The organism is Leptotrichia rugosa, from assembly GCF_041200005.1.
In the GTDB taxonomy this organism is placed as follows: Bacteria; Fusobacteriota; Fusobacteriia; order Fusobacteriales; family Leptotrichiaceae; genus Leptotrichia; species Leptotrichia rugosa.
Genome location: NZ_CP165644.1, coordinates 575,085 through 690,427, shown reverse-complemented (window position 1 = coordinate 690,427; position 115,343 = coordinate 575,085). Strand labels below are relative to the sequence as shown.

The 115,343-nt window shown below is 30.2% G+C and carries 103 protein-coding genes, 2 tRNA genes, 4 pseudogenes and 1 other annotated feature (2 of these 110 cut by a window edge); of the genes and pseudogenes, 30 read left to right on the top strand and 79 right to left on the bottom strand.

Annotation, left to right across the window (positions count from 1 at the left end; all coding sequences use genetic code 11):
- From AB8B22_RS03515 to AB8B22_RS03385, 27 genes and pseudogenes are all read right to left on the bottom strand, one after another.
- A protein-coding gene (locus AB8B22_RS03515) for a cellulase family glycosylhydrolase (RefSeq protein ID WP_369711679.1) crosses the window boundary here: on the bottom strand, positions 1–2,980 show its 5' portion. Its footprint begins 134 nt before the window's first position; 2,980 of the gene's 3,114 nt are visible here — the first part of the coding sequence; the start codon lies at positions 2,978–2,980; the stop codon falls past the left edge of the window.
- A gap of 98 nt (positions 2,981–3,078) precedes the next feature.
- Positions 3,079–5,526 carry an LptA/OstA family protein gene (locus AB8B22_RS03510; RefSeq protein ID WP_369711678.1) on the bottom strand — a complete coding sequence of 816 codons (2,448 nt, stop codon included), beginning with the start codon at positions 5,524–5,526 and terminating at the stop codon, positions 3,079–3,081.
- A gap of 9 nt (positions 5,527–5,535) precedes the next feature.
- Positions 5,536–8,232, bottom strand: a complete 2,697-nt coding sequence (mutS, locus tag AB8B22_RS03505) for a DNA mismatch repair protein MutS (protein ID WP_369711677.1) — start codon at positions 8,230–8,232, stop codon at positions 5,536–5,538.
- Between the two features lie 65 nt (positions 8,233–8,297).
- A complete protein-coding gene (locus AB8B22_RS03500; RefSeq protein ID WP_369711676.1) occupies positions 8,298–8,654 on the bottom strand; it encodes an arsenate reductase family protein in 357 nt (118 codons plus the stop codon).
- A 57-nt stretch (positions 8,655–8,711) separates the two neighbouring features.
- Positions 8,712–10,681 (bottom strand): annotated as a pseudogene (gene uvrB, locus AB8B22_RS03495) (excinuclease ABC subunit UvrB).
- 56 nt (positions 10,682–10,737) lie between these two features.
- Positions 10,738–11,490: a tetratricopeptide repeat protein gene (locus tag AB8B22_RS03490; protein ID WP_369711675.1), complete on the bottom strand. Its 753-nt coding sequence runs from the start codon at positions 11,488–11,490 to the stop codon at positions 10,738–10,740.
- 200 nt (positions 11,491–11,690) lie between these two features.
- Complete coding sequence (locus tag AB8B22_RS03485; protein ID WP_369711674.1) at positions 11,691–12,482, bottom strand: tetratricopeptide repeat protein; 792 nt, start codon at positions 12,480–12,482, stop codon at positions 11,691–11,693.
- A gap of 106 nt (positions 12,483–12,588) precedes the next feature.
- Complete coding sequence (locus AB8B22_RS03480; RefSeq protein WP_094078995.1) at positions 12,589–13,023, bottom strand: HutP family protein; 435 nt, start codon at positions 13,021–13,023, stop codon at positions 12,589–12,591.
- Positions 13,024–13,041: 18 nt separating this feature from the next.
- On the bottom strand, positions 13,042–13,482 hold the full coding sequence (locus AB8B22_RS03475; protein ID WP_094078996.1) for a type II 3-dehydroquinate dehydratase: 441 nt from the start codon (positions 13,480–13,482) through the stop codon (positions 13,042–13,044).
- Between the two features lie 19 nt (positions 13,483–13,501).
- Positions 13,502–13,996, bottom strand: a complete 495-nt coding sequence (locus AB8B22_RS03470; protein ID WP_369711672.1) for a shikimate kinase — start codon at positions 13,994–13,996, stop codon at positions 13,502–13,504.
- Between the two features lie 15 nt (positions 13,997–14,011).
- Complete coding sequence (locus AB8B22_RS03465; RefSeq protein ID WP_094080725.1) at positions 14,012–14,200, bottom strand: DUF4250 domain-containing protein; 189 nt, start codon at positions 14,198–14,200, stop codon at positions 14,012–14,014.
- A gap of 18 nt (positions 14,201–14,218) precedes the next feature.
- Positions 14,219–15,031: a hypothetical protein gene (locus AB8B22_RS03460; RefSeq protein ID WP_369711671.1), complete on the bottom strand. Its 813-nt coding sequence runs from the start codon at positions 15,029–15,031 to the stop codon at positions 14,219–14,221.
- Between the two features lie 18 nt (positions 15,032–15,049).
- The gene (locus AB8B22_RS03455; RefSeq protein ID WP_369711670.1) at positions 15,050–15,898 is read right to left on the bottom strand and encodes a hypothetical protein; all 849 of its coding nucleotides are present in this window, start codon (positions 15,896–15,898) and stop codon (positions 15,050–15,052) included.
- A gap of 28 nt (positions 15,899–15,926) precedes the next feature.
- Complete coding sequence (locus AB8B22_RS03450; RefSeq protein ID WP_369711669.1) at positions 15,927–16,643, bottom strand: shikimate dehydrogenase family protein; 717 nt, start codon at positions 16,641–16,643, stop codon at positions 15,927–15,929.
- Between the two features lie 193 nt (positions 16,644–16,836).
- Positions 16,837–17,553, bottom strand: coding sequence for a pseudouridine synthase (locus tag AB8B22_RS03445; RefSeq protein ID WP_369711668.1), 717 nt, complete (start codon positions 17,551–17,553; stop codon positions 16,837–16,839).
- A 51-nt stretch (positions 17,554–17,604) separates the two neighbouring features.
- Positions 17,605–18,786: a chorismate mutase gene (locus AB8B22_RS03440; protein WP_369711667.1), complete on the bottom strand. Its 1,182-nt coding sequence runs from the start codon at positions 18,784–18,786 to the stop codon at positions 17,605–17,607.
- A gap of 110 nt (positions 18,787–18,896) precedes the next feature.
- A tRNA-Cys gene (locus AB8B22_RS03435) sits at positions 18,897–18,971 on the bottom strand.
- Positions 18,972–18,986: 15 nt separating this feature from the next.
- Positions 18,987–19,072 (bottom strand) — tRNA-Leu (locus AB8B22_RS03430).
- 259 nt (positions 19,073–19,331) lie between these two features.
- Positions 19,332–19,664 (bottom strand): annotated as a pseudogene (locus AB8B22_RS03425) (endo alpha-1,4 polygalactosaminidase); the annotation flags it as partial.
- Positions 19,597–20,088 carry a hypothetical protein gene (locus AB8B22_RS03420; RefSeq protein WP_369711666.1) on the bottom strand — a complete coding sequence of 164 codons (492 nt, stop codon included), beginning with the start codon at positions 20,086–20,088 and terminating at the stop codon, positions 19,597–19,599. The gene AB8B22_RS03420 and the pseudogene AB8B22_RS03425, both read right to left, overlap by 68 nt.
- A gap of 467 nt (positions 20,089–20,555) precedes the next feature.
- On the bottom strand, positions 20,556–21,779 hold the full coding sequence (locus tag AB8B22_RS03415; RefSeq protein ID WP_369711665.1) for a chloride channel protein: 1,224 nt from the start codon (positions 21,777–21,779) through the stop codon (positions 20,556–20,558).
- A gap of 178 nt (positions 21,780–21,957) precedes the next feature.
- Complete coding sequence (locus tag AB8B22_RS03410) at positions 21,958–22,593, bottom strand: MliC family protein (protein WP_369711664.1); 636 nt, start codon at positions 22,591–22,593, stop codon at positions 21,958–21,960.
- 204 nt (positions 22,594–22,797) lie between these two features.
- Complete coding sequence (gene rlmD, locus AB8B22_RS03405) at positions 22,798–24,186, bottom strand: 23S rRNA (uracil(1939)-C(5))-methyltransferase RlmD (RefSeq protein ID WP_369711663.1); 1,389 nt, start codon at positions 24,184–24,186, stop codon at positions 22,798–22,800.
- Between the two features lie 71 nt (positions 24,187–24,257).
- Complete coding sequence (locus AB8B22_RS03400; protein ID WP_369711662.1) at positions 24,258–25,526, bottom strand: M20 metallopeptidase family protein; 1,269 nt, start codon at positions 25,524–25,526, stop codon at positions 24,258–24,260.
- Between the two features lie 335 nt (positions 25,527–25,861).
- The gene (locus AB8B22_RS03395) at positions 25,862–26,701 is read right to left on the bottom strand and encodes a metal ABC transporter permease (protein ID WP_369711661.1); all 840 of its coding nucleotides are present in this window, start codon (positions 26,699–26,701) and stop codon (positions 25,862–25,864) included.
- A 128-nt stretch (positions 26,702–26,829) separates the two neighbouring features.
- Positions 26,830–27,534: a metal ABC transporter ATP-binding protein gene (locus AB8B22_RS03390; protein WP_369711660.1), complete on the bottom strand. Its 705-nt coding sequence runs from the start codon at positions 27,532–27,534 to the stop codon at positions 26,830–26,832.
- A gap of 48 nt (positions 27,535–27,582) precedes the next feature.
- Entirely contained in the window at positions 27,583–28,500 is a 918-nt protein-coding gene (locus AB8B22_RS03385; protein WP_094079009.1) for a metal ABC transporter substrate-binding protein, read from the bottom strand.
- A gap of 201 nt (positions 28,501–28,701) precedes the next feature.
- On the opposite strand from AB8B22_RS03385, the gene AB8B22_RS03380 reads away from it, so the two are divergent.
- Positions 28,702–29,763, top strand: a complete 1,062-nt coding sequence (locus AB8B22_RS03380) for a succinate dehydrogenase/fumarate reductase iron-sulfur subunit (protein ID WP_369711659.1) — start codon at positions 28,702–28,704, stop codon at positions 29,761–29,763.
- Positions 29,764–29,836: 73 nt separating this feature from the next.
- Here AB8B22_RS03380 and AB8B22_RS03375 read toward each other — a convergent pair whose 3' ends face one another.
- From AB8B22_RS03375 to speD, 5 genes are all read right to left on the bottom strand, one after another.
- The gene (locus AB8B22_RS03375; RefSeq protein ID WP_314080652.1) at positions 29,837–30,631 is read right to left on the bottom strand and encodes a viral A-type inclusion protein; all 795 of its coding nucleotides are present in this window, start codon (positions 30,629–30,631) and stop codon (positions 29,837–29,839) included.
- Between the two features lie 271 nt (positions 30,632–30,902).
- On the bottom strand, positions 30,903–31,748 hold the full coding sequence (gene speE, locus AB8B22_RS03370) for a polyamine aminopropyltransferase (RefSeq protein ID WP_369711919.1): 846 nt from the start codon (positions 31,746–31,748) through the stop codon (positions 30,903–30,905).
- Between the two features lie 53 nt (positions 31,749–31,801).
- Positions 31,802–32,329, bottom strand: coding sequence for a glycoside hydrolase family 108 protein (locus AB8B22_RS03365; RefSeq protein WP_369711658.1), 528 nt, complete (start codon positions 32,327–32,329; stop codon positions 31,802–31,804).
- 229 nt (positions 32,330–32,558) lie between these two features.
- Positions 32,559–33,899 (bottom strand): aminotransferase class I/II-fold pyridoxal phosphate-dependent enzyme, encoded by a 1,341-nt coding sequence (locus AB8B22_RS03360; RefSeq protein ID WP_419951018.1) that lies wholly within the window; start codon positions 33,897–33,899, stop codon positions 32,559–32,561.
- Between the two features lie 45 nt (positions 33,900–33,944).
- Positions 33,945–34,781, bottom strand: coding sequence for an adenosylmethionine decarboxylase (speD, locus tag AB8B22_RS03355; protein ID WP_094079022.1), 837 nt, complete (start codon positions 34,779–34,781; stop codon positions 33,945–33,947).
- 223 nt (positions 34,782–35,004) lie between these two features.
- Here speD and AB8B22_RS03350 point away from each other — a divergent pair, with 223 nt between their 5' ends.
- From AB8B22_RS03350 to speB, 6 genes are all read left to right on the top strand, one after another.
- Positions 35,005–35,997 (top strand): ABC transporter ATP-binding protein, encoded by a 993-nt coding sequence (locus AB8B22_RS03350; RefSeq protein WP_369711918.1) that lies wholly within the window; start codon positions 35,005–35,007, stop codon positions 35,995–35,997.
- Positions 35,998–36,180: 183 nt separating this feature from the next.
- A complete protein-coding gene (locus tag AB8B22_RS03345; protein ID WP_369711657.1) occupies positions 36,181–37,107 on the top strand; it encodes an ATP-binding cassette domain-containing protein in 927 nt (308 codons plus the stop codon).
- A 25-nt stretch (positions 37,108–37,132) separates the two neighbouring features.
- The gene (opp4B, locus tag AB8B22_RS03340) at positions 37,133–38,095 is read left to right on the top strand and encodes an oligopeptide ABC transporter permease (protein ID WP_369711656.1); all 963 of its coding nucleotides are present in this window, start codon (positions 37,133–37,135) and stop codon (positions 38,093–38,095) included.
- A 16-nt stretch (positions 38,096–38,111) separates the two neighbouring features.
- Positions 38,112–38,981: an ABC transporter permease gene (locus AB8B22_RS03335; RefSeq protein ID WP_068156925.1), complete on the top strand. Its 870-nt coding sequence runs from the start codon at positions 38,112–38,114 to the stop codon at positions 38,979–38,981.
- 20 nt (positions 38,982–39,001) lie between these two features.
- Positions 39,002–40,774, top strand: a complete 1,773-nt coding sequence (locus tag AB8B22_RS03330) for an oligopeptide ABC transporter substrate-binding protein (RefSeq protein WP_369711655.1) — start codon at positions 39,002–39,004, stop codon at positions 40,772–40,774.
- A gap of 76 nt (positions 40,775–40,850) precedes the next feature.
- Positions 40,851–41,714, top strand: a complete 864-nt coding sequence (speB, locus tag AB8B22_RS03325) for an agmatinase (protein WP_369711654.1) — start codon at positions 40,851–40,853, stop codon at positions 41,712–41,714.
- A gap of 156 nt (positions 41,715–41,870) precedes the next feature.
- Here speB and AB8B22_RS03320 read toward each other — a convergent pair whose 3' ends face one another.
- Together AB8B22_RS03320 and AB8B22_RS03315 are read right to left on the bottom strand one after the other, a co-directional pair.
- The gene (locus AB8B22_RS03320) at positions 41,871–48,836 is read right to left on the bottom strand and encodes an autotransporter-associated N-terminal domain-containing protein (RefSeq protein WP_369711653.1); all 6,966 of its coding nucleotides are present in this window, start codon (positions 48,834–48,836) and stop codon (positions 41,871–41,873) included.
- A gap of 291 nt (positions 48,837–49,127) precedes the next feature.
- A complete protein-coding gene (locus AB8B22_RS03315) occupies positions 49,128–53,726 on the bottom strand; it encodes an autotransporter-associated N-terminal domain-containing protein (protein WP_369711652.1) in 4,599 nt (1,532 codons plus the stop codon).
- A 257-nt stretch (positions 53,727–53,983) separates the two neighbouring features.
- Between AB8B22_RS03315 and AB8B22_RS03310 the strand changes: the two genes are divergently transcribed.
- The 5 genes from AB8B22_RS03310 (at position 53,984) to secG (ending at position 56,839) form a co-directional block, all read left to right on the top strand.
- The gene (locus AB8B22_RS03310) at positions 53,984–54,136 is read left to right on the top strand and encodes a hypothetical protein (protein WP_172826450.1); all 153 of its coding nucleotides are present in this window, start codon (positions 53,984–53,986) and stop codon (positions 54,134–54,136) included.
- 174 nt (positions 54,137–54,310) lie between these two features.
- Positions 54,311–54,748 (top strand): NfeD family protein, encoded by a 438-nt coding sequence (locus AB8B22_RS03305; RefSeq protein WP_094079030.1) that lies wholly within the window; start codon positions 54,311–54,313, stop codon positions 54,746–54,748.
- A gap of 33 nt (positions 54,749–54,781) precedes the next feature.
- Entirely contained in the window at positions 54,782–55,696 is a 915-nt protein-coding gene (locus tag AB8B22_RS03300) for an SPFH domain-containing protein (RefSeq protein WP_094079031.1), read from the top strand.
- Between the two features lie 130 nt (positions 55,697–55,826).
- Positions 55,827–56,594 (top strand): triose-phosphate isomerase, encoded by a 768-nt coding sequence (gene tpiA / locus AB8B22_RS03295; protein WP_211616277.1) that lies wholly within the window; start codon positions 55,827–55,829, stop codon positions 56,592–56,594.
- A gap of 38 nt (positions 56,595–56,632) precedes the next feature.
- Positions 56,633–56,839: a preprotein translocase subunit SecG gene (gene secG, locus AB8B22_RS03290; RefSeq protein ID WP_094079033.1), complete on the top strand. Its 207-nt coding sequence runs from the start codon at positions 56,633–56,635 to the stop codon at positions 56,837–56,839.
- A 232-nt stretch (positions 56,840–57,071) separates the two neighbouring features.
- Here the strand turns inward: secG and AB8B22_RS03285 are convergent, their stop codons facing one another.
- The 4 genes and pseudogenes from AB8B22_RS03285 to AB8B22_RS03270 all read right to left on the bottom strand — a co-directional run bounded on the left by AB8B22_RS03285 (position 57,072) and on the right by AB8B22_RS03270 (position 60,205).
- Positions 57,072–57,269 carry a cold-shock protein gene (locus AB8B22_RS03285; RefSeq protein WP_068156890.1) on the bottom strand — a complete coding sequence of 66 codons (198 nt, stop codon included), beginning with the start codon at positions 57,267–57,269 and terminating at the stop codon, positions 57,072–57,074.
- Positions 57,270–57,417: 148 nt separating this feature from the next.
- Positions 57,418–58,229, bottom strand: a pseudogene (locus tag AB8B22_RS03280) (patatin-like phospholipase family protein).
- Positions 58,230–58,440: 211 nt separating this feature from the next.
- Positions 58,441–59,649: a MalY/PatB family protein gene (locus AB8B22_RS03275; protein WP_369711651.1), complete on the bottom strand. Its 1,209-nt coding sequence runs from the start codon at positions 59,647–59,649 to the stop codon at positions 58,441–58,443.
- Between the two features lie 169 nt (positions 59,650–59,818).
- The gene (locus AB8B22_RS03270; protein WP_369711650.1) at positions 59,819–60,205 is read right to left on the bottom strand and encodes a DUF333 domain-containing protein; all 387 of its coding nucleotides are present in this window, start codon (positions 60,203–60,205) and stop codon (positions 59,819–59,821) included.
- A gap of 210 nt (positions 60,206–60,415) precedes the next feature.
- Here AB8B22_RS03270 and AB8B22_RS03265 point away from each other — a divergent pair, with 210 nt between their 5' ends.
- The 6 genes from AB8B22_RS03265 (at position 60,416) to AB8B22_RS03240 (ending at position 67,894) form a co-directional block, all read left to right on the top strand.
- Positions 60,416–61,561 (top strand): cysteine desulfurase family protein, encoded by a 1,146-nt coding sequence (locus AB8B22_RS03265; RefSeq protein WP_369711649.1) that lies wholly within the window; start codon positions 60,416–60,418, stop codon positions 61,559–61,561.
- 76 nt (positions 61,562–61,637) lie between these two features.
- On the top strand, positions 61,638–62,282 hold the full coding sequence (locus tag AB8B22_RS03260; RefSeq protein WP_369711648.1) for a Type 1 glutamine amidotransferase-like domain-containing protein: 645 nt from the start codon (positions 61,638–61,640) through the stop codon (positions 62,280–62,282).
- 46 nt (positions 62,283–62,328) lie between these two features.
- A complete protein-coding gene (thiI, locus tag AB8B22_RS03255; protein WP_369711647.1) occupies positions 62,329–63,519 on the top strand; it encodes a tRNA uracil 4-sulfurtransferase ThiI in 1,191 nt (396 codons plus the stop codon).
- Between the two features lie 22 nt (positions 63,520–63,541).
- Positions 63,542–65,071 carry a YihY/virulence factor BrkB family protein gene (locus AB8B22_RS03250; protein WP_369711646.1) on the top strand — a complete coding sequence of 510 codons (1,530 nt, stop codon included), beginning with the start codon at positions 63,542–63,544 and terminating at the stop codon, positions 65,069–65,071.
- A 19-nt stretch (positions 65,072–65,090) separates the two neighbouring features.
- Positions 65,091–66,128 carry a multifunctional transcriptional regulator/nicotinamide-nucleotide adenylyltransferase/ribosylnicotinamide kinase NadR gene (gene nadR, locus AB8B22_RS03245; RefSeq protein ID WP_369711645.1) on the top strand — a complete coding sequence of 346 codons (1,038 nt, stop codon included), beginning with the start codon at positions 65,091–65,093 and terminating at the stop codon, positions 66,126–66,128.
- Positions 66,129–66,235: 107 nt separating this feature from the next.
- Complete coding sequence (locus AB8B22_RS03240) at positions 66,236–67,894, top strand: Na/Pi cotransporter family protein (protein WP_369711643.1); 1,659 nt, start codon at positions 66,236–66,238, stop codon at positions 67,892–67,894.
- A gap of 49 nt (positions 67,895–67,943) precedes the next feature.
- Here the strand turns inward: AB8B22_RS03240 and AB8B22_RS03235 are convergent, their stop codons facing one another.
- The 12 genes from AB8B22_RS03235 to AB8B22_RS03180 all read right to left on the bottom strand — a co-directional run bounded on the left by AB8B22_RS03235 (position 67,944) and on the right by AB8B22_RS03180 (position 80,634).
- Positions 67,944–68,534: a hypothetical protein gene (locus AB8B22_RS03235; protein ID WP_369711642.1), complete on the bottom strand. Its 591-nt coding sequence runs from the start codon at positions 68,532–68,534 to the stop codon at positions 67,944–67,946.
- A gap of 112 nt (positions 68,535–68,646) precedes the next feature.
- The gene (locus AB8B22_RS03230) at positions 68,647–69,645 is read right to left on the bottom strand and encodes an ABC transporter substrate-binding protein (protein WP_369711641.1); all 999 of its coding nucleotides are present in this window, start codon (positions 69,643–69,645) and stop codon (positions 68,647–68,649) included.
- Between the two features lie 159 nt (positions 69,646–69,804).
- Complete coding sequence (gene rpmF, locus AB8B22_RS03225; protein WP_094079044.1) at positions 69,805–69,999, bottom strand: 50S ribosomal protein L32; 195 nt, start codon at positions 69,997–69,999, stop codon at positions 69,805–69,807.
- A 212-nt stretch (positions 70,000–70,211) separates the two neighbouring features.
- Complete coding sequence (gene nadR, locus AB8B22_RS03220; RefSeq protein ID WP_369711640.1) at positions 70,212–71,336, bottom strand: multifunctional transcriptional regulator/nicotinamide-nucleotide adenylyltransferase/ribosylnicotinamide kinase NadR; 1,125 nt, start codon at positions 71,334–71,336, stop codon at positions 70,212–70,214.
- 107 nt (positions 71,337–71,443) lie between these two features.
- A complete protein-coding gene (gene nusB / locus AB8B22_RS03215; protein WP_094079046.1) occupies positions 71,444–71,845 on the bottom strand; it encodes a transcription antitermination factor NusB in 402 nt (133 codons plus the stop codon).
- A 181-nt stretch (positions 71,846–72,026) separates the two neighbouring features.
- Positions 72,027–72,659, bottom strand: coding sequence for an alkaline shock response membrane anchor protein AmaP (amaP, locus tag AB8B22_RS03210; protein ID WP_369711639.1), 633 nt, complete (start codon positions 72,657–72,659; stop codon positions 72,027–72,029).
- A gap of 10 nt (positions 72,660–72,669) precedes the next feature.
- Positions 72,670–73,053 (bottom strand): Asp23/Gls24 family envelope stress response protein, encoded by a 384-nt coding sequence (locus AB8B22_RS03205; RefSeq protein ID WP_094079048.1) that lies wholly within the window; start codon positions 73,051–73,053, stop codon positions 72,670–72,672.
- Between the two features lie 144 nt (positions 73,054–73,197).
- The gene (gene accC, locus AB8B22_RS03200) at positions 73,198–74,553 is read right to left on the bottom strand and encodes an acetyl-CoA carboxylase biotin carboxylase subunit (protein WP_369711638.1); all 1,356 of its coding nucleotides are present in this window, start codon (positions 74,551–74,553) and stop codon (positions 73,198–73,200) included.
- A 30-nt stretch (positions 74,554–74,583) separates the two neighbouring features.
- Positions 74,584–74,982, bottom strand: coding sequence for a biotin/lipoyl-containing protein (locus AB8B22_RS03195; RefSeq protein ID WP_369711637.1), 399 nt, complete (start codon positions 74,980–74,982; stop codon positions 74,584–74,586).
- A 133-nt stretch (positions 74,983–75,115) separates the two neighbouring features.
- On the bottom strand, positions 75,116–78,667 hold the full coding sequence (dnaE, locus tag AB8B22_RS03190; protein WP_369711636.1) for a DNA polymerase III subunit alpha: 3,552 nt from the start codon (positions 78,665–78,667) through the stop codon (positions 75,116–75,118).
- 14 nt (positions 78,668–78,681) lie between these two features.
- A complete protein-coding gene (locus AB8B22_RS03185) occupies positions 78,682–79,473 on the bottom strand; it encodes a Cof-type HAD-IIB family hydrolase (RefSeq protein ID WP_369711635.1) in 792 nt (263 codons plus the stop codon).
- A gap of 27 nt (positions 79,474–79,500) precedes the next feature.
- Positions 79,501–80,634 (bottom strand): cysteine desulfurase family protein, encoded by a 1,134-nt coding sequence (locus tag AB8B22_RS03180; RefSeq protein ID WP_094079053.1) that lies wholly within the window; start codon positions 80,632–80,634, stop codon positions 79,501–79,503.
- Positions 80,635–80,986: 352 nt separating this feature from the next.
- Between AB8B22_RS03180 and AB8B22_RS03175 the strand changes: the two are divergent.
- Positions 80,987–82,176: pseudogene (locus AB8B22_RS03175) on the top strand (dicarboxylate/amino acid:cation symporter).
- Positions 82,177–82,232: 56 nt separating this feature from the next.
- Here the strand turns inward: AB8B22_RS03175 and AB8B22_RS03170 are convergent.
- The 10 genes from AB8B22_RS03170 to rplJ all read right to left on the bottom strand — a co-directional run bounded on the left by AB8B22_RS03170 (position 82,233) and on the right by rplJ (position 96,961).
- Complete coding sequence (locus AB8B22_RS03170; RefSeq protein WP_369711634.1) at positions 82,233–83,045, bottom strand: Nif3-like dinuclear metal center hexameric protein; 813 nt, start codon at positions 83,043–83,045, stop codon at positions 82,233–82,235.
- 89 nt (positions 83,046–83,134) lie between these two features.
- Complete coding sequence (locus tag AB8B22_RS03165) at positions 83,135–84,091, bottom strand: RNA polymerase subunit sigma (protein WP_369711633.1); 957 nt, start codon at positions 84,089–84,091, stop codon at positions 83,135–83,137.
- 42 nt (positions 84,092–84,133) lie between these two features.
- Positions 84,134–85,312: an RNA polymerase sigma factor RpoD gene (rpoD, locus tag AB8B22_RS03160; protein ID WP_094079058.1), complete on the bottom strand. Its 1,179-nt coding sequence runs from the start codon at positions 85,310–85,312 to the stop codon at positions 84,134–84,136.
- Positions 85,312–87,138, bottom strand: a complete 1,827-nt coding sequence (gene dnaG, locus AB8B22_RS03155) for a DNA primase (protein ID WP_369711632.1) — start codon at positions 87,136–87,138, stop codon at positions 85,312–85,314. The genes rpoD and dnaG overlap by 1 nt, the downstream gene beginning before the upstream one ends.
- A 113-nt stretch (positions 87,139–87,251) precedes the next feature.
- On the bottom strand, positions 87,252–87,464 hold the full coding sequence (rpoZ, locus tag AB8B22_RS03150; RefSeq protein ID WP_094079059.1) for a DNA-directed RNA polymerase subunit omega: 213 nt from the start codon (positions 87,462–87,464) through the stop codon (positions 87,252–87,254).
- A gap of 43 nt (positions 87,465–87,507) precedes the next feature.
- Positions 87,508–88,053 carry a guanylate kinase gene (gmk, locus tag AB8B22_RS03145; protein WP_094079060.1) on the bottom strand — a complete coding sequence of 182 codons (546 nt, stop codon included), beginning with the start codon at positions 88,051–88,053 and terminating at the stop codon, positions 87,508–87,510.
- Positions 88,054–88,156: 103 nt separating this feature from the next.
- Entirely contained in the window at positions 88,157–92,176 is a 4,020-nt protein-coding gene (gene rpoC / locus AB8B22_RS03140; RefSeq protein WP_369711631.1) for a DNA-directed RNA polymerase subunit beta', read from the bottom strand.
- Positions 92,177–92,247: 71 nt separating this feature from the next.
- Positions 92,248–95,694 carry a DNA-directed RNA polymerase subunit beta gene (gene rpoB / locus AB8B22_RS03135; RefSeq protein ID WP_369711630.1) on the bottom strand — a complete coding sequence of 1,149 codons (3,447 nt, stop codon included), beginning with the start codon at positions 95,692–95,694 and terminating at the stop codon, positions 92,248–92,250.
- A gap of 341 nt (positions 95,695–96,035) precedes the next feature.
- Entirely contained in the window at positions 96,036–96,404 is a 369-nt protein-coding gene (gene rplL, locus AB8B22_RS03130) for a 50S ribosomal protein L7/L12 (RefSeq protein WP_314082638.1), read from the bottom strand.
- Between the two features lie 47 nt (positions 96,405–96,451).
- A complete protein-coding gene (gene rplJ / locus AB8B22_RS03125; RefSeq protein WP_094079064.1) occupies positions 96,452–96,961 on the bottom strand; it encodes a 50S ribosomal protein L10 in 510 nt (169 codons plus the stop codon).
- 10 nt (positions 96,962–96,971) lie between these two features.
- Positions 96,972–97,144, bottom strand: a sequence feature (ribosomal protein L10 leader region).
- Between the two features lie 206 nt (positions 97,145–97,350).
- On the opposite strand from rplJ, the gene AB8B22_RS03120 reads away from it, so the two are divergent.
- Complete coding sequence (locus tag AB8B22_RS03120) at positions 97,351–98,868, top strand: formate--tetrahydrofolate ligase (protein WP_419951017.1); 1,518 nt, start codon at positions 97,351–97,353, stop codon at positions 98,866–98,868.
- Positions 98,869–99,228: 360 nt separating this feature from the next.
- On the opposite strand, the gene AB8B22_RS03115 is transcribed toward AB8B22_RS03120, so the two are convergent.
- Positions 99,229–100,506: an exopolysaccharide biosynthesis polyprenyl glycosylphosphotransferase gene (locus AB8B22_RS03115; RefSeq protein ID WP_237048652.1), complete on the bottom strand. Its 1,278-nt coding sequence runs from the start codon at positions 100,504–100,506 to the stop codon at positions 99,229–99,231.
- 232 nt (positions 100,507–100,738) lie between these two features.
- The gene (locus AB8B22_RS03110) at positions 100,739–101,590 is read right to left on the bottom strand and encodes an acyltransferase (protein ID WP_369711629.1); all 852 of its coding nucleotides are present in this window, start codon (positions 101,588–101,590) and stop codon (positions 100,739–100,741) included.
- A gap of 1,206 nt (positions 101,591–102,796) precedes the next feature.
- On the opposite strand from AB8B22_RS03110, the gene rplM reads away from it, so the two are divergent.
- Together rplM and rpsI are read left to right on the top strand one after the other, a co-directional pair.
- Positions 102,797–103,231, top strand: a complete 435-nt coding sequence (gene rplM / locus AB8B22_RS03105; RefSeq protein WP_094079068.1) for a 50S ribosomal protein L13 — start codon at positions 102,797–102,799, stop codon at positions 103,229–103,231.
- Between the two features lie 13 nt (positions 103,232–103,244).
- Positions 103,245–103,643, top strand: coding sequence for a 30S ribosomal protein S9 (gene rpsI / locus AB8B22_RS03100; RefSeq protein ID WP_094079069.1), 399 nt, complete (start codon positions 103,245–103,247; stop codon positions 103,641–103,643).
- 125 nt (positions 103,644–103,768) lie between these two features.
- On the opposite strand, the gene AB8B22_RS03095 is transcribed toward rpsI, so the two are convergent.
- The 16 genes from AB8B22_RS03095 to AB8B22_RS03020 form a co-directional block, all read right to left on the bottom strand.
- Positions 103,769–104,797 carry a tyrosine-type recombinase/integrase gene (locus AB8B22_RS03095; RefSeq protein WP_369711628.1) on the bottom strand — a complete coding sequence of 343 codons (1,029 nt, stop codon included), beginning with the start codon at positions 104,795–104,797 and terminating at the stop codon, positions 103,769–103,771.
- 7 nt (positions 104,798–104,804) lie between these two features.
- Entirely contained in the window at positions 104,805–105,035 is a 231-nt protein-coding gene (locus AB8B22_RS03090) for a hypothetical protein (RefSeq protein WP_369711627.1), read from the bottom strand.
- Positions 105,035–105,247, bottom strand: coding sequence for a hypothetical protein (locus AB8B22_RS03085; RefSeq protein WP_369711626.1), 213 nt, complete (start codon positions 105,245–105,247; stop codon positions 105,035–105,037). Before AB8B22_RS03085 ends, AB8B22_RS03090 begins: the two co-directional genes overlap by 1 nt.
- Positions 105,226–105,468, bottom strand: a complete 243-nt coding sequence (locus AB8B22_RS03080; RefSeq protein ID WP_369711625.1) for a hypothetical protein — start codon at positions 105,466–105,468, stop codon at positions 105,226–105,228. Before AB8B22_RS03080 ends, AB8B22_RS03085 begins: the two co-directional genes overlap by 22 nt.
- Positions 105,465–105,863, bottom strand: coding sequence for a YopX family protein (locus AB8B22_RS03075; RefSeq protein ID WP_369711624.1), 399 nt, complete (start codon positions 105,861–105,863; stop codon positions 105,465–105,467). The genes AB8B22_RS03080 and AB8B22_RS03075 overlap by 4 nt, the downstream gene beginning before the upstream one ends.
- A complete protein-coding gene (locus AB8B22_RS03070; protein WP_369711623.1) occupies positions 105,860–106,072 on the bottom strand; it encodes a hypothetical protein in 213 nt (70 codons plus the stop codon). Before AB8B22_RS03070 ends, AB8B22_RS03075 begins: the two co-directional genes overlap by 4 nt.
- Positions 106,073–106,111: 39 nt before the next feature.
- Positions 106,112–106,618: a siphovirus Gp157 family protein gene (locus tag AB8B22_RS03065; protein WP_369711621.1), complete on the bottom strand. Its 507-nt coding sequence runs from the start codon at positions 106,616–106,618 to the stop codon at positions 106,112–106,114.
- A 39-nt stretch (positions 106,619–106,657) separates the two neighbouring features.
- Positions 106,658–107,002, bottom strand: a complete 345-nt coding sequence (locus AB8B22_RS03060) for a single-stranded DNA-binding protein (protein WP_369711620.1) — start codon at positions 107,000–107,002, stop codon at positions 106,658–106,660.
- Positions 107,003–107,007: 5 nt separating this feature from the next.
- Positions 107,008–107,598, bottom strand: coding sequence for an ERF family protein (locus AB8B22_RS03055; RefSeq protein WP_369710822.1), 591 nt, complete (start codon positions 107,596–107,598; stop codon positions 107,008–107,010).
- A 90-nt stretch (positions 107,599–107,688) separates the two neighbouring features.
- Positions 107,689–107,868, bottom strand: coding sequence for a hypothetical protein (locus AB8B22_RS03050; RefSeq protein WP_369711619.1), 180 nt, complete (start codon positions 107,866–107,868; stop codon positions 107,689–107,691).
- Position 107,869: 1 nt separating this feature from the next.
- Positions 107,870–108,076: a hypothetical protein gene (locus AB8B22_RS03045; RefSeq protein WP_369711618.1), complete on the bottom strand. Its 207-nt coding sequence runs from the start codon at positions 108,074–108,076 to the stop codon at positions 107,870–107,872.
- Positions 108,077–108,228: 152 nt separating this feature from the next.
- Entirely contained in the window at positions 108,229–108,636 is a 408-nt protein-coding gene (locus AB8B22_RS03040) for a hypothetical protein (protein ID WP_369711617.1), read from the bottom strand.
- Positions 108,629–108,835 (bottom strand): hypothetical protein, encoded by a 207-nt coding sequence (locus tag AB8B22_RS03035; protein WP_369711616.1) that lies wholly within the window; start codon positions 108,833–108,835, stop codon positions 108,629–108,631. Before AB8B22_RS03035 ends, AB8B22_RS03040 begins: the two co-directional genes overlap by 8 nt.
- An 8-nt stretch (positions 108,836–108,843) precedes the next feature.
- Positions 108,844–109,524, bottom strand: a complete 681-nt coding sequence (locus tag AB8B22_RS03030) for a Rha family transcriptional regulator (protein ID WP_369711615.1) — start codon at positions 109,522–109,524, stop codon at positions 108,844–108,846.
- A gap of 164 nt (positions 109,525–109,688) precedes the next feature.
- Complete coding sequence (locus tag AB8B22_RS03025; RefSeq protein WP_369711614.1) at positions 109,689–109,871, bottom strand: hypothetical protein; 183 nt, start codon at positions 109,869–109,871, stop codon at positions 109,689–109,691.
- A 1-nt stretch (position 109,872) separates the two neighbouring features.
- The gene (locus AB8B22_RS03020) at positions 109,873–110,196 is read right to left on the bottom strand and encodes a hypothetical protein (RefSeq protein WP_369711613.1); all 324 of its coding nucleotides are present in this window, start codon (positions 110,194–110,196) and stop codon (positions 109,873–109,875) included.
- Between the two features lie 175 nt (positions 110,197–110,371).
- On the opposite strand from AB8B22_RS03020, the gene AB8B22_RS03015 reads away from it, so the two are divergent.
- The 5 genes from AB8B22_RS03015 (at position 110,372) to AB8B22_RS02995 (ending at position 113,370) form a co-directional block, all read left to right on the top strand.
- Positions 110,372–110,821 (top strand): helix-turn-helix domain-containing protein, encoded by a 450-nt coding sequence (locus AB8B22_RS03015; protein ID WP_295686540.1) that lies wholly within the window; start codon positions 110,372–110,374, stop codon positions 110,819–110,821.
- Between the two features lie 14 nt (positions 110,822–110,835).
- Positions 110,836–112,425, top strand: coding sequence for a restriction endonuclease (locus AB8B22_RS03010; protein WP_369711612.1), 1,590 nt, complete (start codon positions 110,836–110,838; stop codon positions 112,423–112,425).
- A gap of 108 nt (positions 112,426–112,533) precedes the next feature.
- The gene (locus AB8B22_RS03005; protein ID WP_295686534.1) at positions 112,534–112,731 is read left to right on the top strand and encodes a helix-turn-helix domain-containing protein; all 198 of its coding nucleotides are present in this window, start codon (positions 112,534–112,536) and stop codon (positions 112,729–112,731) included.
- Between the two features lie 188 nt (positions 112,732–112,919).
- Complete coding sequence (locus AB8B22_RS03000; RefSeq protein WP_369711611.1) at positions 112,920–113,090, top strand: hypothetical protein; 171 nt, start codon at positions 112,920–112,922, stop codon at positions 113,088–113,090.
- Between the two features lie 100 nt (positions 113,091–113,190).
- Positions 113,191–113,370: a hypothetical protein gene (locus AB8B22_RS02995; protein ID WP_369711610.1), complete on the top strand. Its 180-nt coding sequence runs from the start codon at positions 113,191–113,193 to the stop codon at positions 113,368–113,370.
- A 16-nt stretch (positions 113,371–113,386) separates the two neighbouring features.
- On the opposite strand, the gene AB8B22_RS02990 is transcribed toward AB8B22_RS02995, so the two are convergent.
- Complete coding sequence (locus tag AB8B22_RS02990) at positions 113,387–113,521, bottom strand: DUF1883 domain-containing protein (protein ID WP_369711608.1); 135 nt, start codon at positions 113,519–113,521, stop codon at positions 113,387–113,389.
- A 321-nt stretch (positions 113,522–113,842) separates the two neighbouring features.
- On the opposite strand from AB8B22_RS02990, the gene AB8B22_RS02985 reads away from it, so the two are divergent.
- The 3 genes in view from AB8B22_RS02985 to AB8B22_RS02975 are tightly spaced (at most 12 nt apart) and all read left to right on the top strand, a layout consistent with a single transcriptional unit that may run on beyond the window.
- Positions 113,843–114,643 (top strand): helix-turn-helix domain-containing protein, encoded by an 801-nt coding sequence (locus AB8B22_RS02985; protein ID WP_369711607.1) that lies wholly within the window; start codon positions 113,843–113,845, stop codon positions 114,641–114,643.
- Complete coding sequence (locus tag AB8B22_RS02980; RefSeq protein WP_369711606.1) at positions 114,558–115,313, top strand: ATP-binding protein; 756 nt, start codon at positions 114,558–114,560, stop codon at positions 115,311–115,313. The genes AB8B22_RS02985 and AB8B22_RS02980 overlap by 86 nt, the downstream gene beginning before the upstream one ends.
- 12 nt (positions 115,314–115,325) lie before the next feature.
- Positions 115,326–115,343: the beginning of a hypothetical protein gene (locus AB8B22_RS02975; RefSeq protein WP_369711605.1), read on the top strand. 225 nt of this gene lie beyond the right edge of the window; the window shows 18 of its 243 coding nt (coding positions 1–18); it begins with the start codon at positions 115,326–115,328; its stop codon lies off the right edge, out of view.

Here is a 115,343-nt window from a genome sequence, read left to right as displayed (position 1 = left end):
ATCCTTGTTTGACTAAAGCAGAAGGAATATTCAGCTTGCTAAAGTCTTCATCTGGCATAGTAGAAAGATAATTGCCATATTGGTCATATCTAGTATTATCAACTACACTGATACGTTGAGCATCCTTAATACGGTAATGAACCACAGGAATCAACCTTCCATCCATATAATAACGTACTTTTGTTCCATCAAACTCAATTGCCCAAACGTGCCATTCATGTGTCAGTGACGTAGTATGTCCACCAACAATATTTTCCAAACGGTGTGTAAAGCCACGCGGTGTCCATTCATGATTGACTTGACTGTAATAACAGCTGATATTAGTTGCAGGCCATGCATAACTAGGAGTACTTGAAAACCATTCCAAAATTAATAATGAACCATAAGGAGCATTTCCACCAGGAACTTTGCAGGCAGGTGTATCCACATCGTTTCGCTGTTTCTGCATCCAAAGGGCCGTACGCATTCCTTGCAAGTGATTCCAATTCATTTTGGCACGTATTTCTGCACGGAACGGTTTAGAGGCATCTACAATATTGCCAGATTCTAGTCTACCACTTGAATACTGAGTAACTTTACCTGCAGGGCATACACCTGTAGTTGCATTTGCATCAGTTAAAGGATCGCCTTTTCTGTTAACACAATGACGTCGTGTAGTAAGTATTGCGTGATCACCATCTAAACTGATACTGCTTGGCAAATAAGTTAAATGGCTACCCAAATGATTGATAATTCTTTTACTTACCCAGTCAGAAGGAATATTTCTGTCTTTAAATTCCCAACATTTTACACTCTTCCATTGTCCCGAAGCATCAGTTGCACTATCACATCCATTTGTAAGTGGAGCTGGAGTAGGTGCTGGTGCCGGATGATTATTATTAATGAATCTTCGGATTACATCTACTGCTTTTTTTTCAGTGCCGTCTGATTTCCAAATTCCAAAATAATTTTCAGGATCTGCTGCATCCAGTATATCAAGACGTCCATTATGATCAGTATCAATGTTCGCATCAGGAACGCCATCTCCATTTGTATCAATATTTACATCAAGCCAGCCATCGCCATTACTGTCCTTATCTAATATTCCCGAAGTAATGTAAGGCTTTCTGTCTTTTGCCTGATAAAAAATAAGAGGCCCATATATATTTGATTTTTGATATTGATCTAAAATTTTACTTATCACATTAGCTTGTTTTGTTTCTTCAACACCAGGATAAGCAGCATCTATTCCTACTTCTGTTATCCATATTTTTTTATTTCCATCACCGTGTTCTGACATTATCTGATATAATGTTTTTTCTCCTCCTCCAGGTGCTACAACGTCGCCTATCATGTTTGCCCAGCCATTATCTCGAAAAGTTCTGGCATAAATTCCGTAAGGATGGTGTGATAAACCATCGAAATAGCCTTTTGCCCCAGCTCTGTACATTCTTTCTAAAAATTCCATAGGTCCAACATATCCTGTTGAACTATTGCTGTTTCCTACCGTCATTCCACCTGCCATAACATTTACATCATTATGAGCATCATGTGCTGCTGTATACGCTATTTTTAGTAAATCTGTATAATGTTCAGGATTCGGTCTAGGATTTTGAATAGTATCATGCCAAAATTCTGGATTTCCTGGTTCATTCCAAAATTCATAGTCTATTACTCCCTTTGGAGCATATCTTTTTACTAATGCACTTACAAAATTTGAGAACTCATTATTATACTGTGGAAGTGGTGCAAACGAAGCAACCCAAATTTTTCTTGCATTTAACGCATTTTTTTCAGCAGCTGAAAGACTGTCCGCTCCTGTCGCCCATTCTGGAGCACCACTTATCTGCATTAAAACTTTCAAGTTATATTTTCTTGCAAGAGCAACGGCGTCATCTATATCCTGCCAGTCATATCCTCCATTTTTCTGAGATTGAATTCTATTCCACGAAGCTGTGATTCTTACCCATTGAAATCCCACTCTTGCTGCTTTTGAATAAGAGTCTTCCGCTTCTTGAAGATTACTTCTCCAAAATGGATTAACAGGTTGTATTCCAATTCCTCTTACATTATGTATCTTTGAATCTTCTTTTTTCCGTTTTTTAGGGCTAGAATTATCATCTCCGCCTTTTTGAGGATTAAATTTATTGTTTTCGCCACCACCTTTTTGAGGTTTAGAAGTGCCATTACCTCCGCCACCTCCGCCGTGATGTCTAGTCGCGCCAATAATTGCTCCAACAGCAGGAACCGCTCCGCCAATAATAGGTACAACAGGCGATACTCCGCCTATACCTCCTCCTGACAGTCCCGTACTTCCACCTGATTGTCCTACCGTTCCAACAACATTGTTCACTGGCGCTACTGTCGTATCTGAACAGTTCAATATTACTGCATCATTATTCTCGGGATTGTCTGGAAAAACCTTATTTCCGTCAATGACTCTAACTATATTTGAACATTTTAATGTGATTTCAGTTGTATTTACTGTTCCACTATTTATCGTTGTTTCCTTTTTTAGAAGATTTTCAGATGTACCTGAACACTTTAAAACTATGTTGTTTGTTACTGTATTTGAACATTTCAACTGTACCGCATTGGCACTTTCAATTTGAGATAATTCATCTATTTTAATTATTCTAACTATATTTGAACATTTTAAAAGCTTTTCAGCTGTATTTACATCTTTTGTCAGTTCATCTTCCGTGCTTTCACTTGTATTTAAACATTTCAGCAATATATTTTGAGAACTTATTTTATTTGTTCCAATAATATTTTCACTGCCAGTTTCAGAATTTATACATTTTAAAAATATATTATTGCCGTTATTTTCAGTTATTCCAGTTCCTTGTGCATTTTCCCCCGCCATATTTGAACATTTTAACAATATCTCGCTACTATTTTTTATTTCATTTGCCGAAGATGTTACATTATCTACATTTTCAGCCATTATTGAAAAACTTATACAAATTAAGAGTAACCCCCTAACTATAAATTTTACCATTTTGTATCTCCCTTTTCTAATTAACGTTTCAACTTTATCTTTTGTGTTTTTATAAATTTTAACGTATTATAAAAAACTATTTTTTTGAATGAATCAAATTATTCTTCTTTTTCAAAATCTTTTTCATATTGAACTCCGTCATAATCTAATGTTGCCGTGTGCTTTTTACCATTTTTAGACCATTTTACCGGCACATCTATCGCTTTTTTATGAACATTTATTTTTACAGTCGACGGCAAATTTTCTCCATTTTCCGGAAAATAAATGTTGTCCGCTGCACGAGTCAGCATCTCTTTTGTACTCTCAGACGACACTGACTTATTAAAGTTTTTCTCAGCCGTGTCAGTTCCAGCTTTGGCTTTTGCATTAATTGCAACTTCTTGAGTTTTTCCACCGTAAAATGATTTGTTGACTTTTCCAGTGACTGACATAAGTGCTGAATTCGAAGATTTCCATTTTATCGAAACAGGCACTCCATTTGAAGCTGTCATCGCTTTCGGTAAAACTGCTCTTCCATTTTCTTCATTAAAGGATAATTTATTTATAACTTCCTGTACTGCCGCCACATTTTTAGGATCTGATTTATTTTGCTCAAATCCGCCATTATTCAATTCATATTGCATTTGAATATTTCCATAATTTTCAAGCACTCTATTTCTTATGTCATATGTTGCTTCTTTAGAAGAAATTATTGTTTTTCCTTGATAAGTCACAACATTTCCATTTAATCTTATCTTTTTGTCCTTTAAATAAATAATTGCTTTGTCAGCACTTGTATTAATCGTTTTAAACTGTGGCAATGTACTTACAATTTTAACATTGTTTCTAGCATAACCCTCCTGTTTATTCATATCCATATACAAGTAATTTGAAGTCATTTTGGTACTATTTTTAAAGTCAACCATTACTTTGTCTCTTGCAAGAATCAAGTTTCTTAGCGAATCCATTTCATTATACTGTGAATCAAGCGTAATATCCTTGTAAGTCATATGAACATTTTGTTTAATTTCAGTACGGGTGATACTCATATTATTTCCTTTTTTATGTTTAACAAAATAAACTTTTGCAGTATTTCCTCTAAAATGTACAGCTTCCGATTCCACAAGCGGTCTTGGATCATTTGCCAAATCTTTTACATTTCCACGAATTTTCCCAGTTACATGTCCATCAAACCTAAATTCTTTTTTCTCAAAACTTCCTTGACCTTTATCCGCTGAAATTCTATCCCCTTGAACACTTGTCATAACCATTTTATTTGCGTAAATGTCTTTAGAAATCGTATTCATCGTACCATTTTCTCCATGTACCGTAAAATTTTGTTTTCTCACGTTAAAAGGTCCGTTCATCGTTGCGTCTCCAGTGGCAAAGCTATACACAAGTCCTGTTCCATCCATTTTATAGTCATCATAATTAACTGTATAATAATCATTTGTTGTCATAGTTCGTGCTTTCAAGTTATAAACTCCGCTTCTGTAAGTTCCTGTCGTCTTTCGTGGCAAATAATTATAAGTTCCATTTCCATCACCATTTATTATTTGGGCAACTTTGTCATAAAAGACATGGTCTCCGGTAATTATCATTGTTTTTCCAGTATAAACGACATGTCCTCTTCCATCAACTTGCTTTTTATCGACAAGATATACTGCACTATCCGCTGTAACGACGCTTTCTTTTCCTATATAAACGACATGTCCATTTCCATTAATTTGTTTTTTCTTGATAAAATACACAGCTGTATCTGCTTTAACAACACTTTCTTTTCCAGTATAAACAACGTTTCCAAAGCCTTCTACTCTTTCGTTCTCGTCGTCTTTCATATAATAATCCGCCTTTTGAGCATCCAATTTGTTTTCAGGATCTTTATAATGTACATTTCCTTCTGCATTTCCTATTTGGTTGATCTGATCGTATCGCATTTTATCCGCAGTCAGCGTTCTTTTAGTCTTTTCTTCTGTATAGACAACATGCCCCTCTGCAATACTTACTTTTGTTGGATCGTTGTAAGTCATTTTGTCTGTTGTTATTTTCTTTTTATCTTTGTTGTTTACATAACTCACATGTCCTGTCGCAACTATATCTTGAAAAGTTGTCGTCGTTTCGACTTTATCCGATTCAGAAACGGTTTTATCAACATTGTTTACAAGTTTTGTCCGAACTGGAGAAATTAACTTATCACCTTGTTTTTTATAATCTGCCCTCTCGGTATAGATTTCCCATTTTTTATCTTTTGTCGCTCCCACGACTTTTCCTTTCAAAATTGCATCGTAAGTTTTTGTATTTACTTCCCCTTCTTTTCCAGAAATAAGCATTTTTTTCTTGACCAAATCAATTATAACTTTTTTAAATTTTACAACTTCATCACCCTCAGAACCAATTTGCTCATCGGCATAAACTATCACTTCATCTTTTAGTCTATATATAACTTTTTTAGCTTTCATATCTTTTTGCATCTGATCCAATGGCGCTGGAATTTTTTTAAAAAACACGGTATATATAAAGTATATCAATATTAAAAGCAATACTCCATAAATTATTTTTTTCCACATTTTTTTCTCCTAATTATCTTTTTTTATTTTTTCTTTCAACTCAAATAGAAATTTCATCGCTTTCATCGGAGTTACATTATTTACATCATAATTTTCAATATCTAAAACAATTTTTTCTAAATTTTCTTTTTCTCTTTCAATATTTTCTTTTTCTTTTTTTATTTCAAAAATTCTTTTTTCATAAAAATTATTTTTTGTTTCTGAATTGTTTTCAAATTCCTGTCTTTTTTCACAAATCTCAAGAGCTTCCTCGTTCATAGAAAAAAGTGAGAGCTGTGTCACATCTATCGTCTTTTCTATAAGCTCCTTTTTCTGCTCTAATCGCTTCAAAAATCTTTTTCCTTCACTCAAAATTTCCCTTGGAAGTCCCGCAAGTCTTGCAACTTCAATTCCATACGACTTATCAGCGCCACCTTTTACAATATTTCGCAAAAACATAATTTTCCCATCTTTTTCATCAACTTCAATCCGATAATTTTTTATATTTTTAAATTTTGACGCAAGGTCAGTAAGTTCGTGATAATGTGTCGCAAAAACTGTTTTTGCCCCGATTTTGTCGTGAATGTAAATCGAAATCGCTGTCGCAATTGAAATTCCATCAAAAGTGGAAGTTCCTCTTCCAACTTCATCCAAAATCACAAGGCTATTTTTCGTCGCATTGTTCAAAATATTTGAAACTTCGCTCATTTCCACCATAAACGTACTTTGCCCTGATAAAATATCGTCTGATGCGCCAATTCGAGTCAAATATTTGTCAACGATTGAAAGTTTTGTACTTTTTGCTGGAACAAATGAACCAATTTGAGCCATGATTGAAATTAGTGCAATCTGCTTCATGTAAGTCGACTTTCCCGACATATTAGGCCCTGTCAAAATCACAAAGCTCTCTGTTTCACTCAAAAAAGTATCATTTTCAACATAATCGTTTCTTCCAATAAGTTTTTCCACAACTGGATGACGCCCACCTTTTATTTCAAAATCATAATCTTCACAAATTTGAGGTCTTACATAATTATTTTCAGTTGCAACTACCGCAAAAGATACGACTACATCAAGATAAGAAAGTATTTCCGCAAGACTTGTCAAAATATGTCTTTTTTCTTTAATTTTAGCGCTAATTTCCTTAAAGAGATGATATTCCAAATCTTCAATTTTAGCTTTTGCATTAATAATCGTGTCTTCATATTTTTTAAGTTCTGGTGTCACAAATCTCTCTGAATTTGTCAAAGTTTGCTTTCTAATATAACTTTCTGGAACTAAATCTAGATTTGACTTTGTAATTTCGATAAAATAACCGAACACTTTATTGTACTTTATCTTCATATTTTTTATTCCAGTTTTTTCTTTTTCCCGTTTTTCAATTTCCAAAAGAAAATCTTTTCCAGAGTTCATGATATTTCTAATTTCGTCAAGTTCACGATTAAAGCCTCTTTTTATAATATTTCCCTCCCGCACAGAAAACGGTGCATCTTCATTTATGCTCTCTTCAATTATTTGAAAAATTTCAGAAAGTTTTTTTGAATCTATTTCATTAAAAAAATCATATTCTTTTAGTAAATTCATAATTTCAAGCGATGATTTTATTGTCTTTTTCAGTGCCACCAAATCTCTTCCATTTTCATTTCCAAAAATTATTTTTCCAACTAGTCGCTCCAAATCATAAACTTCTTCCAAAATTTCCCGTGAATCTTCTCTTAGTAAAATATTTTCCAAAAAACATTCCACATCATTTTGTCTTTTTTCAATTTCTTTTATATCAAGAAGCGGATTATTTATAAATCTTTTTAAAAGCCTTGTCCCCATCGAAGTTTTACATTTGTCAAGAACCCACAAAAGTGAGCCATAAACAGTCTTTTCTCTCTGATTTTTCACAAGCTCCAAGTTTTTTTGCGTAATTGAATTAATTTCCGCATAATTTGAAACATTTATAAATTCCATTTTTTCAACCGTCAAATCATTTCCAACTTGCATTTCCATCACATAAAAAAGTGCCATTGCAGCATCATTTATAACAACTTTTTTATTTTTTATCCCATAACTTTCAAGAGATACGACTTTAAAATAATCAGTTAAAAACTTTTCACTATCCCTAACTTTTGTCACAAAAGTTACAAGAGAATCATTTTTTTTCGTAAAATCATCTATTTTTTCTTTTATAGCTCTGTAAAATTCTTCCGTTAATAAAATCTCTTTAGGCTCAATTTTATTAAGCTCATTAAATAATTTTATATAATGTTTATCTTTTTCGATCTCAGCAACTTTAAATTCCCCAGTTGTTATATCAATATATGAAATCCCGATTTTATTATTTTCTTCCAATATACTCATCAAATAATTATTACTTTTTTCGTCCAAAGATTCGATGTCCATAACTGTTCCTGGCGTTATAATGTTGACAACTTCCCGTTTTACAATTCCTTTTGCCGTTTTAGGATCTTCCACTTGTTCACAAATCGCAACTTTATAACCTTTTGCAACCATCTTAGAAATATATGAATTTGCCGAGTGAAACGGAATTCCAGCTAATGGTACATCCATCCCCTTTTCCCTATTTCTTGAAGTAAGCGTCAGTCCCAGCTCTTTTGAAGCCGTAATCGCATCTTCAAAAAACATCTCATAAAAATCACCTAGTCTAAAAAACAATATACAGTCACGAAAATTTTGCTTAATTTCTCTATATTGCTTCATCAGCGGTGTCTGTGCCATATTTATAAACCTTCTTTCGTTTTTACTGTTTTATTATTAGAGTATATCACAGTTTACTTGCTTTTTCAATTTTTAAAAACTTTTTCCCATTCATTTTCCTTAAATCCAACCAAGACAAAATCACTTCCGACAACAAGCGGTCTTTTAATAAGCATTCCATTTGAGCAAAGCAGTTTTAACTGCTCGTCTTCTGACATATCAGCTAATTTATCTTTTAATTTCAATTCTTTATAAACAAGTCCGCTCGTGTTAAAAAATTTTTTTAGCGGTAATCCACTTTTTTTATAAATTTCTTTCATTTCTTCAAATACTGGCGGCTGCTCTTTGATATCCTTTTTTTCACATTCAACATTATTTTCTTTGAGCCATTTTAACGCTCTTTTGCAAGTTGTACATTTTGGATAATGGTATACTTTTATCATTTTTTTCACTCTCCTAATTTATTTTTATTTAATTGTTTATTTTGATTTATAATTCCATCAAAACTTTTTTAACTCGTTCATCTTATCCCTTACTTTAATCGCTTCTTCAAAATTAAGCTCTTCTGATAATTCTTTTATTTTTTCTCCATTTTTTTCACTTCTTTTTCAATTTCTTTTGTATTTTTATAATTTTTAGCAACCTTTTTGACTTCTTCCTCTTTTTCTAATTCATAGTCAACTAACGCCGCATCGATTTTTCTTTTTATTGATTTTGGATTGATTCCATTTTCTTTGTTGTACTGCTCTTGAATTTTTCGTCGTCTTTCCACTTCAGTTATTGCTTCCTTCATGCTGTCAGTCATTCTGTCAGCGTACAAGATTACACTTCCTTCCACATTTCTTGCCGCTCTTCCCATTGTTTGAATAAGCGATCTTCTCGAACGCAAGTATCCTTCTTTGTCAGCTTCCAAAATTGCAACAAGCGAAACCTCAGGAATATCAAGTCCTTCTCTCAAAAGATTTATTCCAACCAAGACATCAAATTCACCTTTTCTAAGTCCTCTTATTATTTCAGTTCTCTCAATCGTATCAATGTCCGAGTGCATATATTTTATTTTTATCCCGTAGTCCAAATAATAATCCGTAAGCTCTTCCGCCATTTTTTTTGTAAGCGTTGTAACGAGAACTCTTTCTTTTTTAGCAGCTCTAATTTTGATTTCATCCATCAAATCGTCAATTTGATTTTCAGTCGGACGAATGTCTATACTTGGCTCAACTACTCCCGTCGGACGAATCAATTGCTCCACAATTTCCCCTTTTGACTGCTCAATCTCATAGTCACTTGGAGTTGCTGAAATATACACCGCTTGTGGAACTTTTGCAAAAAACTCTTCAAATTTTAGTGGTCTATTGTCAAATGCACTTGGAAGTCTAAATCCATTTTCAATAAGTGACTGCTTTCTTGCTCTATCCCCTTTATACATTCCATTTATCTGTGGCACGGAAATGTGCGACTCATCCAAAAATACGACTAAATCATCGGGAAAGTAGTCAATCAGCGTATCAAGCTCTTCTCCGGCATTTTTTCCAGTCAAATATCTCGAATAATTTTCTATTCCTTTACAGTAACCAATCTCTTCAATCATTTCCAAGTCATATTTTGTCCGCTGCTCTATTCTCTGAGCTTCAACTAATTTATTTTCAGCTCTGAATTCGTGAACTCTGTCTTCCATTTCCCTTTTTATTTCCAAAAACATCTTTTGGGTGTCTTCTGTTGTCAAATAGTGTGTTGCCGGCATTATCGTAAGTCTTTTTACCTCTCGAATTTTTTGCCCTGTAAGCGGATGTATCTCAAAAATACTTTCCAAGTCATCCCCAAAAAACTCAAATCTGTAAGCAGTGTCCTGATAAGACGGATACAAGTCCAAAATATCCCCTTTCACACGAAATTTAGAACGCTCAAAAGAAATATCGTTTCTTTCATATCTAAGCGAAATAAGCCGTTTTATAAGCTCATCTCTCTCAATTCCAGTTTCTACATCAATGGGGATTGATTTTTCTTTATATGCTTCTGGCGATCCCAAACCGTAAATTGCTGAAACTGATGCGACAATTATGACATCTCTTCGATTCAAAAGTGCAGCAGTTGCCGCATGACGCATTTTATCTATTTCATCGTTAATTGACGAATCCTTTTCAATGTATGTATCCGTTGCCATAATATATGCTTCTGGCTGATAGTAGTCATAATATGAAACAAAATATTCCACAGCGTTTTCTGGAAAAAAGTTTTTATATTCGTTGTAAAGCTGCGCCGCTAAAGTTTTGTTAGGTGCCATAATCAGCGCTGGCCTATTTATTTTTTCAATGACATTTGCAACTGTAAATGTCTTTCCAGAGCCCGTCACCCCAAGCAGAATCTGATCTGTAATACCATTTTCCAAATTTTCCACAATCTTTTCAATCGCTTTTGGTTGATCTCCAGTCGGACTAAATTCCGAATGTAGTTTAAAATCCAAATTTATCACCTCTTTTTATTTTAAAATAAAACTTTAAATTTTCTCAATCTCAAAAAATATCTTTTTTATTTTGCTTTTTTAATATAATCTAAATTTTCTTTTAGACTTTTTTGTAATTCCAAGTTATCTGAATAATCGCTTGATTTTTTAATCAATTCCAAGCCTTTTTCCAGCCATTTTTTAGCATTTTCATAATCGCCTAGCGCAATGTAATCTACAGCTAAATTGTTGTACGCCCACAAATCCCCTTTTTTTATAGAAGCTAAATACCATTTCATAGCTTCCTTCTGATTTCCTTCGTTATCAAAAATCACTCCCAATTGATTTTCTGAAAAACCGCCTTCATCAGTTTTAACAGCTTTTAAGTACCACTCTTTTGCATTCTTATAGTCTTCCAAATATGAATATGCAAACCCCATCCAGTAATAATTATCGGGATTATCTGCTACTTTTGCGTATTCCTTATAGTATTTTATCGCTTTTGCATAATCTTCCAACTCAATATAGTTATACGCCAAATTTGAGATTGCAATTAGACTCCCTTTATCAATAGCTTTTAAATACCACTTTTCAGCTTCTTTATAATTTTCTTCATCGTCATACAAAGTGCCTAACATATTTAAATAACCAGCATCATTAGGAAACTCATTCAAATATTTTACAATTAAACTTTTTTCAGTTTTTGTATCTTTCTTTTCATACGCTTTATTTATTTGATTTTCCAGTTTTTCTTTTTCTGATTTCGTCATTGCCGAAAATCCTTGAACTCCTAAACCTAAATTTATAGCTATTAACAATAAAATAAAATATTTTTTCATACTAAATGTTTCCTTTCCTGTAATTTAATTTATTCTATAAAATAAATTTTTATCTCACATAATATTTTTTATTTTTATAAACGAAATAAAATATTTGGGGATGAATAAAAAATATTAGAATTTAAAATTTATCCCTAAAATTTTTAATTTTTTTGATTTTAAAATTTTTTCTAATTTTATAAATATCAATCAGAACAAATTTAATTATTTTTAACACTCTCAATCATTTCCTGTATCTCTTTTACCTGCTCTGCATTTTTTTCTTTTTTCGCTGTTTCAAGAGCTTTTGTCATCCATTTTAAAGCTTTTTCTTTATCTCCCAGCATCTGATAAAGAAAACCTAAATTTGCTTGACCTCCTGAATTTCCTTTATTTATTGATTTTAAAAACCACTTTTGAGCCTCTTTTTGATTTCCTTCATCAAGATAAATCTGACCCAAAATATTTTCTGAAAGACCGTCCTCATCATAAATATACGATTTCAAAAGATTTTTTTTAGCTTCTTCAATATTGTCTTCCTTATAATTTAAAATGCCTAAGATATAGTCTTTTAAGCCTTTCTGATTGTCAAAAATTTCATTAAAATCTTTATCATCAACTTGTTTTAGCCATTTTAACGCATTTTTAGTATCTTCAGCTCCAAAATATATTGATCCGATTATCAGTTTCACATCCTGTTTTTTCCCATTTTCATCAAAAAATGGATATTTTTTCTGCAATTCCACAGCTTCATTAAACTCTTTTTCAGCTTCACTATTCCTTTCCATATCAATATAAATCATTCCTAACATTATTTTTAGAAAAACTGATTTCTCAGGATTTTCTAAAATTGATTTTTTTAATATTGATATAGCCTTCTCATTATTTCCTCTATCAAGTTCTTTTATCACTTCAGCCTCTATCTTATCCAACACCTTTGAATTTGCAGAAAAATTTTGTGCTCCAAAAGTTAAATTTGATAAAATTATCAAAAGAATTAATATTTTTTTCATTTAATAAGTACCTCTTTTACTTTTTTATTTATCTATTTTCTTAATTTAAATATTTTTTATTTACCAAAAAAAGCTCACACCAATGCAGTTTGAGCTTTCTTTTTTTTTATTTTTCATTTTCCAAGACGGAAACTGAACGATGTGCAACCGAAGTTATGACTTCGTTAAACTGCAAAATTCCAACGCTCAAAAAAATAGCGACTGACAAATGTTCTCCAGAACGAGCAATTCCTATTTTCCCACCGACGCTAAGTCCGTTTATAATTGTTTCAATTTGACTCATAGCTTCTCGCATAGCGCCAATAATTGCTCCATCGTGAACATGCACATCCTGTATTAAATTATTTCTTTTTGCCGCAATAAGCGCACTTTCAATAAATTTAAACCGTGAATTTGGCATAATTCCACCGACATCGACCGCTGCCGTCTTTATTCCCTTCAATCTATAACTTTTCACAAGTTCCCGTTCTTCTTCTCGAGATGAGATCGCTAATTTTAGTGCTATTCTACAGATTTCCACACTTTTGTTATTTTCTTCCATTTTGCAATTCCCGCTTTCCTATTTTTCTAACAATAATTTAACAGCTTCGACATATCCGTCTTTGCCTTTCCCATAAATTTGAGCAATACACGCAGGTGCTGTAACCGATATTTTTCTAAAGTCTTCCCGTTTGTGAATATTACTCAAATGAACTTCAACTGTAGGAATCTGAATTGACTTAATTCCGTCAAAAATCGCATAGCTGTAATGTGTAAACGCTCCTGGATTTATCACAATTCCATCGATTTTCTCAAAATAAGCCGACTGCAATATGTCAATTATTTTCCCTTCATAATTTGATTGAAAAATTTCAATTTCTACTTCTTTCGGACTTTTTAAGTTAAATTGTCTTTTTATATATTCACAAACGCTCTCGTAGTCGTCATTTCCATAAATTCCTTTTTCCCTAATTCCTAAAAAATTTAAATTAGGTCCGTTTATTATCCATATTTTTTTCATCTAATTTTCCAGCCCTTTTCTATATTTTACCTTTTAATGCCATGACAATTCTATTTATGATAACTTCCATATTGTCATCATTTTCTACGACAATATCAGAATATTTGTGATAAAGTTTTATTCTCTCATCATATAATTTTTTTAAATTATTCAAATTTTTAAGAAGTGGTCTAGCTTCATGATTTTCTTTTGCAATATTTTCCAGCTTTCTATTCAAAAATATTACAATCCCATTTTTTTTCACAATTTCCATATTTTTTTCTTTTTTTACTGCTCCACCGCCAGTTGAGATAATTATTCCATCTTTTTTCGACAATTCTTCCAAATATTTAGTTTCAAGCTCTCTAAAATAATCTTCTCCGTCTTCCGAAAAAATATCCGATATTTCTCTATTTTCACACTCTTCCAAATATTTATCCGCATCATAAAATTCAAAATTAATTTCATTTGACAGTAAACTTCCTATCGTACTTTTCCCACATGCAGGCATTCCAATTAAAATAATATTTTTCATATAATGTGTTTTCTCCTATTTTCTTTTAAATTGGTTCTCTTCTTTATTATAAAAATATCCTGCTTTTTCCATTTTATCCAAAACTTCAGTTTTATTTTTTCCATAATAATTTACCAAATCATCTAAATCTTTAAATTCATCTCTAAGTTTAAGGTTTAAAATACTGTAAAGCAAATTCATATCTTTTGTTTCAAAATTTATCATAATTTTTTCAGCTCCCAATTAAAGTATAATTTTTACCATTGTTTCATCATCTTCATCAATATCTTTTATTATGCAGTTTTTAGAACTATCCGCAAACAAAGTATGATATTCATTGTCATCTTTTTTTTCTATAAAATCTCCAATTTCTACATTTTCAATACCAAGGTCGCCAGTCACTTCATAGATTTCATTGTAAATTGTTTCAAGAAAACCTATATCAAAAATTGTAAACAACTCTGATTCTCTATTTAATCTAAGAAAAGATTTTTCTGGAATTATAAAGTACAAAGTTGATTCATAACCCATATTTATTCCAAAAATTTCCATTCCATACGCTTTTAATTCGTAATTTAAAATTGCATACAAAATATCAATCAATGATTCTTCGTATTTTTCTTCTTTAGATTTTATGCTCTCCCAATTTACATCAAGTTCATTTGGATCAATCCCCTTTTTCTCAACTAATTTTTTCAAGCCTTCCGTATAACCTTTTGACATAAATCTATACAAAAAACTATCCGCCTTTTTAGCCAAATATTGATAGTAAAAATCCGAAAATGTCTTAATCGTCTCACCTGACTCTTCTTCCCCAAAAGTATTAAAAATCGCTTCTTTTGGCTCAAAAAAATACTCTCTCCTAGTATTTATATAATTTACTAACTTTTTTCCTTCCAAAACTTCTGCTGCAAAGTCATCTAACTCATTGTATATTCTAAAATCAAAATTATTACTATTTTGTGAAATTTCCATATCAGTTGCTTTTACAAAAGTCGAAGTTTCATTTGGCTGTATGGGACTATCCATTCCATAAACTTTATCTTTTTCACTCATTCTAAAATCTTCCTTTCCCTATTCTTTGCTTTTGTTGTTATTTTCTTTTTTCTCAATTGATTGTGCTATAAACTTAAGATTTGAAATATTTTCAAATTTTGCCAGCTTTTTTAATTTTTCTTTATTTTCAGCGGATAATCTCGAGGCATCAATATATCTATCAAAATATTTGTCATAGTTACTGTACAATTTTTTCAATTTTTTTAAGCTGGATTTAGAACCTGCTGCCGCCTTTTTTTCGATTGTTCCTTCCATCGCTCTTGTATTTAAAATATTTTCCAGATTTCTATATTCTTCTTCTACAAGCATTGACACCTGTCCACTTGACATCTGCTTGTATTCATCTTTCGTTTTAGAGTCTCCCACGCTGTACAAATAATCATAAATTGCGTTCACATTTTGATCAATTGTCCCAGCATTTTTTTCTCCTTCCAAATACGTATTCATATTCAAGTTAAAAGTTTCCAATATCAGATATGTGTTTGTGTAGGTATAAGACTGCATATCACTTACATCCTGTAAAAAATTTCCAAACGCCCTTTTTAGAAATTTTGGATATTCAACGACATAATCACTATAATAAGCATACATTGATCTAAAATCTGATTTTCTGTTTCCTGTCAATTTTGCAAATTCCCTGTCAAAATATCCTCTGTTTTCACGGTATAAATTTCCCATTATTTCTGCATAAACTTTGTTCATTAAAGCTGTGTTATCCGCCGCAGCTAGAGGAGTTCCATTAAAATATTTATCAAAAGTCTTTTTTTGATTTGCATTTCCCGTATCTATCATCTCTTGATTAGTTATAGAAAATCCAATATTTGCAAGACTCAAAGAAATTATTGCTACTACTATTTTTTTTATCATTTTTTTACCTTTTCCTTTCTAAAAAAAATTATTTATATAATTTTTCAGATAATCTAGTGTGTATTTTTTCTAAAATTTTTACATCATATTCTTCTTCATTCCAGATTTCTTCCGATTTTATTGCTTGTGAAATAAGCATCATAAGTCCATTTGAAATAACTTTTACACCTTTTTGTTTATATTTTTTCATAAGCACGGTTTCTTCTGGATTGTAGACAATATCCACCAAAGCATTTGTATCAATGAAGTTGCTATCATTTAACGGACATTCATTTATATTTGGATACATTCCCACAGGTGTACAGTTTACGATTAACTCAATATTTTTAAGTCCTGAAACTGCCGAATAATGAATCAATCTATCTTTAGTTCTCACTTTAAACGAATCATTTTCTTCAATTGTGGCAAGATAAACATTTTCTGCACCACTGTCTATCAAAACATTATAAATTGCTTTAGAAGCTCCACCTGTTCCAAGTACCAAAACTTTTTTCCCTTTGACATCAATATTATTAATTCTCAAAGTTTTTAAAAATCCAAAATAATCAGAATTATCTCCAATTAATTTCCCATTTTTACAGGTAATTGTATTTACAGCTCCGATTTGTTTTGCAATTTTAGAAACTTCGTCCAAATATTTAATCACTTCCACTTTATAAGGAATTGTGACATTTATTCCTTTAAATTTTCCTTTTTTTATTTCTTCCATCAATTGACCTATCTCATCAGATTGTCTTTCAATCATTTGATAATTTGCGTTTTTCCCAGTTAATTCAAAAAAATTTCGTGAATTTCTTTAGAATAACTATGACCTAATTTTTCTCCCAAAAGTCCATATTTTTCCATTTTATCTCACTTTCCAATTTTTTTTACTTTTGTTTTGTCAATTATATCATATTTTAAATTTTTTTCGATTAATTATTTTTTTTAAAATAAATTTAATTTAAAATCAAATTCATTTCTTCTTCGCTCAGTTCTCTATATTCTCCCAATTTTAAGTCTTCAGGAAGTAAAAGTTTTCCCATTTTCACCCTTTTCAAATATAAAACTTCGTTTTCAACAAACTTAAACATCCTTTTAACTTGATGAAACTTCCCTTCTGAAATGGTTATAAATACCGAATTTACTTCTATATCTTCATCTTTATCAATAATTTCGATTTTTGCCTTTTTTGTCACAAAATTTTCTTCCAATTTTATTCCATTTTCCAAAATTTTCTTTTTTTCAATTGTCAAAGGTTCTTTTAACTCCACATAATATTTTTTGTCAACATGCTTTTTCGGTGAGAGCAAGTTATGCGCCAAAACCCCGTCATTTGTGAGCAAAAGTAAACCTTCTGTGTCAATGTCCAATCTTCCAACTGGAAAAACTTTATAATTTTTATATTTTTCACAAAGTAAATCAATCACGGTTTTGTGTTTACCATCTTCTGTTGCACTAATAACTCCAGATGGTTTATTCATCATTATGTAAACAAAAGGTTTATAAGTAATTTTTTCACCTTCGATCTTCACATCATCTTTAATCTCGTCAACTTGCATTTTCGCATCTTTTACGATTTTTTCATTAACTCTTATTTTCCCTTTTTTCAAAATAATTTTGACTTCTTTTCTTGTTCCAATTCCAGAATTTGCCAAAAATTTATCTAATCTCATATTTTATTTTTATCCTTTTTTAAATAAATAAATTAAATCAAATTAAATATTTTACTGATTTAATTGTAAATTATAAACTTTATAATTTCCCAATATTTGTAAATAATTTGATTTTCCCCTAATCTTTTCAAGCGCCATTTTTACATTTTCATTTTTAATATTTCCTTCAAAGTCAATGTAAAAATAATATTCCCATGGCTTACTTTCACGAGGTCGAGATTTTAAATTTACCATATTTAAATGATATTCATAAAAAATTTGAAGCAGTTCCACAAGCGCTCCAGATTTGTCATTTACACTTGTCACAATACTAATTTTATCACTTTTGTCAAGCACAATGTTCTCATTTGAAATCACAAAAAATCTCGTATAATTTTCTTTTTCATTGTTGATATTTTCGCATAAAATTTCCAAATCATACATTTCTTTAGTTTTTTTATTCGCAATACAAGCATTTTCAATATTTTTGCATTCTGAAACAAATTTCGCTCCAATCGCCGTATTCGACATTTTATTAAGTTTCCAGTCGTGATTAGCCAAAAACTCTGAGCATTGCATAAACGCCTGTTCGTGCGAATAAATATTTTTTATATCCTCAATTTTACTGCCTTTTATTCCAAGCAAATTATGCGAAATTTTATGCTGAACTTCTCCAATTATATGAATACTTTTTTTATTAATCAAATCAATACTATCCCGCACTTCTCCCACTATCGAATTTTCAATCGGCAAAATTGCAATATCAATTTTTCTACTATTTACCGCTTCCACCAAATCTTTATGACTTTTAAAATTAAAAATATTTTTATTATTTTCCAAATTTTTTTCATCAAATTTTTTATTATTTTTCAGTAAATTAATTAAGACTTCATACGCATAAGATCCTGGAACCCCAGTATATCCAATCTTTTTGTCAAAAAAATCCAAATCATTCACATATTTTGTATTAATTCCAATTTTAAATTTTTGATATTCTTTACTGGAATTCATTATATCTTTAAAAATTATCTCAATATAATGAGATAATTCCATATTTTTTACTTTTTTTAAATTTTTTGTAACAACTTCCTTTTCCCGAATTTCATCAAAAATTTTTTTTCCAGTCTGCTTTTTAAACTGTGCAACTTCTTGAACAATTGCAAGTCTTTCCTCCAGAAGTTCCACTAATTTGCTGTCAATTTCATCAATTCTATCTCTAATTTCGCCCAAATCAAGCCTTTTATTTATTCCCATTAATTTTTCTCCCTCGCAATAATTTAAATTTTTTATTTATTATACCACAATTTTTCTATAAAATAAAAAAAATGACTACCAAACAGCAAATCATTTCTAAAAATCTATATTGGAGGCGACAACCAGATTCGAACTGGTGTAAACGGTTTTGCAGACCGCTGCCTAAGCCCCTCGACCATGTCGCCGAAACTTTTCAAAATTGGTGCCCGAGGCCGGAGTCGAACCGGCACGATATAAAATCGACGGATTTTGAGTCCGTTGCGTCTACCAATTTCACCACTCGGGCAAATTTAAATTACTCGATTATTATAATATATTTTTTTAATTTTGTCAACATAATTTTTCAAATTTTTTATGAAATTATGTACCACTATGAGATATTTAAGATTTATAAAAAAACTCGGATAAACAAACAGAAAATTAAATTTAAAGGAACTATCAGAACTTGAAATATAAACATATTCTTACATTCAAATAGTTCCTTCTTTAACTAAATTCTTTAAATTTTTTTTCATAGATTTAATTTTATTTGGCTATTCAAAAAATTAATTTATAATTTTCCCAGTTTTTTCAGATTTAACTTCAAAATTATAGTATGTATCAACTGTATCAAGCATATAGCCATCTACTCCAATTTCATCCAGTCGTTTTTGATAGTCTTTTACTATTTTTCTCCATTCGGGACTCCAATATTTTATAATATAATCATCTGCCCAATTTGGATTTTCGCCGACAATCCAGTCAGGTCTCGTATCTTTATTCTTCCATTCTGGCTTCCAGAAATCTCTATATCCTCCTGCTTCTCCAATACTAAAATATGCTATTACTATTCTTTTTGCACCATTTTTCTTTCTTTTTAACGCTGTTATTTGATTCTTCTTCATATGCTTTACGATTGGCTTGAAATTTTCCTAAGATCATAGCAACAAATAAAAATATTACAAAAAATTTATTATATTGAAATTTCATAAAAAACAATATCATATCAGCTCCTGAAATTATATAAGCCGTCAAATATCCTGTCATTGCTATAAAAGAACTAACAAATCCAGCATATATTCCATGCCGCAATGATATTAATGCAACCATTATCACAAGAGGATGCAAATTTAATCCAAAGAATTGTTCCCTTGTAAAAGGAAGAAAATAGAATATAATCAAAATTAGTACAGTATAAACGATACTTTCGATAATACTATTAATTATATCTTTTTTAGAGATAACTTCTAACCTTTCAGGATTTTTGTCTTTTAAAATATATTTTTTGGTATTCAAAAATTCTTTAAAAATCTTATTAAACAAAAAATTTCATCTCCTTTTCAAATTAGTTATTATGCTTAATCGCAAAAATCTAAATATCCAATAAATTCTATAATTAAAGAATTTAAAATTAATGTTCTTAAATTATACAATGTTACATAACTTAGATTTTTATACTTTATATTTTTTTTCCCAGTTTATAATTTTACTAATATTTATAATAATTTTAAAAGCTTTTTAATTAATTAAAATTTAATAGAATCTGTTTTAAAAATTATTATAGATATTTTATAATCTGTTAAATTCCTGAACGATAGATTTTACGATATTTTTTATATTTTGTAAAGGCTTTAAATTTATAATAGAATGAAATTTTTATTTTATAATATTTGTTTTTAATTATATATTAAAAATTTTTACATTTTTAACTTTATGTCTTTTTACATGAAAATTCTTCTTTTTAATATTTTTTATTCTAAAATAACTATATTTTTAAATAATTTTTAATTTTATTCTTCAAAATAATTTTTTTGCAGTCCATAGGTTGATATTTTTCGGTTCACCAAATAAGCAAATACAACAATAATCACAAAATATGGCAAATTGCTAAACCCAAACACTTCTCCACCAATAAAAATTGGCGCTAGTAAAGTATTTGTCGCACTTCCAAATACACTTATATATCCCGCTGCTGCGACAAATTCAATTGGTAAACCAAAGAAAATAGCTATCACGGCTCCCAATGAGGCTCCAATTGAAAACAGCGGTGTCACTTCTCCCCCCTGAAATCCTGCAGATAACGTTAATGTCGTCAATATCAATTTAATTATCCAGTCATACATATAAACTTGTTTCCCCGAAAAACTATTTTCAATTAAATTCGTTCCAAGTCCAGTATATCGACCTTCATGCAGCATCAAAAATACTATACTTAACAAAATTCCAATAACAAAAATTCTGTAATAAGAATTTTTAATCTTTTCTGACAAATATTTCTTCAAAAAATTTTGTAAATAAACAAATAAATTTCCAACAATTCCAAAAATTATCCCTAAAATTGCAAATTTTACAAATGCCAAAGGCGTTACTGCAAAATTTGTATTTACAAAATGATTAAATTTTTCAAGTCCAAGAAAAGCGGAAGTCCAACTTGCAACAAATGAAGAAACAATTGCCGGAAGTAAAGCATACAGCTGCAAATTCCCCAATGTCAAGACTTCTAAAGCGAAGAATAGAGCTGCTATCGGAGTTTGGAATAATCCTCCAAAACCTGCTGCCATTCCTATCACTAAAAAAATCTTAGATTTATTTGGAAAGCCAAAATATTTTTTAAATTTATGAGAAATTGTTGCTCCCAACTGTACAGCAACCCCTTCACGCCCAGCACTTCCGCCAAACAAATGTGTAATCCAAGTTGCAATCGACACAATCGGAATAAGTCTCAAAGGAATCTTGTTTTCAGTCCCATGCCCAACTTCAAAAATTAGTCCCATGCCCTTACTCGTCTTTCCTGCAAATTTTTGATAAATAAAAACTATTAAAACTCCAGCCAAAGCCAAAAAAGGTACTAAACAATATAAATATTCTTTCCTAATATCTCCAATTAAAAGTAATCCTCTTCCAAAAATCATATCAATAACTCCAACAATAAGACCAATAATAATACCTACCGCCATCAATTTTAAATATAGAAAATATGAATGCTGATAGCTTTCTTTTATATTTTTTAACATATGACTTTCCTTTCTAAATTTATTAAGATAAGGTCTAATGACCTTTAACATCAAATTCCATTAAATTTTATCATATTTTCTTTAACTATAATAGTTTTATTTTAATTTTGAAATAAAAAAAAGCTGCTTAACACAATTGATAAAATCGTATAAACAGCTTTTTTATTTTTATTTTTGGCTATTCTTCAATTGAACCGTGTCCAGTACTTTTTAGAGTACAGTTTTTATCTTTTCCATTTTCTGTATAAATAGCTTCTTTTTCTTTTATTTGAATAGAAACATTTCCGTTGGAATATTTTTCTCCACTACCAGATACGGTAGAATCTAAGTTATATATAGTTCCATAACCATCAGCTAATTTTACTTTATCTGTTGAAAGATTTTCAACTGTTATATCTTGATAACTGTCACAACTGAATTTTCTCAACAAATTAGTTTTTTGATTTGAACTTCCATTATTTGAATTTTCATTACTTGTCAAATTACAGCTTTCATCATTTCCGTTTGATGTAAATACAGCATCATTTCCTTTTATTTGAATAGAAATTCCATTACCCTTATATTCTTCTCCACTAGCAGATCTTGTTAATTTCAAATTATAAACTTTTCCAGTATCATCTGTTAATCTAACTTTATTTGTAGAAAGATTTTCAACTGTCACGTTTCTACTGCTGCAGCTAAACTTTCTTGTCAAATTTTTAGAAGTTGCTGCAGTTTTTTTTCTTGATGATCTTGATATAGCTGAATATCCGATAGAAGCGATAGCCATCACTCCAATTAAAGTTGCTAAAATCATTTTTTTTGTTGATTTCATAATATTTCCTCGCTTTTCTTCAATTTTATTTTTTGAAATTTTTTTTAAATTTTTAAATATCTTACCTCCAAATTTCAGTATGAGTATACTCTACTTTACTTTGTTTACAATATTTAATTAATTATAATTTTAATAGTTTTTCAATATAAAAATCATATAATTTTTAAGATTTCTGCTTTTCAAAAAATTTTTTTTTAACCTTATTTATTCTGATCTTGTGAGCATTCCAACACACTCAATATGTGCCGTCTGAGGAAACATATCCACCGCAGTAATTTTCTCTAATTTATACCCCTTTTCAATCAAAAATTTACTATCTCTAGCAAAAGTCGCTGGATTACAAGAAATATAAACAATTTTTTCAATTTTATTTTTTACAACGCTTCTAAGTGCTTTTTCATCAATTCCTCTTCTAGGCGGGTCAAAAATTATTCCACTAATTTTTTCTTTTTTCAAAATTTCAGGTAAAATTTTTTCAACTTTTCCATTTAGTAAACTCACATGCTTCAATCCATTTTCTTCAATAGTCATATTTCCTGCAACAACCGAACTTTCAACACTTTCAATACCGATAACTTTTTTAACGTTTTTAGAAAGTATCATCGCAATCGTCCCAGTCCCAGAAAATGCATCAACCACAGTTCCTTTTTTATTTTCTCCAAAATATTCAATCGCTTTGTTGTACAATTTTATCGCCTGTCTTTTATTAATTTGGAAAAATGAATCTGGATAAATCTTAAATTTTATTCCTTCAATTTCCTCTTCCAAATAACTTTCACCAAAAATATGTCTACTTTCATCACCTAAAATCACATTATTCTGCTCTTTTTTCATTGAAATATAAACCGATTTCACTTCTTCATTCTCTTCGTACAATTTTTCCAAAACTTTAACCAAATTCTTATATTGGGAAGTTTTATTCACAACAACGACAACCATAACGTCATTTTTTTCATTATTTCTTACCATTATGTGTTTCAAAAATCCAGTATTATTAACTTCATTATAAACTTTAAATTCATTTTTCGTTCCATTAAAACTGTTTATTTCTTCCAAAAATTTATTTATTATTTTATCAGCAATTTCTGAACGTAACAGATTCTCCTTTGCTGTAAACACATTATGAGATTTTCTCGAATAAAATCCTGTCATAATTTTTCCATCTTTTTTATAAATTGGCTCTGCTATCTTGTTCCGATAATTTTTTTTACATTCACTCGCAATTATATCTTCCAAAATAACTTCTTTAAAATTTATCCCGCCAATCTTTGTCAAAACCTCTTTCAGCATCTCATTTTTATACTCCAGCTGCTTCTCGTATTTAAGCATTCCAAAATCACATCCGTCAAAATCTTCAAAACTTACTTTTGACAAATCTGCGATTCTATCTTTTGAAGGCTCAATTATCCGTGTAATAAGTCCTCTACCATAACTTTTTTTCAAAGAAATAATCTCGATTTCAAGCTTATCATAAGGTACACTCATTGGAACAAAAAATGTAAATCCATCAACCCTGCCAATTCCTTCGCCGCCAAATACAATTTTCTCAATTTCAATTTCCAATTTTTGACCAATTTTAAAATTTTTTCCCATTTCTTAATTTTTTTCTCCTAATTTTATAAATTATTTTTGTAATTCCAAAATAATTTTTTTTATATTTTCTGTTACTTTCTCAAATATTCCAAAATGTTTTTTAACTGCAGTCCAATTCCATATTTTATTGCTTCTTCATCTACATTAAATTTTGGATGATGTAAATCATAAATCATATTTTTAGTTTCATTTCTTGTTCCCAATCTAAAAAAACATCCAGGAATTTCATTCAAGAAATAACTCACATCTTCCACATCCATTCTAGCTTCTTTAATAGTCTCAAGTGCATCTTTCCCAAACAGATCAACAATATTTCCAGCAACAAAATCTGTCATTTTTTCATCATTAAGCACAGGTGCATAACCAAGTCTTATGCTAACTTCCACCTTTCCACCAAGGCTTTCTACAAAAATTGGCAAATCCCTCTCAATAGTTTCTTTTATAAAAAGTCTAGTCTCATTAGAAAGTGTTCTAATTGTCCCTAACATTTCCACTTTATCACAGACAATATTATTTGTTTCTCCACCTTTAAATGATCCAATCGTAATAACCGCACCCTCTCTAGGATCAATTCTTCTACTCACAATTGGCTGAAAAAATTCTAAAACTTTTGCTCCAATCAATATCGCATCAACTCCTTTATGTGGTAACGCCGCATGAGCTGAAACTCCATGAATAGTAGCTTTCAATTGTGCCGAACAAGCATGAGCCTTTCCAACTTTCACACCAATTTTCCCAGTCGGAATCTCAGGTGCCATATGAAGTGCAAAAAACGCATCAATCTTTCTGTCAGCACCTTTACTATTTTTCTCTTTATTCTCAAAATCGCTATTCCCAGTAGATCTTTTTTCAAATTTCAAAGCGCCACCTTTTATCATTCTATCAGCACCACCATTAGTTTCCTCCGCAGGTTGAAAGAAAAATCTCACAGTTCCATTCCACTTATCTTTATTTTTTGCCAAAACTTTCGCAACTCCCAATTGAATAGTTGTGTGAGTATCGTGCCCACAAGCGTGCATTTTCCCAAGATTTTTCGACTTATACTCCACATCATTTTCCTCAAAAATCGGCAATGCATCAATATCTGCCCTCGTCGCAACAGTATGATTTTTACCATTTTTCTTATCATCATTATAAATTGTCGCAACCACGCCAGTATTTATAATCTCAAAAAATTCAATATTATTTTTTGACAAAAATTCCTTAATTAGTTTACTCGTTTCAAATTCTTCATCCCCCAATTCAGGATTCATATGTATAGTTCTTCTAATTTTCACCATTTCATCATAAATTTTATCAACATTTTCTTTTATAAATTTATTTAATTCTTGTGAATTCATAGTTATCACTTCTTTCTCTTTTTGTTTCCTATATTATATTTGAAAAATCAAATAAAATCAATGTTTATTTGATTAATGGCTAAATAAACTTTTTTCAAAAAATTGTAATATTAAAATCAAACTTAAAAGCTATGGCTATTTACTCAAAACCTAAATTTATACAATTTCATTAGTTTAATTTTAAATTAGTTTGAATATATATTATAAGAAAATAAAAATAATTATAAAAAGCACCAAGATATTTTTTTCTCAGTGCTTTATTTTTTTATCTTTAAATTTAATAATAATCTATAACTATAATATTTTTAGTTTAAAATTTATTAAATTTACTCAATTTATCCAATTTTCTCTTTTACAAAAGCTCCTACTTTCACAATTAACATTATAACAATCAAAGCCACTATTATAGCTGGTCCTGATGGAATATTGAAAATATATGAGAATAATAATCCAAACAATATTCCTAAAAATGAGAATAATATTGACAAATATATTATTACACTGTATTTTCTTGCGATAATTGCCGCTGTTGCTTGTGGTATTGTTAAAATTGAGATTATTAAAATAATTCCAATTGTTTTTATATTTATAATAATCGCTGATGAAATTATTATAATCATAAAGTAATTTACAAACTTGACTGGTACGCCGTATAATTTATAAAAATTTTCATCAAAACTTGAATAAACTATTGCTTTGTAGAAAATTATGAAAAATATGATTGTAATAATGTCTAAAATTAGCAGCGAAATTATATTCATGCTATTTGACAGCAAAATATTTCCAAAAAGATAAGTTGACATATCTGCTTGATAGCCTGGTGTCATAAAGGAAAATATAATTCCAATCGCCATTCCAAACGACATCATTATTCCAATTCCCAAATCGCCATTTACACCAAAAAAGTCTTTCAGTATAAGTATCAATATTCCTGATAATATAGAAAATATTAATCCAAAAATCAATGGATCATTTAGCGGCAATTTGAAAAAATATATTAAATACACTCCAATTCCGATTCCACCATACGAAGCGTGACTGATACTCGACGATATGAACACCATTTTTTTATTTACAATATAGGTTCCTATTATCCCACAGCAGATGCTTGATAAAATACCCACAATAAGAGCATTTCTCATGAAAGCATAGTTAAAAATTTCTAAAAATTCCATTTTTCTCCCATTCTTTATGTATTTCCTTTTTTATAAAAATATTAGTATCTTTTTTATGACTCGTTACTTTTACTGTATTCTTACTGTTTTTGAAAAATCTATATTTTTAATAATCGTTAGCTAAAAATCTATATTTTATGATTATGAATGTGCCTGTGAGCAAATTCACTCTTGAAAAATTCATTTTTATCTTCAAAAATACGAATTTCTTCTTCCACAATAAAAATCGAATCGACATAACAGCATAATTTATCCAGTTCATGCGAAATTACAACAATCGTAGAATCCGATAATTGCTTTATTTTCTCATATAACTCAAACTCAAATTTTTTATCCAAAAAAGATTCAGGCTCATCCAAAAATAAAATTTCTGGCGATGATATTAAAGCTCTTGCAATCAAGGCTCTCTGTAACTGACCTCCAGAAACTTCGCTAATCAACTTATCTTTCAATTTTTCGATTTCAAATTCGGCAAGCAAGTCATTTGTCCTTTTTCTATCTTCTGCACTAAATTTTTTAAATAAATTCGACTTTTTTGTAAGTCCAGAAATCACTAAATCAAAAATATTAATAGGAAAAGAAGTATCAAACTCTCTAATTTGTGGCAAATATCCAATTTTATTCTTGTCAACATAGTAATCTATTTCTCCAGACTTTTTCTTCAAAAAGCCAAGCATCAATTTTACCAAAGTTGACTTTCCGCCACCATTTCTCCCAATTATTGCAACATTTTTTCCTTTATAAATATCCAGCGAAATATCACTCAGAATAGCATCTTTTCCATAATTAAAATTCAAATTTTTTACTGATATTAACTTTTTATTATTCTGCATCTTTTCCCCTTAATTTTGTAACTCTGTTTATTAATTACACAAAAACAATTATTGTAAGCTATCCACAAATTTTCTTAAATTTTCAAAAACATCTTCTTCATCTGTATTAAATGTTACAATCTTCGCATTCGGAATCTCTTTTGCAATAATGTCAATACTTTGTTTTGGAAATTGAGGTTGCACTAAAATAGTTGAAATTCCGTCTTCTTTTGCTTCACTTATTATTTCTTGAATTTGCTTAGCTGATGGTTCCTTACCTTCAGATTCAATCGCTTCTTCTTCGATTCCAGTTCCTTTCAAGAAATATTCCAAAGCTGGATGGTAAATCATAAAATGTTTTTTTGTTTTTTTAGACATTTTTTCTGAAATTTCTTTTTTAAATCCATCCAATTCTTTTATAAAATCATTATAATTTTTTTCAAATTTATCTTTTTGATTCGGATAAGTTTCAACCAATTTATTTTTTATATTTTCTGCAACTTTCGGCATCATTTCCAATGAAAACCAAACATGCGGATCAAACTTCCCATTATGTTCATGCTCGTCGTGATGATGTCCACCATGTTCGTCGTCATCGTGATCTTCCAAAAACAAATGCGGATCAATTCCATTTAAAACATTTAAAACTTTATTTTTATCATTAATCGCACTCGTAATTTTTTCCTCAAAATTTAAAGCATCATATGTAAAAAATAATTTAGATTTCTCAAGTCTTACCAAATCATCAGTTTTAGGCTCAAATAATTCATGATTCATATTCGGCTGAATTACAGAAATCACATTGTATTCTTTTCCTGCTATTTTTTGCACTACCCATTTTAATGGCGGAACACTTGCAACCAAAGTTTCTTTATCTTGATTTTTTGAAAAATTAACATTTTTTAAATCATTTTTCCCACTTTCAGTTTTATTTCCGCACGAAACGATAATCAATCCCGCCGCCAAAACAATAAAAAATTTCTTCATTTTCTTCTCCCTTCAAAACTTTGTTCTATAAATAAAATTTTACTACAAAACTTTTATAAAGTCAAATATTTATCTCAAAAAGTTTGACTAACAAACTATAATATGATAAAATATTAATAATTTTTTTCACTATTAATATAAAAACTTTGAACAAAGCATTAATGTGAACAAAATAAAAAATAAATTTATCGAAGGAGATATATGAGAAATTTTTTAAAATTAATTTTGTTAGGTTTAGCAGTTTCACAATTTGGAGCAGCAAATCAGGATTCATTAAAAAAAATTAGTTTTCAAAGTGAATGGAGAAACCGTTATACTGATAGGACAGGAGATGATGCAAACAACTTAGGAAATAAAGGATTTAAAGGCTCAAATAGAAACAGAAGCCGTTTTAGAAACACAACTTCAGGGACGATGAAATTATCCGATGAATTTGATATGGACGGAAACTTTAGAATTTTGAGAAACCAAGATATAATTTATGGAAAACCTAGTACAAGAACTTCGGAACATGAACTTTGGGAAACAGAGTTTTCACTTACAAAAAATTTAAAATTAAGAAATCTTGACACAAAATGGAACTTAGGCTGGGAAAATAAGACGAATAGACTAAGAGCCGAAAAAACAAGTGGAAGCTATAAAACTACAGGAGCTTCAAATGAAATCTATTTTGGACCTTCCTTCGACCTTAAATTATTTGGTCAAAAAATAGGAACTAGTTTACAATTGGCATATTTTGACATAAAAGATAATAAAACAGGCGATTATTATTTAACTGGAAGTAAATTGGCAAGAGGAAAAGGGGAAGGCTGGGGAATAAACCTTAATTTAAACAACTCGAATGACATTTTAAAAGGAAAATACGGAACTTTAAGCTACAGCATTAATTTACTAAATAAATTGAGAGATATAAGAGGAAAAATAGCTGCAACAAACGAAGAAGCAAAATCAAGCGTCTATTTAGACTATGTAACAAATTTAGTATACACAACCCCTTCATTTGCTGGATTTACAGCATTTGTCTCACCTGGAAACGAATATGAAAAACATACGGCAAAAACAGGATTTGACAACACATTTACAATTTGGACAGGTATTGGATATAAAAAATCGATTGAAACAAATGTTGGAACAATTACTCTTAATCCATCTGTAAAATATAGTGCACTTGAAAGATATACATACAAAACTAAAAACAATAAAAAAACAATTGAAAGAAATGAGTTGAGAACTGGAATAACAGTGAGTTTAGCGACAAAATAAAAAAAAATTAAAAAAAAACTATATCTAAAATTGATTTAATATTTTTTAGATATAGTTTAATTTTTTATTTATATTATTTAATATATTCTTTAGCAACTTCTTCTACATTATAATCTTTTGCAATTTGGTCAATTAAGCTATTTCTTTCCTGTACTGCTTTGTTATTCAATAAACCGTTTGCAATTTGCTGGTATGCGCTGTTTGGAGTTACATTTCCTAATTTTGCTTTTTCTTTTTCATAAATTTCTGTAATTTCTTCTTGAGTTACCTTTACATTTTTTCTAACTTGTAAATCTAGATAATAGTTGATATAAACATTGTCTTTAACAATTTCTAAATCTTTTTTATTTTTTTCTTCAAAGTTTTTTTCTTCCATTTTTTTAGCAATTATTTTTCCAACAATCAATGTTTTTAAAACTTCTGAATTTCCTTTAGAAAATAAAATTTCTTCTTTTGTAATTTCTACTTTATCTTCCATTTCTTGAACTAACTTGTCCAACTCTTCAGCTTCAAGAGTTGCAACTTGTTGATTCAATAAATCTCTTTGAATAATTTCTTTTGCTTGTGAAAATGAAATGTTTTGTGCATCAAAATTTGCTTTATTTTTAGTGTAAATTTCTGTAACATCATTTTCATTTACTACAATTTTATTTTCAATTAATTTTGCAATAAAAAATTTGTTTTTTTCATTTTTGTAGAAATAATCAAACTCTTCCTTTTCTTCATCTGTAAATTCATATTTTTTTGCTGTATCCAAAATTGCTTTATTAATTAAAAGATTTTTTATTCCTTCTTCATTTAAATCTTTTATTTCTTCATCAGTTAAAATCAATTTTGCTTTTTCAATCTCTTTTTCTTTTTTAGCCATTATATCTCCTAAATTTCTTATTTTTATTTTATTTTGTTATTTATTATTTTACACTATTTTAGAAAAAATTTCAAGATTTTTCTTTAATTTTATATTACTTTTCTAATTTTTTTCAAAAATGTATAAATACTGAGTTTTTAAATATTTATAAAAAATTTTATTTTAAAATCTAGATATATAAAGAAACTAATTATTATAAAATAATTAGGTAATTTCTTTAAATTCTATTGCTTTATCTTAATTTTTTGTTTTTTCAATAAATTTAAAATAATTATTCACTAATTAATTCCTTTACATAATTTGGAAGTGCAAAAGCTCCTTTATGAAGTTCTGTATTATAATATTTTGTCTTTATCCCAAAACTGTTCCAGATATCAGCTTTTAAGTCGGTTACTGGATTATATTTTTTTGAAGCGAATCCGAATAGCCAATGTCCTGACGGATATGTTGGAATATGCAACTGATAAACTGTCGCAAAGGGAAAAACAGCTTTTAACTGTTTATTTGCTCTTTTGGAAGCAATTGCATCAGCTTCGTAATAAGGACTCTCATGCTGATTTACAAGTATTCCATCGTCTTTTAACGCATTAAAACAATTCCCGTAAAATTCTCTTGTAAATAAATCTTCTCCAGGCCCAAAAGGATCTGTGGAATCGACAATTACAATATCATATTCATTATGTTTGGAACGGACAAATTTTAAACCATCTTCATAATAAATATTTACTCTTTTATCTTCTAATTTACAGGCAGTCGATGGCAAAAACTCCCGACACAGATCAACGACGGCTTTATCAATCTCAACCATATCTATTTTTTCAATGTGGTCATATTTTGCAAGCTCTCTTACTGTTCCACCGTCCCCAGCACCGATTACCAATATTTTTTTTGCATTTGGATTAACTGCCATTGGAACATGAGTTATCATTTCGTGGTAAATAAATTCATCTTTTTCTGTGAGCATCATAAATCCGTCTAATGTTAAAAATCTCCCAAACTCTTTCGATTCAAAAATATCTATTCTTTGAAATTCGCTTTTAAAACTAACTAGCTGTTTGTCAACTTTTATCGAAAAACGGACATTTTTCGTATGTTCTTCAGTATACCAAAGCTCCATAGTTTTTCCTTTCTTTTTTACTTTTTTTCTTGTTTTATTTTTTTTTTCATTTTTTAAACATTTTTCAAATAATTTTCTTTTCTTTTTACTCTGTTTAGCCATCCAGCCAAAAAGACTTTTTGCTTAGGATTGCTTTTAACAACTGCATTGTAATATTCAATTTGTAATTTATGATATTCTGCTAAAAATTTTTCAGAATTTACCAAATTTAAACATTTGACTGTCTGAAGACCTATTATTCCGTCGGCTGTTAAAACATTTTTTTCATAAACTTTATTTACAGCTTCCTGCGCTTTTTTTATTCCATATTTTCCAGAGTTTACGACAAAATCAAAAATACTAAGAGCCATTTTATCATTTTTAATTTTGTCAATTTTATAAGCTTTGTAATATTTCTTTTCATAAATTTTTTGTGCAAGAGCTTTTGTCAAATCTGTCATTTCTCCTTTGTATCCATAACTTCTGGCAGTTTCTTTTGTTATTCCGTATTTTGTTTCACCGCCTTTGTCATCAGGATGATTGGAATAGTTCCCTTCTATAAATAAAAGATAGTCAAAAAATTTATTAAATCTGTCAATCATTTGATATCACTTCCTTTTTTATTTTATTTTTCTCGCTCTTCTTTTCTCCTTCTTCTTTTTTATTTTTGATTTTTTCTTATTTCTGACTTATTACTTTTTATTTTATAAACTATTTTTCTACAACTACATTTATTTTGTCAACATGCATATCTTCAGTTCCAGTTAAAAGACAACCTTTCTCTTTTGCATAAGAAATATACCGAATAATTTCGTCGGTAATTTTTCTCCTCTAAAATTGGTATTCTGGCGGATAAGCCATCACAAATTCTGCGCTCACTCTTCCAACGCTATCTAAAATTGGAATCATTTCTTTTTCAGAATAAAAGGCATCTTGAGGAGTCATGACAACTTTTGGATTTATATATTCGTGGTCAAACATTCCTTCTGGACTTTTAGAGTAAAGTCTTTTAATTTCAGCAAGTGATGAAATTAACCGCTCAATTTCAAGTCCTCTGTCTCCTGCAGTAATTATCGACAGAATATTTCCCAAATCTCCAAGTTCAATTTGAATTCCATATTCATCTCTCAAAATATCATAAACTTCAATTCCCGCAAGTCCAATATCTTGTGTATAAACGGATAGTTTAGTTGTGTCAAAGTCAAAAACTGCATCTCCATCAATAAGTTCTCTCCCGTAAGCATAATAACCGCCCAATTTATTAATTTCACTTCGTGCATATTCAGCAAATTTTACAGTTTTCTCAAATAATTCTCGGCCGTTTATGGCAAGATTTTTTCTTGCCATATCAAGTGATGCCATAAGTAAATACGAAGCACTTGTAGTTTGTGTCAAATTTATTATTTTTCGCACATAGTCGGCATTAATTTTCTCTCCGCTCAGCAAAATGGAGCTCTGTGTAAGAGAACCACCTGTTTTGTGCATACTTATCGCTGCCATATCAGCTCCTGCTTCCATAGCCGAAATTGGCAAATTTTCATCGAAGGAAAAATGTGCTCCATGCGCTTCGTCGACTAAAACATACATTCCATTTTCGTGTGCCAGTTTCACAATGGATTTTAGATCCGAGCAAATTCCGTAATAAGTTGGATTATTTACCAAAATTGCTTTTGCGTCAGGATTTTCTTTGATTGCCTTTTTCACATCTTTTATCGACATTCCAAGTGAAATTCCCAATTTTTTATTTAGTCCTGGATTTATATAAACTGGAACTGCACCACAGACAACCATGGCATTTATGGCACTTCTATGGACATTTCTAGGAATTATAAGCTTATCCCCAGCTCTGCAAGTTGACATAATCATCGCCTGTACTGCTCCTGTCGTTCCGCTTACCATAAAATAGGCTTCTTTTGCCCCAAAAGCTTCAGCTGCTATTTCCTGTGCTTCTTTTATGACGGAAGTTGGATGACATAAATTATCTAGCGGTTTCATAGAATTGACATCCATTTGCATGGCATGTATCCCAATAAAATCTCTAAATTCTTTGTTTCCACGTCCACCTTTGTGTCCTGGTACATCAAATCTTACCACTCTGTTATTTAAGTGTTCTTTTAGTGCGTCAAAAAGTACAGTTTTTTTCTGTCTTTTCAAATCAATATTCTTTTTCATTTTTTGTTTTCTCCGTATTTTATCTATTCTTTACTAAAATAATTTCTAATAAATATTCATTCCGCTGTAGATTTCTATCATTTCTTTTCTTAAATCATCTATTATTTTCAGTCTTTCTCGTGGTGGAATTTCATAAACATCACGGTTAAAAAGATAATTTTGGAGCTCAATTTCCTTTATGAGCATCTTTGTGTGAAAAATGTTGGACTGATAGACATTTACATCAATCGCATCGTAAATTTTTAATTTATCAGGGTCAATGTAATCCTGAATAGAAGTAATGTTGTGGTCGGTGAAAAATTTTTTACCCGAAATATCTCTAGTAAAACCTCTTATTTTGTAGTCTATTGTAATAATATCGGATTCAAAGCTGTCAATCAAATAATTTAAGGTATTCAGTGGTGAAATCTCTCCGCAAGTTGCTATATCAATATCCACTCTGAAAGTAGAAATTGAATTTTCTGGATGATACTCGGGAAAAGTATGCACTGTAATGTGACTTTTATCCAAATGTGCGTGAACCGTATCTGTATCTTTAATTTTTAAATCTTTATTTTCATCAAAAAAAGGCTTTCCCCGATTACATGATTTATCAATGTTTGCAGAATTAATTCTGGCTTCCGCAATTAAGATGTTGACAGAAGCTCCCTGCGGCTCATAATCTTGCTTTGAAATATTTAACACTTTAGCTCCTATCATCTGAGCGACATTTATCAAAATTTTTGTGAGCCTATCAGAATTATACTGCTCGTCGATATAAGCGATATAATCTTTCTGCTCCCTTTCCATTTTGGCATAACAGACATCGTAAATATTAAAGCTAAGTGTCTTTGTAAGATTGTTAAATCCATATAACTTTATTTTATTTTCCAACTCATTCATCACTTCCCTTCGATTTTTTTATCTATTTTCTAAAAATTAGTTTTTTTTAAATTTTGTAAAAATTATATCACTTATGGAAAATTTTTACAATTATAATTTTCGTTTTAATTTTAATATTTATAATTTTTAATATGATTTTTGTTTAATAAAAAAAATGTGCTATAATTGTACTATAGTAAATATAGTATTTATTGAATTGAATCGAATTGAAAGGAAGTGAAAAATTTTGAGCCAAAAAGATACGCTTTTGAAAATAGAAAACCTGACTACAAGTTTCCGAATCGATGAAGAATATTTTCCTGCCGTTGATGATGTGTCGATTGAATTGAAAAGAAATGAAGTTTTGGCAATTGTTGGAGAATCCGGGTGCGGAAAAAGTACACTTGCTACTTCCATTGTAGGACTTCACAGTCCACTTAATACAAAATCTAACGGAAAGATAATTTTTGAAGGAAAAAATCTTCTGGAAATTGATGAAGAAGAATTTAATAAAATAAGGGGAAAACAGATTGGAATGATTTTTCAAGATCCATTATCTGCACTTAATCCGCTTATGAAAATTGAAAATCAAATTGAGGAAAGTCTTATTTACCACACAAATTTTACAAAAGAAGAAAGAAAAAAGAAAGTTTATGATTTGCTACAAAAAGTTGGGATAAATAATTATAAAAGAGTTGCAAAACAATTTCCACACGAGCTTAGCGGAGGTATGCGGCAAAGAGTTATGATTGCAATTGCACTTTCCTGCAAACCACAGATTGTCATAGCTGATGAGCCAACTACAGCGCTGGATGTAACAATTCAGGCACAGATATTAGATTTATTAAAATCTCTTCAAAATGAAATGAATGCTGGAATTATACTGATTACACACGATTTGGGAGTGGTTGCACAGATGGCTGATAGAGTTGCTGTCATGTATGCGGGAGAAATTGTGGAAATTGCTGATGTTACCGAATTATTTAAAAATCCGAAACACCCTTACACAAGGTCGCTTCTTAACTCCATTCCACAACTGGACTTAGAAAATGAAAAACTTCATGTGATTTATGGAAATGTCCCGTCGCTAAAAAAAATAAATAGAAAAGGCTGCCGATTTGCTGATAGAATTCCGTGGGTTGATAAAAGTGAACATGAAGAAAATCCAAAATTGCACGAAATTTCTAAAAACCATTTTGTGAGATGTACTTGCTACAAAAATTTTGAATTAAAATAAATTGAATAAATTAAAAAAAATTAAATTGAAGTAAAGTATAGTAAAACTGATTTAAAACAGAACTCAAAACTATGACCATTTTATTCAAACCCTAAGCTTATATAATTTTTAATACTTCTATTTTGGATAGATTTGAGTGTAAATTGAAATAAAATCAAGTAAAAGAAATTAAGGAGAAAAAATATGAGTTTTCTTGAAGTAAAAAATTTAAAAGTTCATTATCCAATCCGCAGCGGATTTTTTAATAAAATTGTCGACTACATCTATGCTGTTGACGGAGTGTCGCTTACAATTGAACAAGGAAAAACTTATGGACTTGTCGGGGAATCTGGCTCGGGAAAATCCACGATTGGAAAAGCGATAATCGGACTTGAAAAAATTAAAAGTGGAAAAATTATTTACAAAGGCAAAGAGATTGACAGAAAATTTAGAAATAGAAAAAATGAGTACAATAAAAATGTTCAAATGATATTTCAGGACTCTCTATCAAGCCTCAATCCAAAAAAAAGGATAATCGACATAATAAGTGAACCACTAAAAAATTTTGAAAATTTGACTGAAACGGAAAATAAGAAAAAAATTTTAGAATTGCTGGAAATTGTAGGACTTTCTGAAGATGCACTCTACAAGTATCCACATGAATTTTCAGGAGGACAGCGTCAAAGAATCGGAATTGCAAGAGCGGTTGCAACAAAGCCACAGCTTATCATCGCTGATGAACCTGTTTCTGCACTGGATTTATCGGTTCAGGCACAAGTACTAAATTATATGAAAGATATTCAAAAACAGTATAATTTAAGCTATTTATTCATCTCGCACGACCTTGGGGTTGTAAAACATATGTGCGACTACATCTACATCTTAAATAGCGGAAGATTCGTTGAAACTGGGACAAAAACTGATATTTATGACTTTTCAGAACATCCTTACACGAAAAGATTGATTGCTGCGATTCCTGAAATTCATCCTGAAAAGCGGCTGGAAAATGCGTTAAAAAGAAAAAAAATTGAAGAGGAATATCAAAAAAACAAAAAAAATTTTTACGACGAAAATGGAAAAGTTTTTGATTTAAAAAAATTGACTGACACACATTTTGTCGCTTTAAAATAAAAATTTAGTAGGAAAGGAAAAAATTATGTGGAAAACGATTTTAAGACGGTTTGTAATTATGATACCGCAATTATTTATACTTAGCGTGATTGTCTTTATTTTGGCAAAACTAATGCCAGGAGACCCATTTACAGGACTTATCACTCCGCAAACTGATCCATCCGCACTGGAAGCTCTGCGAAGAAAAGCTGGTCTTCTTGACCCTTGGCACATTCAGTATATAAGATGGATTAAAAACGCTTTTTCTGGAAATTTGGGAATGAGCTACACTTACAATGTTCCTGTTAAAACTTTGATCGGAGAAAGAGCTGTAAATACTTTTATTTTATCGCTTGTAAGCTTGATTTTGACATATTGCATTGCAATTCCATTAGGAATGCTATCTGGACGATACCAAAACTCATTTTTGGATAAATTTGTAACTTTTTATAACTATGTGAGTTATGCGATACCGACATTTGTCTTGTCGCTTATAATGATTTGGTTCTTTGGATATAAATTGGGATGGTTTCCTACAACAGGTTCTGTTACCGCTGGACTTGAAACTGGAAAGATGGGACATTTTTGGGATAGAATTTATCACATCATACTTCCAGCTATAACTTATGCACTGCTTGGAACAACTTGGATTATTCAGTATTTGAGAAATGAAGTTATTGAGGCAAAGTCGCTCGATTATGTGAAAACAGCGAAAAGTAAAGGAGTTCCTGAAAATAAAATTTATTTGCGACATATCTTTAGAAACTCGATTTTACCGATTGCGGCATTTTTTGGATATGCTATAACAGGGTTACTAGGTGGTTCGATTTTTATTGAGAAAATATTTAGTTATCCCGGAATGGGCGGACTTTTTATAAATTCTATCGTAACTAGGGATTACAGCGTCGTAACTGCTCTTATTCTACTTTTTGGATTTTTAACACTTTTTGGAAGTTTGCTTTCTGACATAATTTTGAGCATTGTCGACCCTAGAATTAGAATTAAATAAAGGTGGTGAAAAAAATATGAATGAAAAACCGACAGGTATTAGAATAATAGTAAAAGAACTTTTAAAGGATAAACTTGCGCTTGCATCATTAATTTTACTTGCAGTAATTTTTGGAATTATTTTTATTGGCTCGCTTTTTGCAAATCAGGACGAAATTATGAAAATAAGCCTTTTAGATAAATATGCCATTCCGATGAAAGAAGGATTTTGGCTGGGCTCAGATTCAGGTGGACGTTCAATTTTGGGACAGCTTATATTGGGAGCTAGAAACTCGATTATCATTGGCTTTACAATAACTATCTTGACAAGTTTTCTAGGAACTTTTTTTGGAATGATAAGCGGGTATTATGGCGGAATTATTGATAATATAATTATGAGAATAATTGATTTTATAACGATTATGCCTACACTTATGATAATTATTGTATTTGTAACAATTGTGCCAAAATACACAGTTAGCTCGTTTATTTTCATAATGAGTGCATTTTACTGGGTTTCAACAGCACGGCTTATTAGAAGTAAAGCTCTTGCAGAAAGTAAAAAGGAATATGTTCTCGCCTCAAAGACAATGGGAACAAGCGATTTTAAAATAATTTTTAGAGAAATCTTGCCAAATTTAAGCTCTTTAATAATTGTAGATTTGACACTTGCCTTTGCCGGAAATTTGGGAATTGAAACTGGACTTAGCTTTTTAGGATTTGGTTTGCCTCCTTCAACTCCGAGTCTTGGGACACTTGTTGGATATGCAGCCGATCCGGAAGTTTTATCTTCAAAACTTTGGATTTGGCTTCCAGCTTCGATTTTAATACTTGTTATGATGCTTTGTATAAACTACATTGGACAGATGTTAAACAGAGCTGCTGATGCGAAAAAAAGACGAGCGTAACTTTTTTGAGAGGAGAATTTATGAAAAAAATATTGATTTTTTTAATTGGACTTATGCTAATTTCCTGTAATCCAGATAAAAAGAGAAGTGAGATGCCAGGAGCTAAAATAAATTTGTCAATTTTCCCAATAAAAACTTCAAATAATGAACCAGCTGTGGAAAATGCAACACTTCAAGTGGCTCTTGTCAAAGATGACCCGCTTGTTGGAGTTTTTAACGAGATTTTGTATCAGGACGGCTACGATGGAGATATCCTTTCGATGTTTTTAAGCTCCAGCCTTTTTGAAGTGAATGACAATTTTGAAATAATTGACACGGGTGTTGCCACATTAAATGTCGATGCAAAAAACAAAAAAGCAACTATAAAAATTAAAGATGGTATAAAGTGGTCAGATGGCGTTCCACTTACCGCAGATGATATAATTTATGCTTACGAAGTTCTAGGAAGCAAGGATTACACAGGAATTCGTTATACTAAAGAATATCAAAAAGTCATTGGGATGAATGACTACCACAGTGGAAAATCTAAAACAATTTCCGGCGTGAAAAAAATTGATGATAAAACAGTGGAAATTTCATTTTCTGAGATGGGACAAAGTATTTTTAGCGGTGGAAACGGACTTATGGTAAACGCACTTCCAAAACATTATTTAAAAGATGTTCCAATAAAAAATTTGGTTTCATCTGACAAAATAAGAACAAAACCCGTCACATTGGGGCCTTATAACTTAGTAAAAATTTCCCGTGGAGAAAGCATGGAATTTGTGGCGAATCCTTATTATTACAAGGGAAAACCTAAAATAAAAAAGGCGATTTTGCAAGTGGTCAATCCACAGTCGATTGTTGCGGCTCTAAAAGCCGGAAAGTATGACTATGTTATGGAAATGCCAGACAGTTTATACAATAATTATAAAGATTTTAGAAATTTAGAAGTTTTGGGACAACAGGATTTGTATTACTCGTATGTTGGATTTAAATTGGGACATTTTGACAAAGCAAAAGGGGAAAATGTGAGTGATCCTAACGCTAAAATGGCGGATTTAAATTTAAGACAAGCGATGATTTATGCAATTGATGTCGATCAAATTGCACAGGCCTTTTATTTTGGATTGCGACAAAGAGCGACTTCTACGGTTCCTCCAGTTTTCAAAAAATATTTTCCAAAAGATTTGACAGGATTTCCGTATAACTTAGCCAAAGCAAAACAGCTTCTTGATGAAAGCGGATACAAAGATGTGAACAATGATGGATTTCGTGAAGATAAAAATGGTAAGCCGCTTCAAATAAAAATGGCGTTTATGGCTGGTGGAGATGTGGCTGAGCCACTTGCTCAGTTTTATTTGCAAAGCTGGAAAAAAATCGGACTAAATGTGAGCTTGACTTCTGGAAGATTACTGGCTTTTCAAAATTTTTACGAAAAAGTTCAAGGCGATACAAAAGATATTGATGTATTTTTTGCAGCATGGGGAGTTGGAACCGATGTAAATCCGACTTCTTCGGCTGGAAGAAGTTCTCAGTTAAATTACACAAGATTTGTATCCCCGGAAAATGACAAATTCATCGCCGAAATTTTGGGTGAAAAATCACTAACTATCCCAAATTACAAAGCAGAAATGTACAAAAAATGGCAAGAATACTACATAAATCAAGCCGTTGAAGTGCCACTTATGTACAAATACAAATTAACTCCAGTAAACAAAAGATTAAAAAATGTTTATATCGGTTATGACAGCGCCTTAAAAAACGAAGGTATTCAAAAATGGGAATTAACGGCTATAAATCCAATGAGATAAAAATTGTAAATTTTTTTTAAATATGCTATAATGACAAAAATTTTTTAAGTAAATAAAATTAAGAAAGGTAAAAACTATGAGAAAACAAAATATACATACATTTATTGGCTGCGACAATGAATATGACGAAAGCGATATTGTAATTTTCGGTGCTCCATTTGACAGCACTACTTCCTTTAGACCTGGGACACGATTTGCAAGTTCCGTTATGAGAAATGAGAGTTTTGGAATTGAAACTTACAGTCCCTATCAAGATAAGGATTTGGAAGATTATAAGATTTTTGATGGCGGTGACTTGGAACTTTCTTTTGGAAATTCAAATTTGGCGCTTCAAGACATTCAAGATGAAGCCGAGAGTATTTTAAATGACGGAAAAATTCCATTTATGATAGGTGGAGAGCATTCTGTCACATTGGGAGCCGTAAAAGCGGTTTTTAAAAAATATCCAGATTTACACATAATTCAGTTTGACGCTCACACAGATTTAAGGGATGAATATTTGGGTCAATATTTTTCACACGCTTCGGTAATCAGACGATGCTGGGATATGGTTGGCGACAATAAAATCTTTCAGTTTGGAATAAGAAGTGGAGAACGAGCCGAATGGGATTTTGCAAAAAAACATCTTCATACGACAAAATTTAACTTTGGAAAAAATTTTGACGAACTGGACAAAGTTGTTGAAAAACTAAAAGGTAAACCTGTTTATTTCACATTGGATTTAGATGTGCTAGATCCATCAGAATTTCCAGGAACGGGGACACCTGAAGCGGGAGGAATTACTTTTACTGAGTTGCACAAAGCAATAGAAAAAATCTCAGAATTAAATATTGTAGGACTTGATATGAACGAATTATCGCCTATTTACGACCAATCGGGACAATCTACCGCTCTTGCATGTAAGCTTCTAAGAGAAATTTTGCTATTTATTTCAAAATAATCAACAAATCATTTAAACAAAGTGAATTGCTCAAATTTACAAAAGTAAGATTTCTTTTGTTAATATGATTTAAAATTAAAAATGAGAGTGCAAAAATTTTAACACTCTCATTTTTTTATAAAATTTTCCTTTTGAAAATTTGTAAATTTATCAAAATTAGTAAATCAATCTAAATCCTAGTCCACCTCTTACGTTTTCTCCCTTAGTGTCGTACCCAGCATTTACTGTCACTCCAAATCTTGTGTTGTCAATTCCTAAGTTCAAGTCAAATTTACCATTCCCGTGTCTGTCTTCCTTGTCATTTCTCAAGTTGTACCAGTCTGCCGTCGTATAACGTACTCTCGCCTGATTAAGTCTATTCAGTTTCCCAATCTCATTTTCATATGCCGCCGAAAGTCCAATCGATAACTGCGTTCTTACAGCTAATGGTTGAATATACTTGAATTCCGCTCCAACTTCAGGCTTAACTGAGAAATAGTCGTTTCCTTTAACTTCCAGGTTCATCTGTCCCCTGTCCTCATTTATATCCGTAAATCTTCCATATTCCATTTTTAACGCTCCGTAAGGTCTCAAATGCGTTCTTTCAGATAATCTTATGTCATAACCTAAATCAGTTTTTAACGCCGCTCCATAGGTATAATAGTCAGCCTTTGAGTAGAACGTGTCGTCAACTACCCAGAATTTTCGGTGCATATTGTTTACGCCTCCAAACACATCTCCTGCAATCGTCCATCTTAAGTTTCCGTTATGGTCCTTAACTGGCGACACTGTCTTAAATACTCCTGCTCTAATCATTGACTGCTGTTCAGTCGATTTTCCTAAATCCTTGAACTTGAATCTGTTTGAAACTGCTCCAGCATACCATCCAGCTGAGTTTCCAAGCGTAATCGCCTCGTCTTCATCATGCACATAGGCAACTCCGTAAGCGTTGCTGTCGTAGTCAATTACTCCTGCCGTATCAGTTCTATATTCATCTTTCCGTCCAAACACTTTTATCTTGTTGCTCTGCTTAGATGGATTTCTCCATTCGTCGTGCAAATATTTGAACTCCTTGTCCAAAGTATTTCCTGTTGCATTTATCCTTTGCTGCGTATTTGAATATTCATAACCCTTCATCTCATTTACAGCCTGCGCAAATATGTGATTTTCACCTTTTCCTAAGTCATTCAGCTTATTGAATATCTGTTTTTCCCTCGAATGTATGCCTTCGACTCCGTATCTCTGTTCAAGTCCGTCCAAAAAATGTTCCGTGTCAACGTCGTTTTTGCTTGCAAAGTCTGTATAAGGTATTTTTACCATGTATACTGTCTTTATCGGTGCCGCTATGTTTCCTGATTCCACCGGCTGCGCTATCCAGGTCAGGCTCGAAGAGTTCACATTTAATGTCACCCCTGTCGATACAACACTTGCCAAGGCATCATTATACGGCTTTAAGATGTTATCACCTATTTGAATCGCTTTCGCATTCAGATATTTTGTAACTTCCGTTCCCATTATCAGGTCTATATCTGTAAGTCCATATAGGTTGCTTAATCCTTGAATCGGATTTGTGTAGTTTATACCTGATGTGTCAACATACATTCCTATGCTTGATATTTCTCCATTCGAGTGGGTATGGTTGTGGTCCATCTGCTCAGTCGCCAGGTTTAATGTCGTAACTCCTGTTAAATCTGTTATGTTCACTTCTGGAGCTTGAGGAGACGCTACGTTCGTATCAACTTTTACTGGCTCAACCTGTACTCCGTCTATTGATATTGACACTGCGCTCGGTAGTGATGCTGGCGGAACTTTTACTATCGCCTTTCCTGTTATTTTCTTGTCTGTCGCTGTCCCTTCCAGATATGGCCTTGTCGAAGTGTTTCCTGTCCCATGTTCTTCATACGGTTTATACGTCGAGCTTGTTTCATCACCTCTGAATACATACACTCCTATATTTTTACTTCCCATAATTTTTATTGTCCCATAGTTCTTAATGACTCCACCGTTTGTCACTACCACACCTTTTATTCCTGTTCCATTCGCTGTCGGTGTCGTCTGGATCACTCCGTAGTTTTCTCCTTCCGCATATCTGTCAATATACATTCCTGTCGTGTTCTTGCCGTCCAGGTTTATAGTTCCTCTATTTACTGCCTTCGCACCTCTTCCAACTGCATACATTCCTACACTGTTTTCCTTTGTGACATTTATTGTTCCATAGTTTTCAACTGTCCCTACATTTGATGCAGCTTTTGTATTTTCGTCGTAATATCCCGTCGCCATTCCAATTCCATACTGCTTGGTTGTCACATCACTCATTCCAACTTCAATTGTTCCATAGTTTTTTCCAGTTCCCTGCGTTGAATAGATTCCAATATTTCCATTTCCCGACATCAGGTTAATGTTTCCGTGATTTATCGAATCCTGCGATGAATAGATTCCATATCCATTGTTCTTATCAGTCACAATATTAGAATAGTTTTCAATCTTTCCACCAAGAGCTTTTGGCGCACCTGAATAGATATATACAGATTTTTCTCCAATATGAACGTCATTTGGCGCATGAGTTGTCAAGTCTGTCTTAGCGTTTGAGGCTGTTATTAAATATCCAAATGAATCTGTATCTCCTACTTTCATATCCACATTCCCTGTAACAGTTGCAGGCTGTGAATTAGTCGTATCATCGGCTATATACACTCCTACCGAATTGTTATTTGCCACATTAATTTTTCCACCTGCAAGATTTACGCTAGGTCCAGTTGAATAAACTCCTACTCCATCATCAGCAACATTAATTTCCCCGCTTGTCATATCAACTTTTTTCCCAAAAATTCCATAGGAAGATTTTCCAACATTTATTTTTCCTGTATTTACAATTGTTGATTTTTGGTCGTCAATGTACATTCCAATTGATTCATTTTTAGCGGATGTCGCTACAACATTGATTTCCCCGTTGTTTATTAAGTCAGAATCGTTTGTTCCGTACATTCCGGCTGATTTTGTTCCGTTTATATTAATTTTACCACTATTATCGTTTGTAATTATACCGTTATTTGCTCCCATTCCTACTGAACTGTTGCTCCCATTAATTGTGATTTCACCTTTATTTATACCATGTGTATCATTTTTAGTTCTTCTGTCAAGAGCATTTGTCACGATATATCCTGCACCGTTTTTATCATTGCTGTTATTTTTTACAAACATTCCAACTGCACCGTCGTCATCCATCGTAATCTTACCAGTTGCACCATTTTCAATATTTACTATTCCAAATGTATGTCCAGAATGAGCGACTACATTATTATAATATGGCTCATCTTTTGGATCTTTTACAATACCTGCTGTTGAATCAATTCTATAAGAAAGTCCTAAAATACCGATTGATTTTTTACCTCCAGCATTTACTTTCCCATTATTAACTATTCTAGTACTATTTGTCCCAAATATCCCTATCGCCTTTTCATTAGGTGCATTAACTGTTCCCTTTTCTACATTTACCACTCCTGTAGAATTATTATTAATAAATCCATAATCTACATAAAGACCAATTCCACCTTTATCAGTACCAACTGTTCTATCTGCTTCTATTTTCCCATTATTATTAATTCCTGTTGTTGAAGTATTTTCTGTTTTTGCGCTTGCCGTTACTGCAAGACCAACAGGAGTTTTAAGATTGAGATCTATTGCCTGTAACTGTGAATCGTTCAATTCTGATTTTACTGAACCGCCTGTTTCAACATTCAATCTTGAGTTTTGGTATAAGAATCTTCTTGAAAATACTTCACTATCAGTGTCTTTTGTTGAATTTGCCTTATCAATCGCTGATTTTATATTAATGTCTGCATCATCTACAACCGCATATTTATACCTAGTCTTTCCATTTGAACTTCCAACATTTCCAACTCCACCTATTAATTGTTCTTTTAAGGTATCAGGAGTACCTTTATTTTCAACATTTACAGTAACTTTGCCTGATATTTTTCTCAAATCTGCAACTATTACATTATCACTGAGTATATCAATAATTGTATTTTTATTAACAGTTATTATACCTGACTTATCTTGATAAAATACATATCCAACAGCATCTCCATCTAATTTCAATGTTGCATCATTAATATTAATAGCGCCACTATTATTACTTGTTGTATCAGTATAAAGCGCATATCCATTTCCTTTATATTCTACAGTTGCTCCTGTCAAGTCAATTTTTGCATTATTAAGAGAAGCTGTATTAGTTGAACCATCTTCTACTTTTATCCAGTTATATTGAGCATCAATTTCTGAATTAGTACCATCGGCAAAAAATCCAAATCCTACATTTTTTTTGCTTTGAGTATCTATTCCACCTTTTATCGAAATATTAGCACTTCCTGGTTTTGTAGTTGAAGTACGATTAATAGCTATTATTCCACCATTACTAGCATAAGCTGCTCCAACATTGTCTTTAGACGTAAGATCCGAGTTAACACGAGTTTTATCATACAAAAATTCTGATCCTGTAATTTCCACTCCTGCATTTGTCGGTGCTCCTGAAGTTCCGATTATTGTTGCTGTTGATTTTGTAGTATTATCATTTACAGTAATTTTTGCTCCTTTATCCGCAACAAGTGTTATAGAATTTGTAGCATTTGTTGAAACAACAGCATTTACATTAACTTCATTTTTTGAATTATTTCCTACATAAATAGCTCTATTTCCCCTATCATTTCTACTATCACCATCAATAGTGATAACATCTCCCGTTACTTTCCCATCTGTACTTTTAGTTCCAGGCACCGAAGTATCACTTCCACCAACAATAATACCAGTATTATCAAATCCGCCATTCATTGAAACTTTCCCTTTTCCAAGTTTGATAGTTGCACTATCTCCTGTCAGTACTCCAATACTATCTTTTACATTTTTGAAAAGATTTATTTCATGTCCATTTTCAATACCTTTTCCATTTGTCGGATCAGCAGAATGTGTTTTTGTTGTATTTTTTTCAAAATCTACACTAATAGAAGAAAAAATACCATAAGATTTATCAATATACTTATCATCATTTATTTGAGTTTTACCTGTTATTCCTGCTGTGGTTTCGGAATCAGGAACATTACTTGGATTAGCAATTGTTTTCGATTCATAATATTCGTACGAATTTCCGCTTATATCCCCTATATTAACTGCAAAATTTCCTATCACTGTTCCTGATAGTTTTGTTGTCAATTTAGAAGTTTCATCTTTTGGTGCATAAAGTCCAATACTGTTATCTCCGTATATAGTTAGCGGCGCCCAAGTTCCACCTGTACTTTTTGTTTTAAAATCAAGGTTTGCAGTTGAAATATATTTACTTGTTTTTAGATATACTCCAACATCTCCATCACCAAAAGTCTTAACGGCTTTATTTCCAGTAGCTCTATTTACAATTGTAATTTCTCTTTGATCATCATCATCCTTATCAAAATTAACCGTTGTTCCACTTGTATAACTTGCTGTATTCTTAGAAAGAGTCCCTGCAGTTGAATATGGTCCTGTAACATCAGAGTCAAATTTAGCTTCTTCAAAATCCTCTCCCGTATGATTCCATCTTACATCTCCATTTGGATTTATAAAATATATTGCTGATTTCTCATTATATAAACTTATATTCCCTGCATTATATATAATTTGTGGATTTCCTTTTCCTGCTACTTCTGCTGATACTATAAAAACAGCTGATTGTGTATTATGTTTACCACTGCCATCTACGTATGGATGTATTGATACATCTCCTTTGCTGGTATTTACTATAGATGCCACATACATACCATCAGGTGAAGGATCATTATCACGTGCATGATCATAGGTATTTACAAAAGAGGAGTTTTCCCCTTCTATTGTTACTTTTCCCGAATTTATAAAAGTTTGTGACCTTTTACTACCTGTTGTATTATTTGCAATATTTTGCAAATCCGAAAAAGCCTCATACTCTGCTCCAGTTGTTGTTCCTAATTTACTAATTTGATCTGTAATTTTAGCTGCTCCATGCATATCTAAATGTACTAACTCATTTATAAATGGACCAGCTAAACCAGGCATTCTCGTATATAAAAAATTTGCCTTATTTACTAAAGTTGAGCCTTGATCATAAGAATTATAATTACGATCCGATACCATTCTCATAAAACCAGCTTTTTTTTTGGTTGTTGTAAGACCTCTGTTTAAATTTGATGTACTATTTCCATAACTAAGAGAAGTAGTGGTAACACTTTTATCTTTACTATCTGTAACCATTGCACTATAGTTATTAAAAGCATTTTTTACACTATAATTTTCATATTCATAATTATATATACCATACCCATCTGGATAATTTTGTATTCTTTTAGTAATAAAATTTCCATCATTTATAATCAATCCTCCTTCAATTACACCACCATTTCCTTTACTTGCATTATCAAAAGAATCCTCATTCCAGTTTCCCAAGGATTTAGCCTTTAATACAAAACTTGGAGCATTAATTGTTCCTATTGGTGTAATACTTGGTGCTGATGGCGGAGTAACTGTTCTAGGCTCAAACGACGGCAAATCACTAATATCAACCGCCATAGATACATTAGCCACTTTCACTTTCGGTACAAGTGGTGTAAGCGAAGCAGATACTGGTATTATCGCAACGGGTTCCTGTTTTAATCCGAGATCTGTTGTATTTCCATAAAGAGAGTGTGCATCTGGAGTTGTGTTGTATTTATACTTCCCCATCGTTTTATCTCTTTCATACTTCACATCGGCAACTTTGTCTCCACGTCCTTTGTAGTGCCCTTGCCAATTGTTATAAAATCCATTTATTCCATATTGCCAGCTGCTCCAAGGTGACTTAACCACGTGATCCCCTTGCTCCATCAACTGAATCAGCTCTAAATTTGTGTTACGGAGAAGCTTGTTATTTTCTGCTCTTGCTTTTCTAAAGTCCTGCTTTAGCTGAACAATTGATGTATTCATCGCTTTTGTCTGTACTTTAATCTCATCTTCAGCCGAAAAAAGATTGATTGAAATTCCTCCTATCCCTATCGCTCCCGTCAATAAAAACGAAATAAGCGCCGCATCTGTGTACTTAAAGTCTTTTACTCTTTTGGCAAAAGATTTTAATTCTTGTTTTAATTTTTTTAAATTGTTCGTCATTTTCCTTCCCTTCTCAAAAAATTATTCTAATCTTTTCTTAATTTAATTTCATTATTTTTGCAAAATTTCAAAAAAAATATAAATACTTTCTTTTTTAAAAACATTACAATTTTATAACAAATCTTATTTAATTGTATAAAATTTTTTAAAAAAAGTAAAGCTTTTTTGTTTTCTTTTAGAATAAACTTTTTTACAAAAAATTTTTTATTCTATTTTTTAATTATTTATCTATAATAAACAGAGGACCGAAATTTTTTGATAAATAATTGCCTCAAATTTTAGTGGCAAAGATTAATAATTCAATTTAAATCCAAGCCCTTCTCTAATATTTTTACCTTTAGTATCATATCCTAAGTTCGCCGTCACTCCAAATCTTGAACTATCAATTCCGACATTTAAGCCAAATTTTATATTTCCTTTTCTATCTTCTTTTTCATTTTTTAAATTATACCAATCTGCCGTAGTATAACGAACTCTAGCTTGATTAAGTCTATTAAGTTTTCCAAGTTCATTTTCATACGCCGCCGAAAGTCCTGCTGAAAGTTGTGTTCCCGCAGTAAGTGGCTGAATATATTTAAACTCTGCCCCAACTTCAGGCTTAACTGAAAAGTAGTCGTTCCCCTTGACTTCTAACTTCATTTGACCATTATTTTCCTTTATATTCGTAAATCTTCCATATTCTATTTTCAGTATTCCATATGGCCGCAAGTGAGCTCTTTCAGATAATCTTATATCATAGCCTAATTCATTTTTTACAGCTGCTCCATAAGTGTAATAATTAGCTTCAGACTCAAACACATCGTCTACAACCCAGAATTTACGATGCATATTATTTATTCCTCCGAATACATCTCCTGCAACTGTCCACTCTAATGAACTGTTGTAATCATTTTTTGGTGACATTGTCTTAAATGCTCCAGCTTTAATCATAGATTGCTGTTCAGTTGATTTTCCTAAATCTTTGAATTTAAATCTATTTGTAACAGCTCCAGCATACCAACCTTTGGAATTCCCCTTTTCAATTGTTTCATCTTCGTGCATATAAGCTACTCCATAAGCGTTGCTGTCATAGTCTGCAACTCCAGCTGTATCTGTGTTATACTCATCCTTTGCTCCAAACACTTTAATCTTGTTATTTTGTTTAAGCGTATTTCTCCATTCTTTCCGTAAATTTCCAATTTCCTTGTCCAATTCATTTCCAGTTTCATTAATTCGCTGCTGAGTATTTGAATATTCATAACCTAGCATTTCACTTATAGCTTGCGTAAATATAAGATCTTCATCATTCCTCAAATCGTTCAACTTATTAAAGACTTGCTTTTCTCTCGAATTTACATCTTCAACTCCATATCTCTGTTCAAGTCCATCTAAGAAATGTTCAGCATCCGTATCATTTTTATTTGCAAAATCAGTATAAGGAATTTTTTCCATATACACGGTTTTCATTGGTGCAGTTAAATTCCCTGATTCTACCATCTTTGCTCTCCAAGTCAAACTTGCTGAATCTACATTTAATTTAACTCCTGTCGGCATAACACTTCCCAAAGCATCGTTATATGGTTGTAAAATGTTATCTCCTATTTGAATCGCTTTTGCATTCGTATTTCTTGCAGCTTCTGTTCCCATTATTAAATCTATGTCTGTAAGTCTTGTTAAATTATTTAATCCTTGAATAGGATTCGTATGATTTATTCCTGAAGTGTCCACATACATTTCTATGCTTGATTTATTTGTATGATTATTACCGCCTGATACTTGCGGCAAATCTATATTTGCGTTATCTCCTAATGATTCAGCTATCACAGCAGGTATCGGTATTGACACTGGACTTGGATGTGCAGGGACTTTTACTACCAATTTTTCTGCTACTGTTCTACTAACTGCTGTTCCTACCGAAGATTTATTTGTTGAGTTGTTAGTTCCATGCTCCTGATATGTACTAGTCGTGTCAGTATATACTCCTGTATTGCTACTTCCAACGATATTTATTGTTCCATAATTTTTAATAATTCCTCCATTTTTTGCAACCACACCTTTTATTCCATTACCGCTTGCAGTTGTCTGAATCGTTCCATAATTTTCTCCGGTAGCATGATTGTCAATATACATTCCAACCGTATCATTGCCTTCCAAATTAATGGCACCCCTATTTACTGCTTTTGCACCAGAACCTGAAGCGTACATTCCAACACTGTTGTCTTTTGTAACATTAATTATTCCATGATTCTCTATAGTTCCCATTGATGCAGCTGTACTTCCTGTCGCCATTCCAATTCCATATTTTCCATTTACTACATCACTTGGACCGACTTCAATGGTTCCATAGTTCTGTCCAACCCCTTGTGCCGAATAAATTCCAACATTTCCAGTTCCTGATCTTAAATCAATATTTCCACGATTTATAAAATCTTGAGATGAATAAATTCCATAACTATTATTTCCATCAGTCACAATATTTGATTTATTTTCAATTTTTCCACCTAAACCTTGTGGTGCTCTCGAATAAATATAAACTGAATTTTCTCCAATATGAACATCATTTGGTGCTTTTGTATTTAAGTCTGTCTTAATATTTGCCGCTGTTATTAAAAATCCTACTGAATTTTGCCCAACTTTCATATCCAAGTTTCCTTTAACAATTGCAGGTTTTGGAGCTACTGTTGCGTCATCAATATACACTCCTACTGCATTGTCGTTGCCTATATTAATTTTCCCTGCAATAAGATTGACATCAGGCCCTTGAGAATAAATTCCTACTCCATCATCACCTACATTTATTGTACCACCATTCATTTCTATATTTCTTGCAAAAATACCATAAGAAGATCGTCCAACATTTATTATACTGTTATTTCTTATTCTAGTTCCATTTTCTTCTTCCAACATATAAACTTTTGACTCTGGATCATCCCCATACATTCCTATTGATTCATTTCCCGGAGAAGTTGCAGCAACATTTATTATTCCAAAATTTTTCAAATCAGTATTATTTGTCCCGTACATTCCAAACGATTGTGTCCCATTTATATTAATTATTCCAGAATGATAAACATGAGTTACAGGATCTTCACCTTCATAATTTGAAACGGCACCAAAACTAGACCCCATTCCTATCGCATGATTATTTCCATTTATTGTAATAGTACCTTCATTTACACCGACAAGCCAAGCTTTAGATGTAGACGGAACAGATTTTATAGTCGGATCAATGCTGTTATTTTTTGTAAATATCCCAATTGCACCATCATCATCCATCGTAATTGTACCCCATGGCAAATTCATAATATCTATTTTCCCAAAATTAGCTGGATTTTCAGCACTTCTGAAATAAGGTTCATTAGACGGATCTACAGCTAAACCTGTAGAAGGGTCTATTCTATACGAAAGTCCTAAAATTCCAATTGAGTTTTTACCACCGACATGTATTGGACCAGAACTTACCATATTTGAATTGTTTGTTCCGTACATTCCAACTGCTCTGTCATTATGTGTCGCACCTTGTTCCACTTCTAATTTTCCAGCATTATAGTTATTAAGCCATCCATAATCGGCATAAAATCCTATTCCACCTTGTCCAGCATCTGTTCTGTCAACAAAAACTCTCCCCTTATTTCCAATTTCTGTTGTTCTATTATTAACCGATTTTGAACTTCCAGCAATCGCAAGTCCTACCGGTGCTAAAAATCTGTCATCTATCGCCTTCATCTGCGCTGTATTTAATTCTGCTTTTACCGAACCATATGCTTCAACATGTAATCTCGAATTTTGATATAAAAATCTCTTTGTGAACACTTCGCTGTCTGAATCACTTATTAGATTTGCTTTATCAATTGCCGATTTTATTTGAATTGTCGCATCATCTGCCAAAGCATATTTATAATTTGTCTTTCCATTTGAACTTGTAATATTTACATTTCCTCTAAGAAGCCGGCTCTTTAAGCTATCATTACCAGCTTTATTTTCCACATCTATAACAAGCGGACTTTTTGAATCTGTTAACTCTGCAATTACTGCATCATCAGAAAGCACATCAATATTAGTATTATTAAAACTTACAGCATTTGGTCTAGCCTGGTCAAAAACATAACCAATAGCTTTTCCATCTAGTATCAATGTCGCATCTTTCATATTAATAGCACCTTCAGAATTACTTGTACTGTCAGTATAAAGTACATATCCATTTCCCTTATATTCCACTTTACTGCCTTCCAAATCAATTTTTGCATTGTTTAGTGAAACAATGTTCATTGGACTGTCTGTCACTTTTATCCAGTTCTTCTGCGCATTAATTATACCGCCATTATTGGCAAAAAGTCCAAATTTTGCATTTTTCTTTGTCTGAGAATCAATCCCATTTGCTATAGAAATATTTGGCGTTGATGGAAAAGAAGTTCTGTTCATTGTTATCGTTTCGCCATTACTTGCATGAACTGCTCCAACATTATCATCTGCTACTGTTTTTTTATCCGAAGTATTTCTACCTCTAGTATATTTAATATTTTTTACCTTATCTCCACGACCTTTGTAGTGCCCTTTCCAGTTGTTGTAATTTCCGCTCACTCCATATTGCCAGCCTCCCCAAGGTAATTTAACCGCATAATCTCCTTGCTCCATAAGCTGAACTAACTCCAAATCGGCATTTTTAATAAGTTTCTCATTTTCTCGTTTTACCCTTTTGAAGTCTTTTTTCCGCTGTGTAACCGAGACGTTTATCGCTTTTGTCTGTGTTTCAACCTTATTTCCATCTGAAAACAGATTAGCTGGCGCACCTCTTCCTATCGCACCAGTCAATAAAAATGTGATAAGTGCTGAATCAGTGTATTTAAAGTCTTTCACTTTTTTAGCAAATGACTTTAATTCCTGTCTTAACTCTTTTAAATTTTTTGCCATTTTTCTTCCTTTCCAAAAATTAAAAAATCTACTTAAATTATATATTTTTTATCCACTATAATTTAATTTTTTTAATTTTTATAGATAAAATATCAAATTTAATTTTATTTAATATTTTACAACTATATAACATTCTTTATTCAAATTATATAAAAGTTTTTTGAAAAAGTAAACTTTTTTTACTATTTTTTTTAAAAAATATGGTATAATACTAGTGTAAAATTATAAAATTTCAATTAAATTTGTAGGAGAATAAAATGAAAAATTTAATTTTAATAATTTTAATGCTATTCTCACTAACTTCCTGTGTTACAGGCGGAATAAGTGTAGGAAGTAACGGAAAAATTCACGGAAATATAGGAGTCAGCACAGGTGGACTGATAAATACTGGAGTGGGAATTGACTTTTAAAAAATAAATTTATAAACTGAAAGGAGAAAAAATTATGAAAAAAATAATTTTAATGATTTTGATGTTAGTTGCACTAACTTCTTGTCTAAGTGCGGGAATTGGAATTGGAACAAATGGAATTCACGGTGGTGTCGGAATCGGATTTTAAATTTTTAAGAAAAAAAGGAGAAAAAAATGGGTGAATTATTTTGGGCAATGGCAACTGCGGTATTTGCAATACTAGAAATTATTATACCGGGACTTGTGACAATTTGGTTATCCCTTGCAGCACTTGTTTTAACTGGATTATCTTTTTTTATGAGAAATCCTGTCGTCGAAGTCTTTATTTTCTCAGCTTTGTCAGTAATTTTTGTAATTTTCACAAGACCCGTCTTAAAAAATTACATCGAAAAAAACAAAAGGACAAATTTTAATTCTAAAATGATAGGAAACGAGATAAAAATCGAAGAGGTTTTAAATTTAACAAGTTCAAAAAAAGAGTACGAAGTTAAATTCAAAGGTATCCTTTGGAAGGGGATTAGCGAAGATGTCTTAAAAAAAGATGAGATTGCTAAAATAAAAGGTTTTGTTGGAAACAAAATCATTTTAGAAAAAATGAAGAAAGAAATGTGAAATTTAAAATAATATAAAATTTAGGAGGTCATTATGAACGTCATATTATTACCATTAATTATTATTTTACTTGCTTTTCTTGCAATTTTAGTTCTGAAAGCAATAAGAATCGTACCCGAATCAAAAGTTTACATCATAGAAAAATTAGGAAGATATTATCAGTCACTGGATTCTGGATTAAGTTTTATAAATCCATTCTTTGACAAAGTAGCAAGAGTTGTGTCGTTAAAAGAACAGGTTGTTGATTTCCCTCCACAGCCAGTAATCACAAAGGACAATGCCACAATGCAGATTGATACAGTCGTATATTTTCAAATAACAGACCCGAAACTATACACTTACGGAGTTGAGCGACCAATCTCAGCAATTGAAAATTTAACTGCGACAACCCTTAGAAACATCATTGGTGACATGACAGTTGACCAAACTTTGACTTCAAGAGATGTCATTAATACAAAAATGCGAAAAGAGCTGGATGATGCGACAGATCCTTGGGGAATAAAAGTAAACAGAGTTGAGCTAAAAAGCATTTTGCCACCTGCAGACATAAGAGTTGCGATGGAGAAAGAAATGAAAGCTGAAAGAGAAAAAAGAGCAAATATTTTGGAAGCACAGGCAAAAAGAGAAGCGGCTATTTTAGTTGCGGAAGGAGAAAAACAAGCGGCTATTTTAAGAGCAGAAGCCAAGAAGGAACAGCAAATTAAAGAAGCAGAAGGGGAAGCAGAAGCAATTTTATCAGTTCAAAAAGCAAAAGCAGAAGCTTTAAGAGTTTTAAACGAAGCTGCTCCAAACGACAAAGTGCTATCTTTAAGAGGACTAGAAGCATTTGAAAAAGCGGCAGATGGAAGAGCTACAAAAATTATTATCCCAAGCAATATGCAAAATTTAGCAAATCTCGCGACTGTATTTTCTGAATTGACAAAAAAAGATGAAAGTGAAAAAAAATAAATTCAAAAACTTTATTTTTGACAAGAAATTTGTAAAAAAGCATATTGACATTAAAAAATTTCGTTGATAAAAGTGTTGATATATGATAAAATTAAAATAAGAAAATTTATGAATATTGGAGGAAAGATTAATGAGAAAAGTAATTGTAGCAGGAAACTGGAAAATGAATAAAACTGCAAAAGAAGCAGGAGAATTTTTTGCAGAATTCAAACCATTAGTAAAAGATGTTAAAAATGCAGGAATTATAATTGGTGCACCTTTTACAGCATTAGAAACAGCTGTTAGAGAAACTAAAGGAACAAACATTAAAATCGCAGCTGAAAATATGAATGCTAAAGAAAGCGGAGCTTACACAGGAGAAGTTTCACCTTTGATGCTAAAAGACTTAGGTGTTGAATATGTAATTTTAGGACATTCTGAAAGAAGAGAATATTACGGAGAAACTAACGAAATCATTAACGAAAAAGTAAAATCAGCATTAGCACACGATTTAAAACCAATTTTATGTATTGGTGAAAAATTGGAAGAAAGAGAAGCAAATACAACTGAAGACGTGGTTAAGAGCCAAATTATCGGCGGATTAAAAGATGTAACTGCTGACCAAATGGCAAATGTAATCTTAGCATACGAACCAGTTTGGGCAATCGGAACAGGAAAAACTGCAACTCCTGCACAAGCTCAAGAAGTTCACGCATTCATAAGAAGTCTATTAACAGATTTATTTGGTGCACAAGTTGCTGAAAATGTAACAGTTCAATATGGTGGATCAATGAACGACGGAAATGCCGCTGAATTAATCGCTCAAAAAGATATCGACGGTGGATTAGTTGGTGGAGCAAGTCTAGTTCCTGCAAAATTCACAGTAATAGTAAAAGCTGGAGATGCAGTAACTAAATAGTTATTTTCTCAGTCTTTGCACAATTTAGGAGGACTTTAATGTTAGAAAATTTATTAATCGTAGCTTTAGTAATCTTATCAATTATTATGATAAGCGTAATCTTATTGCAACCTGACAGAAGCCAAGGTTTAGCAAAAAGTGCAGCAAATATCTTAGATGAAGAAAAAGAAGGAATTGAAAAATTTACTGAAGTTATCGCAACATTATTTTTGGTTGTTGCAATATTATTTCAAATAGTGAGATAAACTAAAAGAGAGATTTTCGTCTCTCTTTTTTTATTTTAATATTCAGACAATGTAAATCACTTTATGTAACTAACTGTAGTCATAAATCCCTATATTAATGAACTTGTATTAATATTTACACAAAATTACATATATTTTCAAAATTTATAAACAAATTTATTTTTTCAAAAAAAAACTATCTTAAAAAATTTAAGATAGCTTTTTTTAATAACAACAACATTTAACTTAACTATTATTGAGAAACTACATTTGTTGCTTGAGGTCCTTTTGGTCCTTCTTCTACATCAAAACTTACTTCTTCACCTTCGTTAACTGTTTTGAATCCTTCTTTATTGATTTTTGAGAAATGTAAGAAATAATCTTGTCCATCTTCTCCTGAAATAAATCCGAATCCTTTTTTGTCGTTAAACCATTTTACTTTACCTAACAAAGTATTACCTCCTAAAAATTTACACCTCAAACAACTTGTTACAAATATTAATTTTGTTACATTTTACTTGCTTTTGGTTATCTATGAATAGTATATCATATTTTTAAAAAAAAGAACAGTTTTTTTTCAAATTTATTTAAAACTTTTTTTATTTTTTTAAATATTCTAAAAGTGAATTATATCTTTTTCGAGCTTCATTGTAGCCAATTTTGTAAACTTCTTCAAGTTTTTCCCTATTTTTTTCAATTCTTCCCAATGTAAGTGGAACTTGCGGCTGAATTACAAAAATTTCCCCTCTTTTTCTAAATCATAAATATATTCTAAAGTTTTATTATATCTAGTATATCTTGTTTTCATCAGTTCCACAAATTTGGGATATTTTCTATATTTCACTTTTGAGATTACACCTAATTTGCTTTGAGTTTTTCTGTAACTTCTATCTCTTGTAAGTACAACTATATTCTTTTTATTTCCTTTTTTTATTGAATATTTTAACGGTATGGAATCAGCCACTCCGCCATCCAAATACTTTTTATCTCCCAATTTCACCATTTTTGACAAAAATGGAAGTGAGGCAGAAGCTCTTAAAATATCTATATCTGTAATTGCATCTTTAATTTCAGGATATTCTGGCTGCCCAGTTTCACAATTTGTTATGACCGCTTGAAATTTTATGGGACTATTTTTAAACGTATTGTTATCAAAAGGATTATATTTTTCAGGTATATCATGATAAGAATACTGAGTTTCAAAATAATTTCCAGTTTTAATTAGATTATAAAAACTTCCGTATTCTCTTTTTTGAATGTGATCCGCAATCGCCTCAAAGCCTCTTTTTTCCTGCTTAGACAAATAATTAACTCCAAGCAGTGCTCCTGCCGACACTCCGATGCAATTGTCAACTTCCACATTTTTTTCCAAAAACAAATCTAACACTCCTGCAGTAAAAATTCCTCTCATTCCTCCACCTTCAAGAACTAGTCCGATATTTTCTTTTTTTGCTTTTTCATTTTCCATATAAATTTCCCCTTTTCTAAACTTGTTTTTTTTATTATATCACTTTTTCTATAATAAAAAAATAGAAAAAACTAATTTCTTAACTTTCTCTATTTTCTTGTAAAGTTATTTTTTTTATTTACAATTTATTTTTATATTTTCTCAATTTATATTTTTATTTACAAACTTCTGGAAAAACCTCTTTTAAAGCACTGTAAAGTCTATCTAAAGCTTCTTTTATGACCCAAGTTGGCGCAGCTAAATTTATTCTTTCAAATCCACTTCCATTTTTACCAAAAGTATAACCTTCGCTGAAATAAAGTTTTGCTTTTTCATTCATAAATTTTTTCAACTCTTCATTTGAAAGTTCCAAACTTTTAAAATCTAACCATTGAAGATAAGTTCCTTCAATTAGCGGCGCACTTAAATTTACAAAATTTTTATTGAAAAAATCATGAACTAATTTTTGATTTTTGTCAATTAGCAAAATAAGTTCATCAAGCCATTTTTCACTTTCATTATACGCCAATTCACAAGCTTTGTAACCCAGCGCTGCAAATACATGAGAACTTGATCTATCTTGTTCAATTTCAAATTTTTTTCGCAATTTTTCATTTTTTATAATAATATTTGAAATTCCAACTCCCGCCAAATTAAAACTTTTTGTGGGAGCAGTACAAGTTATAGTAATTTCTGACAATTCGTCTGACAATGTTTGTAAAACTGTGTGTCTGTAATTCGGCATTATTAAATCAGAATGGATTTCATCAGAAATAATTATTAAATTATTTTTTAGTGCGATATTTCCAATTTTTTCCAATTCTTCCCTTTTCCAAACACGTCCTAACGGATTGTGAGGACTACAAAATATTAATAGTTTATTTTTTTCATCACTTGCAAGTTTTTCAAATTTTTCAAAATCAATTTCATAGTAGTTATTTTCATTTTTTAACATCTCACATTCTATAATTTTTCTATTATTATTTTTTATAGAACTGTAAAAAGGATAATAAACTGGCGTAAAAACAATAATTCCATCATCTTCTTTCGTAAACGCCTTCACACAGTCATAAATTGCTGAAACCACGCCGTTTGAACAGACAATCCACTCTTTTTTCACTTTAAAGTTATGTCTTCTATTAAGCCAATCAATCACAGCTGAATAATAACTTTCATAAGGTCCTGTATATCCTAAAATCGTACTGTCCAAATATTTTTTCAATCCATCAATTATTTCTTTTGCAATTTTTAACTCCATATCTGCAACAGATAATGGAACGATATTATCAGCAATATTTGGGTCAATTTTATACATTTGATCCCATTTATAGGATCCTTGTCCTTTTTTATTTATTATTGTTTCAAAATCATATTTTTTATTCATAGTTTTACCATCCAAAATTTATTTTTATCAAAGTATGATAACATATTTTATTTTTGTAGTCAAACATTTATTAAAGCAAAGATAGGGTAAAAATTAATTTATCCAATTTCTTTATTTCTGTTTGCAAAATATATTAACAAAATCTTCTATTTCTACAAATGAGAGTAGTTTAATTATCTTCTGGAGTTCCTTTTTTTATTAACTTATTGTTTTTTCTATAAAAATCCCATTCGTCAATTTCTTTTCCATCTTTAAATTTACAAACTCCATATTCATTCCCGTCGCCATCTAATTTAATAATAGATTTTCCGCCATTTTTCTCGCAATAAATTGAAGCAGGATTAGGTATTCCTATCATTCTTTGCTCAGGAATATCGCTATTTTCTATTTTTTTTACTTTTGGTAACTTTGAATTTTTACTTTTTATTTTTGTCAATGACTTTTTTGCTGCTTTTTTGGAAATTTTTGCAGTTCTTCTTTTCATAATTTTTGCCCCTGCAATATTTAATGAAAACATCATTACTATACATACAGCCAAACTAAATAATTTTTTCATAAAATTTCCTCCTAAATTTTTATCTTTCAAAAATTTTATTTTTTTTGCATTACTTTTTATTTGCAGTTTAGCATAAAAATATTTGTTTTTTATTTATTTATAATTTATTTTTTAGAATTTTTATTTTAGTATAATAAAATAAAGGTGTTTATAATTTTTAAAAAATATAGTATAATATATAAGTACAAACTAAAAAAAGGAAGTTTTAAAATGATATATTTAGATAATGCAGCAAGTACAAAACCAAGAAAAGAAGTTATAGATACAATGGTTTGTGCGATGGAGCAAAGTTATGCGAATGCTGATGCGATTCATGATTTTGGACATAGAATTTTTCTTAAAATTAAAGATGCTAGAAAGACAATTGGAAAATATCTTAAAGTTAGCCCTGAGAGAATTTTTTTTACTTCTGGTGGTGGAGAAGGAAATAATATTATTTTGCAAGGAATTATTAATGCGAACTCAAAATTAAAAAAACATCTGATTACGACAAAAATTGAACATCCATCAGTTTATGAAGTTTTTCGGTACTATGAGGAAAATGGATTTAAAGTTGATTATCTTAATGTCAACAAAGACGGATTTGTAGATTTAGATATGCTTTCTGACTTGATTTGCAAAGATACTATAATAGTGTCAATTGGTGCTGTAAATAGTGAAACTGGAACTATTCAAGATTTAGAAAAAATTTCTAAAATTATAAAAGACAAAAATAAGAATACTTATTTTCACACGGATTTTGTGCAAGGATTTGGACTTCCAAATATAAATTTTAATAAAATAAAAGTTGATGCACTTACTGTGAGCGGGCACAAAATTTATGCTCCGAAAGGAATTGGCGCTATTTATGTTGGAGAAAATGTAAAAATCAATGACATAATTTTCGGCTCAAATAGTGCAAATGGCATTATTAAACGAACTTTGCCAGCTGAGTTAATTTTGGCTTTTTCAAAAGCGGTTGAAATTCTTGCAAAAGAAGATAAAAAAGAAGCGATTCATTCACAAAATTTTAAAATTAATCTTGCAAAAAAATTAACAGAAGAAATTGAAGATATAAAAATAAATTCACTTTTGACAGAAAAATCAACGCCAAAAATTTTAAATGTTTCGTTTAATGGGACAAAAGGTGAAGTTTTAACGCATTTTTTAGGAATGTATGACATTTTTGTGTCAACTGGGTCAGCTTGTTCTTCAAAAAAAGGAAACAGCAGAATTCTTGCTGCGATGGGTCTTAATCAGTCTGAATTGGACGGAGCGATAAGATTTAGCTTTTCAAATGAAAATAAACTTGAAGAAATTGATGAAATTGTAAAAAGAGTTAAAGAAAGTGTTGCTAGAATTAGAAAAATGAAATAATAAAATAATAATAAATAAAATAAAAAATATTATTTTTAAAAAATTAAAAATAAAAAAAAGAAAGAAGAGTGATTGTATGAAAAAAATGTTTTTAACTTCATCATTTGGATATGTAGAAAAATTATTTAAAAATTTTTTAGAAAACGACTTAGGACTTGAAAACAAGCTAAAAGGAAAAACTGTGGCTCTGATTCCAACTGCGGCATTGGTGGAAAATATTGACATTCACATAAAAATAGCGATGGAAATTTATGAAAGTCTTGGAATGAGCATAACTCTTTTGGAACTTACCGAAGTAAGCGAAACAAAAGCAAAAGATTTGATAAATGACTCCAATATTTTGCACATCTCAGGCGGAAATACTTTCTTTTTGATGCAAGAAATTCAAAAGAAAAATTTATCGGATTTTATTGTAAAAAAAGTTGAAAATGGACTAATCTATGTGGGTGAATCAGCGGGAAGCGCCATTATGAGCCCCGATATTGAATATGTCTCAGAGTGTGACGACAAAGCTTTTGCACCAGAATTAAAAAATACTAAAGGACTTAATCTTTTACCATTTTATCCAGTTCCCCACTACCAAAGCGAACCTTACAAGGAAAGTTGTGACAGATTGGTTCAAAAGTATAAAGATAAACTTCATTTAGTTCCGTTTAACAATATTCAAGCCATAACTGTGGAAGACGATGACTACAACTTAGTTACGCTTCAAAAAATTTAAAAAAATAAAAATTAAAAAGAATTGAAGAAAGGAGAAAAAATAAAAAATGGAAAAATATACGGATAAAAATTTGCTTGACACAATCGGTCTTTCTTATGGCGAACTTTCGCTAAAAGGTAAAAACCGCGGGCAATTTGAGCGAAAATTGAGAAATAGAATAAATAGAAACTTAAAGGAATTTGACTATAAATTAGTCGAAGATTTATCTAAATTATATGTTTTGATTGACCCAAAAGATTTGGAAAAAATCACAGAAAAACTTAAAAAAGTTTTTGGAATTGTTGGAATAAACCAGTCAAGCAGAGTTTCACAAAAAGACGAAGAGATTAAAGCAAAAGTTTTAGAATTTGCAAATTATGCATATGAAAAAGGAGCTAGAACTTTTAAAATTTCTGTCAACAGAAGCAACAAGGAATTTCCCATTAATTCTATGGACTATGCCAAAGAAGTTGGGGCTTTTGTGTTAATTAACAGTCCTTTTGAAAAAGTTAAGATGAAAGATCCTGATGTTATGATATACATTGACATAAGAAAAGAAGTTTATATTTATACGACGAGAATCAAGACTTATGGTGGACTTCCGCTTGGATCAACTGGAAAAGGACTAGTTTTACTTTCTGGAGGAATTGATAGTCCAGTTGCTTCATTTATGATGGCAAAAAGAGGAATGAGAATAAACTTTGTGACATTTAACAGCTTTCCTTTTACAAGTAAACAGGCACTTGAAAAGATTAAGGAATTAACCAATATTTTGACTGATTATACTGGAAAATCAAGACTTTATACGATTAATATTTTAAAACTGCAAGAAGAAATTAATGGCAAAACTAGAAAAGAATATGCAACTATCTTGACAAGAAGAGTTATGATGAGACTCAGCGAAAGACTGGCAAATTCAATGCAATATCAGGCATTGATTACAGGAGAAAGTCTGGGGCAAGTCGCTTCTCAAACATTGGGCGGACTTACTTGCACAAATGCCAGTGTGGAAAAACTTCCTGTCTTTAGACCGCTTATTGGAATGGATAAGACTGAAATTATCGATATTGCAAAAGAAATTGGAACTTATGAGAAGTCAATCGAGCCTCACGAAGATTCCTGCGTGATTTTTGCTCCAAAACATCCTGTTACAAATCCCAAATTGGAAGATATCCTTACAGAAGAAGCAAAAATTGAGAATTATGAAGAATTAATGGATGAAATTTTTAGTGAAAAAGAATATTTTAATTTTGGATAAATTAAGAAAAATGGAGAAAATAATGGAAATGAATTTAGAAAATACAAAAAAAAATTTTAATGATTTAAAAAGAATGATATATTTAATTTACAAAAATTACAGAGATGGTGAAACTCAGATACTTGCAATTTCACTCACTTACTATTCACTTTTAGCGGTATTTCCGTTTGTGGCACTAGTTCTTGGAATAACTAGAGGATTTGGATTTGATAAAATTTTTATAAAAAAATTGTTTGAATTTTTGCCAAACAGTTCCATCATAAAATCTATTTTAAGTGTTGCACAAAAGCTACTTGCTTCCACCGAAGGAAATTTACTTGCAGGAATTGGAATTATTGTTTTAATCTATTCTGTTATAAAAGTCTTGATTATGCTAGAAAATTCGTTTAACAAAATTTGGAGAATAAACAAAAAGCGTTCGCTTCCGAGAAGAATTGTCGATTATGTCGCAATCATATTTTTGGGACCAATATTTTTTGTAGCATTATCAGCATTAAATTCTTTTATAATTGACGAGCTTATTCACTATTTTTCCAAGCAATCAATTTTTATTGATTTATTTATAGCAGTTTCGGGACCCCTAACTTACATAATTTTATTTTCTTTTATATTTTATTTGATTCCAAATACAAATGTAAAAGTAAAGCCTGCGTTAGTTGCTGGATTTATCACAACAATTTTGACTTTTTGCTGGAAACTGTTATTTTTACTGCTTCAATCAATTATTACAAGCTATAATATAATTTATGGAAGTTTAGCGTTAATCCCAATTTTTTTGATTTTTATTCAATATATTTGGGTAACGATTTTACTAGGTGCACAAATTGCCTTTTCAATTCAAACTTCAGACAAATTTTTGTATAAAGAGGAAATTGAGATGCCAATTAAGATTAAAAGAGAAGCTGGAATGCTTATTTTGTCGCTAATTATTAAAAATTTTGCACAAAAAAAAGAACCTTTTACTTTTCAAAAATTGTCGGATAGACTTGGAATGGATGTGCTTTTTGTTAAAGATATTTTGTCAGACCTTGAAAAAATGGGATTTATAAATGAAGTCTTTCTAGGAAAAAATTCAGAATCAATTTATCAGATTGCCTATAATCCTGAAGCCATCACCATAAATGAATTTATAAAAGAATTTGACACAAAAAATATCGAATATTATACTGATGTATTTAAAAACTTAAAGGCAGAAGATAAAAGAATACTTGAAAAAATACAGCAAAAATTGACAACTCAAAAAATTGAAAAAAGAGATATTTTTGATATTCAGTTTCCTGAAAATGTCAAAAGTTATAGTAAACAAGGAATGCCCCCTTTCTTAGATGAACGACAAAAAAAATATGAAAATTTGGAAACTATCATAAAAAAAGAAGAGAAAAATTTAGAAGAGAATGATGAAAAAGATTCAAATTTTCACGACGATGATGACAACAATAAATTTGAAAATGATAAAGAATTTGAAGATGATAGAGATGATAGTGATAATAACGATGACGGCGACAATTTATCAAAAATAAAATATGAAAATGGAAAATGGAAATTTTTATAAAAAATCAGGAGTGCAATTTATGAAAAAAACTGGTATAATCTTTGGAAAATTTTATCCGATTCATATGGGACATGTTGACTTTATTCAAAAAGCCAGTGGCTTTGTCGACGAGCTTTATGTCGTTGTTTGCAGTGACGACACTAGGGATAAAAAATTATTTGAAGAATCTAAAATGAGAAAGATGCCAACTATAAAAGACAGATTAAATTTTGTAAAAGGTATATTCAAATATCAAAATAATATAAAATTAATTCATTTAGCTGAAGATGGTATTCCATTTTATCCAAATGGATGGAAACTTTGGAGCGAAAGAGTTTTTGAAGTCTTACTACAAAATGATATAAAAGTCAATGTGATTTTTTCAAACGAACTGCAAGACGTTGAAAATTACAAAAACAATTTTCTCACTCTTCCAAATTTTGAAAAAGTTTTCAATAAAAATCTAACGATTCAAACAATCGACATAAATCGAGATAATTTCCCAATAAGTGCGACTGAAGTGAGAAATTCCCCTTATCACAACTGGGATTTTATGCCAAAACCTGTCCAGGAATTTTTTACAATAAAAGTGGCGATCATAGGAACTCCGCACTCAGGAAAGACTACTTTGGTTCACAAATTATCAAATTGTTATAATACAAATTTTGTAGAAGATTACAAAAAGAAATATTTGAAAAAAAATAATTTAAAAAATTTAGAAGAAAAAGATTTTAACAGCATTGCTGAAAAATATCAAAAAAAAATCTTAAATTCTGTAAAAAGTTCCAACAAATTAGTGTTTATTGATACGGAATTTTGTTCACTTCAGGCTAATCTAATGGAATTTAAAAGTAAAGAAAATGAAATAATCAATAATTTTATAAAAAATGAAGATTTTGAGTTGATTTTTTATCTTGAAAGCGAGAAAAAAACTGATAAAATAAAAGAATTTGATAAAAATTTAAAAGAAATTTTAAAAAAAAATAATAAAAAAATAGTTATATTAAAACTAAACAATAATAATTTTACAGAAATTTATAATTGCTGTCTTAGATATATCAATAAAATGATTGAATAATTTAATATAAATTTTATTAAAATTCTATAGGAAAATTTTTAAAAATATGGTATAAATACTATTGAATAAATATTTATTATTCATATAAAAAATATTTTTAGAAAGGAATGAAATTAATGAATGCTGCGTCGATTAACTACCAACAGATGATATTCGGATTTTTAGGTGGACTTGGATTATTTCTATTTTATATGAAATATATGGGAGATGGACTTCAAATGGCAGCTGGAGATAAACTTCGATATATCTTGGATAAATATACAACTTCACCTTTTTTAGGAGTCTTAGTTGGGATTTTAATAACAGCTCTTATTCAATCCAGTTCAGGAACGACAGTAATTACAATAGGACTTGTCGGAGCGGGATTACTGACACTTCGTCAAGCTATAGGAATTGTAATGGGAGCTAATATTGGTACAACAATTACAACATTTATTATAGGATTTAATATATCACATTATGCACTTCCAATTATATTTGTAGGTTCGCTATGTCTTTTTTTCTTTAAAAATCAGACCATGAATAACGCCGGGAGAATTTTATTTGGATTTGGAGGAATATTTTTTGCACTAAGCTTGATGTCAAATGCGATGGCTCCTCTTAGATATCTTCCCGCTTTTAAAACTTTAACCACAAGTTTGGGAAAAAATCCTATTCTAGGAGTTCTTTTGGGAACTGGGATGACTATGGCTGTACAGGCGTCAAGTGCCACAATAAGTATTATCCAAAATATTTATCAAGAAGGGCTTATGCCACTAAAATCTTTACTTCCAGTCCTTTTTGGAGATAATATTGGAACTACAATAACAGCTATTTTAGCTTCAATAGGGGCTAACACATCAGCAAAAAGACTCGCATTATCTCATACCTTATTCAATATGATTGGTACTGTAATATTTATGATTGTTTTAATCCCTTTTACAATGTATGTGACTAAAATGCAGCAAATTTTCTATTTGAACCCCAAAGTTACAATTGCATTTGCTCATGCTTCCTTTAATATAATTACAACAATACTTTTATTTCCGTTTATTAGAGTTTTGGAATATATAGTTGTTAAAGTAATAAAAGACAAAGATGAAGACAAAGCGGAAGAATTTAAGCCAAAATATTTGGATATGGCTCTATTAAATGCGCCTTCTATTGCAATTGGACAAGTAAAACAAGAAATATTAATTATGATTTCAATGGCTCTTGAGAACTTAAAAGAATCAGTTGAGTTCTTTCATTCACACAATGAAAAATTAGCTAGGAATGTTGAACTTTCTGAAGATAACATAAATAGCATGGATCAGGAAATCACAAAATATTTAACAATGTTATCACAGGGAACTTTCACTGAAAAAGAAGGAGAAGAAATCAGCATTTACCTTGATATGTGCCGTGACGTTGAAAGAATCGGCGACCACGCTTTCGGAATAGTTAAAGATGTTCAATATGAAATAAAAAAAGAACTGGTTTTTTCTGATGTGGCACATAACGAAGTGAGTAAACTTCTTGAAATCACTGTAAAATTAATTGAAACAGCGATTGATGCACTAAAAGAAAATGACAATGAAAAAGCTTTTTCTGTGATTGATTTGCACAATAAATTATATAGAAAAGAAAAAGAAGTAAGAAAAGCTCACATAAAAAGAGTAAGTAAACAGGAATGCGATGTAAAAGCTGGACTTTACTACATAGATGTCATTTCTCACTTCACAAGAGTTGGAGATCATGGGAGAAATTTAGTTGAGAAAATGATTGAAACCAAAGTGAGTAAATAAAAATAAAATAAAAACTGCCTTACTTTCATAAATAAGACAGTTTTTTTATTTATTGTAATACAAAAATCAACTGTTTTCCGCCATTTCCGTATAATCCCAATTTATTATTTTTTACTTTATAGGTGTAAGTTCCATCTGATAAACTATCACTTTTTTGATTAAATGACAAATTTTTCTTTTCTACACTTGTCCCATTTTCACCTTCAACTGTATAAACCACTCTATACTGTGTTCCCTGTCTTTCAAAAGTGACCACTCTGTCATCAAGTGAAAATTGATGTCCTAAAACACCATCCACATGTTTTAACGTCGGACTATTTTTCGCTTGAGGATTTGGAGCTTGTTGTACCCCATTTTGAACTTGATTTTGAGTTTGATCTGTATTTCCATCTTGATCATTTTGCGGCTGCAATGCTGTCTTAGTTGGATTTGTTGTATCCAAAGCTTGAGTTTGTTGTGATTGCTGTTGTCTATTTGTCGCATCAGATGCGTTGTTGCTATTTGCATCACTTGACTGAGATTGTGAAATATTTTCTTCAGGTTTTTCCACATTTGCTGGATCAGATTCTTTATTACAGCTAATCGTTAAAACTGCTAAAATTCCAATCAACAAATATATTTTAAAAAAATTTTTTTTCATAAATTTTTTTCACTCCTTTTTTTTGTTTTATTTTTACTTTTATTATTTTTTCTAATTTTTTTATATTCATTTTTATTTTTTCGACTATTTATTTTTCTATCTGTTTTTTCGTTTATTTTTTTGTTTCTACAAATTTCACATTTTTTGAAATGCTCTCAGGAATTTTTATTCCCAATAATTCCATATTTTGTTTATTTACTTCGATTTTTAAATCTTTTACATTTTCAATCGGAATTTCATTTGGCTTTTTCCCATCTTTCAATATTTGAGCGGCTATTTCTCCAGAACGGTAACCTATATCATAATCAGTTGTCCCTTGTGAAATAAATCCTCCTGCATTTGAATAAATGTTATTTGTCCCAAAAATTGGTTTTTTCTCTCTATTAAAAATATCCAATATTGCTGAAATATATGAAGCAACTGTATTATCTTGAATCGCATACAATAAATCCGCTTGTTTTACCACAAGATTGGCCGCTGACACAAGCTCGGTTCCATTAGTTACAGATTTATCAACTACATTAAATCCATATTTTGGTGCCAATCTTTTCAAATTATTTACTTCAGAAACAGAATTTTGTTCAGATGAATTATAAATTATTCCTATATTTTTAGCTTTTGGAAATAATTCTTTCATCAATTTCAAATTTTCTTCCACTGGAGCTGCTCCACTTGTTCCAGTAATATTTGATATTCCTACTAATCCTGCACTCTTTGGATCTGTCACAGAAGCAAACACAACAGGGATATTTTTATCCACCTGATTTTTTGCCGCCTGAGCTGTTGGCGTAGTTATAGCATAAACTAAATCTTTTTTGTCTGATGAAAATTGCTGCATTATTAAAGTTTGATTACTCATTTCGTTATTTGCAATTTTGTCATCATAATCCGCTTTTATCCCTGCTTTGGCAAGTGCATCCTTAAATCCTTGTTTTGCTGCATTTAATGCTGGGTGATCAACAATCTGCGACACTCCTATTTTGTAAACTTTTTCATTTTTTATAGCTTGGGAATTAGTAGAATTGTTAGAATTATTACTCTTATTTCCACAAGCTAAAATCATTCCTCCAAGCATACCGAATAACAGTACACCTCTCATAATTTTTTTCATCTGATTTTCCTCCTAAAATAAATTTTATTTTTTATCATTTATATTTTACCATATTTTTTATTAAAAATAAAAAAATTTTTTTAATAAAAAAACACTAACTTTCGTCAATGTAAATCAATAATTTTATTTAAAAAAATAGGAGTTTTTAAACTCCTGTAATTATTCAGCTTCTGTTGTAGTTTCATCAGTTTTCAACACTTGTCTACCTCTGTATACTCCTGTTTCTAAATTTAATCTGTGAGGTCTTCTCACTGTTCCGTCAGCTTCTACCACAATATTTGGAGCTGTGATTGCATCATGTGCTCTTCTCATATTTCTTTTAGCTTTGGAAGTTCTTTTCTTAGGTACTGCCATTATTTATCGACTCCTTTCCATATTTTTATCATTTCATTTATAGATAATTTGCTAAAAAATCTTTTTATTTTGACAAATTTGCCACTTTTAAATTTTTTAGTTTTTATCATATTAAAAAAACTTTCTAAATTTTTATAATAACTCATTATATCATATATTGATATATTTTGCAACTTACCAAATACGAAAATTTTTATTTTAACATCAAAAAATTACTCATAGCTATCTGCAATTTCCTGCAAATTTTCTTTTCCATTCAAATATGCCTTTATAATATGCTTACAAGCCAAATATCTGTTTTCATAGCTATTTGATTTCACAGTCACATATGAAATATTATATTCTTTATACAATTTTTTTAATAGTTTTTGAAATTTTTCTCTTCTGTCGTCGTCTCCAATCGAACGAAGCCCATCATTTACCCATTTTACATTATTTTCCAAAAGTATTGTAAGATCAAATCTATAATTTTGCACAAACTCTCTGACAATCGGATTATCTCTTTCTTCATACGTCAGACAAAACGCCAAAGTTGTGATGTAATCCGTATCTATCAGTGCAAATTTATTTGCATTTCTTGCTGCATACAAGACATTTGACTGATGTCCAAAAACTATCTTTTCATAATCCGAATATTGCAAGGCATCTTCATCTCCGCCTAATTTTTCAAAGACATATTCACGCCCATATTCCCAAGCAGAACTTGTGTTAAACACATTGGCAAGTTTGTCTATCATGACACTTTTTCCGCTGCTCTCACCGCCACATATGGTTATAATGGGGATTAAATGTTCTCTTACTTCTCTAGGTAAATAATTCCAATATTTGCTTGGATTTTCTCTGATTTCGTGAGAATTTACATTATATTCATTGTAATTTTCATCAATTGATTTCGTCTGTGAGCCAAAATACTTTAAATAATATTTTTTATCATCCTTGTGATTACTTATGAAAATCACATCATTTTCCCAATCTAAATTTTTTTTATTTTTTTTTCTCTCTTCATTTTCTCTATTTTCTCTTTTTTCAATTTCATCTTTCAATAATTTTGACCACTTTTCCCAGCCGTCTGGATATGGCGGGCAATCGTCTTCGTTAAACAAAAAAGAAACTATATTAGGCTGATTTTTAAATGTCTGTTTGACAAAACGAAGTCTGTCCTTTGGTGTTATTTCTTTCACAAACCTAGAATTTGAAGTAATAAGGTCGTCTCCATCAGTCGAATATGAAACTACTACATATAATTTTTCCACTATTCCACTTGCCCTTTGAATTAAATTCACATGTCCTATGTGAAGCGGAAAAAATTTCCCTACAACAATTCCTATTTTTTTCATTTTTCCTCTTTCTAAAATCTTTTAAGTTTTTTATTTTAATATTTGTTTTTATATACAAAAACTTCTACATACTAAAAAAGCATATAGAAGTTCTTTTATTTTTATTCCTATTTCATATTTTTTACTAATTTTGCAAGAATTCCATTTAGAAAATCCTTTGTGTCATTGTAAGAATATTTTTTTGCAAGTTCCAAAACTTCGTTTATTGCAATTTCAAATCCTACTTTTTTTATAAGGATTTCATAAAAAGAGATTTTTAATAGTACCTTTTCTATTGTTCCCAGTCTTTCATAAGTCCAACCGTCAAGTGTATTTTTTATTTTTTCTACTAAAATTTCTTCATTTTCAATAATTTCAGTTACATAACTTTTTAAAAAATTAATCTGATCTTCTTTTGTAATTTTTTCTTCTTCGACAACTTCCTCAATTCTTTTTTGAATATCGTTATCAATTAATTCATGTTCAAAAAGAAGCTTAAAAATTTCTTCTCTAATTTTTCTTCTTGTCATCAAAATTTCCCTTCCTAAAATCTTCAAAATACTCGAACTACCATAGAAAAAATCCCGTGGTTCTCAGTAAATTTACCAAGCTATCCTCATTGTTCTTGCGGTTCTTATATTATTTCTTAGATAATATTTCCAATTATTCTTGCAATTTTATTTTTTTAAGTTACTCTGTTTCTTCTTTTTTTTAAAAATTTTTCTCTTTTTCAATTTCTTTTTCTTGATTTTTATCTGTACTTTCAGATTTTTTTGTTTCAGAATCTTTTTCAGAAAAATCCATAACTTTTCTTTCTGTTATTGTTTCACTTAAAACTTTTCTTAATTTTATTTTACTTTTTTTTACTGTAATTCCAGTTGAATGAAAAACATATTCGGTTAATTCATTTTGAATCTCTGAGAGCTTGTCATTCAAATTTTCTACATTATATGTATCCACACTCGCTTCAATAATAACCGCTTTTCCTTTTGAATATGATTTTACTTTTGAGTTTTTTATAATTTCTTTTGTTTTTAAAAACTCTTTTGTCGTTTCATTTATTGTTTTAATTGATACTTCAATTTCGCCACTTTTACTTCTCACTTTTTTATTTTGAGAATATTTAGTAAGTTTGTTGATATATGAAAGTAAAAATAAAACTAAATAAATTACTGCAACTACTCCAACTAAAATCTTAACATTAAAATTACTCAAATCAACCGCACTATCCAACTGATCTAAATATGTTGTTTTGAATAAAATATCTGAAATACTAGAAAAAGCAATTCCAATAAATCCCAATATCACTGATAATTTTGCTAAAAATCCTAATATAGCTGTCATTTATCCACACCTATTCCTCTGTTTGTTCTGCCACTGCTACTTCATTTTTTTTATCATCTTCAACAATTTTTTGAATGTATACATTCACTTCTTGAACTTTTAATCCAGTTGTTTCTGTGATTGCTTTTACCACTTTTGTCTGAATTTCTCCAGCAAGGGCTGGTAATTGGTAACCCATTTTAGCTACAATATACAAGTCGATTGTACATTCAGTTTCACCAACTTCTACATCAATTCCTTTTCCTCCAGCAGATACGCTTTGGAAAAATTTAATTATTTCATTTTTTGATTTTCCTCCAACTAAACTGCTTACTCCTTCAATTTCTGAAACTACTAATTCTGCAATTGTTGCAACAACTTCCTGTGATATATTTACATTTCCTAATTCGTTCATTTTGATTCCTCCTAAATTTTAAAATTAAATATTTAATTTTTTTAAACAGTTTTTCCCATTTTTAAAAAACAGGAAATCTTGTTTTTATTAATAAAATTATACCACAATTTTTTATTTTTTTCATCTTTATTTTAATAATTTTTTTTATTTTTCCAAAACTTCGCTAAAATAAGTTTCAATAAAGTTTGTATAAAATTTTCCTTCTCTAAATGCCTTGTTTTTAAAAACTTTTTGATGAAAAGGAATTGTTGTGTCAATTCCTTCGATTATAAATTCCTTTAATGCTCTTTCCATTCTTACAATCGCTTCTTCACGATTTTTTCCTTTGACTATTAACTTAGCTATCATCGAATCATAATAAGGCGGTATTTCATAATTTTGGTATGAGTGTGAATCCACTCTCACTCCAATTCCACCAGACGGAATATATTTTTCCAAAATACCAGACGACGGCAAAAATCCATTTTCTGAATCTTCAGCATTTATTCTGCACTCAATTACATGTCCATGTATGTTTATATCTTTTTGAGTAAAACTCAATTTTTCTCCCGCTGCTACTCTTATTTGCTCTTTTACTAAATCAACTCCAGTAATTTCTTCACTTATTGTATGTTCCACTTGAATTCTCGTATTCATTTCCATAAAATAAAAATTCATTTCTTTGTCAACCAGAAATTCCAATGTTCCAACACTGTCATAACCTATCCCTTTAGCTAATTTTACTGCAAATTTTCCCATTTTTTCACGAGTCTTTGCGTCAATTCCAGCTGATGGGCTTTCCTCTATCAATTTTTGATGTCTTCTTTGAATAGAGCAATCTCTTTCTCCTAAATGAACAACATTTCCATATTTATCTCCAATCACTTGAATTTCAACATGTCTTGGTTCTTCAACATATTTTTCAATATAAACATCTGGATTCCCAAAATTTGCTTTGGCTTCATTTTGCGCAACGACATAGTTTTCAACTAATTCTTGTTCATTATGAGCAATTCTCATACCTTTTCCACCGCCACCGGCAGTTGCTTTTATCATGACAGGATAAGTTATCCATTCTGCAATTTCTTTAGCTTCTTCAACACTTGGGACAATTCCGTCCGAACCTTTTGTCATTGGAACTTTATGTTTACTTGCAGTTTCTCTTGCAGTCGCTTTATCTCCCATCATGCTAATAAGTTCAGGTTTAGGGCCAATAAACACAATACCATTTTTTTCACAAATTTCAGCAAATCTTTGATTTTCTGATAAGAATCCATATCCTGGATGAATTGCCTCACTATTTGTAATTTGTGCCGCTGAAATGATATTTGGTATTTTTAAATAAGAATCAGCAGCACTTGGCTTTCCAATACAAATTGCCTCATCTGCAAGTTTTACATGCAGGGAATCCTTATCCGCTTCTGAATATACAGCAACTGTCGCAATTCCCAATTCTCTTGCTGCTCTTATAATCCTCACAGCGATTTCCCCTCTATTTGCTATTAATATTTTTTTAAACATTGATTCCTCCTAAATATTAACTTTTTTAATTTATTTTATTTCGATTTTAAATAATTCTTTTGAAAAATCAACAGCGATTCCATCAGAGACCAAAACTTCTTTTATCACTCCGTCAGCTGTGGCTCTTACTTCATTTTCAATTCCCATTGTGTAAATTTTAGCTAATATTTCACCTTTTTTAACTTCTTTTCCACTATTTACATTTAATAATTTTATCTTCCCAACATTATCTGACTTAATAATTTCTTCTTTTTTTACCTTTTCTTCTTTTTTCATAACTTTTACAGGATGGGACACATTTATTTTTTGACTGGCATCACAAGAATTAATCAATGTTAATTTCATTTTTCCATATCTAATTTTAAGCTCTTCCAACTCTTCTTTTTTCATAACTTTCATCAATTCTTGAATATCTTTTAATTCCATCATTTCTCCTCATTTTAAAACTATCATTTTTAAAAATTTAAATTTTTTTATTTTGTATTAATCGCTTAATTTTGATAATTTATTATAACATACAATATTATATTTTACAATATTTTTAAGGTTTCAAGAAAGATCATTATCTTATCTTTATTTTTTCAAATCCTGTTAATTTCACCAATCTGCGCAAAAAATTTAAAGACAGATTTATAGTGTATTTAGAAGTTTTAAACTCACTTTTTCCACCTTTTTCCAAAACTTGAATAAATTTATTTTTCCCTCGATATTTCAAAATTAATTTTTTAATTTCTTGAGATTTTTTTATCGTATCTTCATCAATTTTAATAAATAATTTCAAATCCTTTCTTTTTTCCAAATTTTCCAATTTACAAATATTTTCTAAAAAAATATTATATTTTTCATTTTCAAAATTCACATTTCCTTCCAAAATAACAATTTCGTTTTCTTTAATCTCATTTTCAAAATTTACATATTTATTCGGAAAACATATAATTTCAATATTTCCATCAAAATCTTCCAATTCAAATTTTGCCATTTTTTCGCCTTTTTTTGTATTAAAAACACTCAAATGCTTTATCATTCCAATAATTCTTACATTTTTTAATTTTTTTTTGGAAATATTTTTAATTCTATTGTGAAAAACCATATCTATCAAAACTTTTTTCAAATCCAGCGGGTGTTTTGAAACATAAATCCCCAGATATTTTTTTTCATTTTCCAAAAGTTCTGTTTGTAAAATTTTTTTACTTTTCGTTTTTACATCTTTCAAATTTTTTAAATCAGAATTTTTTTTATTTTTATCTTCTAAACTTTCTTGAAATATTTTACTTACTTGTGTTTCTTCATCAAGCAATTCTAGATTTTCAATCAAATCAAGCATTTTACTCCGACTTTTTCCGAATTTGTCTAATGCCCCTGAAAATATCAAAATTTCGAGTTGTTTTGCCGTCATTTCATTATCTTTCATTCGCTGAGCAAAATCTTCATAAGAACTAAAGTTCCTATTTTTTGCCTCTTCACTCAAACTTTGAAGCAACTTTTCTCCTATTCCTTTTATTCCGCAAAATCCAAAGCGAATACTTCCATATTTCTCATTTTCTTTTCTGCGTGTTTTTTCTTTCACAACTTCAAAATCTTTATTACAAATATTTACATCAGGCAAAAATAAATCTATATCTTTTTTTTTAGCTTCATTTACAAAAATTTGAAATCTATCTAAATTTGAAACTTCTACTGACATTATTGCAGCAAAAAATTCCAAAGGATAATTTGCCTTAAAAAAAGCTGTCCAGTAAACGATTAATGAATATGCCGCCGAATGTGACTTGTTAAATCCGTAGCCACCAAATTTTTCGATTAAGTCATAGATTTCATTTGCTTTTTTTTGTGGATTTTCACTCTGTAAAACGCCTTTTTTTAAAGTATTTTTTACAAATTTTTCACGGTTTTTCTGAATTAATTCAAGATTTTTTTTACTTATCGCTCTTCTCACTTCATCAGCTTCCCCAAGCGTATAACCCGCAAGTTCACTTAAAATTTTCATAACCTGCTCCTGATACAAAATCATTCCGTAACTTTCCGCCAAAATATCTTTTAGAGAACCATCAATATATTTTATTTCATTTTTTGAATTTTTTTGAGAAATAAAGTCATCTACCATTCCACTTCCAAGAGGTCTATAAAGCGCAAGAACCGCCACAATATCGCTAAAACTCTCAATTTTCATTTTTTTCATAAGGCTTCTGATACCGACCGACTCGCACTGAAAAACTCCCATTGTATCAGCATTTGAAAGAAGCTCATAAGTTTTTTTGTCATCTAATGGAATTTTATCAAGAAATACTTTATTTTTCGATTTTTCAAAAAAAATCTCATTATATTTTTTGCTCTCTTCCACATTTTCAACAGTTTTTCGCAAAATTGTCAAGTTTTTTAAGCCCAAAAAATCCATCTTCAAAATTCCTAGTTCTTCCAGCTCTTTCATCTGATACTGAGTTGCCACAACTTTTGTCTTTCCATCGGAATAAGTTGGTATTTCATCAGTCAAAACATCTTTTGAAATGACAATTCCTGCTGCATGAATGGAAGTGTGTCTAACCTGCCCTTCCAGCTTTAAGGAATAATCAATTATTTCCCTTGTTTCCCTGTCGGTTTCATACATCATTTTCAATTCTGCCACATTTTCTTTTGCTTCACTCAAATCCATACTAAACGGTATCATTTTCGCAATTTTATCAACTTTTGAAATTTTCACATTCAAAACTCTTCCCACATCTCTAATTACAAGTCTTGCTTTTAATGTTCCAAAAGTTATGATATGAGCGACATGCTCACTTCCATACTTTTTATAGACATAATCTATAACTTGCTCCCTTTGCTCCTGATCAAAATCTATGTCAATATCAGGCATAGAAATTCTTTCAGGATTTAAAAATCTCTCAAAAATCAAATTATATTCAAGTGGATCAATATCTGTGATATTTAAAGCATACGAAACTATGCTTCCCGCAGCAGAACCACGTCCAGGTCCAACATAGATTCCATTTTCTCTAGAAAATTTTATAAAATCCCAAACTATAATAAAATAACCATTATAACCCATTTCATCAATAATTTTAAGCTCGTATTCCGCTCTTTTTATTATACTTTTTCCATCCAAACTTTTTTCATTTTTAAATTTGTCGCTTGAAAATTTTTTAATAACTTCTTTTATATCTTCTTCATTTTCCACTTCAAAAGTTACAGTTGAATATCTTTTTACAATTCCGTTATAGACAAGTTTTCGTAAAAATCCTTTTTCAGAAATATTTTTGGGCAATTCATATCTAGGAAATCTAAATTTATGAAATTCAAAATCAACTTCACAATTTTGAACAATTTTTTGAATATTTTTTATTGCCTTTTCAAAAATCTCAGTTTCGTTTTTAAAAGAGTTTTTCATTTCAATATAATTTTTAAAATAGAAGTCATTATTTTTAATTTCCTCACTATTTACAATCTTTTCTGAATCTGACTTTTCTCCATCTTTTATCAGTTCCACTATTTTTTGCAAAATTTTATCTTCTTCATTCAAATAATAAATGTCATTCGTTACAACAAAATTACTTATGTTTTCTCTTTTCACCGTTTCAATGAGCAGCTTTTTCACTTTCTCAAGTTTTTTTGATGCTGGAATTTCCAAAAAAAAATTTTCGCCAAAATCAAAAGAAAATTTTCTCATTATTTTTCGTGCAATTTCATTTTTTTGCTCCAAAATGCAATTTGTAATTTCTCCATTCAACCCGCTTGACAAAATATACAAATCTTGTGAATACTTTTTCAAATCTTCATATTTTACTTTATTTCTTTTCCGTGAAAACTTTTCAAACGAAATCGAAGATAACTTACACAAATTTTTATAACCATTTTTATTTTTGGCAAGTAAAGTTAAAGAATATTCTCCAAAATTTTCCATTCCGTCTAAAAAGATTTCAAGTCCAATAATTGGCTCAATCTTAGCATTTTTACATTTTTTAAAAAATTCTATTGCACCAAACATATTGACATCCGTTATTGCAAGGGAAGTCATCCCAAGTTCACTTGCTTTTTTCACATACTCGTCTATTTTTCCAACGCCTTCCAGCAAAGAATACTCGGTGTGCAACTTTAAATGTACAAATTTACTTTCCATCAATTTCCCCTACTTTATAAATTTTTTAGAATTTCATAAATTCCATCTTCGTCATTGGACAAAGCTATTCTGTCAGAAGAAAATTCCTTTTTTAAGTCTTCAGTCGCATTTCCCATAAGATACCCATATTTTACCGATTTTAACATCTCCAAGTCATTCCACTGATCTCCAAAAGCCATTGCCTCCTGCGGCAAAATATTATATTTTTCAAGCATAACTTTAACAGTTAACCCTTTATTCACTTCTTTATTTAGCGCTTCCAAATACTTTAATTTTGAAAACACAAATGTAACATCTGGCAACTTTTCTTCCAATTCTTTTTTCAATTTTTTTAAAACCTCATTTTCATTGATAAAAAGCGCTTTTGTCGAAGTTTTTTCAAAAAAATTGTCAAAATTTTCCACATAATACGGAATTCCAACACTTTCAGCATACGCTTTCCCTTCATCTGTCTCTTTTTCAATGTACAATTTATCATCTGTGTACAAATTCAAGTGAATATTTTTTTCTCTTGCAATTTTTATTATCTTTTCCACAGCATTCGCATCTAACGGTTTTTCATAAATCATTTTTTTTGTTGTAGGATCCACGATTCTTCCACCGTTATAAGTAATCACGGGATTTTTTATTTTAAGCATTTCGATAAAAGGACTTGCTGAAGTAAATGTACGACCTGTCGCAATAAAAATTTTAACTCCTTTTTTTTCTAATTCATTCAATTTATTTTTTAAATTTTCAGAAATTGTATGCTCACTTGTTAGTGTTGTCCCATCCAAATCCAAAAATATTGCCTTAATTTTGTCCATTTTTACTTTTCACTCCTTCACAAATTTTTATATTATCTCTTTCAAATTTTCAATAAAATAATCAATTTCTTCAATTGTCGTATCTTTTCCAATACTGATTCTAAACGAACTTTTCAATCTTTCATCATTTAATCCCATAGCTTCTAAAACGTACGAATTTTCAAGCGAACCAGACATACAGGCTGAACCTCCGCTCACACAAATTCCCCTCATATCAAGAGCTACTAAAAGCATTTGAATATCCGTATTTTCTATAAAGACATTTGTAATATTTTTCACTCTTCTTGAATTTTCTCCATTTATTTCCACTTTCTGAATTCTTCCAATTTCATTTTTCAATTTTTCCTCCAAATATTCTTGAATCTTTTTTTCGTGTTCAAAAATCACTTCCATTTTTTCATAAACTTCCTCAAGTGCAACGCCGGTTCCCAAAATTCCATTCACATTTTCAGTCCCCGCTCTTCTGTTTCTCTCTTGACTTCCTCCAAAAATTTCTTTTTCAATATTATATTTTTTGTCGATAAACACAAATCCAGTTCCTTTAGGCCCATAAAATTTATGCGATGACACAGTCAAAGCATCTATTCTCAACTCTTTTGGATAAATTTCAAATTTTCCAATTGCTTGAACAGCATCCGTGTGAAAAAAAATTTCTTTTTCTTTTAAGAACTCACCAATTTCCTTTATTGGCTGAATAACTCCAGTTTCATTATTTACAAACATAACCGACACAAGAGCGGTATCTTTTCTAACTGCTTTTTTTAACTTTTCAACATCAATTATTCCATCTTTTGTAACATCTATGTAAGTTACGTCATACCCTTGCTTTTCAAGACTTTCAAAAGTTTTTAGCACAGTCGAATGTTCGATTTTGGTTGTTATGATGTGTTTTCCTTTATCCTTATTCTGTTTTAAAAATCCTTTTATGACAAGATTGTTCCCTTCCGCACCACCAGAAGTAAAAACTATTTCTTTTGCTTCAACTTTTAAATTTTTTGCCACAATATGTCTTGCATTTTCAACTACAGCTTTTGCCTTTTGCCCCAAAGTATGTGTTGAAGAAGGATTCCCATAAATTTCTTCAAACGATTCTGTCATCTCTTCAATCACTCTTTTTGACATTTTTGTCGTAGCCGCATTATCTAAATAAACTAATTTCATTTTTTTCTCCTAATTTTTAAAAACTTTTATACCATTATTTTACCATATTTCACAATTAATCAAAAAATTTTTTTCATTAATTTTATTTTTTTATAAATAATTATCAAGCAAATTCACTGATTAATTTGTTTATTTTATATTTTGTTTTTAGTTTAATCTTTTTATTTTTTTTAATAAGTAGAAATGGCGGTCCTTTTCCCTTATGGAAAAAATATGAAAATAATATTGAACAGAATAACGCTTTGTAACCAAAAATAAATTAAAAGTATTTCTAAAAATTAATTTATAAAAAACTTAAATTTATGATATAATACAATTATAGTTATTTTTTTTAATGAAAGGAGAAAATTTTATGAAAAGATTTAAAATAGGTCTGGTTTCACGGCTATTGATGGCAATTGTGCTGGGGATTTGTGCTGGATTTATTTTACCAGGACCGATTATTAGAATTGCTGTAACTTTTTCAGGACTGTTCAGTAAATATTTGGCATTTATTATACCACTTATGATTATTGGATTTATAGTAACAGGAATTGCTGATTTAACACAAGGAGCGGGAAAACTTCTAGGAATAACAACTGTTATAGCGTATGGTTCAACGATTTTAGCAGGTACACTGGCCTATATAATGGCTTCAATTGTTTTTCCACATATAATAGATGGAAATACTCTAGCAAAAATAGGGGATCCAGAAAAAGGAATGTTAAAGCCTTTTTTTGAAATAAATTTACCACCTTTACTAGATGTAACTTCAGCAGTAGTCTTTTCATTCATAATGGGTCTTTCAATAAGCTGGTTAAAATCTCAGAAAAATGATTACGGTGAAACAATTTATAATTTATTTTCAGATTTTTCTATTATTATTGTAAAAGTTTTATCGACTTCAATCATTCCAGTCTTACCTTTTTATATTTTTGGAACATTTGCAAATATGGCTCACAGCGGTGGTGTATTTACGATAATGTCAGTATTCATAAAGGTATTTTTGTGTGTTTTGACTTTACATATTATATATTTAATAATTTTATTTATAATTTCTGGCGCAATTGGAAAGAAAAATCCACTTCAGTTGTTAAAACATCAAATTCCAGGATATATAACTGCACTTGGAACTCAGTCTTCTGCAGCTACAATCCCTGTAAACGTGGAATGTGCTAAAAATAACGGAGTTTCTGAAGAGATAAGGGATTTTGTCGTACCACTTTGTGCGACAATCCATATGGCTGGAAGTATCATAACGATAACAAGCTGTGTTACAGCTGTCTTAATGATAAATAATATGTCTCATAGCTTGTCGATTATGTTTCCATTTATAATGACTTTGGGGGTTGCAATGGTAGCAGCACAGGAGCACATGGGGCAATAATGTCAGCACTGCCATTTTTAGGAATGGTCGGAATTGTTTCGACAGGTTCATTAGGAACAATGCTTATTGCACTATACATAACTCAAGATAGTTTTGGAACTGCGGCAAATGTATCTGGAGATAATGCAATCGCTGTTATTGTAGATACAATTTATCATAGATATATAAAAAAATAAAATAAAAAAAAAGAGAAATTAAGCATTTTATTGCCCAAAACTCTTTTTTTATTTTTTTATCCCAATTGAAAAATTTGATTTTCGTAGTGTTTTATCATTTCACCATCAAAAAACTTTGAAACTTCCCTTTCCATTAAGTCCGCAAATAAATATTCACTCTCCAAATGACCTATATCAACTAGAAGTCCACCTTCTTCAAGCGTATCAAGCGCTTCATGATATCTCAAATCCCCTGTTAAAAACACGTCGACACTTCCTTTTGCATGACCGATAAAAGAACTTCCACCACCTGTCACAAGACCAATTCTTTTGATAATTCGGTTTTTATCTCCGACAAATCTCACATAAGGCAACCCAAGTTCATATTTAATTTTTTTTACCAAATTTTCCAAAGTGATTCCTTCATTCAAAATTTTTATTCTCACAGTTCCGCCATAATGTCGTTCCATACAATGCTTAACTTCATTGTAATCCTCAAAACTGACTTCATTCAAGATTTTTGTTTCTCCGTCTAAATTTAACTTTTCCATCACAAAGTCATTTAATCCATTTATTGCAAAATCAGCATTTGTATGAATTGAATAAACAGCTATCCCACTTTCAATAAGTTTTAGAACTTTTCTTCCGTGCAATGTCTCATTGTTAATTCTTTTCATTCCAGAAAAAATAACTGGATGGTGTGAAATTATTAAATTTACATCATTTTTTATTGCTTTTTCAATCGCATTTTCAGTCACATCCAAGCAAAATAATATTTTTTTTATTTCTTTATTTTCATCTCCAATTAAAAGCCCTACATTATCCCAATCTTCTGCCATTCTGGGATTATATTTTGTCTTTAATTCTCCTATTATATCTCTTAATTTCATTTTTTTTTGTGTTTTTCTCCTTTCTTTTATTTATTTTTTATTTTTTAATTTTTTTGTTTAATTTTAATTTATTTTTTTCAATCAACTTCCTAATTAACTAAAAAATTCAAATTTTCACTATTTTTTACAAAATCACTTTGCAACATATCTATAGATAGCTTATTAAGCGCTTTTTCCTTCAAAATATTCACATTGTGATACGCTATGTTCAGATTTTTGGCTATTTCCTTTTCAGAATAAATTTTATCATCCAATCCGTAAAACATCACTAAAATCTGTTCATCAATATATCCCAATTTTTTGGGAATATTTTCTAAAATATATGTTTTTGTTATTTTATCAGCTTTTTCAAATATTTTTTCACTTTCGATAGATTTTTCATCTTTTACTTTATCAAACAATTTTTCCAAGTCTTCCAAATATTCTGGATTTACACTCATCTGCTTACTAATTTCTTCAAGGCTGTAACCATCAGCTTTGTCCAATTTTAATTTTAAGTATAAAATATATGACAATTCCATTGATTTTATATTTTTTAGCAATTTTTTCTGAAATTCCAAAATATATTTTATTGAAAAATTTTTCAAAAAAAATTCTGGACTTTTAAAATTCTTCATTATTCTATAATAATAATTTAACCCTGAAATCAGCCCCAAAGTCGCTTCTTGAACTATATCCAAAAATGAAAATCCAAATTTTGAATAATTAAGACTCTCTTTCACTGCAACTTTTAAATATCTGTCAATTAACTCGTCAGTTTTAAAACTTTTCTTTTCTTTAATTTTTTCAAAAACCTCTCTATTTCTTTCTTTTACATCTTCCAAATAAGATTTTATTGTATTTTTTTCTAAAATATAGAAATTTTCATCTTCCAAGGCGATAAAGTCACTTCCATCAACAGATGTCCGTACTTCTGGAACATTCTCTGAATAAATAAATTTTAATAACTCAAAAAATTCATCATCGGATAAATCGTTACTTTCAACAATTTTTTCAAAACTAAATTTACCCTTTTTTCTTATATCTTCTATTACATTACTTAACAATTTTCCACCTCTATTTTAAAATGAAAGGAGCCATCCAGATTTCTAGCTCCTATAATCTTCTAATTTTTTTCTTCTACTCGGGTGTCTTAGTTTTCTCAGTGCTTTCACTTCAATCTGTCTAATACGTTCCCTTGTCACATTAAATATTTTTCCAACTTCTTCCAATGTCTTTTGTGAACCATCATCAAGACCATATCTGTATCTAAGAACTTTTTCTTCTCTTTCATTCAATGTTTTCAATACATCATCAAGCTGTTCCTTTAAAAGCACCCTTGTAGTTGCATCGTACGGATTTGCGAATTTATCATCTTCTACAAAATCTCCTAATTCACTATCTTCTTCACTTCCCACAGGTGTTTCCAAAGAAATGGGATCCTGATTCATTTCAAGTATATTTTTCACTTTTTCAACCGGTAATTCCAATTTTTTCGACAGCTCCTCAGCAGTCGGCTCTTTTCCAGTTTCCTGCAAAATAATTCTGCTTTCTTTTTTTATTTTATTAATTGTTTCTATCATATGAACAGGTATTCTTATTGTTCTTCCTTGATCTGCAATTGCCCTTGTTATAGCTTGTCTTATCCACCAAGTCGCATAGGTTGAAAATTTAAATCCTTTTTCATATTCAAATTTTTCTACCGCTTTCATAAGCCCCATATTTCCTTCTTGAATTAAATCCAACATTTTTAGACCACGATTAGTATGTTTTTTAGCTATACTTACAACTAATCTTAAATTGGATTCTATTAATTTTTGTTTTGCTTCCTCATCTCCATTTAAAACTTTTTGCGCATATTCTATTTCTTCTTCATAACTTAAAAGCGGTATTTGACCAATTTCGCGTAAATACATTTTAATTGGCTCATCCACATCCATACTTTCGGCCATTTTAATTAAATCTGCCTGTAATAGCTTATCTACTTCAGTATCATCAATTTCACTCTCTACAAACTCATCGTTTCCATCCTCAAAATCAGAAATTTCCATTTTTTCTATTTCTTCCATGGTTTTTGGAACTTTGAGCAACTCATTTTTTTCTTTTTGCGTATCAACTATTTGGACACCATCGTCAGCTAATTTTTTTATCAGCTGTTCAATTTTTTCAGGTGGATAATTTGCTGGTAAAGCGGCATTAATTTCTTCATAACTAGCTACTTTCTGCTTTCTTGTTTCCTTTATAAAATTTGCGAGACTGTTTTTTAATTTATTTTTATTTTCAGACATTATTCTGGTCTCCTTATTTCTTCAAATTTCTTATATATTTTCTTTAAATCTTCAAATGTATGAAATTCTCTTTCAAGTTCAATTTCAACTTCTCTTTTTAATCTAAATTTTTCCGCTCTTGTCATATCTTTTCGGGTATCTTTTATTTCTCTTCTCAGCCAACTTTTAAATAATTCATTAAAATAACTTTCTTCTTTTTCAAGTTTAATTTCTTTGTCTGCAAAGCATTTCAAGCCAAATGTTTTTTCTTTTTGTTCCTCTGTAAGCTCAGTTTCATTTATTTGCAAAACAGTTTCTACTGCAAAATTTATTTCTTGTAATTTTGAAAATAAATTGTGATAAAACTCATTCGTCAAATTTTTTTTCAGAAGCAATTGAATTTTTTCTTTTTGTAACTTAAAATATTTTATACAATACATAATCGTCTGCTCTTCCAAATCATCATATAAATCTTTTTCTTCTTTTTTATATTGTACTTTTGAATCAAAACTATTTTTTTTTATATAATTATTATTACTTTTGTCTTTTTTCGTATAACTTTTTTCGCTCTCAAATTCCTGTCTTAAATACTTCTCTTCAATTCCAATCTCATGTGATAATTTTTGAATATACAGCTCTTTATCGAGCTCATTTTCAAAAGTTTCAAAAAATGGTTTAAATTTTTTAACTAATATCCGTTTTGAAGTAATCTCTTCTATATTCAAATTTTTTGTAAACTCTAAAAATAAAAAATTATAAAAATCAACCGATTTCTTTAAAGTTTCTACAAATTTTTTCTTGCCGTATTTTCTCAAAAATTCATCTGGATCTTTTACATTTTCGGTTATTTTAAGACATTTTATTTCAAAATCAAACTTTTTTAAAATATATCCAGCTCTTATAATAGCATTTTTTCCAGCTTCATCGTTATCATAAGCAATTATTATGTTTTTTGTATATCTTTTTAACAAACTTGCCTGTTCTTCAGTAAAAGCTGTTCCAAGACTTGCAACCGCAGTTTCAAAACCATATCTTTTTACCGTCAATACATCCAAGTAACCTTCCATTAATATGGCAAAGCCTTTTCTTTTAATCGCTTCCCCACGATTTTTTAGACCAAATAACTCCTTACCTTTTTTAAAGACAACTGAATCGGCTGAATTTAAATATTTAGGCAAATCTGTCTCCTTTTCAATAATCCTTCCACCAAAACCAACAATTTTATTTTGTGGATTATAAATCGGAAACATGACTCTGTTTCTGAAAGTGTCGTATACCGCTCCTGATTCATTCCTTTTTACAAGACCCAATTCCAATATTTTTTTTTCAGAAAAATTTTTCTTTATTAAATATTTAAACAGCTCATCTCTTTCATTCAAAGAAAATCCTATTTCAAATTTTTTTATATCTTTCGGTAAAAAACCTCGCTCTTCCATATATTTCAATGCTTTCTCATCATTTTTTATGGAATTCTTAAAAAATTCGTGAGCGTCACTTAAAATTTCATAATATTCTTTATATTTGTCCTGATTAATTTCATATTTATTTCCAAAATTTGAAATTTTTAGCGGAATGTTATATTTTTGTGACAATTCTTTTATCGCTTGTGGAAAACTTACATCATTTATCAATTGATAAAATTTTATCACATTTCCACCAACTCCTGAACTGAAATCAAAAAATATATTTTTTACCGGATTTACTGAAAAAGAAGGCGTTCTTTCTTCTTTAAAGGGAGAGAGACCCTTATAACCAGAACCTGATTTTTTCAAATTTACATACTCTGAAATCACCTCTACAATATCTAAATTATCTATTAATTTTTGAATTTCCTTTTTTTCATACATATTTGTTCACTCCCTTTTATTTTTTTCTAAGGGAATTCTTTTAATAATTTTAGATGTTACATTATAAGTATAATTTGATTTTTTAAATAGTCAATACTTTATTAAAAAATTTTTTAAATTTCTTCATTTTCTTTTTTTTTGTTGTCATTATAGATAACTTCAACTTCGTCATTCATGATGTCAGAAAAAACGTCATCCATCACTTCAAATTTTGCTTTATCTTTCTTAAATTCAGCCTTTGCAATTTTTCCTGCGATAATTGCCAACTCATATTTATTCGGCACTTTTTTTAATAGCTCATCTATCGTTATTTTTTCTTTTTTCATTGTTTTAAAAAGTTTTTATAAAAAAACTTTCTCCTTTCAATATTTATAAATTTATAATATTTATTAAATCATTGCATGCTTTCTCAATTTCTTTGTTTACAATTACATAATCATATTTTTTTTCGTACTCAAGTTCTTTTTTAGCGTTTTTTAGCCTTAATTCTATAACTTCGTCGCTGTCTGTCTTCCTATTTCTCAATCTATTTTCCAGCACTTCCAAATTTTCCGTTTTAAAAAAGACTAAAATCGCATCTTTTTTCTTTTCTTTTGCAATTAATGCACCTTGCACATCAATTTCCAAAATGACATTAAGTCCTTTTTCCAAATTTTCTTCCACTGTTTTTTTCAGTGTCCCGTAATAATTTCCATGGACATTTGCAAATTCATAAAACTCATCATTTTTTATTTTTTTTTGAAATTCTTCTTTTGTCAAAAAATAATAATCTTTTCCGTCAATTTCTCCATTTCTAGGCTTTCTCGTAGTTGCAGAAATTGAAAGTGGAATATTTAATTTATCTTTTACCAATTTTGTAACCGTTGATTTCCCTGACCCAGATGGTCCTGATACAATAATTAATTTTCCTTTCATAAAAATCACCTTATTCTTTTTAAATTATTGAAAATAAAAATTAACTTTATATTATGAGATAAGGGAAATTTAAAATTTCCCTTATTTTTTTAATCATAATTTTCTATTCTTCAACAGAAATTTCGCCATTTTCTTGAGCATTGTCATCCAACATTTCTTCCTGATTTTCTGCTTTTTCACTAGCAATATCAGATTTTAACTTGGCATCTAAATGTAAGTAATCTTTGAATCCAGTTCCTCCTGGCACTCTCTTACCGATTATGACATTTTCTTTCATTCCTTCAAGTTTGTCAATTTTTCCTTCAACTGCCGCATTTGCCAACACTTTTGTAGTTTCTTGGAACGATGCAGCTGAAATAAAGCTTTCTGTATTTACTGCAGCTTTTGTAATACCTTGTATTACAGGTTCGTAAGTTGCAGGATTTTTCCCATTTGAAATTAACTTTTCATTTTCTCTTTCAATAATTTTCTTTTCAATTAATTCATCTTCTAGGAACAGAGAATCTCCAACTTCTTTAATTTTTACTTTTTGGAACATCTGTTTAACTATTATTTCAATATGCTTGTCGTTTACTGTAACCCCTTGTTCACGATAAACTTGCTGCACTGATTCCAAAATAAATTGCTGCGCTTCCACAAGTCCTTTAATTTTTAGAATATCGTGAGGTGAAACTGGTCCATCTGTAATTTTAGCACCTTTTTCAATTAACATTTCATTAGTTACAACTAGATGTTCTCCTACGGGAACCGTATATTCTTGAATTAATTCCCCAGTTTCAGGATCTTCAATTAAGATTAGCCTCATACCTTTTTTCTTTTTATCAGAGAATACAACACGCCCTGCAAATTCTGATAAAATAGCTTTTCCTTTAGGATTTCTTGCTTCAAATAATTCTTGCACACGAGGAAGACCTCCAGTAATATCTTTATTTCCTTCTCCTGTTTTCAAAATTTTTGTAATAATTTGACCTTTTTTAACAATATCCCCTTCATTTACCATCAAATATGCACCATATGGAACTGCATATTCCACTCTTCTGTTATCTTTTGTATAAATTATGATTCTAGGATTTACATCGCTGCTTTCCACAGGTTTTATTGCTACTTTTTCAGTAACTCCATATTTTACATCAATATTTTCTCTCACATAAATATCTCTAAATTCAACTTTACCTTCTTCAGATGTAATAATTGGTGTCTGATAAGGATCAAATTCAACTAGCACTTGTCCTTTTTTGACTGCATCTCCATCCTTCACATGTAAAATCGAACCAGATTGTATTTCATATCTATGTTTTCCTATTATTAAACGTCCATTTTGAGAAACGACAATTTCTTTCCCTTCTTCATTTACAAGTGTAGAAATACCTCTAAATTTAACTTTTCCAGAAACATCCGCTTTATAGTCAGATTGGACTGAAGCCGCTGTGGCAACCCCTCCAGTATGGAAAGTACGCATTGTAAGCTGTGTACCAGGTTCTCCAATTGATTGAGCTGCAATTACTCCAACTGCTTCTCCTTTCAAAATTTCCTTATGATTAGACAAATCAAGTCCATAACATTTTCTGCAAACACCTTTTTCTAATTTACAAGTTAGCGGCGTTCTGATTTCCACTTCACGAATGTCCAGTTCTTCGATTTTTTTAATCAATTCATCGTTAATCAAAGTATTTCTAGTCGCAATAACTTCTCCATTATGAATCAAATCTTTTGCAAGTGTTCTACCGTAAATTCTCTCACTTAATTTTTCAATAACTTCCCCAGCATCCATCAAATCTGATACGACAATTCCGTGTTCACATCCACAGTCATCGTGATTTACAATAACTTCGTGCGAAATATCAACTAACCTTCTTGTCAAATATCCTGAATCCGCCGTTCTTAATGCAGTATCGGCAAGTCCTTTTCTTGCTCCATGCGATGACATAAAGAATTCCAAGATATTAAGTCCTTCTCTAAAGTTTGCTTTAATTGGCATCTCAATAATTCTACCTTGTGTATCCGCCATAAGTCCACGCATTCCACCTAATTGACGCATTTGTGCGATTGAACCCCTGGCTCCAGAATTTGCCATCATATACACTGGATTAAATTCATCTAGGTTATTCATCATATCTTTTGTTACTTTTTCAGTTGCTTCTGCCCAAATACTTACTGTTTTTCTATATCTTTCTTCATTAATAATTTCCCCAGCTTTATATTGTTTTTCAACTTCTGCTACACCTTTTTCAGCATTTTCAAGTATTTCTTTTTTAGTTTCAGGAATTTTTAAATCTTCAATTCCAACTGTAATTCCAGCAAGTGTACCATAATGGAATCCAAATGCTTTAATATCATCAAGTAAACTTGAAGTTTTCTCAAATCCATATCTTTTATAAAGCTCAGCAATCAATTTTGCCAATTCTTTTTTCCCAAACGTGATTCCATAATTTCTAACTTCTTTCGGCAAGATTAAGTTAAACATTAATCTTCCAGGAGTTGTGTCAAGTAATTTATCTTCCACTCTTACTTTTACTAAGGCATGGACTGACACTTTTCCACTTTGATAAGCAGTAATTAACTGATTTCTGTTAGAAAATACTTTTCCTTCTCCTTTTGCACCTTTTTTTTCTTTTGTCATATAATAACATCCCATTACCATATCTTGAGAAGGAACTGCAATTGGTTTTCCACTTGATGGCGCAATAATATTATTTGTTGCAAGCATAAGTAATTTTGCTTCCATTTGTGCTTCTTGTGACAACACTAAGTGAACTGCCATTTGATCCCCGTCAAAATCGGCATTAAACGCTGAACATACTAAAGGATGAAGTCTTATCGCTTTCCCTTCTATTAAAATTGGCTCAAACGCTTGAATTGACAGTCTATGTAATGTTGGCGCACGATTTAACAGCACAGGGTGATTTTTAATTATTTCTTCAATCAATTCCCAAACATTTTCGTCTTCTTCTTCCACCATTTTTTTTGCGATTTTCACATTGGAAGCCAATTCTCTTTGTACCAATTCTCTCATTAAAAATGGTTTATATAGCTCAAGCGCCATCTTTTTAGGAAGTCCACATTGATTCATTTTTAAGCTTGGTCCAACAACAATTACCGATCTTCCAGAATAATCAACCCTTTTCCCCAAAAGGTTTTGTCTAAATCTACCTTGTTTTCCTTTTAACATGTCAGATAATGATTTTAGCTCTCTATTGTTTTGAGTAACTACTGGTTTTCCACGACGACCATTGTCAATTAAAGCGTCAACAGCTTCCTGAAGCATTCTCTTTTCATTTTTTATGACAATTTCAGGCGCTTTTATCGACATCAATTTTTTAAGTCTTATATTTCTGTTGATTACTCTTCTGTATAAGTCATTTAAGTCAGAAGTTGCAAATCTTCCCCCATCAAGCTGCACCATTGGTCTTAAGTCTGCAGGAATTACAGGAAGTACAGTCATAATCATCCATTCAGGTCTATTTCCAGAAAGGATTAAATCTCTTACTATTTTTAATCTTTTTATAACTTTTTTCCTTTTTTGAGATGAATGTTCCGTATCCATTTCATTTTCCAACTTTTGTTCCAACTCTTTCAAATCAATTTCTTCTAATAGCGCTAAAACTCCTTCAGCTCCCATTTTTGCTGTAAATTCATTTTTAAATTGACTTTCATAAAGTTTATATTCCCTATCAGTCAAAATTTGACCTTTTTCAAGTCCCGTTTCTCCTGGATCAGTTACAGTATATCTAGAAAAGTACAAGACTGATTCCAATTCTTTTGTGCTTATTCCAAGTAAAAGACTCATTTTATTAGGTGTTCCTTTGGAATACCAAATATGTGCAATTGGCGTAGCAAGTTTAATGTGTCCCATTCTTTCACGACGGACTTTTGAAGTAGTTACTTCAACTCCACATTTTTCACAGACCATTCCTTTGTAACGCATTCTTTTGTATTTTCCACACGCACATTCATAGTCTTTTGAAGGTCCGAATATTCTCTCGCAGAAAAGCCCTTCCATTTCAGGCTTAAGTGTTCTATAATTTATTGTTTCCGCTTTTGTAATTTCTCCATATGACCATTCCAATATTTTTTCCGGCGATGCCAGTTTTATTTGAATACTATCAAAATCTCTTATACTCATTAATAAGAGCCTCCTCAATATTATTTATTCCACTTTTTTGATAAAGAAAGCGGGAAACTTTTTATCTTTTTTTATGCATCAACATTTTTATCTAATTCAATTTGCTGTCCATCTTTATCGTAAAGAGCCACATCTAATCCAAGTGACTGGAATTCTTTTATAAGCACTCTGAATGATTCTGGTGCATCTGCTTCTGGCATTGCTTCTCCTTTTACGATTGCTTCGTAAGTTTTTGTTCTTCCGCTGATGTCATCTGATTTTACAGTCAACATTTCCTGCAAGATATTTGATGCCCCATAAGCTTCCAATGCCCAAACTTCCATTTCTCCAAGTCTTTGTCCACCAAATTGAGCTTTTCCTCCAAGTGGCTGTTGAGTGACAAGTGAATATGGTCCAATTGCTCTGGCGTGCATTTTATCTTCTACCAAGTGGTGAAGTTTTAACATATACATACGACCAACTGTTACAGGATTGTCAAACGGTTGTCCAGTTCTTCCATCAATTAATTTTACTTTACCAGTTCTACTGTATCCAGCTTCTTCTAAATAATTTTTCACATCATCTTCGCTAGCACCATCAAATACAGGTGTTGCAATATATTTGTCAATATCTCCAATTGCAAGTCCCAAGTGAACTTCTAATACCTGTCCAATATTCATACGTGATGGCACTCCAAGTGGATTAAGGCAGACATCAATTGGCGTTCCATCTTCCAAATGCGGCATATCTTCAATCGGCAACACTCTTGAAATTACCCCTTTATTTCCATGTCGTCCCGACATCTTATCTCCAACCATTATTTTTCTTTTTTCAGCGATATAAATTCTAATTAATTTATTTACTCCAGCTTTTAGGTCATCTCCGTTTTCTTTAGTTAATTCCAATACATCGACAACTGTCCCTTTCACTCCATGTGGAAGTCTAAGCGATGTATCTCTCACATCTTTTGCTTTTTCCCCGAATATTGCACGAAGTAACTTTTCTTCGGCAGGCGGTTCAGTTTCCCCTTTAGGTGTAACTTTTCCGACTAAAATATCATCTGGGACAACGTGTGCTCCAACTCTTATAATTCCATTTTCATCAAGGTTTTTAAGCGCTTCTTCAGATACATTAGGAATTTCTCTTGTAATTTCTTCATCTCCCAATTTTGTTGTTCTTGCTTCAGTATCAAATTGTTCGATATGAATTGAAGTAAATACATCATCTTTACGAAGTCTTTCTGAAATCAAGATTCCATCTTCAAAGTTATATCCTTCCCAAGGCATAAACGCAAGTAAAATATTTTTTCCAAGTGCTAAATCTCCTCCAGCTGTTGAAGGTCCGTCAGCAATTATATCACCTTTTTTAACTTTTGCCCCCAAATCTGTAATTGGTTTTTGGTGAAGACACATAGACTGATTTGATTTTTCAAAATTCAAAAGTCTGTGTGAGTACTCTTTTCCATCTTCATCTGTCACAACTATTTTTCTAGCGTCGACATAAGTAACTGTTCCAGTTGCTTGTGAAGTAATTACTGCTCCAGAATCCACAGCCACTTTTCTTTCAAGTCCTGTTCCCACATAAGGTGCTTCTGTTTTAAGCAAAGGTACTGCTTGACGTTGCATATTTGACCCCATTAGCGCACGATTGGCATCATCATGTTCCAAAAACGGAATAAGTCCCGCTGACACTGACACAAGCTGTTTAGGCGACACATCCAATATATCAACTTTAGATTTGTCAATATGCACAATTTCATCTCCGTAACGGCAAACAACTTCATCTGTTAAGAAATTTCCATCTTTGTCAATAGGAGTATCCGCCTGTGCGATAAATAATCCTTCTTCTTCATCCGCTGCCAAATATTCAATGTCATCAAAATCCGCTTTACCATTTTTAATTTTTACAAATGGAGTTTCGATAAATCCATATTTATTAACTTTTCCATAGGTTGAAAGTGAAGCGATAAGTCCGATATTTGGTCCTTCTGGTGTTTCTATTGGACAAATTCTACCATAGTGTGAATTATGAACGTCACGCACTTCAAATCCCGCTCTATCTCTTGAAAGTCCTCCAGGTCCTAACGCAGAAATTCTTCTTTTATGAGTCAATTCTGACAATGGATTTGACTGATCCATAAATTGCGACAATTGTCCACTTCCAAAAAATTCAAGAATTAACGCATTTAATGGTTTTGTATTTAGCAAGCTTTGTGGTGTCAAAGTTGTAATATCTTGGATTGTCATTTTTTCTCTTACCATTTTTGACATTTTTAACATTCCGCCTTTTATCTGAATGGATAAAAGTTCTCCAACTCCTCTCACACGACGGTTCGACAAGTTATCAATATCATCTGTAAATCCTTCCCCACTCACAAGATTTTTTACATATTCAATTGTGTGTAAAACATCTTCTTTTGTAAGTACAATTACATCTTCTGGCACATTAATTTTAAGCCTTTTATTAATTTTATATCTTCCTACATCTGCTAGATCATATCTTTGAGGATTAAAAAACATCTGTTTTACAAGTGATCTAGCACTATCAACTGTAACTAAATCCCCTGGTCTTAGCTTTCTAAACACTTCTATTACAGCCTCATCATTTGTCGTTGTGCTGTCGTTTAACATTGCATTCGCAATAATTCTATCTTCAGGTTTCACTTCCCAAATATCAAGTTTTTGAAGTTTTTCATCCAATATTTTTTCAATGACAACTCCGTCAATCAATTCTTTAGATTCAACAATAAATTCCCCTGTTTCTTCGTCAATTATATCCTCTCTTACAAAACTTCCTTCCAGTTTTAAACGCAAAATTTCGTCTAACTCGTTCCCCTTATATTTTTCATAAATTTCTGACAAATCAATAGTTTTAGCCTCAAAAAACTCATCCATAATTTGTTCGTTTGATTCAAAAAAATCAACTGCTTTTAAGAAAACTGGAAGTAAGACTTTCTTCCTTCTATCAATTTTTACATTAAGAACATCATTTTTATCCGTTTCAAACTCAAGCCAAGTTCCTTTATAAGGAATTATCTTTCCAATAAATACATCTTTTCCCGTCTGAATGTTCAATTCTTTATTAAAAGTTATTCCTGGAGATCTATGTAACTGTGAAATGACAACTCTTTCTGCTCCATTTATAATGAATGTCGCTTTATCTGTCATTAAAGGTATATCTCCAAAATGAACTAATGTTTCCTGAATTTCTCCTGTTCTTTTATTAGTTAATTTTAATCTAACTTTTAATTGACCGGAATATGTTTTACCTCTTTTTTTACACTCTAGTTCGTCGTTTAATGGCTCGTCATTTTCGTGAATTTCATACCACAAATATTCTAATTTCAACAGTCCGTTGCTTGATTCAATCGGAAAAATTTCGTTAAAAATCGACTCAAACCCTTTATTTTCTCTTTTTTGAGGTGGCAATTTTGTTTGTAAAAAATCTTCGTAAGAATTTATCTGAAATTCTAAAAAATGTGGCATTTCCCCTCTGTCTACTATTTTTCCAAAACTATATCTTTCAATAAGTTTGTCCATTTAAAAATTTCCTCCCTGTCATAGAACATATTCACTTTTATTAAAATTAAATTTAAAAATTAAACTTTACTTGAATGTTCTTATTTAATTTGATTTTTATATTTAATTATTTTCAAAATTCACAAAATAATTAAATCTTAAATTTATTTCAACATAAAAATTAATACAAAAAAGACCGTATTTACACGATTTTCTTTTTATACTGCAAAATATACTTATCAAACTATATAAAAAATTCAATAAATATACTTTAATTTTTATATTCAAACATAAAATAGTGGAAAAAGACACTCCCTATTCTTTCAAAAGAGTGTCTTAACTATTGATTTGGCTTAAGCGAACTATTTTAATTCAACAGTTGCTCCTGCAGCTTCTAATTTACCTTTAATTTCTTCAGCTTCTTCTTTAGATGCTCCTTCTTTAACTGCTTTTCCTCCATCTTCAACTAATGCTTTAGCTTCTTTCAACCCTAATCCTGTAATTGCTCTTACTTCTTTAATTACTGCTAATTTAGCTCCACCTGCTGATGTCAAGATTACATCAAATTCAGTTTTTTCTTCAGCAGCTCCTCCTGCTGCAGCTCCTCCTGCTACTGCAACTGGTTGTGCAGATACTCCAAATGTTTCTTCAATAGCTTCAACTACTTCTTTTAATTCTAATACAGACATAGCTTTTAAGTCTTCTATAAATTGATCTTTATTAAATGCCATTATTTTATTTCCTCCTAAATTATTTTTATTTTAATTTTTTCAGCCCGCTATTCAGCAGCTGGTTCTCCATTTTCTTTTTGTTCTGCTACATTTGTCAACGCCACAGCTAACATTCTAACTGGCGATAGCAATCCGTAAGCAACTTGACCAAGTAATTCTTCTCTTGATGGTAATTTTGCTAATGCTTCAACAGTTTTAACATCAACTCTTTCGGCATCAACCATTCCACCTTTAATTACTAATTTATCTTTTAACTTATTCCCAAATTCGTAAATTAATTTTGATGGTGCAACTCCATCTTCATAACCTACTGCAAAAGATGTTGTCCCTTCCAATAAGTCATCAAAGTCTGCTTCGATTCCAACTTCTTTTAATGCAATTTTCACAAGTCTATTTTTTGCTACAAAATATTCAACTTTTGATTCTCTAGCATTTTTACGAAGTTCTGTATCTTCATTAACACTGATTCCTTTATAATCAACAAAAACCATAGCTTTTGCATCTTTTAATTTTTCAGTCAATTTTTTAACTGCATCTAATTTTGCTTGTGCTGGCAATTTATTCACCTCCTCAAATAAAAAAGCCTCTGAAACAAAAACAATAAGCCAGAGGTATTATTATAACGAAACCTATCATAAGAATTCATACTAAAAACTCCAATAATTCATTACAACTACCTCGGTAGGATTTTATGAATTTTCCATTCTACCTACTGTCTTTGGTTATAGTTAAATAATTCAATTATTTTTTACTATCAAGTGTAATTATATACTATTTATAAAAAAAAATCAAGTATTTTTTGAAAATTTTTTCTTAATTTAACCTGAACTCTCTTTCTTTTATTTTTTATTTTTCAAAAATGCTGGACTTATAATAACATTTTTTAGTATAATACAAATGTTGAGTAATAAAATAAACTTAAATTACAATTTTTTTAGGAGGAAGAATGACAGATATAGAAATCGCTCAAAAGGCAAAATTAAAAAAAATTAGCGAAATTGCGCAAAGTATTGGACTTTGTGAAGACGACTATGAACCTTATGGAAAATATAAAGCAAAAGTTAGTCTTGACGTTTTGAAAAGAAATGCTAATAAAAAGGACGGAAAATTAATTTTGATGACAGCTGTTACACCAACACCTCCCGGTGAAGGAAAATCAACTGTAACAGTTGGACTTACTCAAGCGTTAAATAAACTTGGGTATAAATCTATTGCAGCATTAAGAGAACCATCGCTTGGTCCTGTTTTTGGGATGAAAGGGGGAGCTGCAGGTGGCGGAATGTCGCAAGTTGTTCCAATGGAAGAAATCAACCTTCATTTTACAGGAGATATTCATGCAATAGGAGCTGCGCACAATCTTATTTCAGCTTGTATCGACAATCACATTCACTTTGGAAATGAGCTTGATATTGATGTAAATAACATCACTTTTAAAAGAGTTGTGGATATGAATGACAGGAATTTAAGAAACATAGTAATTGGACTTGGACCAAAAGTAAATGGAATCCCTAGGGAAAATTCATTCCAAATCACCGTTGCATCAGAAATTATGGCTATCTTTTGTCTAGCTGATTCAATTATCGACTTAAAGAATAGAATTGGAGAGATTGTCTTTGCTTATAACAGAAAAGGTGAAATGTTGAAAGTAAAACAACTAAACATTCAAGGAGCGGTTGCAGCTCTATTAAAAGATGCAATTAAGCCAAATTTAGTTCAAACATTGGAAAATACCCCTGTATTTATTCACGGAGGTCCATTTGCCAACATTGCTCACGGATGTAACTCTTTAATCGCAACAAAGATGGCACTAAAATTATCGGATTATGTTGTAACAGAAGCTGGATTTGCAGCAGATTTGGGAGCTGAGAAATTTTTAGACATAAAAGCTAGATTTGGAAATCTTGAACCAAATGTAATCGTTATAGTTGCAACAGTGAGAGCACTAAAACATCACGGCGGCGATAAAGACTTGAAAACTGAAAATTGTGAAACCCTTGCAAAAGGACTGGAAAACTTGGAAAAACATATCGAAAGTATGCAAAAATACAATATTCCAGTTGTTGTTGCAATTAATAAGTTTATAACTGATACAGATGCTGAAATTAAAGTGATAAAAGATTTTTGTAAAAAACAAAATGTTGAAGTTGCACTTTGTGAAATTTGGGAAAAAGGTGGCGAAGGTGGAAAAGAACTTGTTGAAAAAGTGATGGATGCTATCAAAAAAAATGAAAATTCATCTAAAAAGTATGCTCCACTTTATAATTTAGATCTGACAATTCAAGAAAAAATTGAAAAAATTGCAAAAGAAATTTATGGAGCAGACGGAGTAAACTTTTCTGCAAAAGCGAAAAAAATATTCAAAAATATTTGGAAAATGGTTATGACAAACTCCCAATCTGTATTTCAAAAACTCAAAAATCACTTTCTGACAACCCAAACTTATTGGGACGGTAAAAGGATTTAAAATTACGATAAACGAAATAAGACTATCAGCTGGAGCAGGATTTTTGGTAGCAATGGCTGGAGAAATAATAGATATCCAGGACTTCCAAGAAAACCAGCGGCTGAGTTAATTGACATTGATGAGAACGGAGTAATATCAGGATTATTTTAATAAAATTAAATTTAAAAAAAGAGTTTTAAAATAAACTCTCTTTACTTTATTCTTTTTATTCTTTTTATTTTATTTCTTTATTTCTTTATTTCTGTAATTTTTTAATTTCTTAATTTCTTAATTTCTCTCTTTATTATTTTTCTCTTTTTATTTTTTTATCTTTCTTTATTTTTATTATTTAAAAGATATTTTATCTTATCTTATCTTATTTTATCTTCCCTTTCCAAAAATTACAATTGTGATGGTTTTTAATAAAATTTTCATATCGAATAAAATATCATGATTTTTTATGTAATATAAGTCATATTGCAATTTTCTGTAGGCATCCTCGACACTTGCTCCGTAGGGATACATCACTTGAGCCCAGCCTGTAAGCCCGGGTTTTACAGTATGTCTTAAATTATAGTACATTATTTCTTTTTCTAATTGTTTTATGAAAAATTCTCGCTCAGGTCTTGGTCCTACAAAACTCATCTCACCTTTTAAGACATTCCATAGCTGTGGCAACTCGTCCACTCTTGTAAGACGCATAAATTTCCCAAATTTTGTGACACGGTTATCATTTTTTGTAGCCCATTTTGGTCCATCTTTTTCAGCATCAGTCGTCATCGAACGAAATTTTACGATTTTAAAAGGTTTGTTTCCCTCACCAATTCTTTCCTGAATAAAAAATATCGGTCCCTTTGACTCAAGTTTTATAATAATCGCTGCAATAATCATAATCGGAATTACACAAACTCCTATTAATAGCGCAAAAATAATGTCTAATATTCTTTTGGCTTTTAAGTTGAAATTATTGTGGTAAATTTCAAAACCTGTATTTTCCAAAAACCACTTTGGACTCAGATGCGAAACTGGCAATTTATTTTCATACATTTCATAAAATTCTAAATAATTGTAATACTGAAGTCCCTTTAATTTATTTTTTAAAAGTTTGTCAACAATTTTTGGATTTATAAGTAAATTTTCCGTAAAATCGACAATTATATTTATTTTTTTTAAATCACAAATTTTTAATATATCATATCCGTAATCTTTTTTTTGAACATTTTTGTAATGCTCAATAAATCTGTATTGTTCGTCATTTTTTATGCTTTCAAGTAAATCTTGGGTATAATCATTTTCTCCTATAAACATAATTCTTTGTCTTTCAACAACTCCCACGATTATAATATATCTAAAAACAATTTGAAACATGGCGATTATTCCAAATAGAACTATCGCTTCATAAAATGTAAATATTTTAAAAAAATTAGCCACGGTGGCAAAAATAAAGTTAACTACACAGACAACCGCCATATCACGAAGCCGGTATCTTCCAACTGCAATATTGTAAATATTTCCAACATAATATGCAATTAGCGCGACTCCAAATATTCCTATATTCCTAAATCCAAGTCCTCTATTTATGATAATAAGACCTATAAAGTAAACAACTATCGTAAGTATCCAAAATAATGCCAAATAATTTTTTCTAACACCGCTCACTGTTATAACACACCTCTTTCTGATAATTTTTTAATATAATAAAAAAATAAACTTATTATAAACGATAAAAAAAATACGCAACAAAATGAAATAACTATATACTTTCCATAACTTATCCTATTTTTTAAATAATTTTCACAAAAATAGACAAAAATTGGATGAATTAAATAGATATCGAATGTCATAGCTGACCCAACTTTTACAAATTTTTTTAAACTTAAATTTTCATTTTTTAATTTTTTTTTGTTTCAAAATTTACTGCAAACTCAAAAATTATAACTGATATAAAAAATACAAATATCGAGTAATAATTATAAAAATAGTCAAACAGCTTGCCATCTTTTTTTGTGAAAATATAAGTAAAATAAATAATTATGGAATTAAACAAAAAAAACAGAACTGCACTTATTTTTTTATTTTTAAAAATCCTAATTTTTTTATTTCCAATCAAATATCCGAGTAAAAAATACCCAACATACTCACCAACCTGTTCATAAGTATTTATCTTTAACTTAAAAAAAGTGTTAAAAAATGGCATCAAAACCCAAAAAAATATCCAAACTGATATTAGATATTTTGTATTTTGAAAATTTTTTTCTTTATCCCAAAAAACAATTTTTCGTAAAATTGGTGTAATGAGATAAATTGAAACTATCATGTAAATATACCACAAATGATAATAAACTTTTCCAGTTAATAGCTGTTTTACAAAATTTATATAAAAACTTTTTTTGAAAAATAGATTATTTTCAAAACTGTTATTGTGAAAAGTTATTGTGAAAAGATAAAAAATTATAGAGTAAATTAAGAATTTGGGGATAATTTTTAAAATCCGCTTTTTAAAAAATACTATTATTTTTTCATCTTTTCCAAGCAAAAAAAATCCACTAACCATCACAAAAATTGGCACGCAACTCCTACAAAAGCTGTCGATGACATTGGAAATAATCCATTCATAAGAAAGCTCGCCACTTTCAACTTCATAAAGTTTCCCGCAGACAATATGAATAAAAACAACCATAATTATTGCAACAAACTTTAACGTGTCAAATTTAGAAAATAAATCTTTATCTTTATTATTCATAAATATTTCTCCAGTTATTTTATTGTAATTAATTAATTAATTTTATCACAATTTGATAATTTTGTGAACCAACTATTTTTTGCTTAATAGAGTAAAAATTTTAGAGATATATTTTTAATTTTAATTTATTTTTGATTACAGAGTGTTATTTTGTCTAATGCTATTTTAGTAGTTTTATGATTTTGATAAAAGGACTCAAAACAGAATTTTTATTTATCTCTAAATATTTTACTCCGTCCAAAATCAAAAAAAATTTTGAAAAAACAGAAAAATATGGTAAAATAAGTTTGTAGAAAAAGTTCCTACCACTACAGGAAATAAAAAAATGCTGATAAAATCCATTTAAAGTCAGTAAAAATGGGGATTACGAGTTACGGAAAATGCTAAAAAAATGGCAAAAAATAACAAAAATTAGTCAAAAAATTGCAATTTTAATGTCTGAAAAAATCTCTGTAACATTGATAAATAAAGAATTTTCTCAAAAATACGGTTTAAAGTAGTGAATCCATTAAAACAAGGATTGAAACCCTATAAAAATTTAGATATAATTGATTAATGTTATAAATTGTTAAAGTAGTGAATCCATTAAAACAAGGATTGAAACATTGTACCAGGGTCATTGAATGTTGAGTACGATAGGACGTTAAAGTAGTGAATCCATTAAAATAAGGATTGAAACTCTCCTAATGCAATTTGGTTGATAGCCCCAAAATCAGTTAAAGTAGTGAATTCATTAAAATAAGGATTGAAACCTATGCTAGACTACCTTTATATGCAGATATCATACATGTTAAAGTAGTGAATCCATTAAAACAAGGATTGAAACGAAAAACAAAATTTAAGTCGCCTTCGCTTGTTTGTAGTTAAAGTAGTGAATCCATTAAAACAAGGATAAAAAATTTTAAAATATTTAAGTACAAATAAAAAAACTCTATTTTGAGTTTTTTTTATTTTTTTATTCAATCCATAAAATTACTAAAATAATATTAAACAGAATAACATCTTGTAATCAAAAATAAATTAAAACTAAAAATCTTTTCTAAATTTTTCCCCCTATCTCTATCCTATTTGATGTTCAGAAAAAATTTTCATCTTTCTTTATTGACAAAGGAGCAAAAATGATATATAATTATATTTAAATATGAGCCTTTCCCACAAAGGACCGTTATCCGAATAAAATTTAATTGAAAAAAATAGGAGGATGAAGTGAGTAAATACACTAAAATGCAAAAAAAAGAAGAAGTTACAAGAAATTGGTATGAAATAGATGCCGAAGGAAAAATACTTGGTAAAGTTGCTGCAGAAATCGCAGTAAGACTTATGGGTAAACATAAACCAAGCTACACACCACATGTTGATGGAGGAGATTTTGTTATTGTAACAAATGCTGAAAAAATCGCAGTTACAGGAAAAAAATTATTAGATAAAAAATATTACAGACACAGTGGTTATCCAGGTGGACTAAAAGTTAGAAATTTGCAAGAAATGTTAGAAAAACAACCTACTGAAGTAATAAGAAAAGCCGTTGAAAGAATGTTACCAAAAAATAAACTAGGAAGTCAAATGATTGGCAGACTTAAAGTATTTGTAGGAAATGAACATGTACATTCAGCACAAAAACCAGAAAGAATAGATTTATAGGAGGTAAAAATTCGTGGCAAATAAAATTCAATATTTAGGAACAGGAAGAAGAAAAACATCAGTAGCAAGAGTAAGATTAATCCCTGGAGAAACAGGAGTTACAATTAACGGAAAAGATATGAGAGAATATTTTGGTGGAAGAGAAATCTTAGCTAAAATCGTAGAACAACCATTAGAATTGACAGAAACTTTAAACAAATACGGAGTAAAAGTTAATGTAAACGGTGGAGGAAATACAGGTCAAGCAGGAGCTATAAGACATGGTGTTTCAAGAGCTCTATTATTAGCAGACGCTGAATTAAGAAGAGCACTAAAAGAAGCTGGATTCTTAACAAGAGATTCGAGAATGGTTGAAAGAAAAAAATACGGGAAAAAGAAAGCAAGAAGAAGTCCACAATTCTCAAAAAGATAATTTTATTATTTTATATACCCTTGGAAACACTGGTTTTCAGGGGTTTTTATTTTTCATAGATTGTTTGAAATCGTTTGAGATTGTATGCGTAATATACAAGTAATATACAGGTAATATACAAAATACTATATCTTTTCCACTGCTTTTCTTAACTCTTCAATGTCTTTATGAGTATAAAATTTTTCAGTTGTTGTATAACTGTTGTGTCCTATTAATTTTTTAACTGATGTTTTATTTGCATCTGCATTACTAAGTAATGTTGCAAATGTATGTCTAGTATCATGTGGCTTATGTTTCATTCCTAGTTGTTCCATGATAGGTTGGAATTTCTCTTTGTAGTAGTTGTTATATTTCATCTGCTCTCCCTTAAAATTCACAATCAAGTATTTATTCTTCTTTTGCATTCTATTTTTTATAAAAGGAAGTATTTTTGAATTAATCGGAACAATTCTATCTTTTCCTGCTTCGGTTTTTAGCCCTCCTTTTATATACTGCTCTTCTAAATTGATATCGGAATTTTTAATTTCCAACAATTCTCCTATCCTAAATCCTGTATATATTAATATCAAAATAGTATCTACCCATTCCATATCATTTGACAATTCCCATAATTTCTGCATCTCGTTTTCTGAAAATGGCTTTCTTGTGCTTTTCTCGTTATTTTTCTCAAGTTCAACATATTTACTATAATCTTTTGTAACAATATCATTTTTCATTGCATAATCAAAAAGTTGATTAAAAAGTATTTTTAACTTTCTACGTGAACCGTGTTTTCTAGTATCGTTTGATAAAACTTCTTGCATATGGGAAGTTTTGATATCCACAAATTTCATTTTGTGAAGTTTAATAGCCGTTTTAAAGGCGGCGTTATATCCGAGCTGTGCAGAATGTCCAACAATAGTATATTTTCTTTTTTTCCATTTTTCAAACACATCTTCAAATGTGACATTTTCCCCATCTAAATTATATGGATTTTTATTATAATCAACCAGTTTTTGATTAGCTTCCTTTAAATTGCTGTAATAACCAACGTACCTATAAATTTGTTTTCCTTTCTTGCTCCATCCTGCTGTGACTCTAACAGCAAACGGCTTTCTTCGTTTCCCTGAGAGTTTTATGATAGAACCATATCCATTAGGATTTTTGAGTTTCATAGTTTAATCACACCCTTTTAATCTTTAACCATTCTTCGTAGCTTATTCCCATATATTGTTCAACTGGTATAAGTGGGATGTGGTAGTCCCAGTTGCCTTCAGGATTTTCGGGTGTTGGTTCTTTTGTTTGAACTGCTGAGCCAAATGGAAACCTTTTATTACGTAACCCTTTTCTTATATAAGGTTGACTCTTATTCATGAATTCGGCACATTCTTTTACACTTAATTTTATTTTCATTATCCCTCCATTTCTGTCATATCAAAATAATTTGATATAACGTATTCTTCACTTATTAAATATTCAACAACTTTTTCTAAATAATTGCTACTAAAACTATCTATCATTTCATCTCTATAAGTGACATACATTTTCGCTATATATCTTATTTCATTTTCAATTTTGATTTTATATATTTCAGCATATTTTATCATTGATCCATCCTTTTCCAATCCTCAACTTCCTCTTCTGTTTTGAGAACTTGAAAGCCTGTTTCTATAGTATCCCATAACCAAACATCAAATTCTTTTTCTAACTTTTCTTCATCATTTATTATTTCTTCCGCCTCTTTCTCTGTATAACCGCAATCTTCTACTAAATCTATAACTTCAGCATTTGTAGAGTAGATATTTGCGTTGCTATTCGCATAAAATCCTACCTTGTATTTACTCATTTGTTCTCCTCCAATAATTCAAAATTTTCATAAATATTTCCTGAAATTTTGCACTTATATTTTTCTAAAAATGTATCTAATGTACATATTATATTAGTTGTATCATTTTTGGGATATCTAACCTTGAAACATCCATTTTCAAAAAATACAACTATATTTTTATATTTATTACAAGAAACTATATCCTTTTCATAAATTTCTTTGTCGTTTTTGTCTTTTAATCCTGTATATTGCATTAACTCAACATCATCAAAGCTCACTCTTCTTAAAAGATATGCATTAATAAATTCATTCTTTTTTAAACATCGTATAGTTTTATCTGTAAAATCCATTGTTTTGACATTTTCCATTTTCTTGTCTTCTTTAAGCCAAGCTCTGAATTTTATTTCTCTCATTGTTCATCCTCCCATTCCTTCTGTTCAGCTATTTCTTCCAGAATCTCACTCGAATTTCCACATTCAAAACACACGTATTGAATCATTTCTTTTTCAGAAAGTTTATAATTATCTATGTTCTTATAGTCATCTAAATCAGCTTGATAATATGTTACTTTACAGTCTATATTAAAATATTCACATCCGCATTCTTTACATTTCCAACTCATTTTATCCTCCTATTTCTCTCAAACGTTCTTCTGCTTTTATTATTTTACTACCAAACTTTGAGTGCTTTCTAAATGCACTCCTGGAATTTTAATCCCTTTTTTTATTTCATTTTTTATTTCATTTTTTTCAATTTTTATAGAACTAATATGCGTTATAAATTTTTGCGGAATTAAATTTTCATCTTCAATAATTAGTGATGGCGCATTATTTCTAATTGTAAATGTTCCTGTTACAGTTTCTATTTTCTTAGCACCGAGTTTCCGCATTGCCTCCAAAATTAATTCTTTGAGTGCTTTTTTCTTTTCATTCGCTTGTTTTGCTTTTATAGCATAAAAATCAGCAATTTCTTTGCACTTTTCTTCTTTTGCTTCAAGTTCTTTTAATATCAGCTCTAACTGCTCCGATTTTTCTTCTAAAAGCAATTCTATGCTTTCTTTTGTGTCATTTATTGTTTTTTCGTCTAATTCGTTATTTTCGCTGTCTAAAAAATTTGCAATATTATTTATTTCTTCTAATTCATATTTTATTAAACTTAAATTACTCATATCTTTTTCTCCTGTTTTTATTTTTTAACCCCCTATTTTTTAGCTGAAAGGAAATTCATCGTCATCATCATATTTCTTTTCACTTTGCTTGTTACTTTCAACGAATTCAAATCGGCTTACTAAAACATCAGTTGTATAAATAGTCTGACCGTTCCTTTCATAACTTCCTGTTCTAATGCTTCCTTGAACTAAAATTCTTTGACCTTTTTTGAAATACTCAGCTATTGTTTCAGCTGTTTTCTCCCAAGCAACGCAGTTTATAAAATCAGCTCCTTCTCCGATTCTATTTACTGCTATTGCAAACCTTGTAAATGCTTTTCCATTTTGGCTGTAATTTAGTTCCACATCTCTTGTTAATCTTCCCATCAATATTGCATTGTTCATATTTTTTATTCTCCTTTTTCACTAAATTTTTTTATTTTTTTCGCAAGTTCAGAATCATTTTTTGCTTTTTTATGCATAAATTTTTTGAATTTTATAACTTGAAATGGTTCTAAATCTGCTATTTGTTTAGCATTATTTATTAACAAAAAATCACTTAACTCTCTTTCGAAAAATTGGTGAAATGTGTTAATTGCTTTAATTGCTTTTTCATACTCTTCTTTATCAATCGTCGACTCAAAGTCATCATTTGCAATTATTTCTAAAGCATTGTAGTAGCAGTATCTTTTTAAATATGTATGAGTTGAGCCTATTTGCTGTAAAACATTTTGTCCTTTCGTCTCTATTTTTGCAATAGGTGTCACAAAAGTTTCTTTTTCTTCTAAATTCTCAGAGTTAATAATAGTTAAAATTCCTTCGTTTTCAGTCAAATCAAATTTTGAAAACAATTTTAATTCACTGAAAATTGTATTCACTCGTGGTAAAAAATCTTTTAATTCAAAATAATCAAAACCTGCAAATTTATTATGCCCACTTTTTTTAAGTCCGCTTTTTTGTAATTCTACTCTTGCTTGTTGTATTTTTTCGTAAATATTCATATCTTTATCCTTTCATTTCTTTCAATTTTTTTATTAAATTATTTAATTTTTCAACACAATCGTCTTTGTCTAAATATAAATAACTTTCATTTAATTTTTTCTTCCTTCTTCATTTTCTCTCCAGTATTCCCAACCTTTTTCGTAAACTTTAGCACAAATTTCATTTGTATGACCAGAAAACTCAACAAAAATTGTATTTTTCTCTCTCGAATTAATCTCGAGAGCTAAATCCATTATTTTCATTACTTTTTCCTTAATTTCTTTTTTCATCTTATCCACTAATCCTTTCATATTTTTTCTTTATTCTTAAAGCTTCTTTTCTGCTATATCCTACCCATTTAATTTTGATTCCAACTTCTTCAAAAGCTAGTAGACTTAACGCCTCTTCTTCGTGATTAACTTCCCCACTTTCCATGATGACCTCTTCCATTTCTGCAAATTTTTTGTCTGTTTTTGTTATCAAAGTTTTTATATACATTCTATTTTTTTTATTAAAATCTTTTATTTTGTTGCAGATTTGTGCTTTAAATATGTTATAGTATGCAAATATAACGAGTATCTGTTTTAGCGCATTTTCTGTTTCTTTGTATCTAGTTTTTAGATATTTATCAAATTTAATTTTTAAATTTATTAATTCTTTTGATAAATTTTTGAAAATTCGACGACTACAAATTCATTTTTAAAGTCTTTTATTTTTCGCTGATTTGGATTTTGCAAATCTTCATAATCATATTCCTCTATGAGTCTTGTCAATGTCCTGAAACTTCGTTGTATGATGTCCTCAAGTTCAAAGCTGCACCATAGAGTCTGCTCCTCTGACAACTTAGATATTTTAGTGTCACCTTTTACAAGATTTTTGTCGGTAATACCGACGATACTAAAATAGTTTCTATAATATTTACACAAATTTGACAACGCCATCATCGAGAAAACTTTTGTCTTTTCGTTTTCATCTAGCACAAATTTTGTGTAATCCATTGCTTTTTCAGTTATTTCCTCTTTAAACTTTTTCTTTTTAATTTTTCTTAAGCTACTCATTTTTGTTTCCTTTCATTTCTTTAAACGCTGCCGGGAAAAACCAAAGCAATAACCAGCACAATACTGGAACTGCCGTTTCTCCACCGCCAATCACTCCTAAAAAATACCCCCTTTCTACTGTTGCATATTTATAAGCTGCAATAGTTAATGCGATAGTTAAAATCACTTTTAAAGTATTTTTAAATATTCTCTTTTTCATTTTTCCTCCTAAATATATTTTTTCAATTCATTTATCACGTTTTCATAGTATCTAAAACTTTCTACTTGTTTATTGCTATGTTTTGCTTTATCGTAAGCCCAAAATCCAAATTCTTCTGTTTTTAGATTATGCTTTTTAGCTATGCTTCCGACTTTCATTGATGTAATTCCTAACTTGTTGCCGACTTCTGTTGCTGTGTAGCTTTTCTTTTTAGCAACGGGAAGTTCTAAAATTGGTTCATCATAGAGAGCATTCGCACTATATATTTCCAAAGTTTGTTTATATTTGTCATTTGTAATGCTTTGAGACAATTCTTTTAAAATTCTGCTCTTTTCTAGTCTGATTTTATCTTTTTCAATGTCGATTAAATCATTTTTAAATATATTTTCTTTACTTTTAACAGTTTCCTTTTTTGTTACTTTTTCAATTAATTTATATCTAACATCAGCACTATATCTTGCTCCGAGTTGTAAAACTCCTTGTATGTTTGCAACAAACATTGGCTGTTTCTTATTTTGCTCGTTGATGTAGTAGGACGGCTGAAAAATCAGCTGTCCTCTTTCTGTCCCTAATTTACTAATTTCATCTCTAACATCAGCTAGAATATTTTTGTGTTCCTTACCTGTGATTTCTGAAATTTCCAATGATGTCATTGTTCTTTTAAATTCTAAAATTTGTAATTCGTCCATATTTCCTCCTAAATTTTAATATCTTATCCAAACTCACTAACTATCGCTAATGAGCTTGTTAAAACATCAATTACTTTTTAAATAATTTTTTTATTCTATTCACTAACTTTTTGCTGTTTTCTTTTCTCACTTTACTGCTGTTATCATTTACTATTTTTAATGCTTCAAATTTCATTTCCACTCATCTCCATTCTATAATTATTTTTCTTTGCTTTTTTTATCACTTCTTTTGTACTTGTCTCAAAAACACTTTTCATTCCTAGAGCTTTCATGATATGCACTCTTAAAGGATAAAAATGTTTTCTTTGCATTACGAATTTATTATCTTTGTATAAAGTGAAGTTCATTTTACTTGCCTCCTACTTTCTTCATCTCAAAATAATTTATTCTAGTTTCCCCTGTGTCATACCAGTCGATTCCGCCATTACAGTCTTTGTAAGGTACACTGACTTCCTCTTCCTCTTCAAAGCTGTAATTCTTGAAACATTCTTTTATAACTTTCTGTTCTTCTGAATCCCATCCATTTTCCGCAAATTCTTGCAGAGTTTCTTCTAATTGCTCATCAGTAAATTCTATTACCCCTTCGTCGTAATTTTTCACGAGAATGCCGTCTGCAATCTGTCTCTGTATTTCGTCAGAGACAACATCTTTTATTTCTTCTAGTTCTGTCATTTTAATCATCTCCTATCGTTTACATTTAACAACACGCTGAGTAAAATTTTTTTTGTAAAATTTTATTTACACAAATATTATATATCTTTTGTTGTTAAATGTCAACACTTTTTTAAAAAAATTATCAAATGACAACAAAAATATTGTATAATTATAGAAAAAAGGGATGGTACTTATGTCAGATTTTAGAATAAAAGACGAACAATTAAAAGAATTAGGAAATTATTTAAAAAAAGTTAGAGAGAGTAAAGATTATTCGTATGGTCAAGTAGCGGCATATACAAATTTGAATAAAAAGGAAATATTTATGCTTGAAAATGGACAAAAGAAAAAGCCTAATCCTTTTTATTTAAAGGCTTTATCAGCCTTTTATAGAATAGATTTGAGTAAACTGTATAAAATAATTGGGTATATGGATGATGAAGATGAAACGAGTGACGAAATAGAAAATTATAAAATTGATGATGAAATGTTAAATTTGTTAAAATTATTAGATGTTAAAAGTCAAAAGAATATTTTAAATGAAATGGTGGAAAAAATTGAATATATAAAATTAAAAAATGGCGATTATAAAGAAGCAGAGACTTTGATACAAAAGGTAAAAGAAAAAATAGATGAATTATAAAAGAAAGGGATAATATGGCAAGACGCGGAAAAAGTTTTACTACTATTTTAAAACAGGCTGCACGTGAGGCAGAAAGAAGTAGAAAACGTGCAGAAAGAGAACGAGTTCAAAAATTAAATGCAATGAAAAGGGAGCAAGTAAAAGCCGAAAAAGAATATCAAAAACAATTACAGAAAGAATATGTAGAAAGTAATCAAAATTATGCTAAGACAACGAAAGAAAATGCTGAAAATCAACGTAATACTTTTTTTAAAATAGCTAATCATATACATATAAAAAATAAAATTAGTTTGTTGGATCAGATTAGAGAAGATACATTTGATGAAGAACGTCCAGAAATATCTGTTAAAACTGTATTTCCTAAACCAGAATATAAAGAAACTTTTATGTCAAAAATAATTCCTTCAATTAAGAGAAAGAAAAAAATACAATATGAAAAAGAATTGAAAGAATGGAAAGTGAAATGTGAAGGAATTAAAGCTGCAAATGAAGAAAATTTGAGAGTCTTTAACGAAGAATTGAAAATTTGGGAAAATAGAAAAATTAGTTTTTATGATGAACGTGAAAAATACAATAAAAGTATAGAAGAATTAAATAATAGATATAATAAAAACAAAAAAGAGGCGGTTGAAGAATATTTTGAATTAGTCTTAGATGCGATAGAATTTCCATACGAAGGTTTGGAGGGAGATTATGATTTAGAGTATAACGAGTTAAGTAAAATATTAGTGTTAGATTATGTTCTGCCAAATATAGATGTGATACCAGATTTAAAAAATATGACTTATGTAAAATCACGAGATGAATTTAATGAAACGTATATAACTGAGAAACAAAAAGAAAAAGTGTATAATGAATTATTGTATGGATTAGTTTTAAAAATTGTAGAAGTTTTATATTCAAAAGTTGAAAATGATAGCGTGAAATCAATAGTATTTAATGGTTGGATAGAAAATATAAATAAAGCAACTGGAAATGAACAAAGCTTTTGTTTATTAAGTCTACAAACTAAAAAAGAGAATTTTGATGTTATAAATTTAGAACAAGTTGACTATAAAACTTGTTTTAGAAAATTAAAAGGTATTTCAAAACCTAACTTAAATGACTTAGTTCCTGTTGCCCCAATATTGAATATAAATACAGAAGATAAAAGATTTATTGATAATGTTGAAATAGGTGATAAAATAGAGGGAATAAATATAGCAAATATTGATTGGAAAGATTTTGAACACTTAATAAGAGAATTGTTTCAAAAAGAATTTGAAAATGATGGAGTAGAAGTAAAAACTACACAAGCAAGCAGAGATGGTGGAGTTGATGCAATAATGTTTGACCCTGATCCAATTAAAGGTGGAAAATACATAATACAAGCAAAAAGATATAACAATTTAGTAGGAATATCAGCAGTTCGGGATTTATATGGAACAGTTCATAACGAAGGTGCTACAAAAGGAATTCTAGTTACTACTTCAGATTTTGGAGCTGATTCCTATGAATTTGTTAAAGATAAACCTTTGACTTTAATAAATGGAAGTAATTTATTAAGTTTATTACAAAAACATAATTACAAAAATGTAAGAATTGATTTGAAAGAAGGGAAATAAAGTATTTTTTAAGAGCTTTAAAAAAGGCTCTTTTTTTATTAAAAAATAAATTTTTATATCCGTTGACATTTAACAACAGATGTGATATAGTTTTAACGAGGTGATAGTATGGCTAGAAAATATAAAAAATCAAATGAACACCCTGAATTTGCTAGATTTAAATATTTGATAGAAAAGAATAAATTGACGATAGATGAATTTTCTAAAAAAATTGGGTATTCAAGAAATGCAATTTATAATTTTTTTAAATGGGATAGGAAAAAACAAATCCAGCAAATATTTAGAAAATTAAATTTTTTTGATTAATTCGTTGTTAAAAGTAAACGGTTTAATTACTTGATTTTTTTAAAATAATAATTAAATTAATCAAGTCAGCGATTTCTTTTAATTTTTCATCATTATTTTCCATAATAATTACTCCTTTCTTAGAAGATGTAATTATTTTAATAGTGTTTAAATTGATAATCCAAAAGAAAAGAAAGGAAGTGTGAGAAGTGAATGAAAAAATAACAAATTATGTAGCAGAAATTTTAAAGGTGCTGGTTAAAAATAAAGTGCCAAAAAAAGATTTTGAAACAATAATTGAAATTATAAGGAAAGAGTATGAAAACTGCGGAGTGATTCAGGAGGACACACAAAAGGAATTTTTTCAAAAATTTCTATAAATTATTTTAATTCGTTGTACTTGTCAAGGAACATCTGGTTAATTATTTCAGAAATTCTGTTAATATATTTGTCTTTGGTATCAAAAGGGAGGTGGGAGAAATGAATAAGCTAAGTAAATGTCTAAAAGCGAAAGATAAAATAGAAAATGACAAAACATCAAAAGGAGTTTGTGTCTTTGTAGTTGATCCACAAGGAAACAACATAGGTTATATTATGGTCAATGAAAAATTAGAAGTTATGGACAGATTAGAAAAAGGATACAAGGTAAACGGGGAATAATTCTCCCCGTAAATTATTAAAATTTTATTACAGAAACACTAGCTTTTACATTGCCGTTTGTTACTATTATGTACCAATGATCATAATGTGGAATAGGAATTTTAACTGGAGACTGTTTATAATGTCCACTATAATATTTTGTGTTTTTCAAGGAGGATAAATGTTTAAGAAGTTTTTAAAAGAATGTTTGAAATATAAAAATTTATATATTTTAGAAGAAACAGGAGACAGGGAAAAGTAACAGAAGCAAGTGTATTGCTATTTGATTCAGGAACAAAAAGGACTACGGTAAACGAAATATATTTTAACAGTCAGGGATATTTCATAATAAGAGATCAGAAAAGATTGAGATTAGGAAAATTTAATTAATAAAAAAGCACTCCGAAGAGTGCTAGAAAACAAAAAATACTATATATTGTGTTTATTATAACATAAATTTGATAAGAACACAAGATGTAGGGAGAGGGAAGAAATGAGAGACATAAGAAAAAAAGGCTGGTTCTGGGTTGAAAATGAACTAATAGATAGAACTGACTTGTCATTTGAAGTCAAATCAATGTATATGATTTTAGCAAGGTTTGCGGACGCAGAAGGAAAATGCTTTCCGAGCGTTGAGAAATTAGCTGAAATTATAGGAAAAGATAAAAGAACAGTAATAAGATATATGAAAAAGCTGGAAGAAAAAGGATTAATTGAGAAAAAGAGAAGATTCAATCAAACAAATATCTATTATCTAAAAAATGTTGCTCTTAATAGTGACAAAATTGATAATGACAAAAATGATAGTGACATAGTTGTCACTTCCCTAGATGACACAGGTGTCACTTCCGATAGTGACAAAAATGTAAATCTAAAAAAACACAATGAAAAAAACACAATTAAAAATACCCAATATAATATAAAAGAAAAAAGTAAAAAAGAAAAGACAAAAAGTAAAATTGAAGACTTTGTAAACAAACTTGAAAAATCAGACGAATACAAAGCCTTGATTTTAGAATACATAAAATATCGCAAAGAAATAAAAAAAACAATAAAGACAATAGCTCCTATTAACAAATTGTTAAAAGATTTTCCTGATTCCGAACGGCTTTCGGAAGCAATAGAAATCGCTAAAGAAAGGGAATGGACAGGATTAGAGCCTGAATGGGTAGAGAACTATAAAAATACAAAAAACGGAGGAAATAGCAATGCAAAAGGTGTCAGATATAATAAAACAGAGGGTAGAAAGAATAAAGCTGGAGAAAGAAAACCAAACTACGACATTGAGTTTTAGCAGTTTTCCATCATTTTCCGATGTTGACATGGCAGAAAATAAAAGAAAAGTGGAAATAAAATATTTTAAAAGATTGTCGAATTTGCCTAAAAAAATTAATAATTGCACTTTTGAAAAAGCAATTGTAAAAAGTGACAAGGAGAAAAAAATAAAAGTTATGCTTGAAAAATATTGTAAAAACTTTGAAACAGCTCTTGAGAACGGAATAGGACTGTATTTTTACGGTGTAAGAGGGACAGGCAAGACTTTTTATAGCTTGTGTGTTTATAACGAATTATGCAAGAATTACAGAGTTTACCGCACAAGCTTGATGAACATTTACAAAAGAATAAAAAAAACTTGGAAAATGCAAGATCAGGATGAAGAAGATGTGCTTAATGACTTATTAAAAGCAGATTTGATAATTCTTGATGACTTAGGTAAGGAATATTTAAGTCAAGAGTGGGGAAAAGAAAAACTGTTTGATATATTTAATATGCTTTACGAAAAAGAAAAGTGCTTAATAATCTCAACAACGTTAGATCCTGAGCAGATGTCGGAATATTTAAGCATAAATGGCAGCGACGATGTTCTTGACAGGTTAAAAGAGAACTGCAAAGGTCTAGCATTTAATTGGGAAAGCAGAAGAAAAGAAGTGAAAAAAGAAATTTTTGAAGAAATTTTTGGATAGGAGGATAAAAAAATGTGGAAATGCAAGAAA

Bases quoted from the DNA above. Each gene is read 5' to 3' on its own strand.
- AB8B22_RS03195 (WP_369711637.1), bottom strand. From the start codon at position 74,982: ATGATGGAATTAAAAGATATTCAAGAATTGATGAAAGTTATGAAAAAA.
- tpiA (WP_211616277.1), top strand. From the start codon at position 55,827: ATGAGAAAAGTAATTGTAGCAGGAAACTGGAAAATGAATAAAACTGCA.
- AB8B22_RS03485 (WP_369711674.1), bottom strand. From the start codon at position 12,482: ATGAAAAAAATATTAATTCTTTTGATAATTTTATCAAATTTAACTTTT.
- AB8B22_RS03005 (WP_295686534.1), top strand. From the start codon at position 112,534: ATGGCTAGAAAATATAAAAAATCAAATGAACACCCTGAATTTGCTAGA.
- AB8B22_RS03465 (WP_094080725.1), bottom strand. From the start codon at position 14,200: ATGATAAATTTTGAAACAAAAGATATGAATTTGCTTTACAGTATTTTA.
- accC (WP_369711638.1), bottom strand. From the start codon at position 74,553: ATGTTTAAAAAAATATTAATAGCAAATAGAGGGGAAATCGCTGTGAGG.
- rpoB (WP_369711630.1), bottom strand. From the start codon at position 95,694: ATGGACAAACTTATTGAAAGATATAGTTTTGGAAAAATAGTAGACAGA.
- AB8B22_RS03450 (WP_369711669.1), bottom strand. From the start codon at position 16,643: ATGATTGAAAGACAATCTGATGAGATAGGTCAATTGATGGAAGAAATA.
- AB8B22_RS03330 (WP_369711655.1), top strand. From the start codon at position 39,002: ATGAAAAAAATATTGATTTTTTTAATTGGACTTATGCTAATTTCCTGT.
- AB8B22_RS03095 (WP_369711628.1), bottom strand. From the start codon at position 104,797: ATGAAACTCAAAAATCCTAATGGATATGGTTCTATCATAAAACTCTCA.
- thiI (WP_369711647.1), top strand. From the start codon at position 62,329: ATGGAAAAATATACGGATAAAAATTTGCTTGACACAATCGGTCTTTCT.
- AB8B22_RS03030 (WP_369711615.1), bottom strand. From the start codon at position 109,524: ATGGACGAATTACAAATTTTAGAATTTAAAAGAACAATGACATCATTG.
- AB8B22_RS03065 (WP_369711621.1), bottom strand. From the start codon at position 106,618: ATGAGTAATTTAAGTTTAATAAAATATGAATTAGAAGAAATAAATAAT.
- mutS (WP_369711677.1), bottom strand. From the start codon at position 8,232: ATGGCACAGACACCGCTGATGAAGCAATATAGAGAAATTAAGCAAAAT.
- AB8B22_RS03400 (WP_369711662.1), bottom strand. From the start codon at position 25,526: ATGAATTCACAAGAATTAAATAAATTTATAAAAGAAAATGTTGATAAA.
- AB8B22_RS03120 (WP_419951017.1), top strand. From the start codon at position 97,351: ATGACAGATATAGAAATCGCTCAAAAGGCAAAATTAAAAAAAATTAGC.
- AB8B22_RS02980 (WP_369711606.1), top strand. From the start codon at position 114,558: ATGCAAAAGGTGTCAGATATAATAAAACAGAGGGTAGAAAGAATAAAG.
- AB8B22_RS02985 (WP_369711607.1), top strand. From the start codon at position 113,843: ATGAGAGACATAAGAAAAAAAGGCTGGTTCTGGGTTGAAAATGAACTA.
- AB8B22_RS03020 (WP_369711613.1), bottom strand. From the start codon at position 110,196: ATGACAGAACTAGAAGAAATAAAAGATGTTGTCTCTGACGAAATACAG.
- AB8B22_RS03060 (WP_369711620.1), bottom strand. From the start codon at position 107,002: ATGAACAATGCAATATTGATGGGAAGATTAACAAGAGATGTGGAACTA.
- AB8B22_RS03305 (WP_094079030.1), top strand. From the start codon at position 54,311: ATGGGTGAATTATTTTGGGCAATGGCAACTGCGGTATTTGCAATACTA.
- AB8B22_RS03375 (WP_314080652.1), bottom strand. From the start codon at position 30,631: ATGGCTAAAAAAGAAAAAGAGATTGAAAAAGCAAAATTGATTTTAACT.
- AB8B22_RS03490 (WP_369711675.1), bottom strand. From the start codon at position 11,490: ATGAAAAAATATTTTATTTTATTGTTAATAGCTATAAATTTAGGTTTA.
- AB8B22_RS03265 (WP_369711649.1), top strand. From the start codon at position 60,416: ATGATATATTTAGATAATGCAGCAAGTACAAAACCAAGAAAAGAAGTT.
- AB8B22_RS03380 (WP_369711659.1), top strand. From the start codon at position 28,702: ATGAGAAATTTTTTAAAATTAATTTTGTTAGGTTTAGCAGTTTCACAA.
- rpmF (WP_094079044.1), bottom strand. From the start codon at position 69,999: ATGGCAGTACCTAAGAAAAGAACTTCCAAAGCTAAAAGAAATATGAGA.
- amaP (WP_369711639.1), bottom strand. From the start codon at position 72,659: ATGACAGCTATATTAGGATTTTTAGCAAAATTATCAGTGATATTGGGA.
- AB8B22_RS03470 (WP_369711672.1), bottom strand. From the start codon at position 13,996: ATGAAAAATATTATTTTAATTGGAATGCCTGCATGTGGGAAAAGTACG.
- AB8B22_RS03235 (WP_369711642.1), bottom strand. From the start codon at position 68,534: ATGAAAAAAAATTTTTTTAAAATATATTTGTTGATTGGAATTTTAGCA.
- AB8B22_RS03055 (WP_369710822.1), bottom strand. From the start codon at position 107,598: ATGAATATTTACGAAAAAATACAACAAGCAAGAGTAGAATTACAAAAA.
- AB8B22_RS03300 (WP_094079031.1), top strand. From the start codon at position 54,782: ATGAACGTCATATTATTACCATTAATTATTATTTTACTTGCTTTTCTT.
- AB8B22_RS03480 (WP_094078995.1), bottom strand. From the start codon at position 13,023: ATGGAAGAAAATAACAAAAGTGTGGAAATCTGTAGAATAGCACTAAAA.
- AB8B22_RS03110 (WP_369711629.1), bottom strand. From the start codon at position 101,590: ATGAATAATAAAGATAAAGATTTATTTTCTAAATTTGACACGTTAAAG.
- AB8B22_RS02995 (WP_369711610.1), top strand. From the start codon at position 113,191: ATGAATAAGCTAAGTAAATGTCTAAAAGCGAAAGATAAAATAGAAAAT.
- AB8B22_RS03045 (WP_369711618.1), bottom strand. From the start codon at position 108,076: ATGTATATAAAAACTTTGATAACAAAAACAGACAAAAAATTTGCAGAA.
- gmk (WP_094079060.1), bottom strand. From the start codon at position 88,053: ATGAAAGGAAAATTAATTATTGTATCAGGACCATCTGGGTCAGGGAAA.
- AB8B22_RS03390 (WP_369711660.1), bottom strand. From the start codon at position 27,534: ATGCAGAATAATAAAAAGTTAATATCAGTAAAAAATTTGAATTTTAAT.
- AB8B22_RS03230 (WP_369711641.1), bottom strand. From the start codon at position 69,645: ATGAAAAAAATTATGAGAGGTGTACTGTTATTCGGTATGCTTGGAGGA.
- dnaG (WP_369711632.1), bottom strand. From the start codon at position 87,138: ATGTATGAAAAAAAGGAAATTCAAAAATTAATAGATAATTTAGATATT.
- nadR (WP_369711640.1), bottom strand. From the start codon at position 71,336: ATGAAAAAAATAGGAATTGTTGTAGGGAAATTTTTTCCGCTTCACATA.
- AB8B22_RS03310 (WP_172826450.1), top strand. From the start codon at position 53,984: ATGAAAAATTTAATTTTAATAATTTTAATGCTATTCTCACTAACTTCC.
- AB8B22_RS03320 (WP_369711653.1), bottom strand. From the start codon at position 48,836: ATGACGAACAATTTAAAAAAATTAAAACAAGAATTAAAATCTTTTGCC.
- AB8B22_RS03440 (WP_369711667.1), bottom strand. From the start codon at position 18,786: ATGGGAATAAATAAAAGGCTTGATTTGGGCGAAATTAGAGATAGAATT.
- AB8B22_RS03010 (WP_369711612.1), top strand. From the start codon at position 110,836: ATGGCAAGACGCGGAAAAAGTTTTACTACTATTTTAAAACAGGCTGCA.
- AB8B22_RS03270 (WP_369711650.1), bottom strand. From the start codon at position 60,205: ATGAAAAAATTATTTAGTTTGGCTGTATGTATAGTAATGATGTTTTCA.
- AB8B22_RS03385 (WP_094079009.1), bottom strand. From the start codon at position 28,500: ATGAAGAAATTTTTTATTGTTTTGGCGGCGGGATTGATTATCGTTTCG.
- secG (WP_094079033.1), top strand. From the start codon at position 56,633: ATGTTAGAAAATTTATTAATCGTAGCTTTAGTAATCTTATCAATTATT.
- opp4B (WP_369711656.1), top strand. From the start codon at position 37,133: ATGTGGAAAACGATTTTAAGACGGTTTGTAATTATGATACCGCAATTA.
- nusB (WP_094079046.1), bottom strand. From the start codon at position 71,845: ATGACAAGAAGAAAAATTAGAGAAGAAATTTTTAAGCTTCTTTTTGAA.
- rpoD (WP_094079058.1), bottom strand. From the start codon at position 85,312: ATGTCTGAAAATAAAAATAAATTAAAAAACAGTCTCGCAAATTTTATA.
- AB8B22_RS03260 (WP_369711648.1), top strand. From the start codon at position 61,638: ATGAAAAAAATGTTTTTAACTTCATCATTTGGATATGTAGAAAAATTA.
- AB8B22_RS03035 (WP_369711616.1), bottom strand. From the start codon at position 108,835: ATGAAAAAGAGAATATTTAAAAATACTTTAAAAGTGATTTTAACTATC.
- AB8B22_RS03015 (WP_295686540.1), top strand. From the start codon at position 110,372: ATGTCAGATTTTAGAATAAAAGACGAACAATTAAAAGAATTAGGAAAT.
- rplL (WP_314082638.1), bottom strand. From the start codon at position 96,404: ATGGCATTTAATAAAGATCAATTTATAGAAGACTTAAAAGCTATGTCT.
- AB8B22_RS03025 (WP_369711614.1), bottom strand. From the start codon at position 109,871: ATGAACTTCACTTTATACAAAGATAATAAATTCGTAATGCAAAGAAAA.
- AB8B22_RS03475 (WP_094078996.1), bottom strand. From the start codon at position 13,482: ATGAAAAAAATATGGATAATAAACGGACCTAATTTAAATTTTTTAGGA.
- dnaE (WP_369711636.1), bottom strand. From the start codon at position 78,667: ATGGAAAGTAAATTTGTACATTTAAAGTTGCACACCGAGTATTCTTTG.
- AB8B22_RS03205 (WP_094079048.1), bottom strand. From the start codon at position 73,053: ATGAACGAATTAGGAAATGTAAATATATCACAGGAAGTTGTTGCAACA.
- rpoZ (WP_094079059.1), bottom strand. From the start codon at position 87,464: ATGAAAAAAGAAAAAATAACGATAGATGAGCTATTAAAAAAAGTGCCG.
- rlmD (WP_369711663.1), bottom strand. From the start codon at position 24,186: ATGGGAAAAAATTTTAAAATTGGTCAAAAATTGGAAATTGAAATTGAG.
- AB8B22_RS03080 (WP_369711625.1), bottom strand. From the start codon at position 105,468: ATGAGTAAATACAAGGTAGGATTTTATGCGAATAGCAACGCAAATATC.
- AB8B22_RS03335 (WP_068156925.1), top strand. From the start codon at position 38,112: ATGAATGAAAAACCGACAGGTATTAGAATAATAGTAAAAGAACTTTTA.
- AB8B22_RS03050 (WP_369711619.1), bottom strand. From the start codon at position 107,868: ATGAAAAAAGAAATTAAGGAAAAAGTAATGAAAATAATGGATTTAGCT.
- AB8B22_RS03410 (WP_369711664.1), bottom strand. From the start codon at position 22,593: ATGAAATCAACAAAAAAAATGATTTTAGCAACTTTAATTGGAGTGATG.
- AB8B22_RS03090 (WP_369711627.1), bottom strand. From the start codon at position 105,035: ATGAAAATAAAATTAAGTGTAAAAGAATGTGCCGAATTCATGAATAAG.
- AB8B22_RS03170 (WP_369711634.1), bottom strand. From the start codon at position 83,045: ATGAAATTAAGAGATATAATAGGAGAATTAAAGACAAAATATAATCCC.
- AB8B22_RS03075 (WP_369711624.1), bottom strand. From the start codon at position 105,863: ATGAGAGAAATAAAATTCAGAGCTTGGCTTAAAGAAGACAAGAAAATG.
- AB8B22_RS03365 (WP_369711658.1), bottom strand. From the start codon at position 32,329: ATGATTGACAGATTTAATAAATTTTTTGACTATCTTTTATTTATAGAA.
- AB8B22_RS03500 (WP_369711676.1), bottom strand. From the start codon at position 8,654: ATGATAAAAGTATACCATTATCCAAAATGTACAACTTGCAAAAGAGCG.
- AB8B22_RS03275 (WP_369711651.1), bottom strand. From the start codon at position 59,649: ATGAATAAAAAATATGATTTTGAAACAATAATAAATAAAAAAGGACAA.
- AB8B22_RS03415 (WP_369711665.1), bottom strand. From the start codon at position 21,779: ATGTTAAAAAATATAAAAGAAAGCTATCAGCATTCATATTTTCTATAT.
- speE (WP_369711919.1), bottom strand. From the start codon at position 31,748: ATGGAGCTTTGGTATACTGAAGAACATACGAAAAATGTCCGTTTTTCG.
- AB8B22_RS03185 (WP_369711635.1), bottom strand. From the start codon at position 79,473: ATGGACAAAATTAAGGCAATATTTTTGGATTTGGATGGGACAACACTA.
- AB8B22_RS03445 (WP_369711668.1), bottom strand. From the start codon at position 17,553: ATGAGATTAGATAAATTTTTGGCAAATTCTGGAATTGGAACAAGAAAA.
- AB8B22_RS03070 (WP_369711623.1), bottom strand. From the start codon at position 106,072: ATGAGTTGGAAATGTAAAGAATGCGGATGTGAATATTTTAATATAGAC.
- rpoC (WP_369711631.1), bottom strand. From the start codon at position 92,176: ATGAGTATAAGAGATTTTGATAGTATTCAAATAAAACTGGCATCGCCG.
- AB8B22_RS03240 (WP_369711643.1), top strand. From the start codon at position 66,236: ATGAAATTAATGAATGCTGCGTCGATTAACTACCAACAGATGATATTC.
- AB8B22_RS03510 (WP_369711678.1), bottom strand. From the start codon at position 5,526: ATGTGGAAAAAAATAATTTATGGAGTATTGCTTTTAATATTGATATAC.
- AB8B22_RS03040 (WP_369711617.1), bottom strand. From the start codon at position 108,636: ATGAGTAGCTTAAGAAAAATTAAAAAGAAAAAGTTTAAAGAGGAAATA.
- speD (WP_094079022.1), bottom strand. From the start codon at position 34,781: ATGAATGAGTTGGAAAATAAAATAAAGTTATATGGATTTAACAATCTT.
- AB8B22_RS03345 (WP_369711657.1), top strand. From the start codon at position 36,181: ATGAGTTTTCTTGAAGTAAAAAATTTAAAAGTTCATTATCCAATCCGC.
- AB8B22_RS03455 (WP_369711670.1), bottom strand. From the start codon at position 15,898: ATGATAAAAAAAATAGTAGTAGCAATAATTTCTTTGAGTCTTGCAAAT.
- AB8B22_RS03250 (WP_369711646.1), top strand. From the start codon at position 63,542: ATGGAAATGAATTTAGAAAATACAAAAAAAAATTTTAATGATTTAAAA.
- AB8B22_RS03315 (WP_369711652.1), bottom strand. From the start codon at position 53,726: ATGGCAAAAAATTTAAAAGAGTTAAGACAGGAATTAAAGTCATTTGCT.
- nadR (WP_369711645.1), top strand. From the start codon at position 65,091: ATGAAAAAAACTGGTATAATCTTTGGAAAATTTTATCCGATTCATATG.
- AB8B22_RS03460 (WP_369711671.1), bottom strand. From the start codon at position 15,031: ATGAGTGAAAAAGATAAAGTTTATGGAATGGATAGTCCCATACAGCCA.
- speB (WP_369711654.1), top strand. From the start codon at position 40,851: ATGAGAAAACAAAATATACATACATTTATTGGCTGCGACAATGAATAT.
- AB8B22_RS03180 (WP_094079053.1), bottom strand. From the start codon at position 80,634: ATGAAATTAGTTTATTTAGATAATGCGGCTACGACAAAAATGTCAAAA.
- AB8B22_RS03395 (WP_369711661.1), bottom strand. From the start codon at position 26,701: ATGGAATTTTTAGAAATTTTTAACTATGCTTTCATGAGAAATGCTCTT.
- AB8B22_RS03360 (WP_419951018.1), bottom strand. From the start codon at position 33,899: ATGAAAAAGAATATTGATTTGAAAAGACAGAAAAAAACTGTACTTTTT.